Source organism: Streptomyces sp. NBC_01016 (assembly GCF_026341035.1).
Classification (GTDB): Bacteria; Actinomycetota; Actinomycetes; order Streptomycetales; family Streptomycetaceae; genus Streptomyces.
This window is the reverse complement of record NZ_JAPEOQ010000001.1, coordinates 2,786,040-2,901,382: the sequence shown is the minus strand read 5'-3', so window position 1 is coordinate 2,901,382 and position 115,343 is coordinate 2,786,040. Positions and strand designations below refer to the sequence as shown.

The 115,343-nt window shown below is 69.8% G+C and carries 100 protein-coding genes and 3 pseudogenes (2 of these 103 cut by a window edge); 47 read left to right on the top strand and 56 right to left on the bottom strand.

From position 1 onward, the window contains the following. Window positions 1–505, bottom strand: partial view of a type VII secretion protein EccE gene (eccE, locus tag OG746_RS13535; RefSeq protein WP_266714829.1) — the beginning only. 890 nt of this gene lie to the left of the window's left edge; only the first 505 of its 1,395 coding nucleotides appear in the window; it begins with the start codon at window positions 503–505; its stop codon lies beyond the left edge, outside the window. A 258-nt stretch (window positions 506–763) separates the two neighbouring features. On the opposite strand from eccE, the gene eccB reads away from it, so the two are divergent. The 5 genes from eccB (at window position 764) to OG746_RS13510 (ending at window position 7,098) form a co-directional block, all read left to right on the top strand. Next, complete coding sequence (gene eccB, locus OG746_RS13530; protein WP_266714828.1) at window positions 764–2,266, top strand: type VII secretion protein EccB; 1,503 nt, start codon at window positions 764–766, stop codon at window positions 2,264–2,266. A gap of 54 nt (window positions 2,267–2,320) precedes the next feature. After that, complete coding sequence (mycP, locus tag OG746_RS13525; protein ID WP_266714827.1) at window positions 2,321–3,556, top strand: type VII secretion-associated serine protease mycosin; 1,236 nt, start codon at window positions 2,321–2,323, stop codon at window positions 3,554–3,556. Window positions 3,557–3,685: 129 nt separating this feature from the next. Further along, a complete protein-coding gene (locus tag OG746_RS13520; protein WP_266714826.1) occupies window positions 3,686–4,027 on the top strand; it encodes a DUF2563 family protein in 342 nt (113 codons plus the stop codon). A gap of 14 nt (window positions 4,028–4,041) precedes the next feature. Beyond that, complete coding sequence (locus OG746_RS13515; RefSeq protein WP_266714825.1) at window positions 4,042–5,634, top strand: WXG100 family type VII secretion target; 1,593 nt, start codon at window positions 4,042–4,044, stop codon at window positions 5,632–5,634. Window positions 5,635–5,721: 87 nt separating this feature from the next. After that, window positions 5,722–7,098 carry a S8 family serine peptidase gene (locus OG746_RS13510; protein ID WP_266714824.1) on the top strand — a complete coding sequence of 459 codons (1,377 nt, stop codon included), beginning with the start codon at window positions 5,722–5,724 and terminating at the stop codon, window positions 7,096–7,098. A 66-nt stretch (window positions 7,099–7,164) separates the two neighbouring features. Here the strand turns inward: OG746_RS13510 and OG746_RS13505 are convergent, their stop codons facing one another. Beyond that, a complete protein-coding gene (locus OG746_RS13505; RefSeq protein ID WP_266714823.1) occupies window positions 7,165–8,133 on the bottom strand; it encodes a mediator complex subunit 15 domain-containing protein in 969 nt (322 codons plus the stop codon). Between the two features lie 180 nt (window positions 8,134–8,313). Between OG746_RS13505 and OG746_RS13500 the strand changes: the two genes are divergently transcribed. Continuing rightward, window positions 8,314–8,613 carry a DUF397 domain-containing protein gene (locus OG746_RS13500; protein WP_266714822.1) on the top strand — a complete coding sequence of 100 codons (300 nt, stop codon included), beginning with the start codon at window positions 8,314–8,316 and terminating at the stop codon, window positions 8,611–8,613. On the opposite strand, the gene OG746_RS13495 is transcribed toward OG746_RS13500, so the two are convergent. The 3 genes from OG746_RS13495 to OG746_RS13485 form a co-directional block, all read right to left on the bottom strand. Beyond that, window positions 8,610–9,542: a protein kinase family protein gene (locus tag OG746_RS13495; protein WP_266714821.1), complete on the bottom strand. Its 933-nt coding sequence runs from the start codon at window positions 9,540–9,542 to the stop codon at window positions 8,610–8,612. The two genes, OG746_RS13500 and OG746_RS13495, sit on opposite strands and share 4 nt — an antisense overlap. 60 nt (window positions 9,543–9,602) lie before the next feature. Beyond that, on the bottom strand, window positions 9,603–11,699 hold the full coding sequence (locus OG746_RS13490; RefSeq protein ID WP_266714820.1) for a serine/threonine-protein kinase: 2,097 nt from the start codon (window positions 11,697–11,699) through the stop codon (window positions 9,603–9,605). Between the two features lie 67 nt (window positions 11,700–11,766). Beyond that, the gene (locus OG746_RS13485) at window positions 11,767–13,968 is read right to left on the bottom strand and encodes a serine/threonine-protein kinase (RefSeq protein ID WP_266714819.1); all 2,202 of its coding nucleotides are present in this window, start codon (window positions 13,966–13,968) and stop codon (window positions 11,767–11,769) included. A 2,960-nt stretch (window positions 13,969–16,928) separates the two neighbouring features. Between OG746_RS13485 and OG746_RS45615 the strand changes: the two are divergent. The 6 genes and pseudogenes from OG746_RS45615 to OG746_RS13455 all read left to right on the top strand — a co-directional run. After that, window positions 16,929–18,368 (top strand): annotated as a pseudogene (locus tag OG746_RS45615) (MinD/ParA family ATP-binding protein); the annotation flags it as partial. Window positions 18,369–18,725: 357 nt separating this feature from the next. After that, complete coding sequence (locus OG746_RS13475) at window positions 18,726–20,615, top strand: ABC transporter substrate-binding protein (RefSeq protein WP_266714818.1); 1,890 nt, start codon at window positions 18,726–18,728, stop codon at window positions 20,613–20,615. A gap of 38 nt (window positions 20,616–20,653) precedes the next feature. After that, window positions 20,654–21,739 (top strand): ABC transporter permease, encoded by a 1,086-nt coding sequence (locus tag OG746_RS13470; protein WP_266714817.1) that lies wholly within the window; start codon window positions 20,654–20,656, stop codon window positions 21,737–21,739. Beyond that, window positions 21,736–22,677: an ABC transporter permease gene (locus OG746_RS13465; RefSeq protein WP_266714816.1), complete on the top strand. Its 942-nt coding sequence runs from the start codon at window positions 21,736–21,738 to the stop codon at window positions 22,675–22,677. The genes OG746_RS13470 and OG746_RS13465 overlap by 4 nt, the downstream gene beginning before the upstream one ends. Beyond that, entirely contained in the window at window positions 22,674–23,681 is a 1,008-nt protein-coding gene (locus OG746_RS13460; RefSeq protein WP_266714815.1) for an ABC transporter ATP-binding protein, read from the top strand. Before OG746_RS13465 ends, OG746_RS13460 begins: the two co-directional genes overlap by 4 nt. Continuing rightward, window positions 23,678–24,700 carry an ABC transporter ATP-binding protein gene (locus OG746_RS13455; RefSeq protein ID WP_266714814.1) on the top strand — a complete coding sequence of 341 codons (1,023 nt, stop codon included), beginning with the start codon at window positions 23,678–23,680 and terminating at the stop codon, window positions 24,698–24,700. Before OG746_RS13460 ends, OG746_RS13455 begins: the two co-directional genes overlap by 4 nt. Before the next feature lie 76 nt (window positions 24,701–24,776). Here the strand turns inward: OG746_RS13455 and OG746_RS13450 are convergent, their stop codons facing one another. The 10 genes from OG746_RS13450 to rimP all read right to left on the bottom strand — a co-directional run bounded on the left by OG746_RS13450 (window position 24,777) and on the right by rimP (window position 37,330). Then, complete coding sequence (locus tag OG746_RS13450; RefSeq protein WP_266714812.1) at window positions 24,777–25,247, bottom strand: carboxymuconolactone decarboxylase family protein; 471 nt, start codon at window positions 25,245–25,247, stop codon at window positions 24,777–24,779. A gap of 104 nt (window positions 25,248–25,351) precedes the next feature. Then, window positions 25,352–26,302, bottom strand: a complete 951-nt coding sequence (locus OG746_RS13445; protein WP_266714810.1) for a bifunctional riboflavin kinase/FAD synthetase — start codon at window positions 26,300–26,302, stop codon at window positions 25,352–25,354. A gap of 131 nt (window positions 26,303–26,433) precedes the next feature. Beyond that, the gene (locus tag OG746_RS13440) at window positions 26,434–30,054 is read right to left on the bottom strand and encodes an NACHT domain-containing protein (protein WP_266714808.1); all 3,621 of its coding nucleotides are present in this window, start codon (window positions 30,052–30,054) and stop codon (window positions 26,434–26,436) included. A gap of 238 nt (window positions 30,055–30,292) precedes the next feature. Beyond that, window positions 30,293–31,198: a tRNA pseudouridine(55) synthase TruB gene (gene truB, locus OG746_RS13435; RefSeq protein ID WP_266714806.1), complete on the bottom strand. Its 906-nt coding sequence runs from the start codon at window positions 31,196–31,198 to the stop codon at window positions 30,293–30,295. A gap of 2 nt (window positions 31,199–31,200) precedes the next feature. Next, complete coding sequence (gene rbfA, locus OG746_RS13430) at window positions 31,201–31,662, bottom strand: 30S ribosome-binding factor RbfA (RefSeq protein WP_266714804.1); 462 nt, start codon at window positions 31,660–31,662, stop codon at window positions 31,201–31,203. 38 nt (window positions 31,663–31,700) lie between these two features. After that, entirely contained in the window at window positions 31,701–31,994 is a 294-nt protein-coding gene (locus OG746_RS13425; RefSeq protein WP_266714802.1) for a DUF503 domain-containing protein, read from the bottom strand. Between the two features lie 137 nt (window positions 31,995–32,131). Then, window positions 32,132–35,272: a translation initiation factor IF-2 gene (infB, locus tag OG746_RS13420; RefSeq protein WP_266714800.1), complete on the bottom strand. Its 3,141-nt coding sequence runs from the start codon at window positions 35,270–35,272 to the stop codon at window positions 32,132–32,134. Window positions 35,273–35,418: 146 nt separating this feature from the next. After that, the gene (locus tag OG746_RS13415; RefSeq protein ID WP_266714798.1) at window positions 35,419–35,697 is read right to left on the bottom strand and encodes a YlxR family protein; all 279 of its coding nucleotides are present in this window, start codon (window positions 35,695–35,697) and stop codon (window positions 35,419–35,421) included. 101 nt (window positions 35,698–35,798) lie between these two features. Next, complete coding sequence (nusA, locus tag OG746_RS13410; protein ID WP_266714796.1) at window positions 35,799–36,809, bottom strand: transcription termination factor NusA; 1,011 nt, start codon at window positions 36,807–36,809, stop codon at window positions 35,799–35,801. 2 nt (window positions 36,810–36,811) lie between these two features. Continuing rightward, the gene (rimP, locus tag OG746_RS13405) at window positions 36,812–37,330 is read right to left on the bottom strand and encodes a ribosome maturation factor RimP (RefSeq protein WP_266714794.1); all 519 of its coding nucleotides are present in this window, start codon (window positions 37,328–37,330) and stop codon (window positions 36,812–36,814) included. A 226-nt stretch (window positions 37,331–37,556) separates the two neighbouring features. On the opposite strand from rimP, the gene OG746_RS13400 reads away from it, so the two are divergent. Genes OG746_RS13400 through OG746_RS13390 form a run of 3 tightly spaced genes read left to right on the top strand, consistent with a single transcriptional unit; the run spans window position 37,557 to window position 39,496 of the window. Continuing rightward, complete coding sequence (locus tag OG746_RS13400) at window positions 37,557–38,072, top strand: hypothetical protein (protein ID WP_266714792.1); 516 nt, start codon at window positions 37,557–37,559, stop codon at window positions 38,070–38,072. After that, window positions 38,069–38,551 carry a ferritin-like domain-containing protein gene (locus tag OG746_RS13395; protein ID WP_266714790.1) on the top strand — a complete coding sequence of 161 codons (483 nt, stop codon included), beginning with the start codon at window positions 38,069–38,071 and terminating at the stop codon, window positions 38,549–38,551. The genes OG746_RS13400 and OG746_RS13395 overlap by 4 nt, the downstream gene beginning before the upstream one ends. Before the next feature lie 42 nt (window positions 38,552–38,593). Then, complete coding sequence (locus tag OG746_RS13390; RefSeq protein ID WP_266718917.1) at window positions 38,594–39,496, top strand: aminoglycoside phosphotransferase family protein; 903 nt, start codon at window positions 38,594–38,596, stop codon at window positions 39,494–39,496. Window positions 39,497–39,778: 282 nt separating this feature from the next. Here the strand turns inward: OG746_RS13390 and OG746_RS13385 are convergent, their stop codons facing one another. From OG746_RS13385 to OG746_RS13305, 17 genes are all read right to left on the bottom strand, one after another. Further along, entirely contained in the window at window positions 39,779–41,479 is a 1,701-nt protein-coding gene (locus tag OG746_RS13385; RefSeq protein WP_266714788.1) for a proline--tRNA ligase, read from the bottom strand. 74 nt (window positions 41,480–41,553) lie between these two features. Then, complete coding sequence (locus tag OG746_RS13380; protein ID WP_266714786.1) at window positions 41,554–42,117, bottom strand: GNAT family N-acetyltransferase; 564 nt, start codon at window positions 42,115–42,117, stop codon at window positions 41,554–41,556. A 635-nt stretch (window positions 42,118–42,752) separates the two neighbouring features. Then, entirely contained in the window at window positions 42,753–43,526 is a 774-nt protein-coding gene (locus tag OG746_RS13375; RefSeq protein ID WP_266714784.1) for an ABC transporter ATP-binding protein, read from the bottom strand. Beyond that, window positions 43,523–44,329 carry an ATP-binding cassette domain-containing protein gene (locus OG746_RS13370; RefSeq protein ID WP_266714782.1) on the bottom strand — a complete coding sequence of 269 codons (807 nt, stop codon included), beginning with the start codon at window positions 44,327–44,329 and terminating at the stop codon, window positions 43,523–43,525. The genes OG746_RS13375 and OG746_RS13370 overlap by 4 nt, the downstream gene beginning before the upstream one ends. After that, entirely contained in the window at window positions 44,326–45,135 is an 810-nt protein-coding gene (locus OG746_RS13365; RefSeq protein ID WP_266714780.1) for an ABC transporter permease, read from the bottom strand. The genes OG746_RS13370 and OG746_RS13365 overlap by 4 nt, the downstream gene beginning before the upstream one ends. A gap of 26 nt (window positions 45,136–45,161) precedes the next feature. Next, complete coding sequence (locus OG746_RS13360) at window positions 45,162–46,130, bottom strand: ABC transporter permease (RefSeq protein WP_266714778.1); 969 nt, start codon at window positions 46,128–46,130, stop codon at window positions 45,162–45,164. A 10-nt stretch (window positions 46,131–46,140) separates the two neighbouring features. Then, window positions 46,141–47,658 (bottom strand): ABC transporter substrate-binding protein, encoded by a 1,518-nt coding sequence (locus OG746_RS13355; protein ID WP_266714776.1) that lies wholly within the window; start codon window positions 47,656–47,658, stop codon window positions 46,141–46,143. 36 nt (window positions 47,659–47,694) lie between these two features. Next, on the bottom strand, window positions 47,695–48,405 hold the full coding sequence (locus tag OG746_RS13350) for a DUF1684 domain-containing protein (protein WP_266714774.1): 711 nt from the start codon (window positions 48,403–48,405) through the stop codon (window positions 47,695–47,697). A gap of 152 nt (window positions 48,406–48,557) precedes the next feature. Continuing rightward, window positions 48,558–49,406 (bottom strand): GNAT family N-acetyltransferase, encoded by an 849-nt coding sequence (locus tag OG746_RS13345; protein ID WP_266714772.1) that lies wholly within the window; start codon window positions 49,404–49,406, stop codon window positions 48,558–48,560. 318 nt (window positions 49,407–49,724) lie between these two features. After that, the gene (gene ispG, locus OG746_RS13340) at window positions 49,725–50,882 is read right to left on the bottom strand and encodes a flavodoxin-dependent (E)-4-hydroxy-3-methylbut-2-enyl-diphosphate synthase (RefSeq protein WP_266714770.1); all 1,158 of its coding nucleotides are present in this window, start codon (window positions 50,880–50,882) and stop codon (window positions 49,725–49,727) included. Window positions 50,883–51,054: 172 nt separating this feature from the next. Beyond that, a complete protein-coding gene (locus tag OG746_RS13335; RefSeq protein ID WP_524540406.1) occupies window positions 51,055–52,356 on the bottom strand; it encodes a M50 family metallopeptidase in 1,302 nt (433 codons plus the stop codon). Then, window positions 52,353–53,636 carry a 1-deoxy-D-xylulose-5-phosphate reductoisomerase gene (dxr, locus tag OG746_RS13330; RefSeq protein WP_266714768.1) on the bottom strand — a complete coding sequence of 428 codons (1,284 nt, stop codon included), beginning with the start codon at window positions 53,634–53,636 and terminating at the stop codon, window positions 52,353–52,355. The genes OG746_RS13335 and dxr overlap by 4 nt, the downstream gene beginning before the upstream one ends. Window positions 53,637–53,712: 76 nt before the next feature. Next, window positions 53,713–55,665 carry an acyl-CoA dehydrogenase family protein gene (locus OG746_RS13325; RefSeq protein WP_266714766.1) on the bottom strand — a complete coding sequence of 651 codons (1,953 nt, stop codon included), beginning with the start codon at window positions 55,663–55,665 and terminating at the stop codon, window positions 53,713–53,715. Between the two features lie 120 nt (window positions 55,666–55,785). Beyond that, window positions 55,786–56,604, bottom strand: coding sequence for a GH12 family glycosyl hydrolase domain-containing protein (locus OG746_RS13320; protein ID WP_266714764.1), 819 nt, complete (start codon window positions 56,602–56,604; stop codon window positions 55,786–55,788). Window positions 56,605–56,787: 183 nt separating this feature from the next. Further along, complete coding sequence (locus OG746_RS13315; RefSeq protein WP_266714762.1) at window positions 56,788–58,230, bottom strand: aldehyde dehydrogenase family protein; 1,443 nt, start codon at window positions 58,228–58,230, stop codon at window positions 56,788–56,790. 190 nt (window positions 58,231–58,420) lie between these two features. Then, entirely contained in the window at window positions 58,421–60,076 is a 1,656-nt protein-coding gene (locus OG746_RS13310; protein ID WP_266714760.1) for a PucR family transcriptional regulator, read from the bottom strand. 178 nt (window positions 60,077–60,254) lie between these two features. Next, window positions 60,255–62,615, bottom strand: coding sequence for an ATP/GTP-binding protein (locus OG746_RS13305; RefSeq protein WP_266714759.1), 2,361 nt, complete (start codon window positions 62,613–62,615; stop codon window positions 60,255–60,257). A 307-nt stretch (window positions 62,616–62,922) separates the two neighbouring features. On the opposite strand from OG746_RS13305, the gene gabT reads away from it, so the two are divergent. After that, entirely contained in the window at window positions 62,923–64,257 is a 1,335-nt protein-coding gene (gene gabT / locus OG746_RS13300; protein ID WP_266714757.1) for a 4-aminobutyrate--2-oxoglutarate transaminase, read from the top strand. A gap of 558 nt (window positions 64,258–64,815) precedes the next feature. Beyond that, window positions 64,816–65,262, top strand: coding sequence for a phosphatase PAP2 family protein (locus tag OG746_RS45430; RefSeq protein WP_323179598.1), 447 nt, complete (start codon window positions 64,816–64,818; stop codon window positions 65,260–65,262). On the opposite strand, the pseudogene OG746_RS13290 reads toward OG746_RS45430, so the two are convergent. Together OG746_RS13290 and OG746_RS13285 are read right to left on the bottom strand one after the other, a co-directional pair. Beyond that, window positions 65,201–66,247 (bottom strand): annotated as a pseudogene (locus OG746_RS13290) (chitinase); the annotation flags it as partial. The gene OG746_RS45430 and the pseudogene OG746_RS13290 overlap by 62 nt on opposite strands. 216 nt (window positions 66,248–66,463) lie before the next feature. After that, window positions 66,464–66,922 carry a hypothetical protein gene (locus OG746_RS13285; RefSeq protein WP_266714753.1) on the bottom strand — a complete coding sequence of 153 codons (459 nt, stop codon included), beginning with the start codon at window positions 66,920–66,922 and terminating at the stop codon, window positions 66,464–66,466. Window positions 66,923–67,089: 167 nt separating this feature from the next. Between OG746_RS13285 and OG746_RS13280 the strand changes: the two genes are divergently transcribed. Continuing rightward, the gene (locus OG746_RS13280) at window positions 67,090–67,455 is read left to right on the top strand and encodes a nuclear transport factor 2 family protein (protein WP_266714751.1); all 366 of its coding nucleotides are present in this window, start codon (window positions 67,090–67,092) and stop codon (window positions 67,453–67,455) included. Between the two features lie 3 nt (window positions 67,456–67,458). On the opposite strand, the gene OG746_RS13275 is transcribed toward OG746_RS13280, so the two are convergent. The 6 genes from OG746_RS13275 to OG746_RS13250 form a co-directional block, all read right to left on the bottom strand. Continuing rightward, a complete protein-coding gene (locus tag OG746_RS13275) occupies window positions 67,459–68,877 on the bottom strand; it encodes an NAD(P)/FAD-dependent oxidoreductase (RefSeq protein ID WP_266714749.1) in 1,419 nt (472 codons plus the stop codon). Between the two features lie 30 nt (window positions 68,878–68,907). After that, the gene (locus tag OG746_RS13270; protein WP_266718915.1) at window positions 68,908–69,696 is read right to left on the bottom strand and encodes an ABC transporter permease; all 789 of its coding nucleotides are present in this window, start codon (window positions 69,694–69,696) and stop codon (window positions 68,908–68,910) included. 11 nt (window positions 69,697–69,707) lie between these two features. Then, window positions 69,708–70,640 carry an ABC transporter permease gene (locus OG746_RS13265; RefSeq protein WP_266714747.1) on the bottom strand — a complete coding sequence of 311 codons (933 nt, stop codon included), beginning with the start codon at window positions 70,638–70,640 and terminating at the stop codon, window positions 69,708–69,710. Next, complete coding sequence (locus OG746_RS13260; RefSeq protein WP_266714745.1) at window positions 70,637–71,809, bottom strand: ABC transporter ATP-binding protein; 1,173 nt, start codon at window positions 71,807–71,809, stop codon at window positions 70,637–70,639. The genes OG746_RS13265 and OG746_RS13260 overlap by 4 nt, the downstream gene beginning before the upstream one ends. A 52-nt stretch (window positions 71,810–71,861) precedes the next feature. Next, window positions 71,862–73,115, bottom strand: coding sequence for a polyamine ABC transporter substrate-binding protein (locus tag OG746_RS13255; RefSeq protein ID WP_266714743.1), 1,254 nt, complete (start codon window positions 73,113–73,115; stop codon window positions 71,862–71,864). Between the two features lie 79 nt (window positions 73,116–73,194). Then, window positions 73,195–74,748, bottom strand: a complete 1,554-nt coding sequence (locus tag OG746_RS13250) for a gamma-aminobutyraldehyde dehydrogenase (RefSeq protein WP_266714742.1) — start codon at window positions 74,746–74,748, stop codon at window positions 73,195–73,197. A gap of 199 nt (window positions 74,749–74,947) precedes the next feature. Here OG746_RS13250 and ybiA point away from each other — a divergent pair, with 199 nt between their 5' ends. Continuing rightward, window positions 74,948–75,532, top strand: a complete 585-nt coding sequence (gene ybiA, locus OG746_RS13245; protein ID WP_266714740.1) for a riboflavin biosynthesis intermediates N-glycosidase — start codon at window positions 74,948–74,950, stop codon at window positions 75,530–75,532. 9 nt (window positions 75,533–75,541) lie between these two features. On the opposite strand, the gene OG746_RS13240 is transcribed toward ybiA, so the two are convergent. Then, entirely contained in the window at window positions 75,542–75,964 is a 423-nt protein-coding gene (locus tag OG746_RS13240; RefSeq protein WP_266714738.1) for a DUF4190 domain-containing protein, read from the bottom strand. 98 nt (window positions 75,965–76,062) lie between these two features. Between OG746_RS13240 and OG746_RS13235 the strand changes: the two genes are divergently transcribed. The 3 genes from OG746_RS13235 to OG746_RS13225 all read left to right on the top strand — a co-directional run bounded on the left by OG746_RS13235 (window position 76,063) and on the right by OG746_RS13225 (window position 79,196). Continuing rightward, entirely contained in the window at window positions 76,063–77,136 is a 1,074-nt protein-coding gene (locus OG746_RS13235; protein ID WP_266714736.1) for an adenosine deaminase, read from the top strand. Between the two features lie 100 nt (window positions 77,137–77,236). Then, window positions 77,237–77,920, top strand: coding sequence for a glycerophosphodiester phosphodiesterase (locus OG746_RS13230; protein ID WP_266714734.1), 684 nt, complete (start codon window positions 77,237–77,239; stop codon window positions 77,918–77,920). 133 nt (window positions 77,921–78,053) lie between these two features. Beyond that, window positions 78,054–79,196 (top strand): serine hydrolase domain-containing protein, encoded by a 1,143-nt coding sequence (locus tag OG746_RS13225; RefSeq protein ID WP_266714732.1) that lies wholly within the window; start codon window positions 78,054–78,056, stop codon window positions 79,194–79,196. On the opposite strand, the gene OG746_RS13220 is transcribed toward OG746_RS13225, so the two are convergent. The 4 genes from OG746_RS13220 to OG746_RS13205 all read right to left on the bottom strand — a co-directional run bounded on the left by OG746_RS13220 (window position 79,180) and on the right by OG746_RS13205 (window position 83,052). Continuing rightward, window positions 79,180–79,722, bottom strand: coding sequence for an HXXEE domain-containing protein (locus tag OG746_RS13220; protein ID WP_266714730.1), 543 nt, complete (start codon window positions 79,720–79,722; stop codon window positions 79,180–79,182). The genes OG746_RS13225 and OG746_RS13220 overlap by 17 nt on opposite strands. Before the next feature lie 64 nt (window positions 79,723–79,786). Further along, on the bottom strand, window positions 79,787–80,989 hold the full coding sequence (locus tag OG746_RS13215) for an ABC transporter substrate-binding protein (protein WP_266714728.1): 1,203 nt from the start codon (window positions 80,987–80,989) through the stop codon (window positions 79,787–79,789). Window positions 80,990–81,091: 102 nt separating this feature from the next. Beyond that, complete coding sequence (locus tag OG746_RS13210; protein ID WP_266714726.1) at window positions 81,092–81,604, bottom strand: DUF1990 domain-containing protein; 513 nt, start codon at window positions 81,602–81,604, stop codon at window positions 81,092–81,094. After that, window positions 81,601–83,052 carry a gamma-aminobutyraldehyde dehydrogenase gene (locus tag OG746_RS13205; protein ID WP_266714724.1) on the bottom strand — a complete coding sequence of 484 codons (1,452 nt, stop codon included), beginning with the start codon at window positions 83,050–83,052 and terminating at the stop codon, window positions 81,601–81,603. The genes OG746_RS13210 and OG746_RS13205 overlap by 4 nt, the downstream gene beginning before the upstream one ends. Before the next feature lie 166 nt (window positions 83,053–83,218). Between OG746_RS13205 and OG746_RS13200 the strand changes: the two genes are divergently transcribed. The 7 genes from OG746_RS13200 to OG746_RS13170 all read left to right on the top strand — a co-directional run bounded on the left by OG746_RS13200 (window position 83,219) and on the right by OG746_RS13170 (window position 89,744). Continuing rightward, window positions 83,219–83,734, top strand: a complete 516-nt coding sequence (locus OG746_RS13200) for an Lrp/AsnC family transcriptional regulator (RefSeq protein WP_266714722.1) — start codon at window positions 83,219–83,221, stop codon at window positions 83,732–83,734. Further along, window positions 83,719–85,098: an aspartate aminotransferase family protein gene (locus tag OG746_RS13195; RefSeq protein WP_266714720.1), complete on the top strand. Its 1,380-nt coding sequence runs from the start codon at window positions 83,719–83,721 to the stop codon at window positions 85,096–85,098. The genes OG746_RS13200 and OG746_RS13195 overlap by 16 nt, the downstream gene beginning before the upstream one ends. 241 nt (window positions 85,099–85,339) lie before the next feature. Further along, the gene (locus OG746_RS13190) at window positions 85,340–86,092 is read left to right on the top strand and encodes an ABC transporter ATP-binding protein (protein WP_266714718.1); all 753 of its coding nucleotides are present in this window, start codon (window positions 85,340–85,342) and stop codon (window positions 86,090–86,092) included. Then, window positions 86,074–87,243, top strand: coding sequence for a hypothetical protein (locus OG746_RS13185; protein WP_266714716.1), 1,170 nt, complete (start codon window positions 86,074–86,076; stop codon window positions 87,241–87,243). Before OG746_RS13190 ends, OG746_RS13185 begins: the two co-directional genes overlap by 19 nt. Window positions 87,244–87,320: 77 nt before the next feature. Then, window positions 87,321–87,734, top strand: a complete 414-nt coding sequence (locus tag OG746_RS13180; RefSeq protein WP_266714714.1) for a VOC family protein — start codon at window positions 87,321–87,323, stop codon at window positions 87,732–87,734. 71 nt (window positions 87,735–87,805) lie between these two features. Continuing rightward, on the top strand, window positions 87,806–88,948 hold the full coding sequence (locus tag OG746_RS13175; protein ID WP_266714712.1) for an LOG family protein: 1,143 nt from the start codon (window positions 87,806–87,808) through the stop codon (window positions 88,946–88,948). A gap of 127 nt (window positions 88,949–89,075) precedes the next feature. Further along, window positions 89,076–89,744: an LAETG motif-containing sortase-dependent surface protein gene (locus OG746_RS13170; protein WP_266714710.1), complete on the top strand. Its 669-nt coding sequence runs from the start codon at window positions 89,076–89,078 to the stop codon at window positions 89,742–89,744. Between the two features lie 751 nt (window positions 89,745–90,495). Here OG746_RS13170 and OG746_RS13165 read toward each other — a convergent pair. From OG746_RS13165 to OG746_RS13140, 5 genes are all read right to left on the bottom strand, one after another. Then, a complete protein-coding gene (locus OG746_RS13165) occupies window positions 90,496–91,527 on the bottom strand; it encodes an ABC transporter ATP-binding protein (RefSeq protein ID WP_266714708.1) in 1,032 nt (343 codons plus the stop codon). After that, window positions 91,527–93,206: an ABC transporter permease gene (locus OG746_RS13160; protein ID WP_524540405.1), complete on the bottom strand. Its 1,680-nt coding sequence runs from the start codon at window positions 93,204–93,206 to the stop codon at window positions 91,527–91,529. The genes OG746_RS13165 and OG746_RS13160 overlap by 1 nt, the downstream gene beginning before the upstream one ends. Next, window positions 93,182–94,276, bottom strand: a complete 1,095-nt coding sequence (locus OG746_RS13155) for a thiamine ABC transporter substrate-binding protein (protein ID WP_266714704.1) — start codon at window positions 94,274–94,276, stop codon at window positions 93,182–93,184. Before OG746_RS13155 ends, OG746_RS13160 begins: the two co-directional genes overlap by 25 nt. A 233-nt stretch (window positions 94,277–94,509) precedes the next feature. Further along, window positions 94,510–95,616, bottom strand: a complete 1,107-nt coding sequence (rlmN, locus tag OG746_RS13150) for a dual-specificity RNA methyltransferase RlmN (protein ID WP_266714702.1) — start codon at window positions 95,614–95,616, stop codon at window positions 94,510–94,512. Window positions 95,617–96,312: 696 nt separating this feature from the next. Further along, the gene (locus tag OG746_RS13140; protein ID WP_266714698.1) at window positions 96,313–97,071 is read right to left on the bottom strand and encodes a GntR family transcriptional regulator; all 759 of its coding nucleotides are present in this window, start codon (window positions 97,069–97,071) and stop codon (window positions 96,313–96,315) included. Window positions 97,072–97,150: 79 nt separating this feature from the next. Between OG746_RS13140 and OG746_RS13135 the strand changes: the two genes are divergently transcribed. Together OG746_RS13135 and OG746_RS13130 are read left to right on the top strand one after the other, a co-directional pair. Beyond that, window positions 97,151–97,429 carry a hypothetical protein gene (locus OG746_RS13135; RefSeq protein WP_266714696.1) on the top strand — a complete coding sequence of 93 codons (279 nt, stop codon included), beginning with the start codon at window positions 97,151–97,153 and terminating at the stop codon, window positions 97,427–97,429. Between the two features lie 265 nt (window positions 97,430–97,694). Next, entirely contained in the window at window positions 97,695–98,447 is a 753-nt protein-coding gene (locus OG746_RS13130; protein WP_266714694.1) for a GntR family transcriptional regulator, read from the top strand. 327 nt (window positions 98,448–98,774) lie between these two features. Here OG746_RS13130 and OG746_RS13120 read toward each other — a convergent pair whose 3' ends face one another. From OG746_RS13120 to OG746_RS13110, 3 genes are read right to left on the bottom strand one after another with little or no spacing between them, the layout of a single operon-like run. Further along, window positions 98,775–100,955 (bottom strand): AarF/UbiB family protein, encoded by a 2,181-nt coding sequence (locus OG746_RS13120; protein ID WP_266714690.1) that lies wholly within the window; start codon window positions 100,953–100,955, stop codon window positions 98,775–98,777. A 4-nt stretch (window positions 100,956–100,959) separates the two neighbouring features. Further along, the gene (locus tag OG746_RS13115) at window positions 100,960–101,790 is read right to left on the bottom strand and encodes a hypothetical protein (protein ID WP_266714688.1); all 831 of its coding nucleotides are present in this window, start codon (window positions 101,788–101,790) and stop codon (window positions 100,960–100,962) included. Further along, a complete protein-coding gene (locus OG746_RS13110) occupies window positions 101,787–102,623 on the bottom strand; it encodes a vWA domain-containing protein (RefSeq protein WP_266714686.1) in 837 nt (278 codons plus the stop codon). Before OG746_RS13110 ends, OG746_RS13115 begins: the two co-directional genes overlap by 4 nt. 320 nt (window positions 102,624–102,943) lie before the next feature. Between OG746_RS13110 and OG746_RS13105 the strand changes: the two genes are divergently transcribed. Beyond that, window positions 102,944–103,804 carry a DUF4231 domain-containing protein gene (locus tag OG746_RS13105; protein ID WP_266714684.1) on the top strand — a complete coding sequence of 287 codons (861 nt, stop codon included), beginning with the start codon at window positions 102,944–102,946 and terminating at the stop codon, window positions 103,802–103,804. A 509-nt stretch (window positions 103,805–104,313) separates the two neighbouring features. Here the strand turns inward: OG746_RS13105 and OG746_RS13100 are convergent. Beyond that, the gene (locus OG746_RS13100) at window positions 104,314–104,781 is read right to left on the bottom strand and encodes an NUDIX hydrolase (RefSeq protein ID WP_266714682.1); all 468 of its coding nucleotides are present in this window, start codon (window positions 104,779–104,781) and stop codon (window positions 104,314–104,316) included. Between the two features lie 18 nt (window positions 104,782–104,799). On the opposite strand from OG746_RS13100, the gene OG746_RS13095 reads away from it, so the two are divergent. From OG746_RS13095 to OG746_RS13030, 14 genes and pseudogenes are all read left to right on the top strand, one after another. Then, on the top strand, window positions 104,800–105,579 hold the full coding sequence (locus OG746_RS13095) for a GntR family transcriptional regulator (RefSeq protein ID WP_266714680.1): 780 nt from the start codon (window positions 104,800–104,802) through the stop codon (window positions 105,577–105,579). Window positions 105,580–105,667: 88 nt separating this feature from the next. After that, a complete protein-coding gene (locus OG746_RS13090) occupies window positions 105,668–106,240 on the top strand; it encodes an SMI1/KNR4 family protein (protein ID WP_266714678.1) in 573 nt (190 codons plus the stop codon). 251 nt (window positions 106,241–106,491) lie between these two features. Continuing rightward, the gene (locus OG746_RS13085; protein ID WP_266714676.1) at window positions 106,492–106,848 is read left to right on the top strand and encodes an SCO3933 family regulatory protein; all 357 of its coding nucleotides are present in this window, start codon (window positions 106,492–106,494) and stop codon (window positions 106,846–106,848) included. Window positions 106,849–106,850: 2 nt separating this feature from the next. Beyond that, window positions 106,851–108,217 (top strand): annotated as a pseudogene (locus tag OG746_RS13080) (FtsK/SpoIIIE domain-containing protein). Window positions 108,218–108,297: 80 nt separating this feature from the next. Then, window positions 108,298–108,483, top strand: coding sequence for a hypothetical protein (locus OG746_RS13075; RefSeq protein WP_266714674.1), 186 nt, complete (start codon window positions 108,298–108,300; stop codon window positions 108,481–108,483). A gap of 3 nt (window positions 108,484–108,486) precedes the next feature. Then, entirely contained in the window at window positions 108,487–109,182 is a 696-nt protein-coding gene (locus OG746_RS13070) for a DUF2637 domain-containing protein (RefSeq protein ID WP_266714672.1), read from the top strand. Between the two features lie 18 nt (window positions 109,183–109,200). Further along, on the top strand, window positions 109,201–109,386 hold the full coding sequence (locus OG746_RS13065; RefSeq protein WP_266714670.1) for a hypothetical protein: 186 nt from the start codon (window positions 109,201–109,203) through the stop codon (window positions 109,384–109,386). Between the two features lie 5 nt (window positions 109,387–109,391). After that, entirely contained in the window at window positions 109,392–109,583 is a 192-nt protein-coding gene (locus OG746_RS13060) for a mobile element transfer protein (protein WP_266714668.1), read from the top strand. A 10-nt stretch (window positions 109,584–109,593) separates the two neighbouring features. Continuing rightward, on the top strand, window positions 109,594–109,749 hold the full coding sequence (locus OG746_RS13055; protein WP_266714667.1) for a hypothetical protein: 156 nt from the start codon (window positions 109,594–109,596) through the stop codon (window positions 109,747–109,749). A 26-nt stretch (window positions 109,750–109,775) separates the two neighbouring features. Beyond that, window positions 109,776–110,099 (top strand): SpdD-like protein, encoded by a 324-nt coding sequence (locus OG746_RS13050; RefSeq protein WP_266714665.1) that lies wholly within the window; start codon window positions 109,776–109,778, stop codon window positions 110,097–110,099. Window positions 110,100–110,186: 87 nt separating this feature from the next. After that, the gene (locus OG746_RS13045; RefSeq protein WP_266714664.1) at window positions 110,187–110,378 is read left to right on the top strand and encodes a hypothetical protein; all 192 of its coding nucleotides are present in this window, start codon (window positions 110,187–110,189) and stop codon (window positions 110,376–110,378) included. After that, window positions 110,371–111,744: a replication initiator protein RepSA gene (gene repSA, locus OG746_RS13040; RefSeq protein WP_266714662.1), complete on the top strand. Its 1,374-nt coding sequence runs from the start codon at window positions 110,371–110,373 to the stop codon at window positions 111,742–111,744. Before OG746_RS13045 ends, repSA begins: the two co-directional genes overlap by 8 nt. Window positions 111,745–111,746: 2 nt before the next feature. Next, window positions 111,747–111,941, top strand: a complete 195-nt coding sequence (locus tag OG746_RS13035) for a helix-turn-helix transcriptional regulator (protein ID WP_266714660.1) — start codon at window positions 111,747–111,749, stop codon at window positions 111,939–111,941. Then, the gene (locus OG746_RS13030) at window positions 111,941–113,203 is read left to right on the top strand and encodes a tyrosine-type recombinase/integrase (protein WP_266714658.1); all 1,263 of its coding nucleotides are present in this window, start codon (window positions 111,941–111,943) and stop codon (window positions 113,201–113,203) included. Before OG746_RS13035 ends, OG746_RS13030 begins: the two co-directional genes overlap by 1 nt. A gap of 154 nt (window positions 113,204–113,357) precedes the next feature. On the opposite strand, the gene OG746_RS13025 is transcribed toward OG746_RS13030, so the two are convergent. Next, a complete protein-coding gene (locus OG746_RS13025; RefSeq protein ID WP_266714656.1) occupies window positions 113,358–113,573 on the bottom strand; it encodes a DUF6243 family protein in 216 nt (71 codons plus the stop codon). Between the two features lie 311 nt (window positions 113,574–113,884). Between OG746_RS13025 and OG746_RS13020 the strand changes: the two genes are divergently transcribed. Further along, complete coding sequence (locus tag OG746_RS13020; RefSeq protein WP_524540462.1) at window positions 113,885–114,862, top strand: pyridoxal-phosphate dependent enzyme; 978 nt, start codon at window positions 113,885–113,887, stop codon at window positions 114,860–114,862. Between the two features lie 11 nt (window positions 114,863–114,873). Here the strand turns inward: OG746_RS13020 and OG746_RS13015 are convergent, their stop codons facing one another. Continuing rightward, window positions 114,874–115,343, bottom strand: the 3' portion of a protein-coding gene (locus tag OG746_RS13015; RefSeq protein ID WP_266714654.1) for a YceI family protein. The gene runs 193 nt beyond the window's last position; only the last 470 of its 663 coding nucleotides appear in the window; its start codon lies off the right edge, out of view; it ends in the stop codon at window positions 114,874–114,876.

Below are 115,343 nucleotides of genomic sequence, written 5' to 3'. Positions count from 1 at the left end.
CCTCGTACTCGTACGTGCGCAGGCTGGGGTCCGCCTCGAGGAGCGGCGCGAAGCCGCTGTCGATGTCGGCGGGCGGCGGCCCGTTGAAGGCGCGGCGGCGGCGCTTGAGGGCGCGGCCGATCGCCATCCACTCGGGAAGCGGGTGGCGGCGGCGCCGGCCGAGCTGAAGGAAGACGAGCAGCCCACCGATGACGGCGGCGGGCAGCATCAGCACGGCCTTGATCGCGGCGGCCGCCACGACGAGCGCCAGCGCGATCTCGATGATGACCAAGTGGTGCGTGCTGATCGGTCCGAAGCTGCCGATCTTGCGAGGCAGCTTGGGCCTCGCCGGACCTGCGGCCTGCTGCTGCGGCGGCGGAGCGACCTGCGCGGTACGGCTACCGCGTCCGCCCTGCCCGCCGGGTCGGCCGGTGGGGCGGCCGCCGGAACGGCCCCCTCCGCGGCGCCCGTTCGGGGCCGGTCGCCCCTGATTGCCACGCTGTCGGGTCCTGCTGGCGCTGGACATCCCCCGCCCTGCTCCTTCGCTCGCTGCTGTGATGATTCGTGATGGCCGGCTGGGTTGAATCGGTCGGAATCGGACCGCCCCGGGGCCATCGGGACCCAACGTCGGCTGGCGCGTGGAAAAACCGTACCCGTACGCTACGGCCCGATCACCACACGGCATAGTAGAGGCCCGTGCGGCGCATGCGCCGGGGGTGGTCGAGAAGTGGACCCGCAGCAATAGTCCAGCACGGTCCAGCGAGGACGGGGAGAAAACGTAACGATGGCATCACGTCGTGATGAGCTGAATGCCTACAATTTCGCACGCAAGCGGACCGTTGCCGCTTTTCTCAAACCACTCCCCAATGGATCGGTGGACAGCGCCCCGCGGCCGCTCAAGCACGCGGTCCCGGGCATCGTCATGGCCGTGGTCGTGCTGGCGGGCTTCGGCGCCTGCGGCATGATCAGCCCGGTGGCGCCGAAGGGTTGGGACACTCCCGAGGCCGGGATCATCGTCACGGATCCGTCGGCGACGCGGTACGTCGTACTCAAGTCGGACAAGAAGGATAAGAACGGCAAGGACAAGCCCGTTCTGCATCCCGTCCTCAACCTCGCGTCCGCGAAGCTTCTGTTGAACCCGAAAAACAGCGGTGAGGGTTCCGTGAAGACCGTCAAGGAGAAGTTCCTCGACGAATCGAATATCGCCCAGGGTTCGATGGTCGGAATTCCGTACGCCCCCGACCGAATGCCGAACGACAAGGACGCGGGCACGGCCAAGGCGTGGGCGCTGTGCCAGCAGGCGATCGGCGGCGCCGACGCGATGTCCACGTCCACGCAGCAGACCGTCTTCGTACTCGACAAGGACGACGCGAAGAAGGTCTCGTCGAAGGGCTCCGGCAAGCTGGACTCCGGCAAGGCCCTGTACGTCCAGGACGAGGCCAGGACGCCGTATCTGGTGAGCAACAAGGGCGTCGCGTACAAGCTCGCGGGAAGCCCCGCCCTCAGCCTCGACCAACTCGTCCGCACGCTCTTCGGCGACCACGCCAAGCCGCGCACCGTCACGGACGATTGGCTCGGCACGCTCACCCAAAGCCCAGCGCCGATCTCGGCGCCGTCCGTGCCGGGCGCCGGCAACTCCTCCAGCGCAAGCGGCGTACCGCCCAAGTACCGCACCACAGGCACACTCCTGCAAACCAACGGCGGCCAGCACTACCTGGTCGAGCAGAACCGGGTCATTCCCGTCACCGACTTCCAGACGGCCCTACTCAGGGAAACGCTTAGCGGCAACGCCCGGATCGCTACGATCACGCAGGGCGAATTGACCCTGGGCAAGGGAAGCCTGACGGGCGGCGACACCTGGCCCACCCAGGCCGTCTCGCTCGCCAACGGTGGCTCGAACGACACCTCCTGCTCCGTGTACAACGGCGGCAAGGCCAGCAACCTGTCCGCCTGGGCCGGCTCCTCCCTGCCCATCACTTCGGTCGCGTCGAGCGCGTCCTCGTACGTGAGCCCGGGCAGCGGCCTGCTCTACCAGGAGGAACAGGGCGAGTCCGCCACCGGGTTCAACTACCTGGTCACCGACACGGGCCTGCGCTACTACCTTCCCGTCAACAACGACTCCGGCAAGAACGGGTCGGGCTCGGACAAGGAAGAGGTCGGCAAGGCGCAGATCCGCCTCGGCTACGAGAAGACGAGCAAGGTATCGGTGCCCGCCCAGTGGTCCAAGCTCCTGCCGTCCGGGCCCGACCTGACGACCACGGCCGCCAAGCAGACGCAGAACTCCTGACGCCGAACTCGTAACGCAGAACTCATAGGGGGAACAGAGACCGTGGCACCCACCGTGGCATCTACTGCTGTCGCGCGCCGCACGGCGGCGGCGCTCGCGGCGACGGCCGCACTCGCCTGTCTGACCGCGACCCCCGCGGTCGCCGACGACGGCACCCAACTGGCTTCCACGGACTGCCAGTTCGGCGGCAATGTCATCAAGGGCACGCCGTGGTCGCTGCAGCGCGTCATCTCGGAGCAGCTGTGGGAGGGCAAGTCGCTCAAGGGGGACGGCGAGACCGTCGCGGTCATCGACACCGGCGTCGACACGAAGAACCAGCAGCTGGCAGGGAAGGTCCTCGGCGGCAAGTCGTTCGCGAAGGGCTCCAAGGCGACGACCGACGGTGTCGGCCACGGCACGAAGGTGGCCGGCATCATCGCGGCCTCCCCGATCGCCGGCTCGGGCTTCCACGGCCTGGCCCCCCACGCCAAGATCCTGCCCCTTCAGACGAGCACGGCGGAGGAGGGCGGCAACCTGGCGACCATGATTGATGCCATCAACGCTGCCGTCTCGGGCGGCGCCAAGATCATCAACATCTCGCAGGGCACGACGGCGAACGTGTCCAAGCTCGGCCCCTTGCAGGCCGCGGTGAACAACGCCGAGGACAAGGGCGTCCTCATCGTCGCCTCGGCCGGCAACAGCGGCGCATCCGGCAAGGCCTCCGACACCTACCCGGCGGCCCTCAAGAACCCCAACATCCTGTCCGTCGCGGCCTCCGACCGGAACAACGAACGCGCCCCGTTCTCCACGCCGAACAAGCACGTGGACATCGCGGCCCCGGGCGTCGACATGGTCTCGACCGTCCCCCAGGGCGGCCAATGCGTCGACCAGGGAACGTCGTTCGCCGCCCCGTACGCGGCCGGGGTGGCGGCCCTGCTCAAGCAGAAGCACCCCAGCTGGAAGCCCGAGCAGATCATCTGGCACCTCGAGGACACCGCTTCGCGCTCGCACGCGTACCGCGACAACAACATCGGCTGGGGCGTCATCGACCCCGTGGCCGCCGTCAAGGACGAGACCGCACCGACCGAGCAGATCACCAACGAGGGCCTACAGGGCACGGCGGGCACGAACGCCGGCGGCGGCGAGAAGATCACCGCCGCGCAACTGACCCTGGGCGAAACCCCGGCGGAGCGCAACTCCCGCTACGGCACGTACCTGGTGATCGGCGGCGGCATCGGCCTCGCGGTGATCGCGGCGGGCGCGATGGCGCGGCGGGACTGGTTGCGGCGGCGGGGCGAGGACGTTCTGTGAGGGAACCTGTGTTGAACTTGTGAGTTCGGCGCGTCTCAGGCGATTCTTGAGGTAATCACTGCGCGTCCAACTACACGCGGCACAACAGAACTTCAGAGTTACAGAAGAAAACGGGGAAGGCGGCCTGCGATGGCTGACGGGTACGAGGTCGATCTCGATGCCCTTGACCAGGTAGTCAAGGAACTGAACCAGGTCCTGAAAGACATGGGCGGGCCGAAGCGCAAGGCGGCGCACTCGACGTACGTTCCGAAGGATGCGCTGGGGGACTTCGACGAGGCGCGGAAGCTGGCCAACGCGCATGACGCGATGAAGGCCCGCATCGAAGACGACATGATCGGCAAGATCGAGAAACTGATCGACAAGTTCGGCCAGAAGACGCGCAAGGCTCACGGCCAGTACCAGGACGCCGAAGCCGACAACTCGGTCAAGGAAACGGGCGGCAACTCGAACGTCGCCAACCGCAACGTCTGAAGGGGGACAGAGAGATGGCGGGAAGCGCACCGACGGGCGGCCGGGGTGAGGGTGCTTCGGGCAGGGGCTTCGACACCCCGTTCAACACGAAGGATCTCGACAGCCTGAAGGCCATGGTGGCCAACACCAACCCTGGGCTCCTCAGGGAGGTTTCGCAGGCCTGGAAGGAAGTCCACGAAGAGCTTGTCGGCCCGGACGGGGACGGCGGTCTCCTGGAGCAGTTCAACAAGGCCGTGAAGAAGGTCCTTGAGAGCTGGAAGGGGGGCTCCGCCGAGAAGTTCGCGGAGGAGGCCGGAAAGATCAGCCAGGAGATCTCGAAGGGCGGCAACTCCGCGAAGCTCACCTCGGACGGCATGTTCGACTCCGCGGACAAACTTGACGAGGTCAAGACCGCGGTTGACGACCTCGACGTCAGCTGGTGGGACGAGGCGAAGGACTCCGTCAGCGACTACTTCGGCAGCATGAACTCCTCGGATGTAGCCGCGGTGCTGGCTGCCCCCAGTACCTACGGCGCTACCGCCGCGGTTTCCTTCCTCAATAAGATGAAGGCGGCCGATGCAGCCCAGAGCAGCATCGACGCGGACATCGCCTCCGGGATGGAAACCTCCAGGGTCATCCAAACGTGGAGTGGCAGCATGAGCGCCAAGCGGGAGGCGTCGCTGCAGGCCGCTTCGAAGCTGGAGGGGTTGGCGGCGTCCTACACGTCGACGTCGACGCAGTTTGACAATGGGGGCGGCGAGAACAACGTCTTCAAGCCACACACTCCCGACGCCGGTGGCGGTCCTGGCAACGTGAACGTTCCCGGCTCAGGCGGCCCCAACCCGAGCATTCCCGGTGGTTCCGGTATCGGTACCGGCCCATCGGGCAATGGAATCCCGCACTTCGACAGTAGCGGCCTGAAGTCGCCCACCGCTTCGGGTGGCGGCATTCCGGACGCCTCCCAGATCGGTACAGGTCTCGACAGCGCCGCCCCCAGCATCGGTACCGGCCCGGGTGCCGGTCCTGGGGCAGGTGGCGGCATCGGGGCAGGCGGCGGCATCGGCGGCGGCGCAGGAGCCGGTGCGGGCGGTGGCATCGGCGGAATGGCTGGTGGCCTCGCCGGCGGCATGGCCGGCGGCGCGGCTGCTCTGGGCCGTGGAGCCGGTGGCGGCGCGGCCGGACGTACAGGTTCGGGAGCGGCTGGCCGAGGCGCCGGTTCGGGTGCGGCCGGCCGAGGCGCGGGCGCCGGCCGAGGCATGGGCGGCATGGGCGGTGGCGCCCATGGTGCAGGCGGAGCCGCAGGCAAGGGCGGCGCGGGCAGGACGGGCGCCTCCGCACGTGCGAAGGGCGGCGTCGTCGGCGGAGCGAAGGGCAAGACCGGCGGGGCATTCACCCCTGGCGGTTCGGGGCTTCGCAATCGTGGCGCCGGCGCGGGCGGTACCGGCGCTGGCGGCAAGGGCCAGAACGGTCGCAGTGGCTTCGGACCCGCCGGAGCCGCCGGCGGACGCGGCGCCGGAAAGCAGCGCGGCGAGGGTGGCAACAACAGCCGTCTTCCTGACTACCTCTCCGAGGACAAGGAAACCTGGACGCCCAAGGACCGCAAGGCCAACCCGCCCGTCATCGAGTAACCAGATACCGTTCGTGGGGCCCACGACCATTCCGGTCGTGGGCCCCACGCACATCAGCATGGAATTCACCACGAAAGGTGTCAGAGCATGCGCTTCGCGCACAGGACGCTACGCGCGATCGGCGGCGCGGCCATGGTGGGAGCCCTGGTGCTCGGCACCGCATCGGCCGCCTCGGCAGACGCGACCAGAGATGACCAGTGGCAGAACAAGGCGTTCGACATCGACGCCGTCCACAAAGTCGCCACCGGCAAGGGCGTCACCGTCGCCGTACTCGACGACGGCGTCGACAGCACGCATCCCGACCTGACGGGCAACGTGCTTGCAGGCAAGCGCTGTTCGGACGACAAGCCTGCCAACGAGGAGAAACTCGACGATCACGGCTCGGGCATGGCCTCGCTGATCGCGGGCCACGGCCACGGGGCTGGGAACAGCGCAGGCGTGCTGGGAATGGCACCAGACGCCAAGATCCTTCCTATTGACATCTGGGCGACCGAGGGCGGCGCCATCGACAGGAAGCGGAAGTCTGCCTGTGAGTGGGACGAGGCGATCCGTTATGCCGTCGACCAGGGTGCCGACGTCATCAGCATCTCCGTCTCTCAGGCCTACACGGACGAGACGAACAAGGAGGCCATCGCCTACGCCCTGGCCCACAACGTTGTAGTTGTGCAGGCGTCCGGCAACGACGGCACCGAAGAGAAGCACGGCCTCGGCTCCGTCCCCGGTGTCACCCAAGTCGGCGGTTCCGTACAGAACGGAACCCCCTGGGAAGATGAGAGCTACTCCAAGCAACTCATGTTCACCGCCCCTGCCAAGGACATCATCGTCGCCACCAGCCAGGGTGGCTACGAGACCGAGGACGGACAGTTCATCAAGGGTGACTACGTCACCGGCGACGGCACTTCCATGTCCGCCGCAATCACCTCCGGCACCTTCGCCCTCCTCAAGCAGAAGTACCCGGACTACACCCCCGGCCAGTTGGTCAACCGTGTCATCAAGTCCACGTACATCGCCAAGGGCGTCGACAAGTCGAAGCTGCCGGACGCCTACCACGGCTACGGCGACCTGAGCCCGCTCAAGGCCCTCACCGCCAACATCCCCAAGGGTGGCGCGAGCGGCCCGTGGGACCTGTCCGCACTCCCGAAGGCTTCGGGTGACAAGGCTGGCGCGTCCCCCTCCCCCGCCACCGGCAACGCCTCCAACTCGTCGGAGGACGACAGCTCCAACATGCTGCTATACGTCGGCATCGGCATCGCCGCGCTCGTAGTCATCGTGGTGGTCATCGTCATCGTCGTCGTCTCCCGCAACAAGAACAACCGCGGCGGACCGGGTGGCCCCGGCGGGCCCGGCGCCCCCGGCACGATGCCCCCGCACGCCTACCAGCAGGGCGGCTACGCGCCCCCGCCCCAGCAGCCCGGCCCCTACGGCCAGCAGCAGCCCCCGCAGTGGGGTCCCCCGCGCCAGTAGGCACCTGACGCACCGAGGCCCGTGACCATCCACCTGGTCACGGGCCTCACGTCTGCACCTGCGCGTCTAGTTCTCGACGCGCATTGCGGTGCGGATGTTTCCCGTGAGCTCCGCCGAGTCCTCCTTCGACACCGGGAGAGTCCCGTCGTACGGGGTGACCACTCCGACCGTCGAATAGTCGGCCCAACCGCACACCGTCGTCTCAGTGGCCGGCTTGTCGTCGTCCCAGCTGTCCACCTTCAAGTCCGCGCACCTCATCACCGTGCCGCCTTCGAGCGAGTCCGCCTCCGTGTCCTCCGGCACGTCCAGCGACGAGACGACGTGGCCGGGGGCCTTGTCCGTGGCCTCGGTGAGCTTGTCCTCCACGAGGCCGAAGTAGTAGGACAAGGCCAGCTCGGGCTTGCGGAACTCGCCGTAGGCACCGGTAACCGAGAACCGCTTGCCGTTCTGCGCACGCTGCAACGTGTCCTGGGCCGCGTCCGGGTCAGAGGTGTCGACGTTGTCGAGGAGCTCGTCGGAGTAGCTGACGGCGATCTCCGTGGGCTTCTCCATCTCGTGCCACTTCAACACCTTGGGGTCTTCCGACGAGAGGTGCGGGTCCGACTCGTCGCCGGCGCGGTAGTACGTGGCGAACGACATCGTCGACGGCGCCGTCAGCTTGTGCGGGCCGTCGTCGTCCGGGCCCTGCGCGTCGCGGATCCAGAACAGACCGAAGCCGATCAGCGTCATCAGCGCCGCCCCGCACGCGACAAACACCAAGGTCTTCGCCAGACCGCCACGGCGTGGCGGCGGCGGGTAACCACCCGGCTGCTGCGGGAACCCGTAACCGCCGAACTGCGGCTGCCCCGGCTGCCCGTGCGGACCCGGCTGCCCGTACGGACCCGGCTGCTGCCCCGGTTGCCCGTACGGTCCAGGTTGCCCTGGCTGTTGTCCGTACGGCGGAACCGGCGGCTGCCCGTACGGTGCCGGCTGCGCGCCGTAGGGCCCCGGTTGTTGGGGGCCGCCGGCGTACGGGCCCGGATGGTTGCTGCTCACTGCTGGAGTCCTCCCCGTGCTGATGCGTCAGGACATCCTCCCGGACACACGGGACCCGTGCGCCCATCGGACCGCTTCCTCCACCAAAGAGTCCCGTTCCAGCGGCTCACCGTGGTCGACGGTCAACTTTCACTAAGCTGAGCGTGGTTACCGCAGGACTACGGAAAGGGCTGATGCGGCGTGGGGACCACAGGCGAGACGCCGGAGGAGATCGAGGCCCGTAAGGAGCGCGAGAAGAACGAGTTGTACGCGCTCGACATCTCCGGCGTCACGTGGGAGAGCGCGCCCGGTACCGAGCAGGACGAGGAGCGCGTCGAGATCGCCAAGTTGCCGGACGGCGCCGTGGCGATGCGTTCGTCGCTGGAGCCGGAGACGGTGCTGCGGTACACCGAGGCCGAGTGGACGGCGTTCGTACTCGGCGCCAGGGACGGGGAGTTCGACCTGGAGTCGGCTCCGCGCAATGGCGGCGGCGAGGCCTAGTACCCGTACGTGCCCGGTGCCGTCGTCGACGACGGCACCGGCATCTCCGCGTCCAGCACCGACGCCGCCTGGTGTGCCAGCGCCGCGACCAGGCGGGCCGGCAGCCAGCCGGGTGTGAGGAGCGTCGAGGCGTGGTCGGTGGCGCCGAAGCCGACCGGGTGGCGTGCAGTCCCCTGGGTCAACTCGGCGACAGCATCAGCAAGTTGGGGCCGTTGCACCGGGTCCCTGGACAGGCATCTACTCACCAGTGAGCGTAGTGACACCGGGAGTTCGTCCCGCTCGGGGACCGTGTGGCCCGTCGCGGCGTACGCGAGTGTCGCGCCCAGTGCGTACACATCGCCGAGCGGGCGCGGTTGTCCGCCCGCCAGTTGTTCCGGGGCGAGGGCCGTGCCGTCGATGCCCGGCAGGTCGCGACGGAGCGCTCCGTCGGGTGTCGCCGCGCGTACCGCGCCGAAGCAGTCGAGGCGTGGGCCGTCGAAGGAGAGCAGTACCGCCGCCGGGGAGAGTCCAGCGTGGACGAGGCTTTGGCCGTGGATGACGGAGAGTGTCTCAGCCAACGCGACGCCCAAGGCGCGTACCGTGCGCTCCGGCAGCGGGCCGCCGTTGAGGGCGAGCGCTGTCGGCAGGGGCAGTACGGGGACGTACGGGCGTGCGTGCCAGGGTGACCCGCCGGGCGGCGCCAGTTCGGTCGTCGGCAGCGTCCAGCTGCCCAGCAGGTAGCGCGCCGCGTCCGCTTCGGCCATGAAGCGGTTCGGGTCGACGCCGGGGGCGGGGGTGCTGAGCAGGACCGTGCGGTCACCGTCGGCGGTTCGGGCGATGTGGCGGGCGGAGGGCGTCCTGACCTTCCGGTCGATGGAGTCGATGGGATCGATGGACGTCAGCAGGAGGTACGGGCCTGACTGCTGTACCCCGCCGCTGGTGCTGTGCACGTGCCCCCCACTCCCCCCATACGAACAGGGCCACTGCCCTACCGCCGACCCTACCGCCGCTCAGAACACCGACAGCGCCTGCACCGTGCTGTCCATCAGCAGGAAGACCCGGTTTCCACCGGCGGCGAGCTGCGTGTAGTGGGGTCGCGGGTACCTCGTCGTCCAGACGTTCTTGCCGTCCTTCTGCGGGATGCCCTTCAACTGCAGTTCGCCGATTCCGTCGCCGTCGTCGACGGACCAGATGCTCGTGCCCTGCGTGAGCACGCGGCTGGTCGTGGACGGGCCGACCGCGAACCACTCCTGTTCGCCGTTGGCCCGATTGTGGCACCGGGTGACGTCGACGGCGTTGGCGTACACCTTGTTCCCGCGCACCTCGGGCGGTCCCCACTTGCTGTACACGGAGTTGGCGCCGCCGAGCTGGAACGTGCTCCACTCCCGGTTTCCGTCGCGGAGCCGGTAGGCCTCCAGGGTCTTGTTGTTGAGGTAGACCATGCCGTCGGCGATGGCGGGGCGGACGACCGACTCGGACTCCTCGGACTGCTGCCATGCCGTACGGCCGTCGCTGGTGCGCACCGCGAGCACCGTGCCGTCGGTGGACGGGACGACGAGGACGCCCCCGCCGACGGCGGCCGGGCCGTGCAGCTTCTTGCGGAACTTCGCGGGCACGGTGACCGTCCACCGCACCTCGGCGTCCTCGCTGTTGACGCAGCGCAGCCGGTCGTCCTTCGTGATCATGTAGACCGCGTCGGCGCCGGCGGCGAGCAGCGTCTCGGCCTCGGCCTGCTCGCACGTCCACTTCGCGGCTCCGGTGGAGGGCACGAAGGTGTGCAGCGTTCCCTGGTCGTCCGCGCCGACGACGAGCCGGTCGGCCAGCGACACATAGCCGGACCTGGCCCGGAGGCCGTCGGCGGACCAGCGCCGCGTGCCGTTCTTGACGCCGTACGCCCCGATGCCGCCGGAGCCGAGCGCGAAGACCAACACGTCGCGCACAGGCAGCAGTTCGGGCGACGTGGCGTCCGCGGTGGTGACGGACCACAGCTTCATGGTCCCGCCGTTCTCGGAGTAGTCGTCGGCGGGCTTGGACTTCAGCGCTTGTACGGGGGTCCTGACCGCGGCCGGGACGTCGAACAGAGCGCTGTCGGGGCGCGAGCCGTACCACCACGCGGCCGTGCCGCCGCCCACCGCGGCGACGGCGCCACCGACGCCGAGGGTCGTCAGCAGGCGTCTTCGCGACATGGCGGGCTGCTGCGGCTGCTGCGTTCCGCCCACGATGGTGGTCGCCAGGTGCCGGGCCCCGGTCTCCCGCTCGGTGATCGCGTCGGCGATGGAGCCGCGCCGCCAGGCCTTCTCGGCGCCCTTGGGCGGCCGCATCGCCCCGGCGATCTGGGCGGGGGTGGGGCGGTGGGTCGGGTCCTTGGCGAGGCAGGGTGCGATGAGTGCCAGCAACTCCGGGGTGATTCCGTGGAGTTGGGGCTCGCCGTGAACCACTTCGTACTGCACGGCCGCCACGTGCCCGCCGTCGAACGCGCGCCGTCCGCTGGCCGCGTACACGAGCACCGCGCCCAGCGAGAAGATGTCGGCGGCCGGGGTGACACGGCGGCCGAGCACCTGCTCGGGGGCCCCGTACCCGGGGGTGACCGGCACTTCGCCCGTCGTGGTGAGGGTCAGTCCGTGCTCGGGGCGGGCGATGCCGAAGTCGATGATGCGCGGGCCCGTCGACGTCAGCACGATGTTCGGCGGCTTGAGGTCGCGGTGGATGAAGCCCGCCGCGTGGATGTCGGCGAGGGTGTGCGCGAGGGAGGCGGCGAGGGCGCGCAGGGCGGGCTCGGCCAGCGGCCCGTGTGCCTCGACGGCCTGGTCGAGGGTGAGTCCCGCCAGGAACTCGGTGGCCATCCACGGGCGGCCGCCCTCGGTCCACGCGCCGAGGACGTTCGCAACTCCCTTGCTGCGTACGGCTTGTGCGGCCTGCGCCTCGCGGACGAACCGCTGGGCGAGGTTCGTGTCGTGAGCGAGTTCGGGCTTGAGCACCTTGACCGCGGCGAGCGTCCCGGCGCCGTCCTGACCGACGTACACCTTCCCCATGCCGCCCTCGCCGAGCACGCCGAGGACGCGGTAGGGACCGAGGCGGAGGGGGTCGCCGATGCCGAGGGGTTTCATGTGGGGCCTTCTGCCGGATGGGCGGTCGTGGAACCTGTGCGTGTGCGGGGGGGGGGTGGGGGGTGTGTCACTTCATGGGGTACGCGGCGAGCTTGGCGTTGTTGCTCAGGGAGAGGATGCGCGTGCGCTCCGGGTTCGCGTAGAAGCGGTCGCCGTCCGTCTTGTACGTCCACGCGACCTCGCGGCTCTTGAGGTCGACGCCGCGCAACTGCGCGCCGTTGCGGTAGTACGCGCACTGCTTGCCGATGAGCGGGCGCCACGCCCTGGACTGCTCGTCGGCGCTGCCGTCCTTCTCCACCCACAACCGCCCGCCGCCGCTCGCCCTGTACGCGGCGAGTCCGACGCCCTCGCCCACGGCGTACACGACACCGCCGTGCAGCGTCGGCGGCCCGAACGGGCGGCCCTCCGGCGTCTGCCACTGCGCCTTGCCGTCCTTGAGGCGCACCGCGCGGAGCCGGGTGCCGCCGATGTAGAGGTGCGTGTCGTCGGCCGCGATCGCGGCCCACAGGGTGGCGACGTCGTCGACGCGGTACGGGACGTTCCACAGGATGGCGCCTGTCTTCAGGTCCCGTACGACGATGTGGACCTCGTCCTCCTTCATCTGCTGGTACGTCACCAGGTGCCCGCCGGCCACCTTCGCGGCGAGGATGTGCATGGACTGGTCGAGCTCGGCCCGCTTGGGCAGCGGCCGCGACCACAGCGTCTTGCCGGTCGCGCAGTTCACGGCGCGCAGCGTCCACTTCTGCGTGGCCGCGTAGCCGAGTGTGCCGCCCTTGCCCTTGCCCACCGCCACGTAGGCGATGTCGCCTGCGACGCAGAGGAATTGGTTCCCCTCCAGGTGGTCGTTGGTGTCGGCGAGACGGGCGAGCGTCTTGACCTTCTTGCCGGTGCGCGGGGCGATCGACTCGACGGTGACGGGCGCTCCGGCGCGGTCGTCCTGGTACACGTTGTACGACAGGTGGTAGAGCTTGCCGTCCGCGGCGGTCCACTGCCATCCGCTGCCGATGTGGTCGTCCCATTTCTTCGCGCCGTCGGACACGGCGAAGCCGCGGGCGTACCCGCGCATCGCGACGGCCACCCCGTCGACGATGGCCGGGATCATCGACTTTCCGCCGTCGACGACGCTGCTCTCGAAGTAACCCTCGTCCTTCCAAAGGGGGTCGAGATTGCGCCTGTTGCGGGTGTCGAGGGCCTTGGGGTCCGCCGCCTTCTTCTCCGCCGAGGAGCGGCCGGTCCACCACCAGGCGCCTCCGGCCGCGACCGCGCCGACGCCGAGCACTCCCCCGACGGCGAGGAAGCGGCGCCGCGACACGGGGGCGCTCGCGACGGGGGCGACCGCGGTGGTCCCCGGGAGCGTATGGGTGATGGGAGCGGGCAGCCGCTGCGGGACGGTCTGCCATACGTCGGTGGCGCGGCGCCCGATGTCACCGAGCAGCGCCTCGGACAGGTGGTCGGCGAACTCGCCTGTCCCGGTGTGCAGTTGGGCCGACAGGTCGTACGTGGTGGGGCGTCGCGCCGGGTCCTTGTCGAGGCAGCGTGCCAGTACGGGGACGAGGGCGGCGGGCACCCCGGTCAGGTCCGGCTCGCCGTACCGCACGCGGTACAGCAGGTCGGCGGCCTGCCCGTTACCGAACGGGCCGCTGCCGCGGGCAGCGAACACCAGCACTCCGGCGAGCGCGAACACGTCTCCGGCCGGGCCGTGGTCCTGGCCGGTGGCCTGCTCCGGCGACATGAACGCGGGTGTGCCGACGGCGGACCCGGTGCGGGTGAGACGGTCGTCGCCGATGGCGCGGGCGATGCCGAAGTCGATGACCTTGGGGCCGTACGCCGTGACGAGGATGTTGGACGGCTTGAGGTCGCGGTGCACGACGTCGCTGCGGTGCAGCTGCCCAAGTGCCCCGCACAGGGCGGCTCCCAGCGCGCGCACGGTCGTCTCGGGCATCGGTCCGCCGGACTCGACGGCCTCGTCGAGGGGCGGTCCGAGTACGTACTCGGTGGCAAGCCACGGTGTCTCGGCCAGCGGGTCCGCGTCCACGACCTTCGCCCCGAACTGCCCGCCGATGACCCGCGCGGCGTCGATCTCCAGGCGGAACCGGGTCCGCGCGGCCTGGTCGGCGGCGAGTCCGGCGTGCATGGTCTTCACGGCGACGGTTCGCCCGCCGGCGGTCCGCGCGACGTACACCGTCCCCATTCCGCCGCTGCCGAGGCGTCCGACGAGGCGGAACGGGCCGAGGTGTACGGGGTCGTCGTGGGTGAGCGCGGTAGGCATGAGGTGAGTTCTCGCCGTGGTCGGGTGCGGGGCGGGTCAGTTGGGGTGCGCTGCGCGCACCGGCGGGGCACCGCCCCTGATCCGGATCCGATTCCGCACGCCACGCCCTCCCCCGCCGCCGTCCGCGCCACGACCTCCCCGGTCACGGCGCGGCGAGTCTAGTCGACGGGGTGTGGGCGGGCCTGCCGTGCGGGCGGTTTTGGTGATTAGGCTGGGACAGGACGTGTCCTGTGTTCCCGCGCGCGGGCCGTGCGTACGGCAAGGGCCTGTCGTTTGGATGAGGCCGGATCAGGGAGCGGGGTAGTGGGGCCTCCCCTGCTCGAGCGAAGCCGAGAGCTTGGGGAAGCGTGCGATCGCAAGGCGGAGGAGGGAGTCGACGCGGAGCGTCGGCGACCGACGACAACGCCGCGAGCGTGCGTGCCAGGCCCCGCGAGCCCGGCCTGATCCAAACGACAGGCCCTAGGGGGGCGGGGGAGGCACGCCGGTGCTCGACCACACCAGGAGGCATTGTGAGCAGCGATCGGGACGATGTCCGCGGGGGCGGCGGGTCACCCGCCGGTGAACCGTCCGGCGCGGGGTCCAATGTCGAGCAGACGGGGTTCGGTATCGAGCAGACGGGGTTCGGTGCCGAGCCGACGGGGTTCGGCGTCGAGCCGACAGGGTTCGGTGCCGAGCCGACGGGCGAGTTCACGATCGACTACGCGCCTCCGCCCTGGTACGAGCAGGCGAGTTCGCGGAGCGGTGGGGTGGGCTGGGAGCCGGCGGGGCCGGGAGCGGGGGCGCCGATGGCGCCGGGTGGTGCGGAGGGGTGGGCGGCACCGGTTGCTCCGGCGGCTTCGGTTGCGCCTGCGGGTTCGGTTCCGCCCGCGGGCCCGGCGGCATCGGTTGCTCCGGCGGGTCCGGCGGCACCGGCGGCTTCGGTTGCACCCGCAGGTCCGGCCGCACCGGCAGCTCCGGTTGCACCCGCAGGTCCGGCCGCACCGGCAGCTCCGATCACTTCGGCTGAGCCGACCGCTACGGCGGGTGCGTCTGGCGGTGGGGGTCGCGATCTGGGGGACCGGGGTCCGGGGAGCGGAGGCCTGGACAGCGGTGACCTGGACAGTGGGGATCTGGAGAGCGGGACCACCCTGCGTTTCTCCGCGCCCTCGCTGAGGCGGAACTTCGAGGAGCTCGCGGCGCTCGGGGAGCCGCCCGCCCCTGCGCCCACGCCGGTCCAGAGTCCCGCGGAGAGGGCCCGCGCGTGGGTCGACGCCCACCGGGTGCACGTCGACATCGACACGGAGAGCGCCCGCGCGAAGACGGCCGACGCCGTCCCGACGGACACCGACTTCCCCCTCGCGGCACCGGACGCCGAGGATGCCGGCGCGCCGTCCACCGACGAAACCACGGCGCGGCCAACGGCGTCCGCCGGGGATTCGGCGGTGCACCCGCCCGGGTCCACCACCAACTCCCCAGCTGCGGCTGCCACTTCCCTGGCACCACAAGACGCCCCGGCAAGCCCGGCCCCCGACTACACCCTCGACACTCCAGCTGCCCCGGCTGCTCCAACTCCCACCGTGACCGCGGCGGAGCCGACGGCGCCCGCTCCCGCTTCCCTGGCGGTGGCTGCTCCCACGGCACCACCCGCTGCACCGGCCCCCCGCTACGTCCCCGAAACTCCGGCCGCGGCGGAGCCGACGGCGCCCACCCCCGATTTCCCGGCTGCGGCCGCTCCCACGGCACCACCAACTGCACCGGCAGGACCGGCCCTCGGCTACGTCTCCGAAACTCCGGCTCCTCCGGCTGCTCCGGCTCCCACCGTGCCCCCGGTGGAGCCAACAGCGCCCGCCCCCGATTCCCCGGCTGCGGCCGCTCCCACTGCTCCGCCGACTCCGGTTCTCGGCGACGCCCCGGCGACGTCACAAGCTGCTCCGGCGCCCCCTGCGCCCCCAATTCCCGGCGACGCTGCGGCCGCTGCGGACGCTCCGGCTCCCAGCGACGCACCCACACCCAACACCCCGACAGGCTGGGCTCCCCCGCCCCCTCCGGCAGGCGGGGTACCCCCGTTGCCGCCGTCGTTCCAGCCGGCCGCGCCGCCCGCGGCCCCGCAGTGGACCGACCTCGCGCCCGGCCAACCGCCTCTGGCAGCCCCGAACACGCCCGCACAGCCCCACGGCGCATACGGCTTCCCGCAGCAACCCGCCCAACCGGCACCACCGGCTGACGGCCAACCCATGCCAGCGCAGGGTGAATCCGGCCCTCCGCAGCCACCGAACCTCAGCCAGCCGGCCAACGCGCAACCCGGCTACGGCTTCCCGCAGCCCACCCCGCCGGACCTGCCCACCCCCAACGTCCCTGCGCCACAGCACGGTTACGGATCCCCGCAGCCTCCGGCCCAACCGGCACCACCGGCCTCCGGCCAGCAGTCACCCGACACCCCCGCTCCACCGGCTACCTACGGCTTCCCCCAGCCCCCGGCCCAGCCGACACCACCCACCGAGCCCGCACCACAGCCCGGCTACGGCTCCCCTCAAACCCCCGCCCAACCGGCACCGCCGGCTCAGGGCCAACCACCCGCCACACCCGCACCACAGCCGGGCTACGGCTTCCCCCAGCCTCCGGCCCCGCCGACACCACCCCAAGGCCAGCCACCCACCGAGCCCGCACCACAGCCCGGCTACGGCTTCCCTCAGCCGGACCAACCACAGCCCCCGGCGCACCCCGCGCCCCCCGTACCCACCCCCTTCACGCCACAGCCCGGCTACGGCTTCCCCCAGTCTCCCGCCCAGCCGGCACCGCCAGTTCAGGGCCAACCGCCCAACACACCGGCCCCCAACACCCCCGCACCCCAGCCCGGCTACGGCTTCCCTCAGCCCCCGGCTCAACCGGCACCGCCAACCCAGGGGCAGCCGCCCAACACCCCCACCCCACCCGCCGGTTACGCCTTCCCCCCGCCGAACCAACCACAGCCCCCGGCGCACCCCGCCCAGAGCCACCCCGCCACACCCTCACCCGCACCCTCCACACCACCGCCCGGTTACGGCTTCCCGCCCTCTCCCGCCCAACCGGCAGCACCGCCCCACGACCAGCCGGGCCCACGCACCCCCACCCCCTCCACCCCGCCGCCCGCCTACGGCACCCCCCACCCCGGTCAACCACACGCCCCCGCCCAGCCGCTGCCCGCCGCCCAACCGCAACCCCAAGCCCAGGCCCAGGCCCAAGCCCAGGCCCAAGCACACCCCCACCCCACCTACCCCACCCCCCAACCAGTCCAGCCACACCCCGGCTTCGGCCCCCCGCCCGGCCAGGCAGCCGACCACGCGCCCGGTCACGCGCCCAGCCAGGCCCCCGGCCAAGCAGCCGCCCCCGCCCAACCACTCCCCCATTCCGCACCCACGCCCGCACACGCACACGCATCCAACGCCCAACCCCCCTACCCGAACCCCCCACACACCCCCGCCCCCGACACCAACGCCCCCCTCGGCTACACCGCCGCCGTCGAGCTGTCCGCCGATCGGCTCGTCAACAGCAAGCGGCAGAAGCAGCGGAGCAAGGCGCCCACCGCCGGTGGCGGGCGGTTCAAGTTCGGGGGGAAGAAGGAGGAGACGGAGCGGCAGCGGAAGCTGGACCTCATCCGCACCCCGGTCTCGTCCTGCTACCGCATCGCCGTGATCAGCCTCAAGGGCGGCGTCGGCAAGACGACCACCACGACGGCCCTCGGCTCGACCCTCGCCTCGGAACGCCAGGACAAGATCCTCGCGATCGACGCCAACCCGGACGCCGGCACCCTCGGCCGACGCGTGCGCCGCGAGACCGGCGCCACCATCCGCGACCTGGTGCAGAACATCCCGCACCTGCACTCGTACGCGGACATCCGGCAGTACACCTCGCGGACCCCCTCCGGCCTGGAGATCATCGCCAACGACGTGGAGCCGGAGGTCTCCTCGACGTTCGACGACGCCGACTACCGCCGCGCGATCGACGTGGTCGGCCGGCACTACCCGGTCGTCCTGACCGACTCCGGCACCGGCCTGCTGTACTCCGCGATGCGCGGAGTCCTCGACCTCGCCGACCAGTTGATCATCATCTCGACCCCGTCCGTCGACGGCGCGAGCAGCGCAAGCACCACCCTCGACTGGCTGTCCGCGCACGGCTACACCGAACTCGTCCGGCGCTCCCTCACGGTCATCTCCGGTGTCCGCGACACCGGCAAGATGATCAAGGTGGACGACATCGTCAGCCACTTCCAGACCCGCTGCCGCGGCGTGCTCGTCATCCCCTTCGACGAGCACCTGGCGGCCGGCGCCGAGGTCGACCTCGACATGATGCGACCGAAGACGCGGGAGTCGTACTTCGAGCTCTCGGCGATGGTCGCCGAGGGCTTCGGCGGCTTCGGCCACCCCACCCACCTGGCAGCACCACCGTCGCAGTACTAGCCCAACGCCCTCAGAACCACACGCACACCCCGCACCCCCGCCCACCCGCACGCTCACGCCAAGTGCCCGCACCTCTCGAACGCCGGTGCGGGCCTTTTGCGCATCCTGCACCCATACGGGTGCCATCCCCTGGCCTGCAAAGCATCAGAGGTCTCGACCAATGTGCGTGAAATGCAGGTCAACTCGTTATTTCCGCAGGCCACATGGGGTTCACCCACCGTTGACGTTCCTCAACTGCCGCTGATAAACCAACACTTCAGTCGACCTGAATTCTCAGATCCAGCCCAGCTGTGCGAGCGATGCGCGAGGTCACCGCCGATGGACACACCAGCTCAGCAAGACATGGACCACAGAACAGCCCGCCCCCCACGGCGCGGAGTGCGGATACTCCTCGCGGCAGGCGCCGCGGCGTTCACCCTGACGGCCGGCCTCGCCACGCCTCTCAACCCGGCGCCGCAGCAGGCCGAGGCGAAGGCGAGCGGCAACGCCGCGGCCAAGGCCGACAGCGGCAAGACCAAGACCCTCACCGTGGCCGTCGCGCAGAGCGTCGACTCGCTGAGCCCGTTCCTGGCGACCCGCCTGGTCAGTACGAGCATCCACCGCCTGATGTACGAGTACCTGACCAACTACGACCCCAAGGACAACCACGTCATCCCGGGGTTCGCCACCGACTGGAAGCCCTCGGCCGACAAGCTGACGTGGACGTACACCATCCGCTCCAACTCGAAGTGGTCCGACGGTCAGAAGGCCACCGCCCACGACGCCGCCTTCACCTTCAACAAGATGATGACGGACGACGCCGCGGCGACCGCCAACGGTTCGTTCGTCGGCAACTTCAAGAAGGTCACGGCGCCCAGCGACACCAAGCTCGTCGTCGAGCTGAAGAAGCCGCAGGCCACGATGACGGCCCTCGACATTCCGATCGTGCCCGAGCACGTCTGGAAGGACGTCAAGGACTACTCGAAGTTCAACAACGACGACAAGTTCCCGATCGTCGGCAACGGTCCGTACGTCGTCACCGGCTACAAGACCGACCAGTACGTAAAGCTCAAGCGCAACCCGGACTTCTGGCGCAAGACGAAGACGCCGCAGTTCGAGAACATCGTCTTCAAGGCGTACAAGGACCAGGACGCCGCGGTCGCCGCCCTGCGCAAGGGCGAGGTCTCCTTCGTCGCCGGCTCCCCCGCCCTGACGCCCGCCCAGGCGGCGTCCCTCAAGGGCGAGGACAACATCAAGGTCAACGAGGGGCCCGGCCGCCGCTTCTACGCGATCGCGGTGAACCCCGGCTGGAAGACCAAGAGCGGCAAGAAGTTCGGTGACGGCAACCCGGCGCTGCTCGACGAGAAGGTGCGCCAGGCGCTGTTCAAGGCCGTCGACACCAAGGCGATCGTCGACAAGGTCTTCCAGGGCCACGCCGTGCAGGGCCAGGGCTACATCCCGCCGCGCTTCCAGGACTACTACTGGCAGCCCTCGGCCGACCAGAAGCTGGGCTACGACGCGCAGGCCGCGGGCAAGATGCTCGACGACGCGGGCTACAAGATGAAGGACGGCAAGCGCGTCGGCAAGGACGGCAAGCCGATCAACCTGCGCATGCTGTGCCACGCCACCGACCCCAACGACAAGGCGGTCGGCAAGTACCTCAAGGAGTGGTGGGGCAAGATCGGCATCGGTCTGAAGCTGAACTGCGTCGACGATGTCTCCGTGCCCTGGTACGCGGGTGAGTACGACCTCGCCTTCGACGGCTGGTCGGTGAACCCGGACCCGGACTTCGTCCTCGGCATCCACACCTGCGCCGCCCTGCCGAGCAAGCCGAAGGAGGTCGCGCAGACCGACAACGGCATCTGCGACAAGACCTACGACAAGCTCTACAACCAGCAACTCGCGGAGTACGACCCGGCCAAGCGCGCGGACACCGTGAAGAAGATGGAGTCCTGGCTCTACGACTCCGGCTACATGAACGTCATGGCGTACCCGAACGCGGTCGAGGCCTACCGCACCGACCAGATCAAGTCGATCGAGACGATGCCCACCGCGGCCGGCAACATCTACGGCCAGGACGGGTATTGGAGCTGGTGGTCGGCCGAACCCGCGTCGGCGTCCGACAGCGAGGACAGCGGTTCGTCCAGCTCCACCGGCATCGTGATCGGCATCGTGGTCGCGGCACTCGTCGTCATCGGCGGCGGGGTCCTCTTCGCGCGGCGGCGGCGCACGACGGCGGACGAACGCGAGTAGGCGACGCACAGCTACGCGAGTAAGAAGACATGTGAACCATGACAGCTGACAGCACTCCGGCGCTCGTGCAGCCCGCGGACGGTACGGACGGCGACCCGGCTTCGGCCGGGCCGCCGTTGGCCGCCCGCGGCCCCCGGGCCCGCAACACCAAGGCGTACGTCCAGTACGCGCTCGCGAAGATCGGCGGCGCGATCGTCTCGCTCTTCGCCGTCCTCGTCACGAGCTTCTTCCTGTTCCGGCTGATCCCGTCCGACCCGGTCAAGCAGATGACCGGCGGCCGGAAGGTCTCCACGGAGCAGCTCGAGAACCTGCGCCACCAGTACGGCCTCGACCAGCCGATGTGGAAGCAGTTCACGTCGTACATCGGGGACGCGCTCTCCGGTGACTTCGGGATCTCGTTCCAGTTCCACACCCCGGTGATGGACAAGATCGTCGACGCGCTCCCGGCGACGCTGCTGCTCACGGGCACGGCGTACGTCCTGTACTCGGCGCTCGGCATCTGGCTCGGCACGCGCACGGCGTGGCGCAACGGGTCGCGGAGCGACCGCTTCAACACGGCCTTCGCGCTGACCCTCTACTCGGTCCCGTCGTTCTGGCTGGGGCTGCTCCTCATCATCGTGTTCGCCGTCGGCATCGGGCCGATTCCCGGCATGTTCCCGACGGGCGGCCTCGAATCGGGCGGCGAGACCGGGTTCGCGTACATCCTCGATGTCGCGCACCATCTGGTCCTCCCGGTGATCACCCTGGTCGCGGTCGGCTATGCGCAGACGCTCCTCGTCATGCGCTCCTCGCTGCTCGACGAGATGGGCAGCGACTATCTGACGACCGCGCGCGCCAAGGGACTTCGGGACGACCGCGTGCGCCGCAAGCACGCGGTGCCGAACGCGATGCTGCCGACGTTCACCCTGATGTTCGTGAACCTCGGGCACGTGGTCGCCGGGCAGATCCTCGTCGAGACGGTCTTCTCCTGGCCGGGCCTCGGCGGCCTGTTCTACCAGGCGCTCTCCGTGCCCGATCTCCCGCTCGTCCAGGGCCTGTTCTTCGTCTTCGCCACCGCGGTGATCCTCGCGAACACCCTCGCCGACATCCTCTATCCGCTGCTCGACCCGAGGGTGGGCCGATGACGACGACCGAAACCGCGCCTTCGAAAGAACCGAAGACACCGAAGGCGCCCAGCGCACGCTCCCTCGCGCGCGCCCGCAAGCGCCAGTCCCTGGCCCGCTTCTGGCGGTCCTACCGGGCGCACCGCAGCGGCATGTGGGGCCTCGGCCTGCTCATCCTGATCGCGCTCATCGCGATCTTCGCGCCGGCCCTGGTCGGCGCGGACTCTCAGAGCGTGACCGACGCACCCGGCGGCCCGATGGAGGGACCGAGCGGCAAATTCCCGCTCGGCACCGACCAGTTCGGCCGCAGCGTGCTCGCCCTCCTTGTGTACGGGGCGCGGGTCTCGCTCACCGTGGGCCTGCTCGCGGCGTTCCTGTGCGTGGCGATCGGCACCGTCATCGGCATCGTCGCGGGCCACTTCCGCGGCTGGTTCTCGACCGTTCTGATGCGGATCACGGACTGGTTCCTGGTGATGCCGACGCTGGTCCTGGCCATCGCGCTGGCGACCGTCATGGACCGCTCGATGTGGACCGTGATCATCGCGATCGGCGTGACGACCTGGCCGACGACCGCACGCCTGGTGCGCGCCCAGACCCTCTCGGTCGAGGCGCGCCCGTACATCGAGCGGGCCCGGGCGCTCGGCGGCAGCCACAGCCACGTCATGACGCGGCACGTGCTGCCGAACGTGATGCCGCTGGTCCTCGCCCAGACCACGATGATCATCTCGTCCGCGATCCTGACCGAGGCGACCCTCGCCTTCCTCGGCCTGTCCGACCCGACGGTCACCTCCTGGGGCGGCATGCTCCAGGACGCGCGCGAGGCGGGCGCGGTCAGCGCCGGCGACTGGTGGTACCTGGCGCCGCCCGGCGTCGCCATCGCGATCGTCGCGCTCTCCTTCACCCTGTGCGGCCGCGCGGTCGAATCCGTCCTGAACCCGAAGCTGGGGGTGCGCTCATGACACAGCCTCGGACACTGCTTGAGGTACGGAACCTCGAAGTGACGTACGCCGGCGGGGCGCAGGCCGTCCGCGGCGTGAACCTGTCCGTGGAGGCGGGCCAGAAGCTCGGCATCGCGGGCGAGTCCGGCTGCGGAAAGTCCACACTGGCGCTCGCGCTGCTTCGGCTGCTCCCCAAGGACGCCAAGGTCACCGGCGAGATCCTGCTGAACGGCGAGGACATCCTCACCATGAAGTGGGGCCAGGTCAGGGCCGTCCGCTGGGCGGGCGCCTCGATCGTGTTCCAGGGCGCGATGCACTCGCTCAACGCGGTGCACCGCATCGGCGACCAGATCGCCGAGCCGATCCTCCTGCACAAGAAGGCGACGCAGGAGGGCGCGAAGAAGAAGGTCGGCGAACTCCTCGAACACGTAGGCCTTCCGGCGGCCCGCGCGAACGCCTATCCGCACGAGCTGTCCGGCGGCCAGCGCCAGCGCGTGATGATCGCGATGGCGCTCGCCTGCGAGCCCGAGCTGATCATCGCCGACGAGCCGACGACGGCCCTCGACGTGATGATCCAGGCCCAGATCCTGCGCCTGATCGAGCAGTTGGTGACCGAGGAGAACCTCGGCCTCATCATGATCAGCCACGACCTGGCGGTCCTCTCCGACACCTGCGACCGGCTCTCCGTGATGTACGCGGGCCGCGTCGTCGAGGAGGGCCCGGCACTCCAGGTCTACGAGAACGCGGTGCACCCCTACGCGAAGGCGCTGTCCGCGGCGTTCCCCACCATCGGCGACCCGGCCTCCCGGTTCGCGCCGCGCGGGCTGCCCGGCGACCCGCCGGACCCGTCGGCGCTGCCGTCCGGCTGCACCTTCCACCCGCGCTGCCCGGTGGCGCTCGACGTGTGTGCGAGCGAGGACCAGGTGCTGCGGATCGCGGGCCCCGAGCGGCGGGCGGCGTGCGTCCACGTGGGATCCGACGAGGTCGCCGCGACGGAAGTCGAAGCAAGGAGCACCACGGCATGACAGAAACGCTGCAGACGCCCGAGGTGTCGAAGAACGCGCGGACGCTGCTCAGCGCCGACCAGCTGCACGTCACGTTCCCCGGCCGGCGCGGCGCCGCCGATGCGCGGGCCGTGGACGGCGTCGACCTGGACATCGCGCCGGGCGAGATCGTGGCGCTCGTCGGCGAGTCCGGCTGCGGAAAGACGAGCCTGGCGCGCACCCTGCTCGGCCTGGAGAAGCCGACGTCGGGCAAGGTCACGTTCGCGGGCAAGCCGCTGGACTACGCCTCGAAGGCGCTCAAGTCGTACCGCAAGCGCGTCCAGCTGGTCCTCCAGGACCCGAGCGGCTCCCTCAATCCCCGGCACACGGTGTACGACGCGGTCGCCGAGGGGCTGCGCATCCACGGCTACGCGGGCGACGAGCGCGAGGCGGTCGCGAACGCCCTGTCCCGCGCGGGACTTCGCCCTCCGGAGCGCTTCTTCCTGCGCTACCCGCACGAGCTGTCGGGCGGCCAGCGCCAGCGCGTGGTCATCGCGGGCGCGCTCGTCCTCGACCCCGAACTCATCGTCGCGGACGAGCCGGTGGCGTCCCTGGACGCGTCCGTACGGGGTGAGATCCTCGCCCTGTTGCTGCGCCTGCGGGACGAGTTGGGCCTGTCCGCGCTCGTGGTCACCCACGACCTCGGCCTCGCGTGGAACATCGCGGACCGGGTGGCGGTCATGTACCTGGGCCGCATCGTGGAGACGGGCAAGGTGGAGGACGTCCTGACCTCGCCCCAACACCCGTACACCCAGGCCCTGTTGTCGGTCCTTCCGGAGGCGCCGGGCGAACCGGTGGTCCTCACGGGCGAGCCCCCGGACCCGTCCCGCATCCCGGGCGGCTGCCGCTTCCACGCGCGCTGCCAGGTCCTGGCGGACGGCCGGGCGGAGGAGGCGGGGGTCGCGGACTCCTGCCGGACGGTGGATCTTCCGGTGCTGTCCGGCGCGGCGACGTCGCAGGTGGCGTGCCATTGGGCGGCGGCGAAGGCGGCGGCCGAATAGCACTACTTGGGAACGTGAAGGCCCGGCTCCGTGGAGATGGAGCCGGGCCTTACGCGTGTCGCATGACGAGTCAGCCTCAGCCGTACATGCCAGGCACGTAGTCGCCCGCCGGCTGCTGGGTCATCACGTTGAGCCGGTTGAACGTATTGATCATGGCGATGCAGCCGACCAGCGCGCCGAGCTGCGCCTCGTCGTAGTGCTTGGCGGCCTTCTCCCACACCTCGTCGGAGACCCCGGCACTGTCCGCGATGCGGGTGCCCGCCTCGGCCAGCTCCAGGGCGGCCTTCTCGGCCTCGGTGAAGACCTTGGCCTCGCGCCAGGCGGCGACCAGAGCGAGCCGGACCGCCGTCTCACCGGCCTCTGCGGCGTCCTTGACGTGCATGTCCAGACAGCCCGAACAGCCGTTGATCTGGCTGGCCCTGATCATGACCAGGTTCAGTGTCGGCGCCGGGATGCCCGAGCCCTCGGCGGACCTGCCCGCCGCGATGACGTGCTTGAGCATCTTGCCGAGGACCGGGTTGGTGAAGAGGTCGAGTCGCGGTTCCATGAGGGGCTCCTTCGCACTCCGTCATAAGTGGTGACACCACTACGACGGAGCGCCCCGCCCCGATGTGACACACCCGGAAGTGACCTGCGTCACTCCGGAGTGCTTCAGGCCCTGGACGCCTCGACGAGCTCGCGTGCCTGCTTCACGTCGTCCGCGATCGCGGCGACGAGTTCGTCGAGCGACTCGAACTTGGCCATGCCGCGCACGAACGCCACGAACTCCACGGCCACGTGCAGCCCGTACAGGTCGAGACCGACGCGGTCGATGGCGTACGCCTCGACCGTCCGCTCCGTCCCGTCGAACTGCGGGTTCGTGCCTACGGAGATCGCAGCGGGCATCGCCTCGTCGTTCACGTACAGCCACCCCGCGTAGACCCCGTCGGCCGGGATCGCGGTGTGCGGGAGGGTCTCCACGTTGGCGGTCGGGAAGCCGAGCTCACGCCCGCGCTGCGCGCCGCGCACGACGACGCCCTCGACGCGGTGCGGACGGCCGAGGATCTCGGCGGCGCCCGTCACATCGCCCTCGGCGACGAGCCGCCGGGTCAGCGTGGACGAGAACGGCTGGCCGCCCCCGGCCGACCCGCTGACGTACAGATCCACGACCTCGACCTCGAAGTCGTACGTCTGTCCCTGTTCGGCCAGGAAGTCGACATTGCCGGCGGCCTTGTGGCCGAAGCGGAAGTTGGGGCCCTCGACGACCACGCGCGCGTGCAGCTTGTCGACGAGCACCTTCGCCACGAAGTCGGCGGGCGACAGCTTCGAGAACTCGGTGGTGAACGGCAGGATCAGCACCGCGTCCACGCCGAGCTCGGCCATCAGTTCGGCGCGCCGGTGGTGCGGGGCGAGCAGCGGCGGGTGCGAGCCCGGGCGCACGACCTCGCTGGGGTGCGGGTCGAAGGTGACCACGACGGCCGGGATGCCGAGCTCACGCGCCCGCTCCACGGCCCGCCCGATGATCAACTGGTGCCCGCGATGCACCCCGTCGTAGGAGCCGATGGTGACGACGCTGCGCCCCCAGTCCTGGGGGATGTCCTCCAAGCCACGCCAGCGCTGCACGGTGATTGCCCCTCGCAAACCTGTGTCCGACCGTTTGGAACCTTGCGTCTCTCTACCGGATACGCAGGTCTAAGAGTGCCATGCCGCCCGCCCGCGCTTCGCATCGGGCGGGCCCGCGGCAGGTCCCGGGCCTAGGCGGGCACCCGCACCCCGGCCAGGTTCTCGATCATGCGGCGGGAGCTCGGGCCGACGAGCGCCGCCCACTCCCGGGGCGCCTCCGCGAGCCAACGCGCCACCAGGCCCGCGAAGCCGGGCACGGACCGCGCGAGCTCCACGAGCAGCCGGTCGAAGCGGGCCGCCCCTTCCGGCGTACGCACCAGGAGCATGCCCGTACGGTGCACCAGGTCCCGCGTCCTGGCCGGCCCGCGCCGCGCCGCGTCCCGCGCGGCGGCGCACAGCAGCGCGTCGAGCACGACGGGGTCCCGCTCCTCTTCCAGCAGTACGTCGAGCAGCTCGGCCCGCAGTGCGCGCGACGCGGTCGTGCCGGGCGCGGCGAGCACCCGCGCCAGGGCGCCGCGCACGACCGGGGGCCGCTCCGACACAAGACCCACGACCAGCGGGTACATCACGGCCCGCGTACCGTCCCCGTGCTCGAGGCACCGGTCGACAAACGTCGCCACGTGGCCGGCCGCGGCATCCGGCCAGTCCTCGGCGAGCTCCCTCACGAGCGCGGCGGCGCGGCGGGCGTGCGCGGGTTCGGTCAGCTCGGCGAGGGTCCGCAGGATGTCGCCGAGGCCGGGGCCCGGCTCCCGCAGCCGCGCCTGGAACGCCGCGAACACGGGTTCCGGGTGGGTCGCCACGGCCAGGGCGAGCGCGTCGGCGGGCGGCTGCGCGTCGCCCGCCGCGAAGCGCTCGAGCGCGCGCGCCAGGTACGCCGGCCGGGATTCCGGGTCCCGTACGAGGAGGTGGAGCGCAGCACCGTGCAGGGCACGGTCGGGCCCCTCGAGCAGCGCGAGCGCGGCGTTGCGCAGCAGCTCCCGGTCCGCGACATCGCCCACCCGCGGCGCGACCCGCACTCCGTACGCGGCGGCGGCGACGCGCCGATCGGACCGCTCGTCGTGGGCCCACCGCTCGACCGCCCGGCACAGGGCGGCCGGCTCCTCCTCGACCAGGATGGCCAGCAGCTCGTCGGCGCGCGGGTGAGCGCACTCGACGAGGACCTCGACCAGGCCGTCGGGGTCGCGGTGGCGGTGAGTGTGGAGCAGGGCCTGGGCGGCGTCGGCGACGGTGGCGTCGGGCAGGGCGGGCAGCGCGCGCTCGTCGTCGAACCACCACGTCAACCTCCGCTGCACGCGCTGCGGCTCGCTGGCGAGCGCCTCGGCGACGACGTCCAAACACCGCCCTCCGACCTCACCCCCGTCATGCACGACGGCCCGCCGCAGCAGCTCGAACCGGATGTCGTCGGCCACGACAACCCGCATCCAGAACGCCCCGCCGAACTGCCCCCGCTCCGCGAGCCCTTCCAGCACCCCCGAATACACCCCCGCATCCGCCACCCGCACCAACACCTCCCGCACCAGCTCCCTCCCCCACCACTCCGCCTCCGCGGACACCCCGTCGCAGCCCTGGCCCCCGGGACCACCTGCTTCCCACGCCTCGGGGCTCCGCCCCGAACCCCGCTGCTCAATCGCCGCAGGGGCTTGATTTGCCCCAACTCCCCACCCGGAACGGTCGACGCCGCCCGACTTGGGCAATCTGCCGCCTGGGGCGGCAGGGTGGGCAAGGCGGCCCCCGGTGCGGGCCGCACCCTCCGCAGGGCCCGACCCCGTCGCAGCCAAACCCACCCCGGCGCAGGCCGCACCCACATCAGACGCCGACCCCGCCGCCCCCACCCACGGCAACAACTCCCGCAACCGAACGTCCAGTTCCGCGCACCCCTGTTGCCGCTCGATCAAGAGCAACGCCCGCACCACCGGCCCCGCCCGATGCCGCGGCACAGGAAACCCGTCCCCCCGCCGCCGGAACACCAGCGTCTCCAACGCCCCGTCCACATCCAGATGCATCCCCTGGATCCAGTCCGCGACCTCCTCGTGCGCGAACCGGAACCCACCCCCCGCCGGCACCAGCACCCCCTCCGTCAGCACCGCCGACGCCCACCCGGACACCCCGTCCCGCGCCCCCCACGGAAACAGCTCCTCGAACGACTCCCGGTCCAACTCCCCCTGCCCCGGCCCAAGGCTCCGCCGCGCAGCCTCGTGCACGTGCCCGGCCACCCGCGCCGCCAGCCTGCGCACCCCACTCCCCCGTACCCCTGAAGGCGCGGCGAGCCGGACCGCCACGCGGAGGCACATCAGGTCCAGATACGCCCCGAAGATCTCGTCCCGGTCGGGGCAACCGGCCACACCCCCGGGCAGCGCCGCCCGCACCTCGCTCAGCAGCCGCAACGACAGCGGATGCCCGGCCTCCCGCTCCGCGAGCGCCCCCTCCGGCACACCGAGCCGCTCCCGCGCCCGCCGCGCCGCCTCCCCCACAAGGTCCCCGATCCGTACGCACGGAGGCAGCCCGGACGGCCCCACGGCCGCCGGCCCGTACAGCACGTCCCCGCCGAACAGCGCGCCCGCCTGCTCCCAGTACTCGGCACGGCACGCCACCACCAACCGCACCCCGCATGCCGCGAGCCACCGCTCGGTCCCCCGCGACCAGGCGCTCAGGCGGTGCGCGAGCACAGGCGGCATCTCCTCCGGCCCGTCGAGCAACAGCACGAGCGGCCGTCCGGTCTCCCGGGCGACCTCGGCGATCCGCTCGGCGGAGACGTCCCCCACGTCCCCGGCGACCGCCTCCTCCCGCGACGCCGCCACGATCCGGCCCGCCCGCGCGAGCGTCCGCCCCACCGCCTGCGCGACCGACGCGTCGTCCTCGCTCAGGTCCGCGCCCCGCAGCCACACCGTGGGCGCGGCGCCGTCCCCCTCGGCCCGGCGCCCGGCGAACGCGGCGAGTTCCGTGGTCCGCCCGCTCCCCGGCTCCCCGACCAGGGCCAGCACCCGCGCCTCGCCGTCCGCACCCGACGTGAATGCGTCCAACTCCCGTGTCACATCAGGCCGTTCGACCGGCTCGGGCCCGTCCGTCCCCGGCCCGTCGCTGCCCACCGAGATCCCGGCAAGCTGAAGCACCCCACCGAGATTCAGATCGTCCCCGTACGCGGGCACGGTCGCGGCATTGCGCGCCAGCAGCTCGGCCAGCGGACCCCGCCCGCCCGCGCCCGCGGCCACCGCCCGCAGCGGCATCGCGAACCCGGCCGCCCGGTGCCCGGCCCGCAGCTCCGTACCGAGCACGGCGACCACTGCCCCGGTACGCGCGTCGAGCACAGGACCGCCCGCGGCCCCACCGCCGACGCGCAACGCATCCGCCCCGTCCGTACCGACGGCCAGCTCCAGGACCCCGTCCAACAGGTGACTGCGGCCCCCGGCCACGTACGCGACCGGCGAGCGCCCCAGTACACGCGCCTCGCGCCATCCGCCCGCGGGAATCCGGACGTACGCCCCGGCCGTCGGCGCTCCGGAGGCCGCGACCGGCAGCGGCACCGCGCCGAGCCCCTGCGTGCGCAGCAACGCCAGGTTCGCCTCAGGCAGTTCGACGATCGACCCGGGCTCCACCACACAGGGCGCACCGCCCGGCCCGTGCACCAGCAGCCGCCCGAGCCCGCTCACCACCTCGTGGCCCGTGACGACCGTCCCCCGGTCGTCCGCCGCGAAGCCCGCACCGCGCGGCCGCCCGGCCAGATCGGTGATCCGTACCAGCGGCGGGTCCACCATGACGCGACCCTCCCGCCGTTCTCCGCCACGCCCCGTGTCTCGACGGTAGGCGCGCGGTGATCAGCTGGACAGCGTCAGAGGCGAACGCGCCCCCTTGCGCTCCCCCTGTTCACTCCGAGCGCCCGCCCGAAGGGGTGAAGTGAACGGGCGCACTGGATACACCCTTGAGAGGGGGACGTGGAGCGGCGGCCACCCAGAGACCGGAACCCGCCGCTCCACCGAAATTCATGGCGCAAGCTCAGCCGAACACGGCCAGGCTCTTCGCCTTCCCCTTGGACTCCTCGACCAGAGCGAGGAACTGACCATCGGGCCCGAACACGGCGACGGGACCCGCCCCCGCGTACTCCTCGGGCACCTCCAGGCGCACACCGTTGAGCAGCAGCTTCCCGCGGCGCCCGTCGACGTCCCAGCGCGGGAACGCGGCGGCGGCCGCCTCGGCCACCGGCATCACGGTCAGCGACTCCTGGAGCTGGTCCAGGGTGCGCGCCGAGTCGAGCTTGTACGGGCCGACGCGCGTGCGCCGCAGCGCCGTCAGATGCCCGCCGACACCGAGCCCGGCGCCCAGGTCACGGGCGAGCGCCCTGATGTACGTACCGGACGAGCAGACCACGGACACGACCAGGTCGAGGACCGGCGTGCCGTCCTCTGCGACCGCGTCCCGGACGTCGTACACGGCGAAGGACGAGATCTTGACCGGGCGCGCCGGGATCTCGAACTCCTCGCCCTCGCGGGCCCGCTTGTAGCTGCGGACACCGTTGATCTTGATGGCGCTGACCTTCGACGGCACCTGCATGATGTCGCCGCTCAGCTTGGCGATGCCCGCGTCGATGGCCTCGCGCCGCACCCCGGACGCGTCGGTGGACGAGATGAGCTCGCCCTCCGCGTCGTCCGTGAGCGTGTTCTGCCCGAGCCTGATCGTGCCCAGGTACTCCTTCTCGGTCAGCGCGAGATGGCCGAGGAGCTTGGTGGCGCGCTCGACGCCGAGCACGAGCACACCCGTCGCCATCGGGTCGAGGGTGCCCGCGTGGCCGACCTTGCGGGTCCTGGCGATCCCACGCATCTTGGCCACGACGTCGTGCGAAGTGAAGCCCGACGGCTTGTCGACGATGACAAGCCCGTCGGGCGGAGGGGTGCGGTCGGACATGCTCAGGCTTCGCCGTCCTTCTCGGAGGCGTCGTCGGCATCGTCCTCGGGCTTCCTGTACGGGTCCGCGCCGCCGGCGAAATCGGCGCCGGCGGAGGCCTCGCGCACCTGCTCGTCGGACTGCCGGGCCCGGTCGAGGAGGTCCTCGATGGTGCGGGCGTTCTCCGGCAGGGCGTCCGCGACGAAGGCCAGGGTCGGCGTGAACTTCACACCGGCCGCCTGACCGACCGCAGAGCGCAGGACGCCCTTGGCGCTCTCCAGACCGGCGGCCGCCTCGGCCCGCTCCTCGTCGCTCCCGTACACCGTGTAGAAGACGGTCGCTTCCCGGAGGTCGCCCGTCACACGGGTGTCGGTGATGGTGATGTGGGAGCCGACCCGCGGGTCCTTGATCCCACGCTGCAGCTTCTGGGCCACCACCTCTCGAATGAGGTCCGCCAGCCTCTTGGCGCGCGCGTTGTCGGCCACTGGTCCGTCTCCTTTTAAGTGCTTACTTGCTTGTTGCTTCAGTCTTCGTCGCTGTGGAGCCTGCGTCGAACCGAGAGCAGTTCCACTTCGGGCCGCCCGGCGACGAGCCGCTCACAGCGGTCCAGTACGTCGGTCAGGTGGCCGGTGTCCCCGGAAACCACCGCGAGCCCGATCTCGGCCCTGCGATGGAGGTTCTGGTTGCCCGTCTCCGCGACGCTCACCGCGTACTTGCGGTGCAGCTCGGCCACGATCGGACGGACGAGGGAGCGCTTCTCCTTCAGCGAGTGGACGTCGCCGAGGAGTAGATCGAAGGACAGAGTCCCCACATACATGTGTGTCCGGATGTCCCGCCGGTCCGGGGTCGTATGGGCGACCGCTTCCGGCCACCGATACGGGAACGGTACACGCAACGGCCGGGGCCGATCGACGGAAATAAGTCCCGTCGACCGGCCCCGATCGCTGATCAAGCTCAGACGCGCGGCTTCTCGCGCATCTCGTACGTCGCGATGACGTCGTCGACCTTGATGTCGTTGAAGTTGCCGAGGTTGATACCGCCCTCGAACCCTTCGCGGATCTCGGTGACGTCGTCCTTGAAGCGACGCAGGCCCACGATGTTGAGGCTCTCCGCGATGACCTTGTTGTCGCGGAGGAGTCGCGCCTTCGTGTTGCGCTTGACCTCGCCGGAGCGGATGAGAACACCCGCGATGTTGCCCAGCTTGGACGACTTGAAGACCTCGCGGATCTCCGCCGTACCGAGCTCGACCTCTTCGTACTCCGGCTTGAGCATGCCCTTGAGGGCCGCCTCGATCTCCTCGATGGCCTGGTAGATCACCGAGTAGTACCGGACGTCGACACCCTCGCGCTCGGCCATCTGCGCGGCACGACCGGCCGCACGGACGTTGAAGCCGATGACGATGGCGTCCGAGCCCATGGCCAGGTCGATGTCCGACTCCGTGACCGCACCGACACCGCGGTGCAGGACGCGGATGTCGACCTCTTCGCCGACGTCGAGCTGGAGCAGCGAGGACTCGAGAGCCTCCACCGAACCGGACGCGTCGCCCTTGATGATGAGGTTGAGTTCCTGCACCAGACCGGCCTTGAGGGCCTCGTCCAGGTTCTCCAGGGAGAACCTGATACCGCGGCGAGCGAAGTTGGCGTTGCGCTCACGAGCGGCACGCTTCTCGGCGATCTGACGGGCCGTACGGTCCTCGTCCACCACCAGGAAGCTGTCGCCGGCACCCGGGACGTTGGTGAGACCGAGCACGAGGACGGGGGTCGAGGGACCCGCTTCCTGCACGTTGTTCCCGTTGTCGTCGAGCATGGCGCGGACACGGCCGTACGCGTCGCCGACGACCATCGTGTCGCCGATGCGCAGCGTGCCGCGCTGGACCAGGACCGTCGAGACGGCGCCGCGGCCCTTGTCGAGGTGGGACTCGATCGCGATGCCCTGCGCGTCCTGCTCCGGGTTTGCCCGCAGGTCGAGCGAGGCGTCCGCGGTCAGGACCACGGCCTCGAGCAGGGCTTCGATGTTCTCGCCCTGCTTGGCGGAGATGTCGACGAACATGGTCTCGCCGCCGTACTCCTCGGCCACCAGCCCGAACTCGGTGAGCTGACCGCGCACCTTGGTCGGGTCGGCACCCTCGACGTCGATCTTGTTGACCGCGACGACGATCGGGACCTCGGCGGCCTTGGCGTGGTTCAACGCCTCGATCGTCTGGGGCATGACGCCGTCGTTGGCCGCCACCACGAGGATCGCGATGTCGGTCGACTTCGCACCACGGGCACGCATGGCGGTGAACGCCTCGTGACCCGGGGTGTCGATGAAGGTGATACGGCGCTCTTCGCCGTTGACCTCGGCACCGACCTGGTACGCACCAATGTGCTGCGTGATGCCGCCGGCCTCACCCGCGATGACGTTCGTCTTGCGGATCGTGTCGAGGAGGCGGGTCTTACCGTGGTCGACGTGACCCATGACGGTCACGACCGGCGGACGCGCGACGAGGAACTCCTCGCCACCCTCGTCCTCGCCGAACTCGATGTCGAAGGACTCGAGCAGCTCGCGGTCCTCCTCCTCGGGGCTGACGATCTCGAGGACGAAGTTCATCTCGTCCGCGAGGAGCTTCAGCGTCTCGTCGGAGACGGACTGCGTGGCAGTGACCATCTCGCCGAGGTTCATCATCACGCCGACGAGCGACGCCGGATTGGCGTTGATCTTCTCGGCGAAGTCGGTGAGGGAAGCACCGCGCGACAGACGCACCGTGGCGCCGTTGCCGCGAGGCAGCATGACGCCGCCCACCGACGGGGCCTGCATGGCCTCGTACTCCTGGCGCCTCTGACGCTTCGACTTGCGACCACGACGGGCGGGCCCGCCGGGACGACCGAACGCACCCTGCGTGCCACCACGGGCACCGGGACCACCGGGACGACCGCCACCGGGACGACCGGCGAAGCCGCCGGGACGACCGCCGCCGCCACCGCCCGGACCACCGGGACGACCGGCGAAGCCGCCGCCACCGCCACCGGGACCACCGGGACGACCGGCGAAGCCGGGACGACCGCCACCGCCGCCGCCACCCGGACGACCGCCGCCGCCGGGACCACCGCGACCGCCGCCGCCACCCGGACCCGGACGCGGGCCCGCAGCGGGACGCTGCGGCATCATGCCGGGGTTCGGACGGTTGCCGCCGCCGCCACCGGGACGCGGACCGGCCGCACCGGCGCCGCCGGCCTGCGGACGGGGCATGCTGCCCGGGCTCGGACGGTTGCCGCCCTGACCCTGCGGACGGGGGGCACCCTGGCCGCCACCCTGCGGGCGCGGACCGCCCGGGGCACCCTGGCCGCCGGGACGCGGGGCGCCGCCCGGACGGGGCGCCTGCGGGCGCGCCATGCCGGTGGAGCCACCAGAGGTGAAGGGGTTGTTGCCCGGACGCGGGCCCGAGGGACGGGCGCCACCGGGACGCTGGCCCTGGCCGCCGGGACGCGGGGCGCCCTGACGGTCGCCACGGTCACCGCGGTCACTGCGCTGGCCACCCTGGCCCTGGCCACGGTCCTGACCGGGGGCCGGACGGCCACCGGGCTTCGGGGCGCCGGGGCGCGGAGCGGCCTGGCTGCCGGGCTTCGGGGCCGCGGGGGCCTGCGAGGCGGCGGGAGCCTGGAACTCCGGCGTGCTGGGCGCCGGGGAAGCGGGCTTCGGAGCCGGCTTCGGGCCGGGCGTCGGCCGCGGACCCGGGGCCGCCGGAGCGGCCGGGGCGGCCGGCTTCTCCGCAGCGGGCGTCTCCACGGCGGGCTTCTCCGCAGCCGGCGTCTCCGCGGCGGCGGGCTTCGGCGCAGCCGGGCCCGGACGCGGGGCGGCAGGCTTGGCGGCCTGCGCGGGAGAGGGGGTGGGACGCGGCGCCGCGGGCTTCGCGGGTGCGTCCTTCTTGGCGGCGGGCTTCTTGGCCGCGCCGTTGGTGCCCTGATTCAGGGCGTCAGTCAACTTGCGTACAACCGGCGCCTCGATGGTCGAGGACGCCGAACGTACGAATTCACCGAGTTCTTGGAGCTTGGCCATGACGACCTTGCTCTCCACTCCGAACTCCTTGGCGAGTTCGTATACCCGGACCTTAGCCACTTCGCTCCTTTTAGGTCCGGGTTACGCCGGACCGTCGCTACTTCATGGGCGTACTCATCGCGTGCTCATCGAGTGCTCATCGCAATCTCGACCTACTTCCAACTCGCGGAATACCAGGGCCGCACGGGGGTTCCGTGCGGCGCTTCTTACGGTGTTGCCTGCTCGACGCGGTGGCGCAGGGCCGCCGTGTCGAACGGTCCAGGGGCCCGATAAGCCCTCTGAAACGCCCGGCGGCGGACCGCCAGGTCAAGACAGGCCAGGGCGGGATGCACGTACGCACCCCGGCCGGGCAGCGTACCGCGATCATCGGGGACGCATTGGCCCTCGATCACCACGATCCGCAGCAGTTCGCTCTTGGCCGCTCGCTCCCGGCATCCCACGCAGGTTCGCTCAGGGCATGCGCGGGCATGCGTCCGACCAGACACGGTTAAGTCTACCTCCCCGTATCGACCTCACCCCTTTGGGGCAAAGATCGAACGGTTGGCTCGTCACATACTGTCGTGGTCCAAGCGCCGAGCGCTCGGATTTATTCCCCTTCGGGAGCACCCTCGGGGGCGTCGGCCTGCTCGGTGTCCGGGCGGATGTCGATGCGCCAGCCGGTGAGCCGGGCCGCGAGCCGGGCGTTCTGCCCCTCCTTGCCGATGGCAAGGGAGAGCTGGTAGTCGGGCACCGTCACGCGGGCCGAGCGGGCCGCGAGGTCCACGATCTCGACCTTGGAGACACGGGCCGGGGACAGCGCGTTGGCCACCATCTCGGCCGGGTCGTCGGACCAGTCGACGATGTCGATCTTCTCGCCGTTGAGCTCGCCCATGACATTGCGCACACGGCCGCCCATCGGGCCGATGCAGGCGCCCTTGGCGTTGAGCCCGCTCCGGGTGGAGCGCACGGCGATCTTCGAACGGTGCCCGGCCTCGCGGGCGATGGCGCAGATCTCGACGCTGCCGTCGGCGATCTCCGGCACCTCGAGCGAGAAGAGCTTCTTCACGAGGTTCGGGTGCGTACGGGACAGGGTCACGGAGGGGCCGCGGACGCCCTTGGCGACGCGCACGACGTACGAGCGCAGCCGCAGGCCGTGCGGGTACTCCTCGCCGGGAACCTGCTCCTGCACCGGCAGGATGGCTTCCAGCTTGCCGATGTCGACCAGCACGTTCTTCGGGTCGCGGCCCTGCTGGACCTGGCCCATCACGATGTCGCCCTCGCGGCCCGCGTACTCGCCGAGCGTCGCGTCGTCCTCGGCGTCGCGCAGCCGCTGCAGGATGACCTGCTTCGCGGTGGTGGCGGCGATCCGGCCGAAGTCGGAGGGGGTGTCGTCGAACTCCTTGGGCTCCTGGCCCTCTTCGAGGTCCGACGGGTCCTCCTTCGCCCAGACCGTGACGTGGCCGCTCTCGCGGTCGAGCCGCACGCGCGCGTGGCGGAAGCTTCCGTCGGTGCGGTGGTAGGCGATGAGGAGAGCCGACTCGATCGCTTCTACCAGCAGATCGAAGGAGATCTCCTTCTCCCGGACCAGCCCACGCAGGGCACTCATGTCGATGTCCACGGCTACGCCTCCTCTTCGTTGTCGTTGTCGTCGGCGTCGTTCTTGTTCTTGCGGTTGAACTCGACCTGGACCCGCGCCTTGGCGATGTCCGCGAAGTCGAGCCTTCGGGAGGTCGGCTTGCGCCCCTTCACTCCCGGTACTTCCAGGTCGAGGCCGTCGTCGTCGACCTTGATGATGCGCGCGACCAGCTCGGATTCGTCGTTCAGCTGGAACTTCACGAGGCGGTCCGTCGCGCGGACGTAGTGACGGTGCTCGGTGAGGGGGCGCTCGGCGCCGGGCGTTCCGACCTCGAGTTCGTACTCGCCCTCGCCCATGGCGTCGGTCTCGTCGAGCTTCGCCGAGAGCGCGCGGCTCACATCGGCGATCACGTCCAGGTCGGCGCCCTCGTCGGAGTCGACGACGACGCGCAGCACACGCTTGCGTCCGACCGAGGCCACTTCGATCTCTTCGAGTTCGAGCCCCTGTGAGGTGACGAGCGGTTCCAGTAGTTCCCGCAGCCTCTCGTTCTGGGTGGTGCTCATCCGGGTGACTCCTCGGCCGCGTGTGCTGTTGTGGTTACTGACTTTCCTTGCGCGTCAGCTCAAAGGGTATCCGGTCCAGGGGGGTGTTGCCGTCCACCCGTGCGAGGGCGACGGTACGGTGATCACCGCCACTCCCCCTCGGTCGGACCTGATCAGTTCCGATCAAGTAGCCGCCTCCCTGAAAGCACCCTCTCCTCCCGCCTCTTCGCCCCTGAGGACGCCTGCCGTGCCGCTGCCCCCTCTCGCCCGCTCCGGGCCACGTCGTAGGACTCTGCTCGCCTCGCTGGCCGGGGCCGCGCTGCTGACCGGCTGCTCGGACGCCGAAGGCGGCGCCGACGGTGGCAGCGGGGCGCCCGCCGCGGCACAGGAGAAGCGGCTGCGGACGCAGGCGGCGCGGGAGAGCTCGGACCTCCTCGGCCAGTACGACCGGGCGGTGTCGGCCCGTCCGGCGCTCGCGGAGCGGCTGAACCCGCTGCGGGCCGAGGTCGAGCGGCACCTGAAGGCGTTCGGCGGGGCCCGTCGGCCTTCGGGCGCCGCGGCGCCCCCGGGCGGTAAGTCGGCCGCGGCGCCGGCCTCCGAGAAGGACATCCTCAAGGCGCTCTCGGTGGCCGAGCAGCGGCTCTCGGACCGCCGGATGTCCGCGCTCGTGGACGCCCCCGGTGAGCTGGCACGGCTGCTCGCGTCGGTGGCGGCGGCCGGGGCAGGGCACGCGTATCTGCTGTCGGAGGACGGACGGAAATGAGCTCGGACAACAGCGAGAACGAGCTGCTCGGGGCGGTGCAGGCGGCGCTGCGCGCCGAGCACGCGGCGGTGTACGGCTACGGGGTGGTCGGCGGCCGGATCGGCGAGGACCGCAGGGGCCGGGCCAGGGACGCGTACGACGCGCATCGCGCCCGCCGCGACGAACTGCGGCGCACGGTGCGCGACTTGGGCGGCAATCCCGAGGAGTCCGCGGGAGCGTACGCGCTGCCGTTCCCGGTGCCCGACTCGTCGGCGGCGGCTCGGCTCGCCGCGGACATCGAGAGCAGGGTCGCGGGCGTCTACTCGGATCTCGTACGGGCGGCGAGCGGGGAGCGGCGCCGGAGCGCGGCCGACGCGCTCCGTGAGGCGGCGGTCCGTGCCGTGCGCTGGGGCGGCGGCAGCGTAGCCTTCCCTGGGCTCTCCGAACGGGCCGCGGCGCCGTCCGCGTCGTCGCCCCCGCCGGAGGACCCCAGCACATAGGCAGACTTGGGAAGGAAATCCCCGCGCATGGCATCCCCGCCCATGGCATTCGAACCGCCTTCGCGTCTTGTGAACGCGCTCGGCGAGGTGCGTGACGACGGGGCGTCGGCGTGGCTCGACCGGGTCGGCACGCTGCTCGACGAGGCGGCGGAGCGGCGCGATGTGACGGTGGAGCGGGTGCATGTGCCCGGGGGCCGCAGCAGCCTGGTCGCCCACGTCCGCAGGGCGGACGGCTCACCGGCGATCCTCAAGCTGGCGCCCGAGCGGTTCCGCCCGGAGGCCGAGCGCGCGGCGCTCACACACTGGGACGGCTTCGGCGCGGTGCGCCTGCTGGACCCGGGCGTGAACGACGGCGCACTCCTCCTCGAACGCCTCCACCCGGAGATCTCCGTCCGTACGCTGCCGGAGGCGAAGGCGCTCCTGGAAGCGGCGGGCACGCTTCGGCGCCTGTGGGTGGACCCGCCCGAGGGGCGCAACTGCGAGACCGTTCCGGAGCGCACGGGCCGCCAGGCGGTCGGTATGCGGGCGACGGTGGACTCCTTCCCCGACGTGGCTCCCCTGATCGACGCGGCCCTCGAAAGGCGGGACGAGCTCGTCTCCTCGCCTCCCGAACTCCGTTTGCTGCACGGTACGTTCCGACAGTCCAAGGTGCTGTCCGGGGAGCGGATGCCGTGGCTGGCGGTCGGCCCCGACCCGGTCGTCGGCGAGACCGCCTTCGACCTGGCGCGCCTGGTCCGCGACCGCGTGGAGGACCTCATCGGCTCCCCCTCGGGTCCGGCCATCACCCGCCGCCGGGTGAAGAAGCTCGCGGAGTCCCTGGAGGTCGACCAGGACCGCCTGCGCGGCTGGACCCTCTTCCGCGCGGTGGAATCGGGCGCGCGGGCACTGCGCGTGGGGCGGCACCAGGACGGCGAGAACCTGTTGGAGTTCGCGGGCTGGCTGTGACGTCGCGGCGGAGCCGTGTGACGTGGGGCCGAGCCGCTTTCCAGCGTTGGCTGGGGTAGCCGGCCGACCGCCCCCACGCCACGGGGCTCCGCCCCGGACCCCGCGCCTCAATCGCCGGCGGGGCTTGAAAGATCGGGGCTCGGCCCCGGGTCCGGCGCCTCAAACGCCGGAGGGGCTGAATTTGCCGCCCCGGCCCCGCTGCTCAAGCGCCGCAGGGGCCTGAATTGTCCTGCCGTCCCCGGCCCCGCTGCTGATGGCAGCGGGGCCGGGGACCGGGTGTGCTTATGCCGTGAGGCGGGCGACGGCCTCGGCGACCGTCAGTTCCTCGCGTTCGCCGGTGCGGCGGTCCTTCAGTTCTACGACGCCGTCGGCGCTGCGGCGGCCCGCGACCAGGATCTTCGGGACGCCGATCAGCTCGGAGTCGGTGAACTTCACGCCGGGCGAGATGCCGGGGCGGTCGTCGACCAGGACTCGGACGCCCGCGGCCGCGAGCTTGTCGGAGACCTCCAGGGCCAGTTCGGTCTGGAGGGCCTTGCCCGCCGCCACCACGTGCACGTCGGCGGGGGCGATCTCCTCCGGCCAGATCAGGCCCTTGTCGTCGGCGTGCTGCTCGGCGAGCGCCGCGACGGCACGCGAGACCCCGATGCCGTACGAGCCCATGGTCACGCGGACCGGCTTGCCGTTCTGGCCGAGGACGTCGAGCTGGAACGCGTCGGCGTACTTGCGGCCGAGCTGGAAGATGTGGCCGATCTCGATGGCGCGGTCCAGCTTGAGGCCGGTGCCGCAGTTGGGGCACGGGTCGCCTTCCTGGACGACGACCACGTCGACGTACTCGGAGACCTCGAAGTCACGGCCCGCGACGACGTTCTTCGCGTGCACGCCGTTCTTGTTGGCGCCGGTGATCCACGCCGTGCCGGGGGCGACCCGCGGGTCGGCGATGTACGTGACCTTCTCCAGGCCCTGCGGGCCAACGTAGCCACGTACCAGGTCGTCGCGGCCCTCGAAGTCCTCGGCGGTGACCAGCTCGACGGCGGCCGGGGCGAAGTGCGCCTCGACCTTGCCCATGTCGACCTCGCGGTCCCCGGGGACGCCGACGGCGACGATCTCGCCGTCGACCTTGACGAGGAGGTTCTTGAGGGTCGCCGAGGCCGGGACCTGCATGTACGCGGCGAGCGTCTCGATCGTGGGGGTGTCGGGGGTCGGGGTCTCCTCCAGGGCGGGCACGCCCTCCGCGTCGACCGTCTGCACGGCGAAGCCGACCGCCTCGGTGTTCGCCGCGTAGTCGCAGTGCGGGCAGTCCGCGAAGGTGTCCTCGCCGGCCGCGGCCGGGGCCAGGAACTCCTCCGACTTCGAGCCGCCCATGGCGCCGGCGGTCGCGGCGCAGATCCGGTAGTCGAGGCCGAGGCGCTCGAAGATGCGCTGGTACGCGGCGCGGTGCAGGCCGTACGACTCGGCGAGGCCCTCGTCGGAGAGGTCGAAGGAGTACGAGTCCTTCATCTGGAACTCGCGGCCGCGCAGGATGCCGGCGCGGGGGCGGGCCTCGTCGCGGTACTTGGTCTGGATCTGGTAGAGGATCACCGGCAGGTCCTTGTAGGACGTGCACTGGTCCTTGACCAGCTGGGTGAAGATCTCCTCGTGGGTCGGGCCGAGCAGGTAGTCGCCGCCCCTGCGGTCCTGGAGGCGGAACAGCTCGGCGCCGTACTCCTCCCAGCGCCCCGTCGCCTCGTACGGCTCCTTGGGGAGCAGGGCGGGCAGGAGGACCTCCTGGCCGCCGATGGCGTCCATCTCCTCGCGGATGACGCGCTCGACGTTCGCGTAGACCCGTCGGCCGAGCGGCAGCCAGGACCAGACACCGGCGGCGGTGCGGCGCACGAAACCGGCGCGGACCAGCAGCTTGTGGCTGAGGACTTCGGCGTCCGCCGGGTCGTCGCGCAGTGTCTTCACCATCAACCGGGACATGCGCTGGACCTGGACCTTGGCCATGATTCTTGACTCCTGCGACGAAAGGGTGATGTCAGGAGGTTAGCCGGGGCCCGGGTGCGGCCGGAAATCGGTTCTCAGGGCATGCGCCTGAGGGGCAGCGGCGCGCCCATCACGGCGTACGGCCTGGGGGCGCTCGGGAACAGCACCTGGCGGGCCAGATCCTCGTAGCCGAGCGAGTGGTAGAGGCCGCGGGCCGGGCTGTCGATGTCGATCGCGGAGAGGATCGAGCGGGGCTCGGTGGCGCCGGCGGTGATCGTCGTGATGAGGGTGCGGCCGGTGCCGCGGTTCTGGTAGCCGGGGTGCACGTGCAACTCCGTGATCACGAAGGAGTCGTCGAGCCAGCGGTCCTCGTCGCGGGCGCGCAGATACGGCTCGACGACGGTGGACCACCAGTGGGTGCGGTCGTTCGGCATCCCGTAGACGAAGCCGACGAGTCGGCCGGTTTCGGTCGTCGCGCCGAGGGAGCGGGCCCCCGGGTAGGTGATGTGCCGCAGCACGATCTGGCGGCGTACGGCGATCTCGTCGTCGCTGAGTCCGAACGCGTACGCCTGCACGGCGAGCGCCTCGTCGACACGGGTGCGCAGGTCCAGGGGGCCGATGGTGACGGCGCGGTCGTCCGTGCGGTTCCGGTGCGGCATGCGGGGAGGGTACCCCGGTGCGGCGGTCGGTTGTGCGGGTGGCCGGGGCGGGGCCCTCCGTATCGCGGCGCGGCACCGGGGGCCCGCCCTGCCGTGGTCGACGTCGTCCCCACCATTACGCGGCACCGGGTGCCGTGGTCGGCGCCTCCCGTCCTGGTTGCGCCGCACCGGGGTGCCGCCTTGCCCACCCTGCCGCCCAAGGCGGCAGATTGCCCAAGGCGGTCGGGGTCGCCGCAAACGGTGGGGAGCCGTGGCTGGCGGCGGATCGGCCAAGGCAGCGGCGGCACCCCGTCGGGCCGACGCCCCCGGAGGGGGCGGGTGGGTGGGAGATGGGCGGGTGGACGGGAGATGGGCCGGAGCCGGGCGATTGCCTGCGGGTAGGCAAATCAAGCCCCGCTCTGGGACGAGACTCGCGGGGTTCGGGGCAGAGCCCCGTGGCGTAGGAACGGCCAGGACCCGCGCGGAGCCCCGTGCTGTGGGAACGGCCACGCCCCGCGCGGAGCCCCGTGTCCGTAACGCCGGTTCGGCAAAACCAGCCCCGCCGGCGATTGAGGCGCGGGGCCCGGGGCAGAGCCCCGAGGCGTAGGAACGGCCAGGACCCGGGCGGAGCCCCGTGGCGTGGGGGCAGGCGGGCGTCAGTCGGCCGTGGGGAGCCTTGGAACGCTTGACAGTAGGCGGCGCGTGTACGCGTGGTCCGGGGCGCCCAGGACCGTCGGCGTGGGGCCGGACTCGACCACCCGGCCCCGTTCCAGCACGGCAGTGCGTTCGCACAACGCGGCCACCACCGACAGGTCGTGGGAGACCATCACGATCGTCAGGCCCGCCGTCTCCTTCAGCTCGGCCAGCAGGTCGACGACCTTGACCCGCGTCGTGACGTCGAGCGCGGAGACCGGTTCGTCGGCGAGGAGGACCCGCGGGTCGCACACCGTGGCCCGCGCGATGGCGATGCGCTGCCGCTGCCCACCGGAGAACTCGTGCGGGTACCGCTCCCCCGCGTCGGCCGGAAGCCCCACCCGTTCGAGGGCGTGCGCGACCTTCCGGTCCGCCTCCTCCCCCGTCGCGACGCCGAGCGACCGCAGCGGCTCGGCCACGATCCGCCGCACCCGCTGCCGCGGGTCCAACGAGGCGTACGGGTCCTGGAAGACGCACTGCACGCCGCGCCGGAACGCCTTCATCTGCGTACGGTCGCGCAGCCGCAGCTCGTCCCCGTCGAAGCGGACCGTCCCGGACGTGGGGCGGGCGAGCCCGAGCAGCATGCGCAGCAGCGTCGTCTTGCCCGCACCCGACTCACCGACGAGCGCCAGGCTCCGCCCCGTCTCCACCGCCACCGACACGTCCGTGACGACGGGAGCGGGGGCGCCCCGGTACGCGTACGAGACCCCCTCCAGTTCCAGCACAGGGGTGCTCATCGCACGCCTCCCAGGTCGAGCGCGGACTCCAGTTGCCGCGCGCTGTCCACCAGCGCCTTCGTGTACGCCTCGCGCGGGGCCCGTACGACGTCGGCCACCGCGCCCGACTCGACCGCGCGGCCGTCCTTCATCACCAGGACGCGATCCGTCACCTTCGACACGACCGCCAGGTCGTGGCTGACGAACAGCACCGCCATGCCGCGCTCGCGCACCAGGCCGTCGATCAGTTCCAGCATCTCCGCCTGCACGGTCACGTCCAGCGCCGTCGTCGGCTCGTCGGCGATGAGCAGTGCCGGGTCGCAGGCGAGCGCCATGGCGAGGGCGACGCGCTGACGCTGGCCGCCGGAGATCTCGTGCGGGAAGGCGCGGGCGATGCGGGCCGGGTCGGGAAGGCGTACCTGTTCGAGGAGGTCCGTCACCGCCGACTTCAGCGCGGCGCCCTTCAACTGCCGCCGTCTGCGCAGGGGTTCGGCGATCTGCTTGCCGACCCGCATCAGCGGGTCGAGCGCCGTGAGCGGCTCCTGGAAGACGACGGCCGCGCTCCGGCCGCGTACGCCCACGAGGGTCTTCTCGCTCGCACCGACGATCTGCGTGCCGGCCAGTTCCACGCTTCCCGTCACCGTCATGCCCGCGGGCAGCAGCCCGAGGACGGCCAGGGTCGTCAGGGACTTTCCCGAGCCGGATTCGCCGATCAGGCCCAGGCGTTCGCCGCGCGCGACCTCGAAGCCGAGACCGGACACCAGCTCACGCCCGTCTCCCGTACGGACCGTGAGTCCGTCCACGGAAAGCAACGGTTCACTCATGCCGCCGCCCTCTCCTTCCGCGCCGTCGGGTCGAGAACGTCCCGCAGCCCGTCCGCGACCAGGTTGACGCCGATCACCAGCAGGACGAGCAGCACGCCCGGCGCCAGCGCGCCCGCCGGTGCCGTCGTGAACGTCGCCTGCGCCTCCTGGAGCATCCGGCCCCACGAGGCGTTCGGCGGCGGCGCCCCGAGGCCGAGGTACGAGAGCCCCGCCTCCGCGAGCACCGCGAGGCCGAACTGGAGCGCCAGGTTCACCGCGAGCGTCGGCCAGATGTTGGGCAGGACGTGGCCCGCGACGATCCGCGGCCACGAGGTGCCCGACGTGCGGGACGCCGTGATGTAGTCCTGCGCCAGCACTCGCTTGACCAGGATCCGGGTCAGCCGCGCCACGACCGCGCTCTGCGCGAGGCCGATCGCGAGGATCGCCGAGCCGAGCGTCGCCGACCGCGCCGCGACGATCAGCATCGCGAGCAGCAGCGTCGGGAACGCGATGAGGATGTCGAGCAGCGCGGAGAGCGTGTCGTCGAACCAGCCCTGCGCGAACGCCGCGAGGAGCCCGAGCGTCACGCCGAGCAGCGCCGCGACGGCGACCGAGCCGAGCCCGGCCTGGAGTGCGATCCGCGAACCCGTCATGAGCTGCGTGAACAGGTCGCGTCCCAGCTTGTCGGTGCCGAGCAGATGCCCGCCGCCGGGACCGGCGAGCCGGCCGCCGGACGTGTCCTCACTGTCGTACGGCAGCCAGAACAGGGAGACGAGCGCGAGCAGTACGACGAGGCCCGCGAAGACGGCCCCCGTCCACAGCGTCACGGAAGCCCTCCCGGAAGGACGACGCTTCATCGCACCCCACCCCCGGAGAGCCGCCCGCGCAGCCGCGGGTCCACGAGCCGCTGCACGAGGTCCGCCGCGAACCCGATGATCAGCACCCCGAACGTCGACACGAACAGCACGCCCTGGATCACCGGGTAGTCGTGCTGCGCGATCCCCGTCGCGAGCATGGAGCCGAGCCCCGGCAGCGCGAACACGGACTCGACGACGACCGCGCCGAGCAGCGTGGACGCCAGCTCGATGCCGAGGATGGAGATGACGGGCACGGACGCGTTGCGCAGCCCGTGCCGCCACATGGCCCGTCCGAACGACGAGCCGAGCGCCCGCGCCGTGCGCAGGTACTCGCTGTCGAGGACGTCGAGCGTCGCGGAGCGTACGTAGCGGATGAGGGACGCCGACATCACGAGCGCCACCGTCACCACCGGCAGCACCAGTGACTGCACGGCCTCGGCCGGGGTGTCCCATCCGTCCTGCGGGAAGCCGCCGGACGGCAGCCAGCCCGCGTTCAGCGCGAACACGGCGATGAGGATCATGCCGAGCCAGAACACCGGGACGGCGATGCCGAGTTGGGAGACGCCGCTGAGCAGCGCCCCGTACCAGGTCCGTCGCTTGTACGCGGCCAGGAAGCCTGCCGGTACGGCGACGAGCACGGCGAGCACGAACGCGGAGAGCGTCAGCGGCACCGTCACGTTCAGGCGCTGCGACACCTCCGGGCCGACCGGCAGCGAGGACACGAAGGACGTGCCGAGGTCACCGCTCGCCAACTGGCCGATCCAGTGCGTGAACTGCTCGGGCAGCGGCTTGTCGGAGCCGATGGAGTGCCGGGCCGCGGCGATCTGCTCCGGCGAGGCGCCCACCGAGGTGAGCGCGTTCGCCGGGTCGCCGGGCAGCATCCGAAGCAGCACGAACAGCACGACGGACGCGAGGACGAGGGAGACCAGCAGGAACACCAGTCTCCGCAGGAGGTATCTCAGCATGGCCGGTCGGTCAGCTGCTCTTCTTGATGTCGTACGCGAAGAACTGCGAGTTCAGGCCGTTGAGCGGGTAGCCCGACAGCTTCGTGTTCGCGACGACGATCTGCGGATACAGGTAGAGCCAGTCGCTGGCCGCGTCCTCTGCGGTCTTGCGGTTGACCTTCTTGAGGATCTCGGTCTGCTCGGACGTCGAGGACGCCTGCTCGGCCTTCTCGACCCAGTCCTGGACCTGCTTGTCGTCATAGCCCCAGTAGAAGTCGGGGTCGCCGTACCAGACGAGGTCGCGGTCGTTGACGTGCTCCTGGAGCGTGGCCGTGAAGTCGTGGTTCTTGTAGACCTTCGTGTACCACTCGTCGGGCGTGATCGTGTTGATCTTGACGGTGATGCCGACCTTGGCGAGCTGCGACTTGATGAAGGTCGCGGCCGTGGGGTGCGGGTCGTAGTTCGGGGTGTCGAGCGTGAAGCTGAACCCCTTGGCGTGACCCGCCTCCTTGAGGAGCTTCTTGGCCTTCGCGACGTCGTGCGCGTTGACGTCCGTCAGGTCCTCGTACCAGGGGTCGGTGGGCACCGCCATCGACCCGATCTGCTTGCCGTAGCCGCCCCAGACGGATTCGAGGAGCTTCTTGTCGTCGATGGCGGCCGAGACGGCCTGGCGCACCTTGACGTCCGTGAAGGGCTTGGCCTTGTCGTTGAAGGCGAGGAGTAGCTTGGTGGTGGAGTTGCCGTCGTTGACCTTGTAGTTCTGGTCGGACTTGAACTGGTCGAGGGCGTCCGGGGACTGCTCGCTGGTGACGACGTCGACGGCGTTGGTCTGGAGCGCGTTGTTGAGGGCGGTCGCGTCCTTGTAGTAGTGGAAGACGGCCTGCTTGTTCTTGGCGGCCGTGCCCCAGTAGCCCGCGAACCGGTCGAGGCTGAGCGCGGAGCCGCGCGTCCACTTCTTCAGCTGGTACGGGCCGGTGCCGTCTTCCGTGATCTTCAGGTTCTCGGCGTCGGCGTTGATGATCCAGACGTAACTGAGGTTGTAGACGAAGGAGATCGACTTCTTGGACAGCGTGACCTTGACGGTCTTCGCGTCCGGGGTCGTGACGTCCTTCATGACCTCGAGGTTCGACTTCCGCGCGGACTGCGAGTCCTTCGCGATCACCTTCTCCAGGCTGTACTTGACGTCCTCGCTGGTCAGCTTCTTGCCGCTGTGGAACTTGACGCCGTCGCGGAGGGTGAAGGTGTAGGTGAGGCCGTCGTCGGAGACCTTGTAGTCGTCGGCGAGGAGCTTCTCGACCTTGCCCTTGTCGGTGAGCTTGAACAGCCCCTCGTAGACGTTGCCGTTGAGGGCCTCGGTGACGCCCTGGCCGCCGCCCGCGGTGTTGTCGAGGTTCTGCGGCTCGTAGAGGGAGCCGATGTTGACCGTGGCGTCCTTGTCGTACGCGCCGCTGCCGGAGGCCGAGTTGGAGCCGCCGCCGCAGGCCGCGAGCGTGACGGCGAGGGCGACGGTGAGCACGCCGGCGGACAGGGGTCTCTTGGGGAAGCGCATGAGGGGGCCTTACGTGAAGGGATGCGGGGGGATCGATCAGTGAGCGGTGCCGGCGGCGCCGTCGCGGAAGACCGGGAGCTTCTCGCCCGCCTCGACGGGCAGGTGGAGCCGGTTCTGCCGCGGCGGCATCGGACAGTTGTACTGATCGGAGAAGCCGCACGGGGGTACGAAGGCCCGGTTGAAGTCGAGGCGCACACGGCCCTCGCCGGTGTGCTCCACGAAGAGGAAGCGGCCCGCACCGTAGGTGCTGTCGCCGTTGGTGGGGTCGCCGAAGACGAGGAGGAGGGTGCCGTCGTCGTCGAACGCGGAGAGCGTGTAGTCGGTGCCGTCGACGGTCAGGGCGATGTCGCCGGGGACGACCTTCTCGCGGGTGCCGCCGTTGTCCCGCAGGTGCTCGAAGGCGACGGTGCGGGCGCCCTCGACGGGCGTGTACGTGGCGTCGAGGACCCAGGACGGGTCGTACGCGAAGGCGTCGACGTCTTCGAAGCCCTGGATCGCCGGGGAGTTCGCGTCCCAGAACCGCAGGCCGTGCTCGGGGGCACCGGTGACCATGTCGGTGCGCTCCAGGGCCGTCACGGTGACGGTGCCGGGCTGTCCCGCGCGGGCGGCGTCGAGGTCGGGGGTCTCGCCGGCCGGGAGCCAGCGGGTCTCGACGAGCGCGAGGTTGCCCGTGGGGGCGGTGAGGGAGCGGCGCCGGTCGGCACGCCATTCCTGCCAGGCGGCCATGCCGGAACCGGGAGCGGACATCGTGAGGCACCTACAGTCAGTGAAGCTTGAACCAAAGCAAAGCAGTACCTTTATGGTCCATAAGACTTACTAATGTCAATGCGCACGAAAGAGATGAGACGGGCAACACAGCCCGCTCACCAGGGAATTTTCGGGTTGCCTCTGGAAGGTGCCTAGAACAGCACGCTCATGAACGCCCCGACCTCTTCGAATCCCACGCGCCGGTACGCGGCACGGGCCGGGGTGTTGAAGTCGTTGACGTAGAGGCTGACCACGGGGGCCACGTCGGCGAGGGCGTAGCGCAGGACCGCCGCCATGCCGGGCGCCGCGAGGCCCATGCCCCGGTACTCGGGGGCCACCCACACGCCCTGGATCTGGCAGACCTGGTCGGTCGCGGCGCCGATCTCCGCCTTGAACGCGACCTTGCCGTTCTCGTCGAGGCGGGCGAACGAGCGGCCCATGCCGACCAGTTCGGCCACCCGCGCCTGGTACAGCAGACCGCCGTCACCGGCCATCGGGGAGACGCCGACCTCCTCGGTGAACATCGCCACGCACGCCGGCATGATCGTGTCCATCTCGTCCTTGCGGACGCGGCGGATGTACGGGTCGGGGGTGACGTCCGTGGGCATCCGGTCGGTCACCATCAGCGGCTGCTGGGCGCGGATCTCGCGGGCCGGGCCCCAGCCCGGTTCGAGCAGCTGCCACAGGCGGGCGGTGGGCTCCGCCGGGCCGACGATGGAGGAGCAGCGGCGGCCCGCCCGCCGGGCGCGGTCGGCGAAGCCGCGGACGGCGCGGTCGGTCGCGCAGATCGGGACGAGGTTGGCGCCCGCGTAGCACAGGGACTCCAGCATCCCGTCCTCGTACCAGCCCCACATCTCGCCGCCGAGCCGCCACGGGTCGAGGCCCGCGGCACGGACCCGGGCCGTGACGAAGGCGTTCGCGACGGGCTCGCGGTCGAGGACGGCGAGCGCGGCGTCGAGGTCACTCGGTTCGAGCACCCGAGTGGTGGTCTGAGTCAACACGTGCGGAGGGGCCTCACCAGATGGGCTACTGATCTCCGCACTGTACCTGGCGCTCCGCGGGTGTGGCGGGTCGACGTTTCGGCCCCCTTTGCTTCGGGGCCTCCCGCGTGGGGCGTGTCCCTTGTGCCGTTACGTCGGCGGGTGCGGTTTCGTAGGTGGTTTGCGCAGTTCCCCGCGCCCCTTTCAGGGGCGCGGGGAACTGCGCGAACGGGACCAACGACGGGACCGGGAGCCGCCGACGCGACTGCGTACCCCGCTCGTGGACGCGCAAAGGCCCGCCCACCCGGGACGGGCAGCGCGGGCCTGGTTGCGACGGGGTCAGCCGGCGACGGACACCGACGGTTCGCCGGAGGCGATGCCGTCCTTCTCCATCTGCTCGGCGATCTTCATCGCCTCGTCGATGAGCGTCTCGACGATCTTCGACTCGGGCACCGTCTTGATGACCTCGCCCTTGACGAAGATCTGGCCCTTGCCGTTGCCGGAGGCGACACCGAGGTCGGCCTCACGCGCCTCGCCCGGCCCGTTCACGACGCAGCCCATGACGGCCACGCGCAGCGGGACCTCCATGCCGTCGAGGCCGGCCGTGACCTCCTCGGCGAGCTTGTAGACGTCGACCTGGGCGCGGCCGCAGGACGGGCAGGAGACGATCTCCAGGCGGCGGGGCTTGAGGCCGAGGGACTCCAGGATCTGGTTGCCGACCTTGATCTCCTCGACCGGCGGGGCGGACAGGGAGACGCGGATCGTGTCACCGATGCCCTCGGAGAGCAGCGCGCCGAAGGCGACCGCCGACTTGATCGTGCCCTGGAACGCCGGGCCCGCCTCGGTCACACCGAGGTGCAGCGGGTAGTCGCACTGCGCGGCGAGCTGCCGGTACGCGTTGACCATGACCACCGGGTCGTTGTGCTTCACGGAGATCTTGATGTCGCGGAAGCCGTGCTCCTCGAAGAGGCCCGCCTCCCAGAGCGCGGACTCGGCGAGCGCCTCGGGGGTCGCCTTGCCGTACTTCTGCAGCAGGCGCTTGTCGAGGGAGCCCGCGTTCACGCCGATCCGGATCGGCGTGCCGTGGTCGTTCGCCGCTTGGGCGATCTCCTTGACCTTGTCGTCGAACTGCTTGATGTTGCCCGGGTTCACCCGGACCGCGGCGCAGCCGGCCTCGATGGCCGCGAAGACGTACTTCGGCTGGAAGTGGATGTCCGCGATCACCGGGATCTGCGACTTCCGGGCGATGACGGACAGCGCGTCGGCGTCGTCCTGCGTGGGGCAGGCGACGCGGACGATCTGGCAGCCGGACGCCGTCAGCTCGGCGATCTGCTGCAGGGTCGCGCCGATGTCGGAGGTGCGCGTCGTGGTCATGGACTGCACCGACACGGGCGCGTCTCCGCCGACCGCCACGGTGCCGACCTGAATCTGGCGGCTCTTGCGCCGCTCGGCGAGCTTGGTCGGTACCGACGGAATGCCGAGAGAAATCGCAGTCATCTGCTGTGCAACCCCAAGGTGTGGATCGAGTCCAGAGGCTTCCGAGATTACGTCACCGGCGCGTGCCCGAGCACATCGCGCCCCCTCAAACCCTCATAAAGAGGGACTGCCCGGCACTCAGGGTGCCGGGCAGTCCCGAACAGCGGGCCACCGGCGCGTGTCCGGCGTCTGATCAGGAGATTTTCACCGGGTTCACCACGTCCGCGATCAGCACGAGGATGGTGAAACAGACGAATACACCGGCCACCACGTACGCCACCGGCATGAGCTTCGCCACGTCGAACGGGCCCGGGTCGGGGCGCCGGAACACCTTCGCGAGGTTCCTGCGCAGCGCCTCCCACAGGGCGCCCGCGATGTGCCCGCCGTCGAGCGGCAGCAGCGGCAGCATGTTGAAGAGGAAGAGCGACAGGTTGAAGCCCGCCACCAGCATCAATGCCATGGCCAGTTGTTGGGTGGGCGGGATGTCGAGGGTGAAGATCTCGCCGCCGACCCGGGCCGCGCCGACCACGCCCATCGGCGAGTCCTGCTCGCGCGGGCCGTCGCCGAACGCCGCGTCCCAGAGGGCGGGGATCTTCGCGGGCAGCGCGATGATGGAGTCCACCGCGTCGCCGACCCGGTCGGACATCCAGGTCACGGAGGAGCCGAAGTCCTGGCGTACGACGCCGGTGGCGGCGGTGAAGCCGAGGAAGCCCGCGTTGACGTAGCCGTCGGTGATCTGGCCGCTGGCGTCCTTCTTCGGCACCTGGTTCGTGGCGATCTTCGCGGTCAGCGTCTTCTGCTGTCCGTCGCGCTCGACGACGACCGGGACCGTGTTGCCCGCGTTCTCGCGGATCTCGTCGGACAGGGCGTTCCACTCGTCCGTCGTGACCCCGTTGAAGGACACGATCTTGTCCTTCGGTTGCAGGCCCGCCGCCTTCGCCGGGGACTCCGGGTCGGAGGCCTTGCAGCTGTCGCGGTTGGCGCTGGCCTGGATGACGCAGGACGAGACCGAGGAGACGACGTTGGTCTGCTGGGTGACGCCGAAGCCCATCAGGACCGTGAGGAACAGGCCGATCGCAAGGATCAGGTTCATGAACGGTCCGGCGAACATGACGATGACGCGCTTCCACGGCTTGCGCGTGTAGAAGAGCCGGGTCTCGTCACCGGGCTGCAGCTCCTCGAAGGCCGCGGCGCGCGCGTCCTCCACCATGGAGCGGAACGGCGAGGTCGAGCGGGACTCGATCTTGCCGTCGGCGCCCGGCGGGAACATGCCGATCATGCGGATGTAGCCGCCGAGCGGGATGGCCTTGACGCCGTACTCGGTGTCGCCCTTCTTCCGCGAGAAGATCGTGGGCCCGAAGCCGACCATGTACTGCGGGACTCGGATGCCGAAGATCTTCGCCGTGGACAGGTGGCCCAGCTCGTGCCAGGCGATGGAGAAGAGCAGGCCCACCGCGAAGATGACTACGCCGAGGATCATCATCAAGGTCGTCATGCACGAGCCTCCGCGGCTGCCTTGTCCATTGCGGTCAGTTCACGGGCCCGGGCGCGCGCCCAGGTCTCCGCTTCGAGGACGTCCGCGACGGTGAGGGAAGTTCCCGATCCCGGTGTGCCACGCCTCTCAGAGATGCAGTCCTCGACGACCTTCGTCACGGTCTCCATGATCCCGTTGTACGGAAGGGCGCCCTTCAAGAACGCGTCCACGCACTCCTCGTTGGCGGCATTGAACACCGCCGGGGCCGTGCCCGCGAGCTCCCCCACATGACGGGCGAGCCCCACGGCCGGAAACGCCTCGTTGTCGAGCGGGAAGAACTCCCAGCTGGAGGCCTTCGTCCAGTCGAACGCGGGGGCCGCGTCGGGGATCCGCTCGGGCCAGCCGATGCCGACGGCGATGGGGCCGCGCATGTCGGGCGGGGTCGCCTGGGCGAGCGTCGAGCCGTCGACGAACTCGACCATGGAGTGCACGTAGGACTGCGGGTGCACGACCACTTCGATGCGGTCGAAGGGGATGTCGTAGAGGAGATGGGCCTCGATGACCTCCAGGCCCTTGTTCACCAGGGTCGAGGAGTTGATGGTGATGACCGGGCCCATCGCCCAGGTGGGGTGCGCGAGCGCGTCGTCCACGGTGACGTTCGCGAGGTCCGCCTTCGTACGGCCGCGGAACGGGCCGCCGGACGCGGTGACGACGAGCTTGCGGACGTCGGCGCGGGTGCCGCCGGCGAGAGCCTGGAAGAGCGCGGCGTGCTCGGAGTCGACCGGGATGATCTGGCCGGGCTTGGCGATGCCCTTCACCAGCGGGCCGCCGACGATCAGCGACTCCTTGTTGGCGAGAGCGAGGGTGCGGCCCGCCTGGAGCGCGGCGAGCGTCGGGGCCAGGCCGATGGAGCCGGTGATGCCGTTGAGCACGGTGTGGCAGTCGCCGCGTCCCGCGATCTCGGTGGCGGCGTCGGGGCCCGCGAGGATCTCGGGCAGCTTCTCCCCCGGCCCGTACTGGCTGCTCAGCGCCTCGCGCAGCGCGGGCACGACGTCCTCGCGGGCCACGGCCACGGTGCGTACGCGCAGCCGGTGCGCCTGCTCGGCGAGCAGTTCGACGCGGCCGCCCGCGGCGCTGAGCGCGGTGACGCGGAACCGGTCGGGATTGCGCAGGACGAGGTCGACGGCCTGCGTGCCGATGGAGCCCGTGGAGCCCAGGACGACGACGTCCCGGGGGGCGTCGGCCGGGGCCGGGTCGAAGACGAGGTGCGGGTCCGCGAGGGGGGATGGGCTGTCGCTCATCCCCCCATTCTTGCGTGAACTCCCTGTGCGTCCGACACGGGATGGCAGAAGGACGTAAAGGATCAGGCGTGGAGCGTCAGCGGATCGGCCGGTGCACGTTCTTCCGCTTGCTCGGGCCGGGTGTCGCGTCGGCGATCCAGGGGCCGTCGCCGCTGAGGTCGACGACGCCCTGCTCCAGCCACGTGTACGTACCTCCTATGACGCCCTTGACGACCTTGTGGTCGAGGTCGTCGGTGTTGGTCCACAGCCGGTCGAAGAGTTCGTCGACGCGGATGCGGGACTGGCGGCAGAAGGCGTCGGCGAGCTGGTAGGCCTCGCGTCCGTACGCCTCGGTGGTGCGCAGGAGTTCGGCGCGTACGCAGGCCGCGCTCATGGCGAAGAGTTCGGCGCCGATGTCGACGATCCGGCCGAGGAAGCCCTGCTTCGTCTCCATGCGGCCCTGCCAGCGGGACATGGCGTAGAAGGTGGAGCGGGCGAGTTTGCGGGCGGAGCGTTCCACGAAGCGGAGGTGGGTGGAGAGGTCGGGGTGCCCGGAGGGGTGGAACTCAGCGTACGTACGCGGGAGTTGACCCGGGCCCGCGACCAGTTTCGGGAGCCAGCGGGCATAGAAGCCGCCTGCTTTTGCTCCCGCCTTCGCCTTGTCCGAGAGGGACTTCTCGGGGTCGATGAGGTCGCCCGCGACCGACAGGTGGGCGTCCACGGCCTCGCGCGCGATCAGCAGGTGCATGATCTCGGTCGAGCCCTCGAAGATGCGGTTGATGCGCAGATCGCGCAGGACCTGCTCGGCGGGGACGGCGCGTTCGCCGCGGGCCGCGAGGGATTCGGCCGTCTCGAAGCCGCGGCCGCCGCGGATCTGGACGAGCTCGTCGGCCATCAGGCAGGACATCTCGGAGCCGTAGAGCTTGGCGAGGGCGGCCTCGATACGGATGTCGTTGCGGTCCTCGTCCGCCATCTGCGAGGAGAGGTCGAGGACGGCTTCCAGGGCGAAGGTCGTCGCCGCGATGAAGGAGATCTTCGAGCCGACGGCCTCGTGGAACGCGACCGGCCTGCCCCACTGTTCACGCTCCGCCGACCACTCGCGGGCGATCTTGAGGCACCACTTGCCCGCGCCGACGCACATCGCGGGCAGCGAGAGGCGGCCGGTGTTGAGGGTGGTGAGCGCGATCTTGAGGCCCGCGCCCTCGGAGCCGATGCGGTTCGCCGCGGGGACGCGGACCTGGTGGAAGCGGGTGACGCCGTTCTCCAGGCCGCGCAGGCCCATGAAGGCGTTGCGGTTCTCGACGGTGACGCCCTCGGAGCCCGCCTCGACGACGAACGCGGTGATGCCACCCTTGTGGCCCTCCGACTTCGGTACGCGGGCCATGACGACGAGCAGGTCGGCGACGACTCCGTTCGTCGTCCACAGCTTCACACCGTCGAGGACGTACGTACCGTCGCCGTCGGGGACGGCGGTGGTGGCGAGCCGGGCCGGGTCGGAGCCGACGTCGGGCTCGGTGAGCAGGAACGCCGAGATGTCGGTGCGGGCGCAGCGCGGCAGGAAGGCGTCCTTCTGCTCCTGCGTGCCGAACTGCTTCAAGGGCTGGGGCACGCCGATGGACTGATGCGCGGAGAGCAGCGCGCCGATCGCGGGCGAGGCCGAACCGACCAGGGCGAGCGACTTGTTGTAGTAGACCTGCGTGAGCCCGAGACCGCCGTACTTCGTGTCGATCTTCATGCCGAGCGCGCCGAGCTCCTTGAGCCCGTTGATCGTCTCGTCGGGGATCTGCGCCTCGCGCTCGATGCGGGCCGAGTCGATCTTCGTCTCGCAGAAGTCGCGCAGCTTGGCGAGGAATTCCTCGCCGCGCTGCGCGTCCTCGTCGGCGGGCAGCGGGTGCGGGTGGATGAGGTCGAGCCGGAACCGGCCGAGGAACAGCTCCTTGGCGAAGCTGGGTTTGCGCCAGTCCTGTTCGCGGGCCGCCTCGGCAACCTGGCGTGCCTCCTTTTCGGAGACCTTCGCCCGGTGCTCGGGTGCTGGGGGTGTTGCGGACATGAGGTTCACCTCGCCGCGCGTCGGGTCACCGGCCCGGCTGGTTACCGGTCGGTGCTACTCGATCGTATGTACCCGATAACGGGCATGTCGACCAGCCCCTGCGCACATCCCGTCCGCCGATCAGCCCACGTTCACGGAGTACGCCTCCGTACTGAGCTTCCCCTTCCCCTTGAAGACCTCGGTGCCGGCCTCGATGCCGGAGAGGTACTTGTCGCCGCTCATCAGGCCGCGCGCCACGAGCGCCTGGTTGAAGTCGTCGAGGTCGAGGGTGGCGGAGGTGGTGTTGGCGGTGCGGACGAACGAGTAGACGTTCCAGCCGACGTTGCCCTTGTAGAGGTCCCAGGTGGCGCCGCCGAGGCTGACGGTGGCCTCCTTGGTGCCGAGGGGGCCCGCGCCGCCCTGGCGGTTGAGCCAGATCATGACCTCGTCGGTGGGGCCGTCCTGCCAGTCGGCGTTGTCCTTGGCGTGGAACCACAGGTCGTAGGCGACGTTCATGGTGCCCGGGTCGGCGTTGAGCCCGAACTTCCACGTCGACCTGATGTCCTTCTTGTCGCCGACGCGGGTGGGAAGTCCGGTGGCCGACTTGTCGACCTTCCAGCCCCAGTGCCAGCCCAGGACGCTGGAGACGTAGGACTTCACGTCGTAGTCGTGTCCGGCCGAGTTGTTGGCCCAGTCGTACTCGGTGGCCCACGAAATGGTGTCGCCCGACTGGGAGTTGGACCACATGCACTGCGAACCGGTGGCCTTGTCCTGACCCCACAGGTTGTTGTTGACGTAGTACTTGCCCATCGTCACGGTGGCGTAGGCGTCGCAGAGTTTCGCCGACTCGTCGGCCATGGCGACGCTGACGGTGGCGCCGGTCGCGAGTGCGGTGGCCGCTGCCGCGGCGAGCTTCAGGCGTCGGGAGAGGCGGGGGCGGCGATGCCGGCTGGCGGCCATGAGGGACGTCCTTCCGTTGGGGGCGTTGGACTACGTCCCTCAAGTGGCCGCCGCGCGCGGGGAAGTTGCCTTCGGGCGAAAGGCCGACGGCCGGAGCCCCCGCACAGTGGGCTCCGGCCGTCGTGGTCCGGCGCGCGGACCAGGCGCGCGCCGGGGGTTTTCGGTGTTCTCCTCGCGGAGTGACTACAGCGCGAGGCCCGTCAGGACGAGGACGCGCTCGTACGTGTAGTCGTCCATGGCGAACTTGACGCCCTCGCGGCCCACGCCGGACTGCTTGGCGCCGCCGTACGGCATCTGGTCGGCGCGGTAGGACGGGGCGTCGCCGATGACCACGCCGCCGACCTCGAGCGCGCGGTGGGCGCGGAACGCGGTCTGGAGGTCGTGCGTGAACACACCAGCCTGGAGGCCGTACTTGGAGTCATTGACGGCGGCGAAGGCCTCGGCCTCGCCGTCCACCTTCTTCACCGTGAGGACCGGACCGAAGACCTCCTCGCAGGAGATCGTGACGTCGGCCGGGACGTCGGCGAGGACGGTGGGCGCGTAGGTCGCGCCGTCGCGCTTGCCGCCGGCGAGGAGGGAGGCGCCGGCGTCGACGGCCTCGGTCACCCACGACTCGACGCGCTTCGCGGCGTCCTCGCTGACCAGCGGGCCCACGTCGGTGGCGTCGTCCGCCGGGTCGCCGGTGACCTGCGCCTCGACGGCCGCGACGATCTTCGGCAGGAGCCGGTCGTAGACGCTGGCGTCGGCGATGACGCGCTGCACCGAGATGCAGGACTGGCCGCCCTGGTAGTTGGAGAAGGTGGCGATACGGCTCGCCGCCCAGTCCAGGTCGGCCTCGGAGGCGTAGTCGGCGAGAACGACGGCCGCGCCGTTGCCGCCGAGCTCCAGGGTGCAGTGCTTGCGCGGGACGCTGTCCATGATCGCGTAGCCGACCGGGCCCGAGCCGGTGAAGGAGATGACCGGGAGGCGCTCGTCCTGGACCAGGGCGGGCATGCGGTCGTTGGGGACCGTGAGGACCGACCAGGAACCGGCCGGGAGGTCCGTCTCCGCGAGCAGCTCGCCGAGGATCAGCGAGGAGATCGGGGTGGCCGGGGCCGGCTTGAGGATGATGGGCGCGCCCACCGCGATGGCCGGGGCGACCTTGTGGGCGCTCAGGTTCAGCGGGAAGTTGAACGGGGCGATGCCGAGGACGACGCCCTTCGGGATCCGGCGGGTGATCGCCATGCGGCCCGTGCCGCCCGCGTCGGTGTCGAGGCGCTGGGCCTCACCGCTGTTCCAGCGGCGGGCCTCCTCGGCGGAGAAGCGGAACACGGAGACGGCGCGGCCGACCTCGCCGCGGGCCCACTTGATCGGCTTGCCGTTCTCCGCGGAGATCAGCTGGGCGATCTCCTCGGTGCGCTCGATCAGGCGGTCGGCCACGTGGTTCAGGGCCTTGGCCCGTACGTGGGCGGGGGTCGCGGCGAACTCGTCGACCACGGCGTGGGCGGCGGCGACGGCCTCCTCCACCTGGGCCTCGGTGGGCTCGGCGACGGTGCCGACGAGGCGGCCGTCGTAGGAGTTGTGGACGTCGAACGTCGTGTCACCGGTGGCCTGGCGGCCGGCGAGCCAGAAGGCGTGGGTGGTCATGGGTGCGTGTACCGGCCTCTCCGTGGGTTTGGGGGGTGCGGTGACCACGGTAGGGCGGGTGTGTGGGGTTGCCGTTTGGACGATGCGGCGTAGTCGTGGGTGACGGTTCGCCGAATTGGCGCACGGCAACGTGGTTCCGGCCTCGGGGCTCCGCCCCGGACCCCGCGGGCTCTCGTAACCAGAGCGGGGCTTAAATGCTCGTCGCCTTCAGCGCCAGCCACAGCTCCATGCGGACGTCCGGGTCGTCCAGGGAGCGGCCGAGGATCTCCTCGACCCGGCGCATGCGGTAGCGGAGCGTGTGGCGGTGGACGCCGAGGTCAGCCGCCGCCGCGTCCCATTGGCCGTGGCGGGAGAGCCACGCCCGGAGCGAGGCCACCAGGTCGCCCCGGCCCGTCGCATCGTGGTCGCGGAGCGCCCGCAGGAGGCCGTCCGCGAACGCCCTGACCGCGTCGTCACCCAGCAACGGCAACACCGAGCCCGTCGCGACATCCTCGTGCTCGACGAGGATCCGGCCGCGTCTGCGGGCGACGGAGAGCGCCTGTTCGGCCTGCTTGTACGCGGACACCGCCGCGATCGGCCCGGCCGGCGCCGAGAAGCCGATGACCAGTTCGTCCTCGGACGAGTTCTCCCCGCGCGTCGACTCCAGGGCCTCCGCGTACTGGAGGCAGGCCTCCGCCGCCGCCCCGCCGTCGACGGCGAGCAGCACGAGGCGCTCGCCGTCGGGGACGACGAGCAGCGCCTCGCCGGAGCGCGCCGCCGCGGACTCCACGACGTCGGCGAGGACGGGGAGCGGTCCCGCAGGTCCCGCACCCTGCTCCCGGGACCCGGTCACCGCCTCCGCCAGCAACGCCGCCGTCCCGCTCGACGGCGCCGCGACCGGCCGCGCCGTCCCGTTCTTCGGCGGCGCCGCGGCGTCCGCGATCAGCATCCGGAACGGCGCGTCGAGCAGCGCCCCGTACAGGTCGCCCGCGACGGCCCGCGCGTGGTCGGGCTCCCCCGCGAGCAGCATCCGCAGGACCGCCGAGCCGATCCGCTGCTCCGCCGCGTACAGCGCCCGGGAGCGTTCGGTGGTGAGGGTGAGCAGGGCGATCGCCGAGTGCAGCGCGTACCGTTCGGCCGTCCCCAGGGCCGCCGCCGTGCCCACCGCGAGCGCCGCGCGGGGCCGCCGTCCGGTGCCGATGGAGTGCAGTTCGACCCGGTCGTCGGAGCCGCTCTCCACCACCGCGCTGGCCGGCGCGGGCCGGTCCCGCAGCCGCTCCACCTCGCCGGTCAGGCGGGCGGCGCGGCGGCCCGCCCAGTCCGGGGCGGTGGCGACGACGGCGCCCGACGCGTCGTACAGCGCGGCCCACCCGTCGACCTGCGCGGCGAGCACGGCGAGCACCCCTTCGGGCCCGCTGCCCAGCGCCTGCTTGGTGAGTTCGCGCTGGGCGGCGAACCCGGAGGTGACGGCCTTGTACTGCTCGGCGGCGATCGCGGCGGAGACCGCCTTGCTGATGGCGATGAACGGCGTGCGCGTCGGCACCGCGAGCAGCGGAAGACCCTCGTCCTTCGCCGCCTTCACCAGGGCCTCGGGGACGTCGTCGTAGTTGACGCCGACGGCGAAGCCGAGTCCGACGACCCCCGCCTCGACGAGCCGCTTCACATAGCGGCTCATCTCCTCCGGGTCCTCGGCGTCCAGCTTGAGCGCGGTCATCAGGAGGAGCTCGCCGCCCTCCATGTACGGGACGGGATCGGCGAGCTCGCTCACGTGCGCCCAGCGGACCGGCGTGTCCAGGTGCTGCTCGCCCGCGCGCACGCCGAGCTTGAGCGCCGAGTGGTGGACGAGCGAAGCGAGCGTGGGCGGCATAGGCCAGGCCTTCGGGTGAGCGGGGGGCGTACACGGGGGCAGGGCGTACACGTGGATCCTGTGAAGCTTTTGGCCGGTGCGTATGAACGACCAGTGTCGATTCTGCCTCACCGTACGTACCGCTGGGGCCCCCGCCCCCTGAAAGCTCAGTCAACCTTCAGACGTTTTCACACGCTTTTCAGCCCCGCAGGTCCACGAGCAGCGGCGGAGCGTGCTCACCGCGCACAGTGGTGAGCGAGAGCACCGCGTGCCCCGGCGGCACCGCATGCGCCAGATCGGATGCCGACCAGCGCTCGCGCTCCACCTTGCGGACGGTGACGGCGTCCGTGGTGACGGCCTTCCCGGTCACCATCTGGCGCGCCTTGTGCAGCGCGCGGGTCAGCGGCTGCTGCGCGAACACCGCGTGCTGCGCGACCTCCTCGGTCTCCACCCACTCCGTGCCCCAGGCCTCGGCGAAGCGCCGACCGTCCCATGTCGTGACCCCGGAGAACGCCATGCGGCAGCCGACGGCCGCGTACAGCGGGCCCTGCAGGGGCTCGGCGACCTCGCCGATGGTGCGCAGGCCGAGCACCACTCCGGCGTGCGCGGACCGCAGCCGCTGGATGCCGCGGACCGTCTCCGCGGTGACGGTGCGCGCCGCGTCGTCGAGGACCAGGCAGGCGAAGTGGGAGCGCCCGCCCCGGCCTCGTACGACGGAGGTGAACTGGGCGAGCAGCAGCCGGGCGAGCAGCCTGGAAGCCTCTTCGTGGCCCTGCTCGGGCAGGTCGACGCGGACCCGCAGCGGGTGGTGCGCGAGGGCCCGTACGGAGAACGGGCGGGCGGCGGCCGGGTCGAAGAAGCCGGAGAAGATCGGGCGGTCCAGGAGGGCGAGGCGGTCGGCGAGCAGCGGGCCCGGATCGCTGGCGGTGCCGAACTGCCGTTGCCGGGCGTCGAGTTCGCGCCGCATCGCGGAGTCCGCCAACAGGCGCCCCTTGAGGTCGGCGAAGGCCTCCGGATCGCCCTCCAGGAGTTCGCGCAGCACCGGCACCGCGGGGAACGTGCCGTGCGCCTCCCTGTAGGGGCCGAGGAGCTGGGCGAGCGCAGTGGCGGCGCGCCGGGTGTCGACCGTGTCCAGGTCACCGACCAGGCCCTCGGCGAGGAAGCCCGCGGCCTCGTCCGCGTCGGTGGCGTCCGCGTACAGGTCGAGGTCGTGCACCGACGACCGGTCGCCCGGCCTGACCACCACGTCGTACGCGTCGTCGGGGCCGAGCGGGGTGCCCTGCGCGCAGACCGCGAGCACGGCGCACTGCCCGGTGAGCGCCTGGAGCGCCAGGGACTCGACCACGGGGCGTACGACCCCCGCCGTCTTGCCCGCGCCCGGCGGTCCTACGGCGAGGAGCGAGGTGCCGAGCAGGTTCGGGTCGAGGGCCGCGCCCGCGCCCCGCAGCGCGTACGGATTGCGCTCGTCGCTCGCGAAGGAGCCGATCCGCACCTGGCCGACGAGCAGGTCGTGCGCCGCCGCGCGGGCCGGCAGATCGCGCTGCCCCGAAGGGTGCGCCCATGCGCCCGCGCCCTGCTTGAGCACGGTCTTGGTGAAGGCGGCCGGGTCGGCGGTGTGCCGCCAGGCGTGGGTGACGCGCGCACAGTCCACGTCGTTCATGCGGCCGCCCGCCACCTCGGCGGTGAGCACGTCGGCGGCCTGGCCCTGGCCCGCCTCGCGCAGTTGCGCCCAACCCGCGCGCGCGGGTTGGGCGGCGGGACGGGGCGGCGCTTCCTTCTTGCGGCGCGCGGACCAGATGTCGAGCCAGCCGCCGATCCGGGCGAACGGCCACAGCACCGCCGCCGTGATCAGCGCGTACAGGAGATAGGCGAGGACCGGGACCTGGAAGAAGCCGTAGCCGCCGGTGACGAGGACGACGAGGGAGAGGACCGGGTCGGCGATCGGCAGCGGCCGCCAGGAGAGGCCGAGCGCGTCCGGCCACACGAAGACCAGCACGCCCACGGCGGCGACCGAGGCCACGATCGCGCGGGCCGGCTGGGGCCTGCGGACGACGAAGTGCCGGATGCCCTCCGCCCAGGCCCCGAAACGCCCCACCAAGAAGACGAGCAGAGCGAAAGCCACGCCTTCGTAGACGACGAGTGCGTCGTACGCCTTCTGGTCCCGGGGCGAGGTCGTGCCCGGCCACCACCAGCCGTCCGGCGTGAAGATCTTCAGCGGGGCCCACTGGTACGGCAGCGTGCCGCGCCGCCACAGGCTCCACAACAGGACGCCGACCAGGAACGACAGCGCCATCCACACCAGCAGCTTGCGCCCGATCGCCGACGTGTCCCGCTCCGGGGGCCGGGGCTCGTACTCGTACCGCCACACGCCCGGTTGGGTCTTGGGCCGGCGCGCGGCGAGCCACTCGGCCACCGAGCCGCGGGCCGCCGGGGGCGCCTGCCGGGGCATCGGCGGGGCGGCCGGGCGGGGCGGCCGCGCGGGACGCGGTACGGGCGCGGACGCCTGCCGCTCACCGCCACCCGCACCCTGCGTGCCCTGCATGCCGCTTTCGCTGTCCATGGCCTAGCCCCCTGAGCTGCCCTGTGCCGTGTGCGTCGATCGCGCCTCAATCTAATGCCCGTACCAGGGGAGTTCACCGCATACGCGCCCCATGGGCCGGGCCCGTCGCGGCGCGCGCACCCGTCCCGTCCGGAGACCCCACCGGATCCACACCTGTCCAAGACGGACAACGGGCACCACCGACCCCGCCCGGATGGAGCATGACCACCCCGCTCCCCCGCCCCTAACCTGCGAGAAACCCCCCGAAAGCAGCCCCGGCGACGTCGCGACGGAACCCGGGACCGGATTCCAGAACCAGGAGCCCCGCATGAGCGACATCCCGCAGGAGCGCCGCGTCGTCACCGCCATCCCCGGCCCGAAGTCGCAGGAGCTGCAGGCCCGCCGCACCGCGGTCGTCGCCGCAGGCGTGGGCTCCACGCTGCCGGTGTTCACCGCCAAGGTCGACCGCGGCATCATCGAGGACGTCGACGGCAACCGCCTCATCGACTTCGGTTCCGGTATCGCCGTGACCTCCGTCGGCGCCTCCGCCGAGGCCGTGGTCCGCCGCGCCTCCGCCCAGCTGCAGGACTTCACCCACACCTGCTTCATGGTCACGCCGTACGAGAGCTACGTCGCGGTCGCCGAGGCGCTCGCCGAGCTGACGCCGGGCGACCACGAGAAGAAGTCGGCCCTCTTCAACTCCGGCGCCGAGGCCGTCGAGAACGCCGTCAAGATCGCCCGCGCCTACACCAAGCGCCAGGCGGTCGTCGTCTTCGACCACGGCTACCACGGCCGTACGAACCTGACGATGGCGCTGACCTCGAAGAACATGCCGTACAAGAACGGCTTCGGCCCGTTCGCGCCCGAGGTCTACCGCGTCCCGGTGGCCTACGGCTACCGCTGGCCGACCGGCGAGGAGAACGCGGGCGCCGAGGCCTCCGCCCAGGCGATCGACCAGATCACCAAGCAGATCGGCGCGGACAACGTCGCCGCGATCATCATCGAGCCGGTGCTCGGCGAGGGCGGCTTCATCGAGCCGGCCAAGGGCTTCCTCCCGGCGATCCGCCAGTTCGCCGCCGACAACGGCATCGTCTTCGTCGCGGACGAGATCCAGTCCGGCTTCTGCCGCACGGGCCAGTGGTTCGCGTGCGAGAACGAGGGCATCGTCCCGGACCTGATCACGACCGCCAAGGGCATCGCGGGCGGCCTCCCGCTCGCCGCCGTGACCGGCAAGGCCGAGATCATGGACGCCGCGCACGCGGGCGGCCTCGGCGGCACCTACGGCGGCAACCCGGTGGCCTGCGCCGGTGCGCTCGGCGCCATCGAGACGATGAAGGAGCTCGACCTCAACGCCAAGGCGAAGGAGATCGAGACGACGATGAAGTCGCGCCTGTCGGCGATGCAGGAGAAGTTCCCTGTCATCGGCGACATCCGCGGCCGCGGCGGCATGATCGCCGTCGAGCTGGTCAAGGACCCGGCCACCAAGGAGCCGGCCCCGGAGGCCACCGCCGCCCTCGCCAAGGCCTGCCACGCCGAGGGCCTGCTCGTCCTCACCTGTGGCACCTACGGCAACGTGCTGCGCTTCCTGCCGCCGCTCGTCATCGGCCAGGACCTCCTGAACGAGGGCCTCGACATCATCGAAAACGCGTTCGCGGCGCTCTGAGGAGCTCCCAGGACGCCGCTCCGGTAACAGGAGCCACACGCCCCGATCGTGATGGCGTATGCCGCGACGATTCCGTGACCTGCGACGACGGTCGGGCCGTGTGAAGAAGGTGTGCGAGGCCGATGGGATGTTGCCCAACCGGCTGTCGCACCCTCAGCCCCTGCCGTACGGTTTCTGCAGATGAGAGAAACACCTCGCTCGCAGGCGACTGCGGGCGAACCCGGGTCGAGGCCTCCCCAGCTTCGCCCTGGTCGTGCCCTCGCGCACACACCCGGAGCTTCCGGCTCCGGAACTCCTCACCGGTCGGACGGTCGCTCGCCCCAAACCCCCCGGGGCGCGCGATACGCCGGCCAGTTCGGCCGGTTCGGAACTACCCCCCCTGTTCCGAACCGGCCGACCATTTTTCTCCCCCTCTTCGCGGCGCTTCTCTTCGCCGCAGTCACCTGGCAGGTCGCATCCGACGGCCCCCTGGTCACGTACGACGAGCGCCTCGGCAACGCGATCCGCACGAGCGCGATCCCTTCCGCCCCCGCGGAGTTCTTCGCCGACCTCGGCAACATGAGCGTCGCGCTCCCGGTCCTCGCCGTCACCCTCGCGTACGTCACCTGGCGCATCCGGACCTGGTTCCCCGTGCTCGCCGCGGTCGTGACGATGGCCCTGGTCCCCGCCCTGGTGAGCCCGCTCCAGTCGCTCATCGCCCGCCCGGGACCGCCGCCCATGGCACCGGAGACGGGCTTCTACCCGTCGGGCCACACGGCGACGGCCGCGGTCGCGTACGGACTGTGCGTGCTGCTGCTCCGTTCACGCCGACTGGCCTACGGCTGCGTCGTGTTGAACGCGGCCGTAGGCCTGGGACTCGTACGGCAGGGGTATCACTGGCCGGCCGATGTGGTCGGCAGTTGGTGTCTGTCAGTGGTGCTGCTGTGCGCGGCGGCGTATGCGGTCAGCCGAAGTAGCCGTCGAAGTTCTTCTGGAACTCCCAGTTGCCGAAGCGGTCCCAGTTGATCGACCACGTCATCAGTCCGCGCAGGTCCGGCCAGGTCCCATGGGGCGCGTACGAGCCGCAGTCGGTCTTCTTGGTGAGGCAGTCGAGGGCCTTGTTCGTCTCGGCCGGGGACACATAGCCGTTGCCCGCCTGGGTGGACGCCGGCATGCCGATCGCGACCTGGTCGGGGCGCAGCGGCGGGAAGACGTTGGCCGCGTCACCCGCGACCGGGAAGCCGGTGAGCAGCATGTCGGTCACGGCGATGTGGAAGTCGGCGCCGCCCATGGAGTGGTACTGGTTGTCGAGGCCCATGATCGGGCCGGAGTTGTAGTCCTGGACGTGGAGGAGCGTCAGGTCGTCGCGCAGGGCGTGGATGACCGGGAGGTACGCCCCCGCGCGCGGGTCCTGACCGCCCCATTTGCCGGTGCCGTAGTACTGGTAGCCGAGCTGGACGAAGAACGTCTCCGGGGCCATGGTCAGCGTGAACTTGTCGCCGTACTTGGCCTTCAGGGACTTCACCGCCGAGATCAGGTTCACGATCACCGGGGTCTTCGGGGTCTTGAAGTCGGTGTCGTCGGCGTCCAGGGAGAGGGAGTGGCCCTCGAAGTCGATGTCGAGGCCGTCGAGACCGTACTCGTCGATGATCTTCGAGACGGACGTGACGAAGGTGTCGCGGGCGGCGGCCGTGGTGAGTTGGACCTGGCCGTTCTGACCGCCGATCGAGATAAGGACCTTCTTGCCCGCCGCCTGCTTGGCCTTGATCGCGGCCTTGAACTCGGCGTCCGACTCGACGCCCGGACATTCCGTGGCCGGACAGCGGTCGAAGCGGATGTCTCCGGAGGTCGTCGACGTGGGTTCGCCGAAGGCGAGGTCGATGACGTCCCAGCTGTCGGGGACGTCGGCGAGGCGGGTGTATCCGGCGCCGTTGGCGAAGCTCGCGTGGAGGTAGCCGACGAGGGCGTGCGCCGGGAGGTCGGCATCGGCGGCACGTGCGGTGGTGGACAAGGCGGTGAGGCCGGTCGCGGCGAGCGCGGCGGCCGCGAGGCTCGTCAAGAGCCTGCGGAATCCACGGGATTTACGGGACCTGCGGGGTCTGGAGCGGGACATGGCTGCCTCCGGGCGTGGTGGGGGAAACGAGCACGGTGGAGCGCGCCCAATTTGGTCCAGACCAATTGAGTTGTCAAGGGTCGGGGATCCGCGGATCTCCCAGCACTCCCACCACTACTCCCCTGTGCCCCTTGCCAGTTGGGCCGCCGCCTCGTGCATCGCCAGTTCCAGGAGCGCCGGGTCCGTGAGCGTGCCCGAGCCGTCCGGCGGCACCAGCCAGCGCACGCCGCCCGCGAGCCGGCCGGGGTAGGGCACCACGATCCAGCTGCCGCTCCCCACCGCGCGCACCCCGGTGCCGAGCCACCGGGCGGCCGTGCCCGCGGGTACGAAGAAGCCCATGCGGGCGGCGCCGAAGTCCGCGAGCACGGGGCCCGGCCTGTCGATCACCCGGCGCAGCACGTCGAGCGTCGGATAACCCAGCTCCCCCGGCAGGATCAGCACGTCCCACCGCTCGCCCGCGGGCAGCAGCGCCACCCCGTGCGGATTGCGTTCCCACTCCCAGCGGCAGGCGTCCGGATCCGGTGCCACGGACACCAGCCACTCGACGGCGGCCTTGTCGCCCGAGCCAGTCATGAAGAGGCCTCCTCGTTCACATCGACGCTGATCGTCACGAACGAGAGGAGGAAGTGGCCCGAGCATTACGCGACTTCGGTTACCTGGAGGTAGTGAATTTTCGGAGCCGCGTACGACCAGGGCGTACGCCGGGTGATCCCCAGCAGGCGCACCCGTACTCTCGGGCCATGGAAGAGGACGAGAAGACGCAGGTGCAGGCGGCGATCGACAGGGAGCTGCGGCTGCTGGAACCGGACGTACGCGCGCATGACGAGCTCGTACTGGCGCTGCTCGACCCGGAATTCTTCGAGTTCGGCGCGTCCGGACGGCGCTGGGGGCGGGAGTCGATCCTGGCGGTGACCGGGGCCGCGGATCCCGGCCCGCCGGTCCGGGTCACGGGGATGGCGGGGACGCTCCTCGCCCCCGGCGTCGTGCACCTCACGTTCAGAACGGACGACGGCGAGCGTCGGGTGAACCGCAGCTCCCTGTGGCGCCGCCACCCGGAGGCCGGGTGGCGGATGTACTTCCATCAGGGCACGCCGACGTCGGCGTAGCGCTCAGCTGTCGAAGCCGAGGCCCACCGTGTCCATCGCCTTCAGCCACAGATTGCGGCGGCCGCCGTTCTCGTCGGCGCGTGCGAGGGACCACTTGGTGAGCGCGATGCCCGTGGACGCGAACGGCTCGGGCGGGAACGGGAGCGGCTTCTTGCGCACCATTTCCAGCTCCGTACGGTCCGTGCGCTCACCCGAGAGCAGGTCCAGCATCACGTCCGCGCCGAACCGCGTCGCGCCCACGCCGAGGCCCGTGTACCCGGCGGCGTACGCCACCCGCCCCGCGTGCGCCGTGCCGAAGAACGCCGAGAAGCGGGTGCAGGTGTCGATCGCGCCGCCCCAGGCGTGCGTGAAGCGCAGGCCCTCCAACTGTGGGAAGCACGCGAAGAAGTGGCCCGCCAGCTTCGCGTACGTCTCCGGGCGGTGGTCGTGCTCGGCCCGCACCCGGCCGCCGTACGGGTAGATCGCGTCGTAGCCGCCCCACAGGATCCGGTTGTCGGCCGAGAGCCGGAAGTAGTGGAACTGGTTGGCGGAGTCGCCGAGGCCCTGGCGGTTCTTCCAGCCGACCGCCGCCAGCTGGTCCGCGCTCAGCGGCTCCGTCATCAGCGCGTAGTCGTAGACCGGGACGGTGTACGCACGCGTGCGCTTCACCAGGGACGGGAAGACGTTCGTGGCGAGTGCGGCGTGCCGGGCGAAGACCCGTCCGTACGGGGTGCGGACCGCGACCCCGGCGCCGTTCGAGGCCAACTCCGTGGCCGGCGTGTTCTCGTGGATGCGGACGCCGAGGTCGAGGCAGGCCCGCTTGAGGCCCCACGCCAGCTTCGCCGGGTGGAGCATGGCGACGCCGTGCCGGTCGTACATCGAGCCGAGGAAGGTGGGCGACGCGACCTGTTCGCGGGTCTCGTCCGCGTCGAGGAGCTCGATGCCGTCCGCGAGACCGGCATCGGTCAACTCCGCGTGGAACTCGCGCAGTTCGTCGACCTGGTGGGGCTGCGTCGCCACGTCCAGCTCGCCGGTGCGCTCGAAGTCGCAGTCGATGGAGTAGCGGGCCACCGCCGCCTCGATGGCGTCGAGGTTGGCGGCGCCCAGCTCCTCCAGCTTCTTGATCTCCTTCGGCCAGCGGGCCAGCCCGTTGGCCGTGCCGTGCGTGAGGGAGGCGGCACAGAATCCACCGTTGCGCCCGGAGGCGGCCCAGCCGATCTCGCGGCCCTCGACGAGGACCACGTCACGGCCCGGGTCGCGCTCTTTGGCGAGCAGCGCGGTCCACAGTCCGCTGTAGCCGCCGCCGACGACCAGGAGGTCGCAGTGCTCGTCGCCGGTCAGGGCCGGGCGGGCCTCGGGCCTGCCGGGGTCGTCGAGCCAGTAGGCGACCGGCTTGGCGTCGGCGAGTGAATTCGTCCAGCGATTCATGGCGCGTGCGGCCATGATTCCAACTCCCTCAGAAATACGAGTAGATCAGGCAGTTTTGTTCTTGCGCTTACCGATGGTCATTGCAGCCAGCACACACAGTACGGCGACCAGGAACATGGCCGTACCGATGACATTGATCTGAACGGGCGTTCCGCGCTGCGCCGAGCCCCAGACGAACATGGGGAACGTGACGGTCGAGCCCGCGTTGAAATTGGTGATGATGAAATCGTCGAAGGACAGCGCGAAGGCGAGCAGCGCGCCCGCCGCGATGCCGGGCGCCGCGATCGGCAGCGTCACGCGCAGGAACGTCTGCACCGGACCCGCGTACAGGTCCTGCGCCGCCTGCTCCAGGCGCGGGTCCATCGACATCACGCGCGCCTTCACCGCCGTCACCACGAAGCTGAGGCAGAACATGATGTGGGCGATCAGGATCGTCCAGAAGCCCAGCTGGGCGCCCATGTTGAGGAAGAGCGTGAGCAGCGAGGCCGCCATCACGACCTCCGGCATCGCCATCGGCAGGAAGATCAGCGAGTTGATCGCGCCGCGCGCCCTGAACCGGTAGCGGACGAGCGCGAAGGCGATCATCGTGCCGAGGGCCGTCGCGCCGATCGTGGCCCAGAACGCGATCTGGAGGCTCAGCGAGAGCGAGCCGCACATGTCGGCGACGCCGCACGGGTTCTTCCAGGCGTCCGTCGAGAACGCCTGCCATTCGTAATTGAAGCGGCCCTTCGGTTTGTTGAAGGAGAAGACCGTGACGACGAGATTCGGAAGCAGTAGATAGCCGAGCGTTATGAGGCCCGCTATCACCACGAGATTCTTTCGCAGCCAGCGCATCAGCATCGACATCAGACGAGGTCCTCCGTCCCGGAACGACGGATGTAGAAGGTGACCATGAAGAGAATGGCCGCCATGAGGATGAAGGAGAGCGCCGCCGCCGTCGGATAGTCGAGAATCCGCAGGAACTGCGTCTGGATGACGTTTCCGATCATGCGGGTGTCGGTGGAGCCGAGCAGGTCCGCGTTCACGTAGTCGCCGGTCGCCGGGATGAAGGTCAGCAGCGTTCCGGAGACCACGCCCGGCATCGACAGCGGGAACGTCACCTTGCGGAAGGTGGTGAAGGGGTGCGCGTACAGGTCGCCCGCCGCCTCGTGCAGCCGGCCGTCGATCCGTTCGAGGGAGGTGTAGAGCGGCAGGATCATGAACGGCAGGAAGTTGTACGTGAGTCCGCACACCACCGCGAGCGGTGTGGCGAGGACCCGGCTGCCGTCGGTCATGCCGAGCAGGCTCGTGACGTCGAGAATGTGCAGCGAGTTGAGCGCGCCGACGACCGGGCCGCCGTCGGCGAGGATCGTCTTCCACGCGAGCGTACGGATCAGGAAGCTGGTGAAGAACGGGGCGATCACCAGGATCATGATGAAGTTGCGCCAGCGGCCCGCGCGGAACGCGATGAGATACGCGAGCGGGTAGCCGAGCAGCAGACACAGGATCGTGGCGAGGCCCGCGTAAAGCACCGAGCGCAGGAACTGCGGCCAGTACTCGGACAGCGCGTCCCAGTACGTGGCGAAGTGCCAGGTGACCTTGAAGCCGTCCTCAAGTGACCCTTGCTGCACCGATGTCGAGGCCTGGTAGACCATCGGCAGCGCGAAGAAGACGACCAGCCAGAGGATGCCGGGCAGCAGCAGCCAGTACGGGACGAGTCGGCCGCGCTTGCGGGGCTTGCGGGGTTCTTCCGTCGGCGTGGGCGCCGCCGGGGGCGCATCGGAGAGTGTCGTGCTCATGCGGCGGCGTCCTCCGAGACCTTGGCCGCGCCCGCGTCGATGTCCTGGGCGGCATCGAGGCCGAACGTGTGCGCGGGGTTCCAGTGCAGGACGACCTCGGCGCCGGGGACGAGCCGGCTGTCGCGCTCGATGTTCTGCGCGTAGACCTCGAAGGAGTCGCACAGCGGGCTGTCGATGACGTACTGCGTGGAGACACCGATGAAGCTGGAGTCGGCGATCTTCCCCGTGATGCGGTTGCGGCCGTCGGGGATCTCGCCCGCGTCGTCGGCGTGCGTGAGCGTGATCTTCTCGGGCCGCACGCCGAGAAGCAGCTTGTCGCCGGTCGCGGTGGTGCTCGACGAGTTGCGGGCGGTGGGCAGGACGAGCTTGCCGCCGCCCGCCTTGAGGGTGAGGTCGTCGCCGGAGCGGCCCGCGATCTCGGCCTCGATGAAGTTCGAGGTGCCGAGGAAGTTCGCGACGAACGTCGAGCCCGGGTTCTCGTACAGGTCGGTGGGGGCGCCGAGTTGCTCGACGGAGCCCGCGTTCATCACGGCCACGGTGTCGGCCATCGTCATGGCCTCCTCCTGGTCGTGCGTCACGTGCACGAACGTGATGCCGACCTCGGTCTGGATGCGCTTGAGCTCCAGCTGCATCTGGCGGCGCAGCTTGAGGTCGAGGGCGCCGAGCGGCTCGTCGAGCAGCAGCACCTTGGGGTGGTTGATGAGCGCGCGGGCCACGGCGACGCGCTGCTGCTGGCCGCCGGAGAGCTGCTGCGGCTTCTTGCGGATCTGCTCGCCGAGCTGCACCAGGTCGAGCATCTCCTCGACCTGCTTCTTCACGGACTTGATGCCGCGCCGGCGCAGGCCGAAGGCGACGTTCTCGTAGATGTCGAGGTGCGGGAAGAGCGCGTACGACTGGAAGACGGTGTTCACCGGGCGCTTGTACGGGGGCAGGGACGTCACGTCCTGGTCGCCGAGGTGCACGGTGCCCGTGGTCGGGTCCTCGAGTCCGGCGATCATGCGGAGCGTCGTGGTCTTCCCGCAGCCGGAGGCGCCGAGCAGCGCGAAGAACGAGCCCTGGGGCACGGTGAGGTCGAGCGGCCGGACGGCGGTGAAGCCGTTGTCGTACGTCTTGCTGATCCCGGAGAGACGGACGTCTCCGCCGGTCTCCGACGTCGGAAGGGTCGTCATGGTGAGTCCAAGGAGTCGGTGAGGGCAGGGGTGCTGGGCGAGCGGGATCGGCTCAGCCGCCGGTGAGCTGGGCGAACTTCTGCTCGAACGCCGTGTCTTCCTTGGCCGTCAGGGAGCGGAAGTTGTGCGCCTTCGCCGACATCTCCTTGTCGGGGACGATCAGCGGGTCGTTCGCGACGTCCTTGTCGATCTTGGCGAGTTCCGGCTTGACGATGCCGGTCTCCAGCGGCGAGACGTAGTTGATCCACGCCGCCAGCTCCGCGCCGACCGCCGGCTCGTAGTAGTAGTCCATGAGCTTCTCGGCATTCGTCTTGTGACGTGCCTTGTTCGGGACCAGCATGTTGTCGGTCGACGAGATGTAACCGGCGTCCGGGATCGCGAACTTGACGTGCGGGTTGTCCGCCTGGAGCTGGACGACGTCACCGGCCCAGGCGAGGCAGGCCGCCAGGTCGCCCTTGCTGAGGTCGGATATGTAGTCGTTGCCGGTGAAGCGGCGCACCTGCTTGTTGTCGACGGCCTTCTGCACGCGCGCGATCGCCGCGTCGAAGTCGTCGGCCTTGAAGGTGCGCGGGTCCTTGCCCATGTCGATCAGCGTCATGCCGATCGTGTCGCGCATCTCGGAGAGCAGGCCGACCTTGCCCTTGAGCTTCGGGTCGTCGAGCAGCTGCGAGACCGAGGTGATCTCTTTCCCGCCGGTGGCCTTGGTGTTGTACGCGATGACCGTCGCGATGCCCTGCCAGGGGTAGGAAAACGAGCGGCCCGGGTCCCAGTCGGGGTTGCGGAACTGGGTGGCCAGGTTGGTGTACGCGTGCGGCAGGTTGGCCTGGTCGAGCTTCTGCACCCAGCCGTAGCGGATCAGCCGTGCGGCGAGCCAGTCGGTGAGGACGATGATGTCGCGGCCCGTGTCCTGGCCCGCCGCGAGCTGCGGCTTGATCTTCCCGAAGAACTCGACGTTGTCGTTGATGTCCTCGGTGTACTTGACCTTGATCCCGGTGCGCTTGGTGAAGGCCTCGAGGGACGGGCGGTGCTTCTCGTCGTCGCTCATGTCGATGTACTCGGTCCAGTTGGAGAAGTTGATGGTCTTCTCCTTGGCCGAGTGGTCCTCGGACGAGATGCCGCCCGAGGACTTGCTCGCCGCGGGGATGCCGCAGCCGGTGAGGGCGCTGAGCCCGCCGACGGCGAGCGCGCCGCCGGCGGAGGCGCGCATCAGGGACCGGCGGGACATCGCTGCCCTGCCGTTCCTGAAGCTGCGGTGCATGGCGGCCAGTTGGGCCGGGGACAGGCTGTCGGGCTCGTACTGCTCCATGCGCGTGGTTGCCCTTTCGGGAGGAGTGGCGGCCGGTGGTCGGTCGGCCTGCTGCCACCCGGCGGTAGCCGGATATCGGTTAAGGACGGTCCCCGAAGACCGTGCGGTGCCAGTCCTTGCGCACCACCGCGGTGTTGTCGAACATGACGTGCTTGATCTGCGTGTACTCGTCGAAGGAGTAGGCGGACATGTCCTTGCCGTAGCCGGATGCCTTGTAGCCGCCGTGCGGCATCTCGCTGAGGATCGGGATGTGGTCGTTGACCCACACACAGCCCGCCTTGATCTCGCGCGTGGCACGGTTCGCGCGGAACACATTGGTGGACCAGGCGGAGGCGGCGAGCCCGTACGGGGTGTCGTTGGCGAGCCGGATGCCCTCGTCGTCGCTGTCGAAGGGCAGCACGACGAGCACGGGGCCGAAGATCTCGGACTGCACGGCCTCGCTGTCCTGCGCGGCGTCGGCGATGAGGGTGGGCCGGTAGTACGCGCCGTCCGCGAGCTCGCCGCCGGGGGCCTCGCCACCGGTCACCACGCGCGCGTAGCCGCGCGCCCGGTCGACGAAGGCGGCGACGCGGTCCCGCTGGGCGTGCGAGATGAGCGGCCCGAGGTCGGTGCCGTCGGCGAACGGGTCGCCGAGCCTGACGGTCTCCATCAGGGCTGCCGTCCGCTCCACGAAGGCTTCGTAGAGGGGACGCTGCACGTACGCGCGCGTGGCGGCGGTGCAGTCCTGGCCGGTGTTGATGAGCGAGCCGGCGACCGCGCCGTGCACAGCGGCGTCGAGGTCGGCGTCGTCGAACACGACGAACGGCGCCTTGCCGCCCAGCTCCAGGTGGATCCGCTTCACGGTGGCCGTGGCGATCTCGGCGACCCGCTTGCCGACGCCCGTGGAGCCGGTGAAGGAGGTCATGGCGACGTCCGGGTGGCCGACGAGGTGCTCGCCCGCGTCGCGGCCCGCGCCGCTGATGACGTTGACGACGCCGTCCGGGAGACCCGCCTCGGTGGCGGCCTGCGCGAAGAGGAGCGAGGTGAACGGGGTGAGCTCGGCGGGCTTGAGGACGATCGTGTTGCCCGCCGCGATCGCCGGAAGCACCTTCCAGGCGGCCATCTGCAGCGGGTAGTTCCACGGCGCGATGGAGCCGACGACACCGATGGGCTCGCGGCGTACGTACGAGGTGTGGTCGGCGCTGTACTCGCCCGCGGACTGCCCCTGAAGGTGCCGGGCGGCGCCGGCGAAGAAGGCGGCGTTGTCGACCGATCCGGGCACGTCGAACTCGCGGCTCAGCTTGAGCGGCTTGCCGCACTGCAGCGATTCGAGGCGCGCGAACTCCTCGGCCTTCTCGTCGAGGACCCCGGCGAACCGGTGCATGGCGTCGGACCGCTCGCCGGGCGTGGCGCCCGACCAGCCGGGGAAGGCCGCACGGGCGGCCGCGACGGCGGCGTCCACGTCGGCGGTGCCCGCCAGTTCGTACGTGTAGACCTCCTCGCCCGTGGCCGGGTCGACGACGGCGTGGGTGCGGCCGGACGTGCCCTTGACGAGGCGGCCCGCGACGAAGTTCGCGCCTTCCGCGAAGAGTTCCTGCGCCAGTGCGGCCACGTTCTTGGCCGAGGCGGGGTGATCCGAGGTGGGGTGGTGCATGAGTGCTCGCTCTCGCTTCTCCTGCGTCGGCCCTCGTCCCGAGGGCGCCGACGTAGCTCCAGCCGTAGCTCCAGCTCGATGTGAGTGACGATCCTGACAGAGGACCACAGTGCCAACAAGTGATTCCGTTGTTGCCTTTTGGTTACGCGACGGAATCTGTCGACCGGGTGTCGAGTCCACCTGTAAAACGCAGGACGGAATGTCAGTGGTGCGTGCCAGACTCGCGTGTATGGAGATCGACAGCAGGGAATCGCTGGTCACGGCTCTGGCGGCGGGGACAAGCGTGAAGTACCTGCACTTCTGGGGGCACACACCGCGTAAGGACGGTTCGATCGGGGCGAGTTGCCTCAGCCAGTGGTGGCCCTCGCCGTTCACGGTGGCGGGCGTGGAGTACGCGACGGCGGAGCACTGGATGATGGCGGAGAAGGCGCGCCTGTTCGGGGACGCGGAGGCGGAGCGCCGCGCGATCGCCGCAGGTCATCCGGCGGAGGCCAAGAAGGCGGGGCGCCTGGTGCGGGGCTTCGACGGTGCGGTGTGGGAGCGGGAGCGCTTCGGCGTGGTCGTCGAGGGGAGCGTCCACAAGTTCGCGGCGGATCCGGCGCTGCGGGAATTCCTGGTGGGAACGGGCGAGCAGGTGCTGGTGGAGGCGAGTCCGATGGACCGGGTGTGGGGCATCGGGATGGCGGCGGACGAGGCCGGGGCAGCGGATCCGGAGGCGTGGCGGGGGTTGAATCTGCTGGGGTTCGCGCTGATGGCGGCGAGAGAGCGGCTGCGCACCCCGTAGAGCAGCTGCTCACCCCATGAGGACGGCGATCGCGACCCCGATCGCCGACAGCAGCCCACCGACGCCGCAGATGAGCCCGCCCAGCGCCTGCCCGCCGTTGGTCGCGGCGCCGCGCCCGGCCCGCTGTCTGCCGATCACGCCGAAGATCACCGCGAGCACGCCCGTCACGATCGCGACCGGCCACACCACGAAGCCGACCGCGGTGACGACGCCGAGCACCAGGGCCGCGAGACCGGGCCCGTTGCGAGGCGGCACGGACCCCGGCGGCGGGCCGAGGCCGTATGCGTACCAGTAGGCCTGGTACGAGAACGGTGTCGGGCCCTCGGGACCGACCGGTGGTGGCGGCACGGGCTCGTCCGGCGCCGCGTACGGATTGGCGTACCCGTACGAGGAGGGCGCCGGCGGCGTGCGCCACGGGTCGTACTCGCTCATCCACCCATGCTAGGGACCCCCGTCGTGCCGGGGATCTCCCCGCATACGATGACGAGGACCCCGATCAGCCGATCACCCAAGTTCCTGGGGAGGAAACCGTGAGCCAGAGCCCGAGTCACAGCCAGAGCCAGAGCCAGAGCCAGAGCCAGAGTCTGCAGGCCTTCATCACCGGACTGCCGAAGGCGGAACTGCACGTCCACCACGTGGGCTCCGCCTCCCCCAGGATCGTCTCGGAGCTGGCCGCCCGGCACCCCGACTCGAAGGTTCCGGCCGACGCCGAGGCGCTGGCCGAGTTCTTCACGTTCACGGACTTCGCGCACTTCATCCAGGTGTACCTGTCGGTGGTCGACCTGATCCGCACGCCGGAGGACGTCCGCCTCCTCACGTACGAGATCGCCCGCGACATGGCCCGGCAGAACGTGCGGTACGCGGAGCTCACCCTCACCCCCTTCTCCTCCACGCGCCGCGGCATCGACGCCCGCGGGTTCATGGAGGCGATCGAGGACGCGCGCAAGTCGGCGGAGTCCGAGTTCGGCACGGTGCTGCGCTGGTGCTTCGACATCCCCGGCGAGGCGGGCCTTGAGTCGGCCGAGGAGACGGCGCGGCTCGCCACGGACGACGCGCTGCGGCCGGAGGGCCTGGTGTCGTTCGGGCTCGGCGGGCCCGAAGTCGGCGTGCCGCGCCCGCAGTTCAAGCCGTACTTCGACCGGGCGCGCGCGGCGGGCCTGCGCTCGGTGCCGCACGCGGGCGAGACGACGGGGCCCGAGACGGTGTGGGACGCGCTGAACCACCTGGGCGCCGAGCGCATCGGCCACGGCACGTCGGCGGCCCAGGACCCGAAGCTCCTCGCGCACCTCGCCGAGCACGGCATCCCGCTGGAGGTGTGCCCGACGTCGAACATCGCGACGCGCGCGGTCCGCACCCTCGACGAGCACCCGCTCAAGCAGTTCGTGGACGCGGGCGTGACGGTCACCATCAACTCGGACGACCCGCCGATGTTCTCCACGGACCTCAACACCGAGTACGCGGTGGCGGCCCGCCTCCTCGACCTCGACGAGCGGGGCGTGGCGGAGCTGGCGAAGAACGCGGTGCGGGAGTCGTTCCTCGACGAGATCGGCAAGGCACGCATCATCACCGAGATCGACAGTTACACGGAGAACTGGCCGAATTAAGCCCGCAGTCGGACGAGAGCCCGCGGGGTCCGGGGCAGAGCCCCGCGGCCGATCGCCGGGTGGCGCCCACCCACTCCCGCTCAAGGCCACAATGGTGGCCATGCGCACCGTGACTGCCGTGGCCCACCGAGGCGACCCCTACCGCGTCCGCGAGAACACCCTCCCCTCCTTGCGCTCCGCGCTGGAACGGGGAGCGGACGCGGTGGAGATCGACGTACGACTGACGCGGGACGCCGTCCCGGTCCTGCTCCACGACTCCACGCTGGAGCGCCTGTGGGACCACGAGCGTCCGCTGTCCGCGCTCTCCTCCGACGAGGTGCGCGGGCTGACGGAGGACGGCGTGCCCACACTGGCGGACGCCCTGGAGACGTGCCGGGACGCCCGCGTCATGATCGACCTGCCGGGCGCGGACGCGCGTTCAGTACGTACCGTCGTCGGCGCCGTCCGCGACTGCGACGCGGAGGACCGGGTCTACTACTGCGCGGGCGCCGAGACGATGCTCAAGGTGCGCGCCGCCTCCCCCTCCGCCGAGATCGCGCTCACCTGGACCTCGCTGGCCCCGCCCCGCCCCGCCCTCCTCGCGGCCCTCACGCCCCGCTGGCTCAACTACCGCTTCCCGCTGGTGACCCGGGACCTGGCGACCCGCGTCCACCACGACGGTTACCTGCTGTCGGCGTGGACCCCGGACACGAAGCGCTCGATGCGCCGCCTGCTCGACATCGGCGTGGACTCGATCACGACGAACCGGGTCGACGTCCTGACGTCGCTGCGCGCATACGAGTAGCCGCCCCCTAGGGGACGACGGGGCCGCGCGCCAGGGTCGAGATCATCCCGTGCGACGAGCTGCCGCGGCCGACCTGAACCGAGGATGGTCCGTGTCGGCCCGACCGGGCCAACTCCCTTGCCAGGAGGCAGCTTTGAAGCGTCGACTCGCCCTCGCCCTGTCCACCGCCCTCGCACTCGGTGCCGTCGCCGTGCCGCTCGCCGCGGCCGTCCCGGCGCAGGCCGTGGTGGCGCAGGCCCCTGGCGCCCCCGACGCGAAGGCGCTGGCCGAGGCGCTCGCGGGCCTGCCGGACGCCGACGCCACCACGGCCCTCGTCCGGGTCGGCGGCACCGGCGGTTCCTGGCACGGGACCGCGGGCGTACGGGACCTGCGCAAGGGCGCGAAGGCCCTGGAGCACGCGGAGTTCCGGGCGGGCTCCACCACGAAGGTGGTCACGGCGGCGACAGTGCTGCGCCTCGCCGCCGACGGAGACGTCGACCTGGACGCACCGGTGCAGCGCTACCTCCCCGCCCTCTTCCGCGGCACGAACTTCGAACAACCCGTCTCCGTCCGGCAGTTGCTCAACCACACCAGTGGAATCCCGGCCGGTGACGGCTGGGGCGACGCGTTCGCGGACCAGTACGCGCACCGCTTCGACGTCGTCACGCCCACGCAGGTCGCCGCTTCGGCGCTCGCCAAGGACCCCGCGTTCACGCCTGGCACACGCCAGCAGTACCTGAACATCAACTACACCCTGCTCGGCCTGCTCGTGGAAAAGGTCACGGGCGACTCCTACACAGAAGCAGCAACCCGCCTCGTACTGCGCCCGGCAGGCATGCGACACACGTACTTCCCCGGCACCGACCCACGCGTCCACGGCCCGCACAACCGCGGATACCAGCTGGTCGACGGGGAGTTCGTCGACGTGACGGAGTGGGTGCAGGCCGACCGGTCGGCGGCGGGCGACATGATCTCCACGACCGCCGACCTGGAGCGGCTGCTCACCGCCCTCTTCCGGGGCAGGGTCGTGCCCGCGCCGCAGCTCAAGGAGATGTTCACGCTACCGGCCGGCGTCGACGGCGCCACGATGAGCGCAGGCCTCCAGAAGATCGAGATCGACGGCCGCGTGTACTGGGGCAAGTCCGGTTCGCGGTACGGCTACAGCACCGGGATCGCCGCCTCCTGTGACCTGTCCCGGACGGTCGTCTACTCGGTCAACGCCACGGACGCGAAGGGCGAGGAGATGAACCCCGTCGCCCAGCGCATCGTCTTGGCCTCGGTCAGGAACGCGGCCTGACCAACCGGTGCGCCACCCCGTGCGACACGGCCGTCGCCACGGCCGCCCAGGCGACCCCGGCGACGACGTCACGGGCCCGGCCCGGCCGCAGCACCCCGGCCTTCTTCAGCCGCCCCCGCGCCCACAGGGCGAACGGCACGACGAGCAACGGCGAGGTCGCGACGCCCGGGGTGTACCCGCGCACGGCGACGGCCTGGCCGATGTGCAGCAGCCCGTGCGCCCCGAACCCGTTCAGCATGGCCTGATACGTGGCGCTGCGGCCACCACTGGCCCAGCCGGCGACGGCCCCCGCGCCGACGATCCCGGCCATGACACCGACGGCGGCCGTGAACTCCCGCTCGTCGACGCCCTCCATGCCCCGCCACACCCGCTCGGGCACACCCGGCCACCGCTCACGCAACTCCGGCACGTTCTTCCGGATCCAGCGCGGAGCGGTGAGTACCTCTTCGGTGTCGTGCAGCGCCCAGGCGGCGAAGAGCCCCAGGGTCACCGCGGCTCCGACGGACGACTGGTCATCAGCGGTCATGGCCACAGCCTATGACGGCCTCAACTCGGCTTCTTGGAAGCCTCGTTGTGACACTCGTCGCGTCTCACAGCCCCGCGATCCTGTTCCACCGCTTCGAGAACTCGGTCCGCTCCGCCGGCCTGATGTCACGGGCGATCGCGAGCCGTGAGCGCATCCGGTCGTCGGGGAAGATCAGTGGGTCCTCCGCGAGTTCGGCGGTCTCCTTGTCCTTGGAGGAGGCGAGCACGTCGCGGGCCGCCGGGACCGGGCAGACGTAGTTGACCCACGCGGCGAGCTCCGCCGCGACCTCCGGCTGGTAGTAGTAGTCGACCAGGCGCTCGGCGTTGGCCTTGTGGTCGGCGAGGTCGGGGATCATCAGGGACTCGGCCCAGAGCTCGGCGCCCTCCTCGGGCACGACGAACTCGATGTCCGGGTTGTCGGCCTGGAGCTGGATGACGTCGCCGCTGTACGCCTGGCAGGCGAGGACGTCGCCGCTGGAGAGGTCCTTGATGTAGTCGTTGCCGGTGAAGCGGCGGATGTGCTTCGCCTTCACCAGCTTCTCGACCTGGTCGCAGACCTTGTCGAAGTCGGCGCCGGTCCACTTGGTGATGTCGACGCCGTTGCCCTGCATGAGGAGGGCGAAGGACTCGTCGAGGCCGGAGAGGAGGGTGACCCGCCCGGCGAGGTCGTCCGCCCACAGGTCGGAGACGTGTTTGATCTCGCGGCCCAGCCTGCGCCTGTCGTACGCGATGCCGGTGATGCCGGACTGCCACGGCACGGTGTACTTGCGGCCCGGGTCGAAGGCGGGCGAACGCAGCAGCGGGTCGAGGTACTTGGTGACGTGGGGCTGCCGGGCCCGGTCCATCTCCTGGACCCAGCCGAGGCGCACGAAGCGCGAGCACATCCAGTCGGAGATGACGATGAGGTCGCGGTCGGTCTTCTGGTGGTTCATCAGCGACGGGCTGATCTTGCCGAAGAACTCGTCGTTGTCGTTGATCTCTTCGGTGTACTTGACCTGGATCCCGGTCCGCTTCTCGAACGCGTCGAGGGTGGGCCGCTTCGACGGGTTGTCGTCGTCGACGTCGATGTAGAGCGGCCAGTTGGCCCAGGTGAGCCGCTTCTCGTCGGCGGACAGGTCGTGTCCTGCCCGCTCCCCCGGCGAGACGTACGCGGCGGGCACCCCGCAGCCGGTGGCGAGGCCGCCGACCGCCGCGGCCGCGGCACCACCGCCCAGGGCGCGCAGCAGGGAACGACGGTTGACCTGGTGGGTTATCGGGTTCGCTCGCACGAACTCAGCCTCCCGCCCCGGGACTTGACGCCACAATGGACGCTGCGTCGAGCGCCGGGGTCCGGGGCCGACACCTTGTCGATCCGCGCGCACCCGACCCGCTCACCCGGCCGCGTCCGCGACGGCCCGCAGATACCGACCGGTCACCCACTTCTGCACGCCCCGCGCCACCGGCCCGCCGAGCCGCGCGTACCACCGCCCCGGCCGCGAGAACGCCCGGATCCGGAACCACACGGCCCCGTCCGCCGCCCGCTCGACGAGGAACGCCTCCTCGCCGCACTCCGGATGCCCCGGCAGCGTCCCGTAGGCGAATCCGACGCACGACGGTTCGCGCACGACCCGTACGACCCGGCAGGGAATCCGCAGGAACAGCGCCCGCAGCACCACGTCCGCGCCCTCCCGGACATCGCCGTCCGGCGTCACCTGGAGCCCGGCCCCGCGCTGCGCGCCCCACGCGAGGACCGCCGCACCGGCCCGCTCGAAGCACTCCTGCCCCGAGCCGATCCGGACACGGCGGTCCATGTGAGCGTACCCCGGCGGCAGTTCGCTTGCCGCCAGGGTCGGGCCGACCTCGCTGTAGGTGAGGTCCACCCGCAGTTTCACCCGTAGGCTCACGCGTCCAGCGACGTCATCACGTGCTTGATCCGCGTGTAGTCGTCGAAGCCGTACGCCGACAGGTCCTTGCCGTAGCCCGACTTCTTGAAGCCGCCGTGCGGCATCTCGGCGACGAGCGGGATGTGGGTGTTGATCCACACGCAGCCGAAGTCGAGGACCTTGGACATCCGCATCGCGCGGCCGTGGTCCTTCGTCCAGACCGAGGAGGCCAGCGCGTACTCGACGCCGTTGGCGTAGGACACCGCCTGCTCCTCGTCCGTGAAGGACTGGACGGTGATGACCGGGCCGAAGACCTCGTTCTGGATGATCTCGTCGTCCTGCTTGAGGCCCGAGACGACGGTCGGGGCGTAGAAGTAGCCCTTCTCGCCCACCTGGTGGCCGCCGGCCTCGACCTTGGCGTGCGCCGGGAGCCGCTCGATGAAGCCGGTGACCTGCTTCAGCTGGTTGGCGTTGTTCAGCGGGCCGTACAGCACGTCCTCGTCGTCGGCCGCGCCGGTCTTCGTCTCGGCGGCGATCTTGGCGAGCGCGGTGACGAACTCGTCGTGCACCGACTCGTGAACGAGAACGCGGGTGGCCGCGGTGCAGTCCTGGCCGGCGTTGAAGTACCCGGCCTCGGCGATGCCCTCGGCGGCCTTCGCGAGGTCGGCGTCCTCGAAGACGACGACCGGGGCCTTGCCGCCCAGCTCCAGGTGGACCCGCTTGAGGTCCTTGGCGGCGGACTCGGCGACCTGCATGCCGGCGCGCACGGAACCGGTGATGGAGGCCATCGCCGGGGTCTTGTGCTCGACCATCGAGCGGCCGGTGTCGCGGTCGCCGCACACCACGTTGAAGACGCCCTTGGGCACGATCGAGCCGATGATCTCGGCCATCAGGACCGTGGAGGCCGGGGTGGTGTCGGACGGCTTGAGGACGACCGTGTTGCCCGCGGCGAGTGCGGGCGCGAACTTCCACACGCCCATCATCATCGGGTAGTTCCACGGCGCGACCTGCGCGCAGACGCCGATCGGCTCCCGGCGTACGAAGGAGGTCAGGCCCTCCATGTACTCGCCGCCGGAGCGCCCCTCGAGCATGCGCGCGGCGCCCGCGAAGAAGCGGATCTGGTCGAGCATCATCGGGATCTCTTCGCTGCGGGTGAGCCCGAGCGGCTTCCCACAGTTCTCCGACTCGACGGCGATGAGCTCCTCGGCGCGCTCCTCGAACGCGTCCGCGATCTTCAGGAGGTACTTCTGGCGCTCACCCGGGACCAGGTCGCGCCAGGCCGGGAACGCGGCCTCGGCGGCGGCCATCGCGGCGTCGACGTCGGCCTGCCCGGACAGCGGCGCGGTCGCGTACGCCTCGCCCGTGGCGGGGTTGACCACCTCGGTGGTCCGTCCGTCGGCGGCGTCCTTGAACTCACCGGCGACAAAGTTACGTAGCTTACGCAGCCGTCCCAGCTCACTCGTGCTCACTGCCGGCCTCCTGACTGTTCGCTGTCCAAAGATTGAGACGCCCACCCTAGACGGTGGACCGACGTTTTCGACACCCCCTACCCCTGTTGAACTACGGAATCCGTGAGGTTGAACCTCGCAAACAACGAATTTCATCGATCCGGGCTTGCGAAACGGATGAGTCCTCGTGCACAGTGAGGCCGTGGCCAGTCGTAGCGCAGACCCCAAGGGACCCAGTTCGAGGAACGGCAGCAATCCGCCGCTCGACTCCGTCTCCCTCGCCATCATCGAACAGCTTCAGGAGGACGGCAGGCGTCCGTACGCCGCCATAGGAAAGGCCGTGGGCCTGTCCGAGGCGGCCGTGCGCCAGCGCGTCCAGAAGCTCCTCGATCAGGGCGTGATGCAGATCGTCGCCGTCACCGACCCGCTCACCGTGGGCTTCAGGCGGCAGGCGATGGTCGGCATCAACGTCGAGGGCGACCTGGATCCCGTGGCGGACGCGCTCACCGACATGCCGGAGTGCGAGTACGTCGTGATGACCGCGGGCTCGTTCGACCTGATGGTGGAGATCGTCTGCGAGGACGACGACCACCTTCTGGAGGTCATCAACCGACGCATCCGGGCCCTCCCCGGAGTGCGCTCCACCGAGAGCTTCGTTTACCTGAAGCTCAAGAAGCAGACCTATATGTGGGGAACCCGATAGCCGTGAGCAAGGACCTCAGCCGAACCGCGTACGACCACCTGTGGATGCACTTCACCCGCATGTCGTCGTACGAGAACGCGCCCGTTCCCACCATCGTGCGTGGCGAGGGCACCTACATCTACGACGACAAGGGCCAGAAGTACCTGGACGGCCTCTCCGGCCTGTTCGTGGTCCAGGCAGGTCACGGCCGTCAGGAGCTCGCCGAGGTCGCCGCCAAGCAGGCGGCCGAGCTGGCGTTCTTCCCGATCTGGTCGTACGCCCACCCCAAGGCCGTGGAGCTGGCCGAGCGCCTGGCCCACTACGCGCCGGGCGACCTCAACAAGGTCTTCTTCACCACCGGTGGCGGCGAGGCCGTCGAGACCGCGTGGAAGCTGGCGAAGCAGTACCACAAGCTCAACGGCAACCACACGAAGTACAAGGTCATCTCGCGCGCGGTCGCCTACCACGGCACCCCGCAGGGCGCCCTGTCCATCACGGGTCTGCCGGCCCTCAAGGCCCCCTTCGAGCCGCTCGTCCCGGGCGCGCACAAGGTGCCGAACACGAACATCTACCGCGCCCCGATCCACGGCGACGACCCGGAGGCCTTCGGCCGCTGGGCCGCCGACCAGATCGAGCAGGAGATCCAGTTCGAGGGCCCGGAGACGGTCGCGGCCGTCTTCCTCGAGCCGGTGCAGAACGCCGGTGGCTGCTTCCCGCCGCCGCCCGGCTACTTCCAGCGCGTGCGCGAGATCTGCGACAAGTACGACGTGCTGCTCGTCTCCGACGAGGTCATCTGCGCCTTCGGCCGCCTCGGCACGATGTTCGCCTGTGACAAGTTCGGCTACATCCCGGACATCATCACCTGCGCCAAGGGCATGACGTCCGGCTACTCCCCGATCGGTGCGGCCATCGTCTCCGACCGGATCGCCGAGCCGTTCTACAAGGGCGACAACACGTTCCTGCACGGCTACACGTTCGGTGGCCACCCGGTCTCCGCCGCCGTGGGTCTCGCGAACCTGGACATCTTCGAGCGCGAGGGCCTCAACCAGCACGTGCTGGACAACGAGGCGAACTTCCTCAACACGCTGCAGAAGCTGAACGACCTGCCGATCGTCGGCGACGTCCGCGGCAACGGCTTCTTCTACGGCATCGAGCTCGTGAAGGACAAGGCCACCAAGGAGACCTTCACGGACGAGGAGTCCGAGCGGATCCTGTACGGCTACGTGTCGAAGAAGCTCTTCGAGTACGGCCTGTACTGCCGCGCCGACGACCGTGGCGACCCGGTCATCCAGCTCTCCCCGCCGCTGGTCTCCGACCAGTCCACCTTCGACGAGATCGAAGGGATCATCCGACAGGTCCTCACGGAGGCCTGGGAGAAGATCTGATCCAGGCCTGAGCCGGGACCTGGTCCCGGCCCGGTCCAAGGTCTGAGCCAGCGCGGCCACGGAACGCCAACTGGCTTGATAAACGGCCCGGTTGCACCCATCCGAGTGAGATGGGAGGCAACCGGGCCGTGCCCTTCTCCGGCCCGCGTCCGCGCGTCCTTACGGTGCCCAGTGACCGATCGGCCCCGCCTTCGTTCCCCCGATAGGGGGAAGGCAACTGATCAGAACCGAGGTGTACGTCATGGTGGCCCCGCCGGACAACGACGTGCTGTGGGCGCGTGCCCTGCACTTTGCGCACAGCGGATCGGACAGCGGCTCCCCCGCGCTCACCGGTGTCTCGCTCGGTGTCCGCGAGGGCGAGATCCTCGCCGTCACCGGGCCGCGCGGCAGCGGGAAGACGACGCTGCTGCGCTGCCTCTCCGGTCAGCTCCTGCCGCAGCAGGGCGAGGTGTGGTTCAACAGCACGCCCGTGCACACGATGGGCCCGCTGGTCCGCGAGCGGCTGCGCCGCGACCGGTTCGGCTGGATCGACCCCGAGCCGGTCCTCGTGCCCGAGCTGAATGTGTGGGAGAACGCCGCCCTGCCGCTGATGCTGCGCGGCACCCCCCGGCGCCCCGCCAAGACCGCCGCCCACGAGTGGCTCGACCGGCTCGACGTCGGCCGCCTCGCCCGCAAGCGCCCGCACGCCCTGTCCGTGGCCGAGCGCCAGCGCGTCTCCATCGCCCGCGCCCTCGCGCACGCCCCGCACGTGGTGTTCGCCGACGAGCCGACCGCGACCCTGCACCGCGCCGACAGCGCCCACATCATGCGCACCCTCACCGCCGCGGCCCGCTCGCACGACATCACGGTCGTCCTCGCCACCCACGACTCCGCGGTGGGCGCGCTCGCCGACCGCACGGAGTCGCTGCTCGACGGGCGCCGCGTGCACACCGTGCCGCTGCCCGAGAAGGCCCCCGAAGCGGAAGGCCGGGCCGCGTGCTCGCTCTCCGTCTAGCGCGCGGCGCGCACCCCCTGGTCCAGCTGCGCAGACTCCTGGTCGCCGCCGCATCGGCCGGCACCGGCTTTCTGCTCCTGTGCACGCTCGGCCACGCGCTCGGGCACCCGGAGACCGCGGCCAACTCCCTGCTGCGCCTCGCCTGGTGCGCGCTGCCGATCGCCGCGACGGTGTACTTCGCGGTCGCCGTTGCCCGCTCCGACCCCGGCACGCAGCCGCGCGCCGGCCTGTCCGCCGTGGGCCTCGGCCCGGCCCGCCTCACCCTGCTCGCCGCGATCTCCACGGCGATCGCCTGCACGCTCGGCTCGATGCTGGCGCTGCTGTTCTTCCTGCATCTGCGGGGCGACCTCTCCGGCCTTCCGTTCGACGGCGCGGCCAGCGGACTGCTCGCCGCCGACCGGCCCCTTCCGCTCGCCGCCACGCTCACCCTGCTGACCTGGGTGCCGCTCGCGGCGTCCGCGGCGAGCGCCCTCGCGCTGCGCCCTCAGCTCGCCCGGCCCGTCAGGGGCACCGAGGAACCCCATGAGCCGGCGGCCGCTCCGACCGGACTGCCGTGGGGCTTCGCGCTGCTCGCCGCGGGCCTGGCCGTGGAGACGTACGCGGCGAGCGCGCGCGGCGCCGCGGGCTCCCGGCTGCCCGGCGGCCTCACCGGCAGCCCCACCGGCGTGCTCGCCGGGTGGACGCTGACCGCGCTCGGCCTGGCGCTCGCCGGTCCCGGGCTCACGTATCTGTGCGGGCGCGCGCTGCAGTCCGTACGCCCCTCGGCGGTGCGGCTGCTCGCGGGCCGGGTGCTCCAGGAGGAGGCGCGACGCGTCGGCCGTCCGCTCGGCGTGGTCTGCGCGGTGGCGTCGGGGGCGTACGCGGCGGCCACGGTGTACGGCGAGCGCGAGGGGTCGGCGGCCGGCGTCGGGCCGCTGGCGACGCTCGGCGCGGTGCTGGTCGTGGGCTGCGCCGTGGCGACGCTGGTGACCGCGTCCTTCGAGGCCCGCCAGGCGCGGCGGCACACGACGCAGGCGCTGCTGCGGATCGGCGCGCCCGCCACGGCGCTGCGCGGGGCGGTGGCGCTCAGGGCCTGCGCCCTGCTGGTCGTGTTCGGGCCGCTGACCTGGCTCGTCGCGGAACTTTCGGCGGCACCGCTGACGGCGCGATGAGTTTTGACGACACTGGCCGTCTACATGTTCGTACGCACCACACCACCTCACTTCTCCGAGAAGGCGACGGACACATCATGAGCGAGTACCAGCAGATGATCTTCGTGAACCTGGCCGTGAACGACGTGGCGGCGTCCACCAAGTTCTTCACGGAGCTGGGGTACGAGCGCAACGCCCAGTTCTCGGACGACTCCACCAGCTCCATCGTGATCAGCGAGCACATCGTGATCATGCTGCTCACGAAGGAGAAGTACGCGGGCTTCACCAAGAAGACGATCATCGACTCCACGAAGAACAGCGAGACGCTGCTGGCCCTGAGCGCCGAGAGCCGGGGATCGGTCGACGAGCTCGTCGACCGGGCGATCGCCGCGGGCGGCACCGAGACCGGCGAGAAGCAGGACCACGGCTTCATGTACGGGCGGGCCTTCGACGACATCGACGGGCACACCTTCGAGGTCATGTGGATGGACCCGTCGGTCGTCGAGGGCTGACCAACGCCCGGGCGCCCGCCCGTGTTTAGCATGGGCGGGTGCCGACTCCAGATCATTCCCCCGAACCGTCCGTGCCTGCCACCACCTCCGACCGCGAGATCGAGACGCTCGCGGAGTTCGACGAGGTGGTGGCCGCGCGCGACACGCTGGCCGGGCACCGGGTGCAGGCCGTCGACCTGACGGACCGTACGACGCGGCTCCTCGCCACCGATGTCGAGGGCGCCATATTCCTCGGCTGCCCGATGGACGAGCGGGCCGCAGCCGAGGTCAGGGCGCGCGGCGCGCTGGTCTTCCCGCCGGTCCCCGGCCTCCCCTTCGACCCCTACCGCGGCCGCCTCTACGCCCCCGCCGAGCTCTTCGAGGGCCTGTCCTCCGAGGGCGGCTACGCGGCCACTCCCGACGCCCGCGCGTACGAATGGTTCCAGCGCACCAAGACCGACGGCGACGTGTTCGCGTCGATGCTGCGCGCCGTGCACGACGACTCGGTCTCCGACGCGCTCGACGAACTCCTCGTCGGGGCCCGGGTGGTGGGCGTCATGGGCGGTCACGCGATGGCGCGCGGCACGGAGGCGTACGCGGGCGCCGCACGGCTCGGCCGGACGCTGGCCCGCGCGGGCCTCACGGTGGCGACGGGCGGCGGCCCCGGGGCGATGGAGGCCGCGAACCTGGGCGCGTACGCGGCGCCGTTCGCCGACCCGATGCTCGACGACGCGCTCCAACTCCTCGCCAAGTCACCTTCGTTCACCCCGTCGATCACCGACTGGGCGGACGCGGCCTTCGCCGTGCGGGAGCGCTGGCCGGGCGGCGGCCCTTCCGTGGGCATCCCCACCTGGTTCTACGGGCACGAGCCGCCGAACGCGTTCGCGGAGCACATCGCCAAGTACTTCGCCAACGCCACGCGCGAGGACGGCCTGCTGGCCCGCTCCAACGCGGGCGTGATCTTCCTGCCGGGCGCGGCGGGCACGGTGCAGGAGATCTTCGACAACGCGACGCCCAACTACTACGAGTCCCGCGGCGAACCGACCCCGATGGTCCTGGTCGACCGCGCCCACTGGACCGAACGCCTTCCCACCTGGCCGCTGTTGCAGGCGCTCGCCCGCGAGCGGTCCATGGAGGACCGGATCGCGCTGGTGGACACGGCCGATGAGGCGGGCGAGGCGATCGAACGGCTCGGTCGGTCACTCGGTCAAGCGCCGGTCAAGAGTGACCGGTGAGGACCTCAAGGCATTGACGCTGCGTCACGGTCACCGATAAACCATCGGTGACCGTGGGGGTGTTGAGCTTCGAGGTGCGTTCGCACCGTGCCGCGCCCCTCTCTCCCAGCACATGTGAAGGACAGCTGTGTCCGTAGCCCCCCGCATATCTCCGCGCATCTCCTCCAGAGCGGCCCGCTTCGCCGGCGTGGCCGCCGCCGCGACGGCCCTGACGCTCGGCGTCGCAGGCACCGCTTCGGCGTGCGACATCAGCGAGTTCACCGCCAAGGCCGGCTGCGACGGCCAGCAGGGCGTCATCACCGTCACCGACGTGGACACCTCCGGCACCCCGGCGACAGTCACCGTCTTCCGTACGTCCGGCGGCTCCGAGGCGCAGGTCGGCTCCCAGGTCGTGAAGGGCGCCAAGGAAGGTGCCACGATCACCTTCAAGGAGGCCTGGAAGCCGGGCGCGACCTACCGCGTCCACGTGAAGACCGACCGGTTCAACGTCGACAAGGACATCCCCGGCGGCGTCACCGCCCCGGCCACGGCGTGCGCCACCGAGAAGCCGTCGACGCCTCCGACGTCCGCGGCGCCCAGCACCTCGGCCCCGGCCGAGAAGCCGACCCCGTCCACGAGTGCCCCGGCGGCGGCCCCCGCCCCGAGCAACTCGGCCTCCCCCGCGGGTGATTCGAACCTCGCCGAGACCGGCTCCAGCAGCAACACCCCGATGATCGCGGGCATCGCGGCCCTCCTGGTCGTCGCGGGCGGCGGCGTGGTCTTCGCACTGCGCCGCAAGGGCTCCACGCAGAAGTAGTCGCCGGGTGGGCGCCGTCCGTAGACGACGCCCACCTTCGCGCTCGGCGGTGGCATACGGGTGGGCTACGTCGACGGCGAAGTGACCGGGTGTGCGGACGGCGAAGTGGCCCGGTGTGCCGGACACCCCTCCTCGGCACGCCGTCGGGCCGTTTCCCCGCTCATCTCCCACCCACCCGCCCCCTCCGGGGGCTTCGGCCCGGGCGGGGTGCCCCACCCGCTGCGGCCAACCGCCCCCGCCTCGCACAATCCGCCGCCAACCACGGCTCCCCACCCCGACCGGTCGACGCCACCCCCGCCTTGGGCGACCTCCCCCAGCCACGGCTCCCCACCCTTGGCGGTCGACGCCAACCGCCTTGGGTAACGCCCACCACGGCTCCCCACCCGCTGCAGTCGACCGCACGCACCTTTGGGCGATCCGCCGCAAGCACGGCTCCCCACCCTTGGCGGTCGACGCCACCCCGCCTTGGGCAATCCGCCGTCAGCACGGCTCCCCACCCACTGCGGTCAGCCGCCACCGCCTTGGGCAATCTGCCGCCTTGGCCGGCAGGGTGGGCAAGGCGGCACCCCGGTGCAGCGCAACGAGAACGACAGGCGCCGACCACGGCACGGTGAAACCCCGGTGCCGCGTAACGCTGGGGACGGCGTCGGCCACGACTAGGTGGCGGTCCCCGGTGCCGCGCAACAAGAACGTCAGGCGCCAGCCCCGGCCCAGCCCCAAAACCCCGGCACCACGCCACCACCCGGCCCCGTCAGGAACCCCCCAGCACCACAATCTCCGCCGCGTCGAACGCGACCCCGACCTCGTCCCCCGGCTCCGGCGCCTCCCGAAGCGCGCAGGCCGCCTCCAGGCGAGGCGCATCCCCCGGCTGCAGGTGCAGCGCAACGTGCGTACCGCGGAAGGTGCGCCCGGTGACGGCGCAGGTCAACTGGGCTTCGGCGGCAGGGACGAGCCGTACGCCCGCAGGCCGCACGAGAAGCCGGCAGACCCCCTGCTCCGCCCCCTCCGGCACCGGAACCTTGCCCCAGGGCGTGTCCGCCACCGCCCCGGTCACCGTCGCCTCCACGACGTTGTCGAACCCGAGGAACCGCGCCACGAACTCGTCCGCCGGCTGCTGCCACACCTCAAGAGGCGTACCGGTCTGGGCGATCCGCCCGTCCCGCATCACCACGACCCGGTCGGCGAGCGCGAAGGCCTCACCCTGGTCGTGCGTGACGGCGAGCACGGTCGTCCCCAACTCACCGAAAAGTTCCCGCAGTTCAACGACAAGGCGCTCACGCAACGAACGGTCCAGCTGCCCGAGCGGCTCGTCCAGCATCAGCAACCGCGGCCGCGGCGCAAGCGCCCGCGCGAGAGCGACCCGCTGCTGCTCCCCACCGGACAACGCACCGACCGGCCGCCGCTCGGCGCCAGGCAGCCCGACAAGCCCCAGCAACTCCCGTACACGTTCCGCCTGTTCACCCTTGCCGGCCCCATGCATCCGAAGCCCGAAGGCGACGTTCCGCCCCACGTCACGCTGCGGGAACAGCTGGTGGTCCTGGAACATCAGGCCGACGCCCCGCTTGTGCGCAGGCACCCCCGCCTGGTCGGCGCCGCCGAGCAACACCCGCCCGCCATCCAAGGGTTGGAGCCCCGCGACGGCCCGCAGCAGCGTCGACTTACCACTGCCGCTCGGCCCCAGCACGCACACGATCTCGTGCTCGGCGACCTCCAGGTCCACGTCGTCGAGCACGGCGCGCCCACCGAACCGTACGGTCGCGTCGTCCAACTCCAGCAGCGACATCAGAACTCCCCGGTCGAGGCCTTCGCGGGCCGAATCCGTTCAAGGACGAGCAACGAGGCCGCGCACACGACCATCAGCACCGTCGAAAGGGCCATCGCCTGCCCGTAGTTGAGGTCACCGGCCCGCCCGAGCAGCCGGGCCACGGCGACCGGCAGCGTCGGATTGTCGGGCCGCGCGATGAACACGGTCGCCCCGAACTCACCGAGCGACACGGCGAACGCGAACCCGGCCGCGACCAGCAGCGCCCGCCGCACCATCGGCAGATCGACCTCCCGCCAGGCCCGCAGCGGCGAGGCCCCGAGCACGGCGGCGGCCTCCCGGAGCCGCCCGTCGACGGCCCGCAGCACCGGCAGCATCGTCCGCACCACGAACGGCACCCCGACCAGCGCCTGCGCGAGCGGCACCAGGATCCACGTGGACCGCAGGTCGAGCGGCGGCTTGTCGAGCGTGATCAGGAACCCGAACCCGACGGTCACCGCCGACACCCCCAGCGGCAGCATCAACAACGCGTCGAACCCGCGCACGAGCCGCCCCGCACGGCGGGTCAGAGCAGCCGCCGCCAGCCCGCCGATCACCACGGCAATAGCAGTCGCGGCGAGCGCGTACTCCAGCGAATTCCAGATCGCGTCGATCGGCGGTACGAGGAAGGTCCCGCCGTCGGCGTCGGTGAGCGCCCGGTAGTACCCGAACCCGTACCCGCCCGGAGCGTCGAGCGAGCGCTCGACGAGCACCCCGAGCGGCAGCACGATCAGCAGCGCGACGGACACCAACACGCCACCCAGCAACGCCCATTGCCCGGCCCCGCGCGGCCTGCGCGACGTATGCGCGGCGTCCACGAGCCGCAGCGCGCTCTCCCGCCGCCGCACGGTCCACGCGTGCACACCGAGAATCAGCCCGACGGCCAGGAACTGCACGATGGTCAGCACAGCGGCGGTCGACAGATCGAAAATCTGCGCCGTCTGCCGATAGATCTCGACCTCAAGAGTCGAGAACCCGGGTCCGCCCAGAATCTGCACGACACCAAAAGACGTGAACGTAAACAGAAACACCATCAACGAGGCAGCGGCGACAGCAGGCCCGAGCGCCGGCAGCGTCACCTTCCGCCACGCCGCGAACCGCGAGGCGCCGAGCATCCGCGCGGCCTCCTCCTGCCGAGGATCGAGCTGCGCCCAAAGCCCGCCAACAGTCCGTACGACAACGGCGTAATTGAAGAAGACATGCGCCAGCAGAATCGCCCACACCGTCGTATCGAGCCGGACGCCCCACAGCTCGTCGAGCAGCCCGCCATTCCCGACAAGCGCGAGAAACGCGGTGCCCACAACGACGGTCGGCAGCACGAACGGCACGGTGACGACGGCCCGCAGCACCTGTTTGCCGGGGAACTCGAACCGGGCGAAGACATACGCCCCCGGCAGCGCGATCAGCAGCGTGAGCGCGGTCGACGCGAGCGCCTGCCACACCGTGAACCACAGCACGTGCCGGATGTCGGACTGCCCGAGCACATCCAGGATCCGCCCGAACTGCCAGACCCCGTCGACGTGCAGCCCACGCTCGACGATCGCGACGACCGGATAGGCGAAGAACAGCCCGAAGAACACGACGGGCAGAACCATGAGCCCAAGCCGCGCCGCGTTCCCCTTGGGTGCCTTGACGACTACTTCAGTACGAGCGACGTCCACGACTTCACCCAGTCGTCCCGATTGTCCGCGATCTTGCGCGGGCTCATCGTCTCGGGATCGTCGATCTTCACCGCGTACTTGGTGTAGTCGGCGGGCGCGGTGGCGTTCCCCGTCACGGGGTCGACGAACATGTTGAGCGGCATGTCCTCCTGGAACTTCTTGGAGACCAGGAAGTCGAGCAGCGCCTTGCCGCCCTTCTCGTTCTTCGCCCCGTTCAGCAGCCCCGCGAACTCCACCTGCTGGAAGCAGGTCCCCTTGGCGACGCCGACCGGGGAGGTCTTCGGCTGCGGATCGGCGAACACGGCCTCGGCGGGCGGCGAGGACGCGTACGACACGACGAGCGGCCGGTCACCGCCGGCCTTCTTCCCGCCGGCGCTCCCGCTGAACTCCTCGTTGTAGGCCTGATCCCAGCCGTCGACGACCTTGAGCCCGTTGGCCTTCAACTTCTTCCAGTACGGCTGCCAGCCGTCGTCGCCGTACTTGGCGGCGGACCCGAGCAGAAAGCCGAGACCGGGCGACGACGTGGACGCGTTCTCCGTGACCAGGAGGTTCTTGTAGGCCGGCTTGGTGAGGTCGGCGAAGGACGACGGCGGCGCGAGATCGTGCTTCTCGAAATAAGCCTTGTCGTAATTGACACAGAGAGACCCGGTATCAACAGGAGTAACCCGGTCCTTCCCCTTGTCGAGCCGATACCGCCCCTCCACCTCATCAAGCCCCTTGGCCTTGTACGAGGAGAAGATCCCATTGTCGAGCGCCCGCGAGAGCAGAGTGTTGTCGACGCCGAAGAAGACGTCTCCCTGCGGATTGTCCTTGGACAGAATCGCCTTGTTGACGGCCTCGCCGGCGTCCCCGTCCTTGAGGACCTTGACCTTGTAGCCGGAGCTCTTCTCGAAGTCCTTCAGCACGCCCTTCGAGACGGCCCACGAATCGTGACTCACGAGGGTCACGGTCCTGGAGTCACCGCCGGCACCGGAGCCACCGCCGGACGCCCCGCAAGCGGACAACGCGACGAGCCCGAGCCCCACGACCACGGCGACATACGCGCTGGTTGCCGACTTCTTCTTACTCACTACTTCATTCCTCCTGGAGGTGACCAGGAGAAGACGCGGCCCTGCCCGGAGCCTTCTGGCAACAACGGCCAGGGCTCCGGGCAGGGCGCAACAGCTTGAGTGGTGTCCGAACTTCCTACCCGGAATGACCCGGGCAAGGTCCAGAGGGTCTGCGGCCGGTTGCCGCACTCTCAGCGCTGTGGCGCTCCCCTGTCGGAAATGCAGATGTAGTTGTCGTGCTTACGACAGCCAGGCTACCGCTCGGTCGCCGCCAGCTGTCCACAGGCTCCGTCGATCTCCTGGCCACGGGTGTCCCGGATGGTGACCGGCACGCCGTGCGCGGCGATGGCGTCGACGAAGGCCTTCTCGTCCTCGGGCCGCGAAGCGGTCCACTTCGACCCCGGGGTCGGATTCAGCGGAATCAGATTCACATGCACCGGCTTCCCCTTGAGCATCCGCCCGAGCCGGTCACCGCGCCACGCCTGGTCATTGATGTCCCGGATGAGCGCGTACTCGATCGACAGCCGGCGCCCGGACTTCGCGGAGTACTCGAACCCGGCGTCGAGCACCTCGCGCACGTTCCACCGCGTGTTGACGGGTACGAGGGTGTCGCGCAGCTCGTCGTCAGGAGCGTGCAGCGAGATCGCGAGCCGGCACTTCAGCCCCTCATCGGTGAACCGGTTGATGGCGGGCACCAGCCCGACCGTCGACACGGTGATCCCGCGCTGGCTGAGCCCGACGCCGTCCGGCTCCGGGTCGGTGAGCGCGCGGATGGCCTGGATGACCCGCTTGTAGTTGGCGAGCGGCTCGCCCATGCCCATGAACACGATGTTGCTGAGCCGCGCGGGCCCGCCGGGAATCTCCCCGTCCCGCAGCGCGCGCATCCCGTCGACAATCTGATGCACGATCTCACCGGTCGACAGATTCCGGTCGAGGCCGGCCTGCCCGGTGGCACAGAACGGGCAGTTCATCCCGCACCCGGCCTGCGACGAGATGCACATCGTCACCCGGTCCGGATACCGCATCAGCACGGACTCGACGAGCGTCCCGTCGAACAGCTTCCACAACGTCTTGCGCGTCGTTTCGTTGTCGGTCGACAGATGCCGCACGACGGTCATCAGCTCCGGCAGCAACGCTTCCCGCAGCTTCTCGCGCGACCCCGCGGGGATGTCGGTCCACTCCGCGGGATCGTGCGCGTACCGCGCGAAGTAGTGCTGCGAGAGCTGCTTGGCGCGAAACGGCTTCTCACCGATCGCAGCAACAGCTTCCTTCCGCTCAGCAGGCGAAAGATCAGCAAGGTGCCGCGGCGGCTTCTTGGCTCCGCGGGGGGCGACGAACGTCAGTTCTCCGGGCTTAGGCATAGCTCATCCAGTGTCGCAGACGAACGGCTGTGACCTGGCGCCGTTGCCTGGGACCCCTGTCACTGGTGGTCGCTGTTGGTCGCCGTTGAGCGTCCTCGGACGGCCCAGGGACGGCCCGAAAGTCTGGGCTCCCCCGTGCTCTGACCAGCTAGCATCGCGGCCAGCACAGGGCATGGGGGACACTGTGGCACTCAACCGCAAGGGCTCGCGACGCATCGTCGTCGACGGCACGACTTACCGCTGGCGCCTGCGAGGCCGGCCGACGTACGACCAGGCCCTCTGCGCCAGGCCGTGCACGTACGCAGTGCAGCACGCAGACGCCCCCGGCACGACCCTCGTCGTCACCACGAACCAGCCTCACGCCAGCAAATGGTTCGGAGCGCCGAGTGCTGCCGTCCTCCCCAGCGACGTGAGGGCCGCCATCACATTGGCCCTCACCCAGGGCTGGGATCCGATACGCCCCGGCCCACCGTTCCATCTGGACCTGTCCGACGGATTCGACCTTCTCCGGGCCTGACACCGCGGCCCCTCTGCCCCGTCGTCCCGAACCGCAAGGGCCCTACACCGACGGCGGGAGACCGCTCCCGTTCCTCGCTTGCCACCGCGCTGCCCCGGTCTCTTCCTGGGGAGCACGCATCCACCCCGCGTTCCGCCTCGAACCTTGCCGCGCTCAGCCGCGCCTGCGCCATGCGCACCTCAGTGAGAGTCGACCGGAATCTCGTAAACGATCTCGCAGAGGGCGGCGGGCACGACGATGTCGGCTGTCTCCGCGGGCCGCCCCTGGTCGCTGTAGTACGTGCGCCGGATGTGCGTGACGAGCGCACTCTTCTGGATTCCCAACAGCGACGCCTCGTCGGCGGTGGCCTGTCGCGGCTCCGGCTGCTCGACGGCATGACTGACGACGACGCCAATCGCGGCCATGCGGTTCACGACGCCCGCCCCGGCGTGCGGACCACCTTCCGGGAGGACGACGAGCGTGCCACTGGTGAGGTCGTACGGCTCCCAGCTCGTCGACAACTGCACGGGCCTGCCGTCAGCAAGGAACTCGTAGTCGGTCCGAACACACAGATCACCCTCGGCGATGCCCAGCCGCCCGGCAATCTCGGCGGGCGCCGGCACCTTGGCCTCGGTCCGACTCTCCCAGTCGCCTTGCTTGCCGACGGCCCGCATGTCTGCTCGGAACGGAGACCCGTCGGGCTGCTCGCGCGCCGATGACCGCACAACGCGAACGCGCTGGCGAGGTTCGGCGACATACGTCCCGGATCCGGCGTGCCCCTCCAACACCCCCTGGGAGATCAGGAGTTCCTGCGCGCGGCGCACGACGTTCTCGCCGACGCCGCACTCCTGGGCGATCTGGGCTCGCGAGGGAAGCCGGTCGCCCGGCGTCCACTCATGCTCCGCGACTCGACGTCGCAGCACGTCAGCGATGCGGAGATAGGGCGGTTGCTCAGACATATGGAAAACCTAGTCCACTAGCTCTAACCTAGTTAACTAGCCTTACGGAGAGTGATTGATGGGTGACGGGGGTTGAGCTGTGGCGACTTCGGATGCGAACGCCGAAGCCATCGCTGCACGCCTGACCTCCCTCGGCCTGAGCCCGCGCCTGGAACAGCACGCCCGCCACGTGTCGATCGAAGCGGAGGTCCCGGACTCGCTCCCTGTCGAGGCATGGCAGGAGTCCCTGGAAGCAGTGGCGGAAGCCGACCGGTTCGGCCTCCTGGCCAACAGCTTGAACGGCCGCACGTTATGGGCCGCCGTACGCAAAGGAACCCCCGCGACGGGCGACGTCCGGGGGTCTGACCATCAGCGATAGGAGCTGATCGGCATGTCCAACCGTAGCCACCACCGCACCGCAGCGGAGGCCTCCTGATGCCACCGCACCGACGTCTCGGTGTCACACAGGGGGAGCCCACTCCCTACCGATCGAACGCGTGCCGTATCGGCACTCACAGGGGATGCGCGCTCCCGGCCCCCGCTACACCTCCACCCGGAGTCCCCGTGGTCTACGAGGCATGCACCTGCCTCTGCCACTCGACGGCAACCCGGGAGAGCACGTCGGAGAGGCCCCGGTGAACGAGATGGCGACCGGGACCGCGCTCTCCCGCCGCCAGACCATCGCCGACGACCTGCACAACCAGATCACGACCGGCCGACTCAAAGGAGGCGACCGCCTCCCTTCCGAGACGAGCCTGGCGTCCCACTACCAAGTCAGCACGCCGACGCTCCGGAGCGCTCTCGCCCTCCTCCAGGCCGAAGGCCTCATCGAGAAGATCCACGGCAAGGGCAACTTCGTCCGCCACCCACTCCGCAGGATCACGTACATCGGTGGCGGCCGAACCTGCGCCGAAACCGCCGGAGCCACGCCTCAACTGCACGTCACAGTGCACACCACCCAACTCCAGGCACAGGGAAACCTCCTCGCCCTGCTGGAAGTACCGGCCGGCACCCGCCTGACCGAGTTCCTCTGCATTCGCCACGAGGGAAAGTCACCGCACAGCCTGGCCCGCGTCTACATCCCTGGCGACTCGGCACCACGGCTCACTGCCTGCGACTTCCCGCCGTGCTCCTACGCAGAGGTCGAGGCCCGACTGACAGCCCACCGTCCGCCTTCGACAGAGATCCGCGAGCGAGTAACTGCTCGGCTCCCAACGCCAGAAGAAGCAGTGACGCTACGCATCAGCCCAACCCTGTCGATCCTCGCCATTAGCCGCTTGGCAGTCGACAGCACCGGCCACGTCGTAGAGGCGGCCCTCCTGGCACTGCCCGGCGACCGGGCGGACGCGTACTTCATCACCCACCCCACGATCGAGAAACAGAGGAGGGAAGGATGACGTCCCCCCACGAACTACGCCTTCTCCCATGGTCCAGCCCGGATGGCAAGCCCTGCTACCTGGACACGGACAACGCAGACAGCCACCTCTCCCGCCTGGCCGACAACACCGAGGCCGTACAGCTCGGCATGGCGACCGACTTGTTGGAACACGCCCTGGATGTACTCGCAGAGAAGAAGGTCGCCCCAGACGACCTACGCCACCTGGCAACTGACCTGGCCGGAGCCCTACACGCGACGCTCCGAGTATCGGTAAGCCGCGGCAACCGCCTGTCCCTTCCAGAACCGTCTTAGGGCACCGAGATAAAAGAGTATCCTCATCGCCAACTCACCGTCGAATACACAAGAATTGAAGATAACTAAAGTATGAGACTTTTCGCGCGTCTACCAAAAGCCGAGTGCTTGCCTCATTCAATCTGTGCATCTCTGCTGCGTTCACTCGAATATCTGCAAGTCGTAGATTCAGCTTAGCGATCTGGGCCTGCAGGATATCCAGCTCTTCCTGATGACGGTCAGCGAGGCGGGTACGAGCAGCCCTGAGATCCCGCCTCGCCGTGTTTCGCTTCTGCTCCATCGCTTGTTCGACCGAATCCTTTTGGCCCTGAATATCGTCAAGTCTCTGTTTGAACACGCGCTCGATCTGTGCATTCTGCTCTACGGAGAGCACCACAGGGCACGAGGTTCGCGCCTCTTCTTCACATCGCTGACGCCATGCATGCAGAGCATTTGCCTTCGTCGGCCCGATCCCACGAACCTTTACCGTTCGCCCATCAGATGTTACGAGCAGCGCGCCCGCGCCACTCTTAGCGCGCTGGACTCCAACGATGTCTGCCGCCGAATGAAGGTTCAGTTGAGCGAGCGCACCTACGTGCTTCGCCGTGATTCCGGATATACGAGCCTCTCTAAGCAGATACGACGGCAACCTCTCCGTCACCCAGGGCTGCTGAAGGGGGCGCAGAACCTCAGCAACAGAGCCCTCCTTCTCGGCTCTCACCATGCGCAGATTTTCGTCTACCTGCGACACCGATAGTTTTCTCTCAGATTCTATGAGCGCGAAATCTCGATGCAGCTGAACCGTAAGCTCATGATTCTTTTCAGCATACTCCTCTATCTTAGTTTCCTTCTCGTCGACTAGCTGATCAAGCTCTTCGCGGAACGGCACATAACCGGCCGATGCATCTTTCGCCAGAGAAATGAGTTGATTCAAACTCCTCTGACTATTACGAATCGCCTCTACTTCAGGCCGCCTAGCGCGAACCAAAACCGACAGGGCAGCAAAAAGCAACAGAAGGACCGCCATACCAGGAATCACAGCACCCAGATCGAGAAAGCCAGTCCCACGCGTTACTACAGGGGTAATGATGGTGAAGGCACCAAGCAAGCACAGGAAGAACTCTTTACGCCCCCACGCCTGGAACCCCTCTACAAAGAAATCTTGCTGTCCAGAATCACGCGCAAGATGTGTTTCGAGCCAGGCAGGCCTACCCGGCTGAACGTTGCCATCGGGGTTTGACGGAGAATCGACGAGACCGTGAAGACCCGGAGCCATTTCAACAGGGAGAGATTTCAGGTCAAGTCTTGGTACTTCGTCAAACCGCTCCCCGCATAAGCACGCGAGCCGCTCCATGAAAGTTCTTACGATTGGATTTGAATGACGCAGCAGCCCTGGAAAACGTGCCGACCCGGTCGGATCCGAGAAGTCATCCTCAGCAAGCAGCAAATAGTCACCATCTGGATCATGCATTTGTGGCCAAAGCGCGGGGTCCGCAGCCACGGCGGAAAGCGCCGTATAGATCACCCAAGATGAGAAATTGTCAACATTGGGGCCGAAGTCGTCGAGGGTCCGGCATGGGGACTGATAATTCCGATGTCCGATTTCGGTGCCTCGTTGTCCCGCCAGCGATGGCACGAACAGGCCGTCATAGTCCACCAACCTCATGGTGCGATCCGGAGCCACCAACAGATTTCCATGCTGAAGGTCTCCGTGGGCCATGTTATTCCGATACAGATCTTTTACAATCTCGGCAAAGTTGCGAGCCACCTCGGCGACGGCTTCCTGGTCCTCGTAGTGAGCATCTAGCCAATGCGAAAGCTGTATGCCATCTACCCATCGCATCCTGAGGATGGGGTACCGAGAGCCTTCCACGAGGATCCCCTCAGGGATATACTCAAAGTCAATTTTCCAGGGCTGCGAAAGGGAGTTTCCGTCAACTCGCGCAAGGTGCTCGCTGATCTTTTCATACCTGCGTTCCTGCCCCCTCACCTCTCTGGTGAAGCACTTAACCGCCGTACGTTGCAGCCCGTCAGCGCCGATAAGCGAGAAAACGGTTGCCGAGCTCCCAGAGATAGGCTTCGGTACGCCGATAGAATTTAGTACAGGCTTGGCATCCTTAAGATCGGCCCGCTCGAAGCAAAGTCGAGTATTTTGCAGAGCTGTGGAGTATTGAGCCCCGGTAGGCATTTTTCGAGCTTCGCGCTCATTGGGTGGATCGAAATGAGAGCCAGTCACCGGATCACTCCGAAATGCGAATGCATATGAGGGTAATATCGTCGTTCCGGAGTCTGCCGTTGTCTATCATCGAGGATATCCAAGACTCGAATGCCGGCCTGTTTTTAGCATGGCTGAATATTCTCATCTTTTCTAGCGATTCTTCCATTTGGCCAGAATTCGCATTTTCAATGACGGACACAAACCAGGCTGCGAGAGAGTCCGTCATCAAAAAGAACTCATCGCCACGCACGAAGGATCCTCGATCGAAATAGGTGCGCTCACACACGAGATCGAGATCGGCTTTACTACCCAAGAGTTCGGGACTGATCCCAAAATCTGCAGAGGACTGGACGGGAAATTTATCGATAACACTCTGGCTTCTAATGTGGAAGAGGCACGAATCACCCAAAGCCGCCGCATGCCAAAAACCTTCTGAAGCTTCTTCGAAATGCACAGCTAGCAGCGTAGCGAATGCCCCGGACGCCAATTTTGCCTCTTCATACCAACGCAATGGGCGGCCCTCAGATACACGCTGCCTGACGTAGCTGGAAACCCAGCTGTCCCAGCGCCCCATAACGCTCCCAATGAAATGGCGGAAACTATCCCCTGGCCCCGCGAAGCCGTCCGGAATGCAATGAGCATTTTCGACAGCATGCCAGCTGACCATTCTCGCCCATTTCTTCGCAAACATACTTTCAGTTGCGCCGTCGGAAATGGCTACGGCAACGGATCCGAGGTGATGCCCTCCGAAAGAGGTGGCATAGTCTATGCGGAAAGAGTCCTCGCACTCTTCCTCACTACTCCCCTTCTTGGGAACTAACGTAGCTTGTACCGTAATGGGAAGAGAGTTCATCGCAAATCCGTTGCACGCGTACCAATATCGAGAAACTGAACCACGGCGCTAATGTCTGCATTGTAGACAAACCCGCGAGTTTCATCGCTGACTCGATGTCCTAGAGATGCTGCGTAAGAACGCATATGTCCTGGAAGCGGACTCGACATGCCAAAAAGAAGACGTGAGTACGAGTTTGGTAGCGCTTTGTCAGATCGTGGAAACGTTACTGGCTGACCGCCAGCAGCTGACACATGAAGGTTGAAAAGGAGGGGTGAGCCATCGGCAGTAGTGTGGGTGCAGATTCCGCTGCCTGCCTCAGCGGGGTCGCCATCTGTGGACTGGCCATCTGTGAGGTTCAGAACAATCGGAGGGAATCCCCCTGGGTGTTCTTCAACCCACGTCGCTACCAAATTATTAGCGTACCGCAACGCGCGATTCATGGGTGTTCCTCCGTGCGCAACCGGCTCCATCCACACCGGAAAGCTTGCAGTAGTGTCCACGAGACCACCCGCTCCATCAGGAACCTTCTTGATGCGCTGATCCACTCTTGCCGGATTGTCTGCAATAAGCGACAGGGGGATGAGGTCACGTTCGGCAAGTTTGCCGCTGAAGGCGGGGCCTACCGATTCACCGTACCCAATGACCGAAACCTGGAAGTAATCGCGGACGCCTGACTCCTTGGCACACTTGATGGTCAGCTCATAAAGAAGTCGATTAATTGCGTCAGCGACCACCTCTGCCTTAGGCTGCGGGATATCGCCGCCAATCGCACTCGCCATAGACCCCGAACGGTCCACTAGGAAAATGATGCAGGCAGGGTTACTACGGCTAATTTCTGCGGTGTATGCCATCTCGGCCTCCTGGACATTACGATTCGGGTTGAGTCCAGGCTGCGCCGTGCCGACTGGCCCCCCGTCAGGACTTGCTAGCCTAGTGCCACAGCGGGTGTATGGCAGGCTGTTGAGCTGAACTCAGGGGCGAGGGAGTAAGGCTGAGCGCTGCGGCTCCGCCGAGAGTCGGTAACGCCACATTGCGCCGGCAGTTGTGACCAGGGACGTAGCACCGGTCACCCTGAAACTGGCCCCGCCGACGGCTCGAACCCCATAAGTGGAATTCAATATTCCGGAGCGGTAAGGCACTCTGAGCTAGCCAGGTCGGAGCAAGGAGGGGCATGTCCGCGGAAGAGATCAGTGCTGAGAGTGGTGCCAGCAGACGCCTGGCTAGATCCCTCAAGCGGCAGGTAGCAGAGGCGGAGGCGGAACTGCTTGCGCGCCGTCGAACGAACCGTTGGTTTCGATTTTGCCTGGCTGTGGTGGCGGCCGCTGTCCTCTCCGCTGGGCTACTTTCGGCGGCCGCCTGGGGCAACCCAATCGTTGAGAAGCTGATCCTTGTTTGCAGCGTCTTAGTAGCAGCTTTTGGTGGAATATCGATATTCATCAAGGTGTGGGTTCGACGGAGAGGCCTACCCTCCCTTGAGGAGGTAGAATCTACACTCGAGAGAATTAGAGATGACCTGCGCTGGACAGAGGCAAGCAATAGCGTTTCGAGTCAGGTTAGCCAGAGCCTTTACAGAGCAGATGTAGCCGCACATATTGCGCAGTACCAAGAAGAGAGCGACAAGTACCGAAAGATACACAATAGGCTTCAGTCCGTGATCATTGTCGGGTCGCTTGGCACAACTACTGTGGCTGCCTTGCAGTCAGGAGAGATGACGCTTGAGCAATGGCTCACGGTTGGTTTGAGTCTTGCTGTCGGTCTTGCTGCAGGGTTTATGGGATACTTCAAATTTCGTGAGCGCAGCTTCTATCTCCAGCAGACCGCAGACCTGATTGAACAAGAGGTCAACGCGATGACGTTGGGTATTGCAGATTACTCGGGCCTGAACCGTCAGGAATCTCTCGCACGCCTCGTTGAGCGAGTGGAAGTGTTTCGGAATGAACAGCGGCGGCGGCAACAACAACTGGACCAGCCGGTGGAAGAACAGGTTGCTGGATCTGCTGAATGGAGTCGCTCTTCAACAGGGCCAGCTTGATTCGATCCGAGCATCTCAGGCTCCACCGAGCGAGGGGTGTCTCCATTTGTCCTGCGCTATGGCCGAGGCACAGCCGTTCTGCCTGCCCTCCTACCCGGCTCCCATCCCGTCCGCCGTCGACCCACACGCAGTGGAGCGGGCGTGGCCCCTGGTGTCCAGGTGGAGCGCGCCACTGTACGAACGACCTGGACACCAGGGGCCACGCCTGCTCGGCTTTGCCTGGGTCGACGGTGGACGGGATGGAAGCCCTCGCAACCACCCACGGACCCGCACTCGGCAGCGTTTCCCCCGGCTCCCGGTGCCGGCCGATCCCCCGCCGGAGGCACCGTCTTTGATCGTGAGGCGAGCCGTGCGGATACCCGCCTCATCACCCCGGCATCAACCACGTGGGCGCGCGTCGGCGCAGCGCCCGTAGCGCGGGCCGAAGGCATGAGCGCGAAGGGCAGCGGAGCCGGGAAGCGCGCCCGGCGGAGCGGAGCGCAGCCGGTCTTGATGAAGTAGGGAAAGTTCTATCGCGCTGGCGTCAGTCGCTTGCCGTCATGGCTTCGGACATGCGGGCCTGCCCCGTCCAGGGCATCCAGGAGCCGGATCGAGTAGACCTCGGACATGTACTCGCTGACCTCGTCGGGCGTCAGCCACTCCACGGCCGTGGACTCGTCCGACGTGCGCTCCTCACCGCCCGCGGGCTTGCAGCGGAACACCAGAGCCACGATGCCTCGGGTCGTGTTCTTGTAGACGCCGGTCAGCTCGTCCACCTCGACGTGGATGCCGGTCTCTTCCCAGACCTCGCGGCGTACGCCCGCCTCCGGGGTCTCTTCGAGTTCGAGCACGCCGCCGGGCAGCTCCCACGTTCCGTTGTCCGCTCGGCGGATGGCCAGGAGTCGGCCGTCGTCGCGGATCACCACTCCGGCTACGGACACGGAGTGCAGTGGCGTTGACTGGCCTTCCTTGGCGCTGTTACTTATGTACAGGAGCATAGGAGGAAGAAAAGGACTATGGGAACTGCAGTGGGAGAGGGGAGGTCCGTCCCTCAGTACGTGCGGATCGCTGAGGATCTGGTTCAGCAGATCAGGGCTGGCGTCCTCAAGCCGGGTGAGCTGGTGCCGAGTGAGTCGGAGCTGGTCGAGCGCTACGGCGTTTCGGGCGGCACGATCCGTAAGGCGATGGTCGAGGTCCGGGCCAGTGGGCTCGTGGAGACCCGGCACGGCAAGGGCTCGATGGTGAAGGACCGGCCGCCGGTACGGCTGCGCTCCTCCGATCGCTTCCGGCGCTCGCACCGCCAGGGCGGCAAGGCCGCCTACCTCGCCGAGTCCGCGCAGTCCGGCGCCACGGCGAAGGTCAGCGTGCTCTACATCGGTCCGATGGAGGCCCCGGAGGATGCTGCCGAACGTCTCGGCGTTCCGGCCGGCACCCAGGTCCTCGCTCGCCGACGGCTCTACTTCCGCAATGGCACCCCGGTCGAGACGGCTTCCTCGTACCTCCCGTGGGACGTTGTGAAGGACATCCCCGAGCTGTTCGCCGAGAACCCCGGCGGTGGCGGCATCTACGCCCGGCTCGAAGACCACGGGCACGAGTTCGCGGAGTTCGTCGAGACGCTGCAAGGGCGTCCGGCCTCCAAGGCGGAGGCGTCCGAACTGGCGCTGAGCCCCGGCTCGCCGGTGATCCATCTGATTCTTGAGGCGCGTACGACCGAGGGTCGCGTGGTCGAGGTGTGCGACACCCTCATGGCCGCTGACCAGTTCGTTTTCGAGTACCGGATCCCGGCAGCCGACTGAGGCGTCGTGCCGGAGCCGCGAACGTATCGATCTGTGACGAGTAGCGGATTCGTTCACTACGAGGCGGAGCGGGTGTTTTTCTTGGGGCATGAATACGGAGCACGCGGACCCGGCCGAACTGGCCGCCCTTCGTGCCGCTTTCGCGGCCACCAACAGCGCATCCGCCCTGGGCTGGGATGCCGTCCGTGCCTTCGAGGCCGAGCACGGCGTCCTCTTGCCCGAGCCGTACCGCACCTTCGTCGCGGAGATCGCCGACGGGTCGCCCCTGGGCCCTCCCAAGGAGGGGCTGCTTTCCCTCGGTGCCATGTCCGAGCGTACGGAACCAGGCCTCCTGGCCCGGCCCTTCCCTCTGACCGAGGAATGGCTCGGCGAGTGGGACGACGGTGTCGACTCCGACGACGAGCTGTACTGGGAGCGCCTCGACGACATCACCTTCGACGGATCCCTTTACCTGGGCACCGAAGGCTGCGGCATGGATTGGCACCTGATCGTCTCCGGCACGCATCGCGGCGCGGTATGGATGCTCGACGGCGAGTCGGCCATACCGTTCGGAGGGGAGCGAGGCCAGATGCCCGGCCCTTCGGGCTTCGCGGGCTGGGTCACCCACTGGGCGGCGGATCGCCCCTGGTTCCCCGACCTGGAGGAGGTGGTGGACCTGTGACGAGCGCTGTCCGCCCGGACGCCACCGTCGGCCGGTCTCAACTCCATGACGACCGGGATCGAGCACCCTTCTCAGTGGCCTACGGATCGCCGGTTCTGACCAAGCATCCCTGACACACGCTCAACTCATCGCGGCCCGTCGTGACTTTCTCGTCGCGGCGGGTTGACTCATGTATAGGAGTGTTGCACTCTTCTTCATGCCACTCATGTACATGAGTGACGGAGTCCAGCCCCTACATAGGAGTGATCTCTGTGCGTCAGATCCCCGTCGACACCACCGCCGCCACCGTGATGGTCGCCAAGACCCCGCAGGTCAAGGTCAAGGACCGCAAGACCGGTGAGGTCGCCCTGGACGTCGAGACCGGCGGCAAGCTGATGACCGTGGACGTGATGTTCGCGGCCAACGACCAGGTGGAGATCCTGTCCGTCACCGTCCCCGAGACCGGCGTCTCCGAGGAGCTGACGATGGGTACGCCCGTCGCGCTCACCGGCCTGATCGCCCGCCCGTGGGAGAACGAGTTCAACGGGCAGAAGCGGCACGGCATCGCCTTCCGCGCCGTCGCCGTCACCTCGCTCGCCGCCAACACGACGACGGCCAAGGCGGCCTGATCATGGGCGAGTTCATCGTCATCGTGCTCGTGGTGGTTGCCGTCGCCGCAGGTGTTCTGCGGTGGCGGCGCCCCGCCTGGTACTGGGTCTGCTTCGGCGCCGTGCTCGCGTCGCTGCGGCTCCTGGTCCGCTACGCCTCCGTGATGGAGGCCTGCGGGCTCACGGTCCCGCCCTCGCGCTGGCGCCTCGCACTCGCCCGACTGGCCAACCGGCCGCTTCCCGAGTCCCGTTCGCCGCGCATCCTGCGGCTGCGGCCCACCCGGACCGGCCTCGTCCTGCGGCTCAAGCTCCGCCCCGGCCAGGACGCCTTCGACTTCTCCGCCGCCACCGACCGGCTGCGCCACTCCTTCGGGATGCAGGGCGTCGCCTCCCGTGAACTTCGGGCCGGTGTTGTCGAGTTGCGCATGACCGGCTACGACGTGCTCAAGCGGGTGCAAATGCCTGCGCCCAGCACCGCCGCCGGTTCGTCGCCGCTACGTGTCCCGGTCGCGCTGCGCGAGGACGGCTCGGTCCACTACCGCGATTACCGGGCCGTTCCGCACGGTCTGACCCTCGGCGCCACCGAGTCCGGCAAGTCCGTCTACCAGCGCAACCTCGTGTGCGGCCTGGCCCCGCTCGACGTCGCCCTGGTCGGCATCGACTGCAAGCAGGGCGTCGAACTCTTCCCGCTCGCCCGCCGGTTCTCCGCGCTCGCCGACGACCCGGACACCGCGCTCGAACTCCTCGACGCGCTCGTCGACCACATGCAGGAGGTCTACCAGCTCATCCGCGCCGAACAGCGCATCAGCATCGGCGTCCCGGACGCGGAGATCGCCGCCGACATCTGGGACCTGCCCGCCGACCTGCGCCCGACCCCGGTCGTCGTCCTGGTCGACGAGGTCGCCGAACTCGCCCTGTACGCCACCAAGGACGAGGAGAAGCGCCGCGACCGCATCGTCACCGCCCTCGTCCGCCTCGCCCAGCTCGGCCGCGCGGCCGGCATCTACCTGGAATCTGCGGGCAGCGCTTCGGCTCCGAACTCGGCAAGGGCATCACGATGCTCCGCGCCCAGCTCACCGGCCGTACCGCCCACCGCGTCAACGACGAGACCAGCGCCAACATGGCCTTCGGCGACATCTCCCCGGACGCCGTACTCGCCGCCATCCAGATCTCACCCGACACCCCCGGCATCGCCGTCGCCGGTGACTCGACCGGCGGCTGGGCCCGCATCCGCGCCCCGCACACCTCGCTGCGCGCCGCCGTGAACCTCTGCAACGCCCATGCCGACCGGACCCCGGACCTGCCCGCGCTCGCCGCCTTCCGGCCCACGGTGCCCGCGCCCGCCCGGTCCTCCGTGTCACTCACCAAGGCCGCCACCGTCACGGCCTGACTCCCCCTCGCTCCACGGTCGGCGCGACCGCCCCGCGCCACGTCCCTACCCCGCCCATGCCCAAAACAGGAGGCCAACCCATGGACGCCAACGAGGACTTCGCCCGCACCGCCGCCCTCCTCGGCGCACTCGACCTGTACGAGCGCCGCTACGAGACCGACGCCGCGTTCGTCGAGGTCATCGCCCCCGCGCTCGCCCTGTCCCTGCCGATCGGGGTCCTGCCGCCCATGCCGTACGACGGCGGCGACGACGCCACGGAGGGCTGACCGGTGACGGCCCGCACCGCGCTTCGCCCGGACGCCGTCCTCGTCCAGGCCGTCATCGCCGGAGCCCTCTCCTTCGCCCACCTCCACGACCTGGCCGCCGCTGCCGGACAAGACGGCTGGAAGGCCTGGGCCTACCCGGTGAGCGTCGACCTGCTCCTGGTCGCCGCCTGGCGTCGGCTTCGTAGCGACCGGCGCTCCCGGCTCGCCTGGACCTGGTTCGCCGTCGCGCTGTTCGCCTCGCTCGGCGCCAACGTCGCCACCGCCGGACTCCTCGACGTCGAGCACCCGCCCGCCTGGCTCCGGATCGGCGTCGCCGGATGGCCCGCGATCGCCTTCCTCGGCGGCACGCTCCTGGCCCATACGGCCACGGCCGCGCCCGTTGAAGTCGAGCGGGAGACGGTTCGGCCGGCACCCGAACCCGAGCCGGAAATCGAGCAGCCGACGCCCCCGACCCCGGAGCCCGTAGAACCTCCGGCCGCCGAGGAAACCCCGGAGCTCCCGGCCACCGCCACCGAGCCCGCACCCCCGGCACCCGCCGAACCGGCCCCCGCCGTCCCGGCCGCCCTCGTCGCCCACGCCCGCAAGGTCGCCGACGCCCACCAGGCCCGCACCGGCAACGCCATCGACCCCGACACCCTGCGCTCCCGCCTCGGCGTCCCGCCCCAGCTGGCCGACGCCATCGCCGCCCAACTCACCTGATCCACAAGGGAGGTCGACATGACCAGCAACCCCGCCGACCTGACCGCCGCCGACTACCTCGACGCCGCCCGCGAAATGGCCGCCACCGGCCGCCCGTACCTCGCTTACCTGCTCGCCGACACCGCCGCCGAGCAGACCGCCGACCCGGCCGTCGCCCAGAGCATCCGCGCCCAGTACCCCGAGCCCACCCACCGAGAGGACTGACCGACATGCCCGCCCGCGACCACTTCCACTCCGTGATGCAGATCGGCCCCGTCCAGGTCGGAACCCACCGCGACCGCCACGGCCGCACCAAGCACGCCGCCGTGTGCACCGCCGACCGCTGCGGCTGGTCCTCGGACTACTCCAGCCAGTCCGCCGCCCAACTCGCCGCCCGCACCCACCGCTGCCGCGTCCGCTGAGGAGACCGCCATGGACGTCCCGCTCTGGTTCTTCGTCGCCTGCGTCGGCCTGGTCGGCATCAAGCTCATGCGCCCGCCCTGGTGGCTCGTCGCCCTCCTGCTCCTGGGCGGCTACCTCCTCGCCGACAGCATCCTCGCCCCGGTCATCGACACCGCCGTCAAGTAACCGCCCACGGAAGGGAGTACGTCCCGATGCTGCGTCCCAAGGTCCCGTCCATGCCCGTGCCGACCGGCCAGGTCACCCCGCCCGCCGTCGTCGAGCCGACCGCGATCACGCACCCCACCCCGGCAGCACCCGCACAGCCCGCCGCCCCGGCTCCGACCTCGACCCGCCCCACGATCCAGCTCACGCCCGGCGCCCTGATCACCCTCGTCGTCGGCGGCACGGGCGTCGTCCTGGTCCTCGGCACCGTCCTGGTCTCGCTGCTCCTGGCCGTCGCCATCACCGCCGGATCGACCGCCATCACCGCGCTCGTCATCCGCTCGCTCATGAACTCCGAGCACAAGCGCCGCTGACCGGCCCCCGGGCGGCCTGAAACCGCCAAGTCTCCACCGCCCGGGAGCCGTCCCCAACCGATCCAAGCACCGGAAGGAACCCCCAGCATGACGCACCGAACCCACCGCCCGTCCCGGATCTGCGCCGCCTGCGACGGCTTCGCCTCCGTCGCCATCACCCTCGGCGGCCGTGACCGGCACGGCCACCTGCGCACCATCACCGCCGACTGCCCGTCCTGTGACGGCACCGGCTTCGTCGTCCTCCGCACCCGCACCGCGCAGGAGGGCGCCCGTGTCTGACACGCTCCTCGACCCGACCACCCTCGGCGACCTGCTGAGGGTGGCTTCGGCCGCCGACTTCGACCGCTGGCAGGACCAGATCCAGCGCACCGGCGGCTGCTCCGACCCGATCCACCTCACCGGCTGGACCCTCACCAAGGACAAGACCACCGGCGAGACCCTGCACCACTACTCCACCGAGACCGAACCGGGCGGCCGACTCCGCCTCGCCTGCGGCAACCGCCGCGCCTCCCGCTGCCCGTCCTGCGCCTTCACCTACGCGGGCGACACCTACCACCTCATCCGCGCGGGCCTGGCCGGAGACGACCGCCGCGACATCCCCTCCACGGTCCGCGACCACCCCCGCGTCTTCGCCACGCTCACCGCCCCGTCCTTCGGCCCGGTCCACAACCGCCCCGACTCCGGCACCTGCCGCTGCGGCACCCGCCACGCCGCCGACGACCCCGCCCTCGGCACGGCCCTGGACCCGACGACGTACGACTACGCCGCCGCCGTCCTCTTCAACAACCACGCGGGCGACCTGTGGATGCGCTTCACGACCCGCCTGCGCCGCGAGATCGCCGCCCGCGCCGGAGTCACCCAGCGCGAACTCAAGGAGTCGGCCCGCCTCTCGTACGGCAAGGTCGCCGAGTTCCAGAAGCGCGGAGCCCTGCACTTCCACGCCGTGATCCGCATCGACGGCCCGGAAGGACCCGAGACCCCGCCGCCGTCCTGGGCCACGGTCACGCTCCTCGCCGACGCGATCCACGCCGCCGCCAGCCACAGCTACACGTCGATGTCGATCCCGGCCGCCGAGGACGAACCGGCCCGCACCTTCCGCTGGGGCACCCAACTCGACGTACGCCCGGTCAAGGCCTTCGGCGACGGCTCCGACATCACTGAACAGGCCGTGGCCGCCTACGTCGCCAAGTACGCCACCAAGGCCGCCGAGACCACCGGCACCCTGGACCGCCGCATCGGCGAACTCTCCGAACTCGACCGCCACCAGGTCCCCGACCACACCCGCCGCCTCATCGAGGCCTGCAAGCACCTCGACCCGCTCTACCCGGACCGCCGCCTCTGGGCCTGGGCCCACATGCTCGGCTTCCGAGGCCACTTCTCCTCGAAGTCCCGCCGCTACTCGACCACCCTCGGCGAACTCCGCCAGGCCCGCGCCGACTTCCGCGCCGCCCAGGAACGCGAAGCCCTCGGCACCCCGGACTTCGAACCGGACACCGTCCTCGTCCTGGCCGACTGGCAGTACGCAGGTCACGGCCACACCCCCGGCGAATCCGCCCTGGCCGCCACCATCGCCCGCGGCCTCCAACTCAACCGCGAAACAGCCCGCGAAGCCCTCGCCGACCTGACTGCCGAGAAGGAGTGGTGACCATGCAGCACGCCTTGCCCGAGCGCTACCTGACCCCGGTCGACGTCGCCGAGCTCCTGGCCGTCCCGGTCGAGACCGTCTACCAGTGGCGCCGCAAGCGCACCGGCCCGAAGGGCTTCCGCGTCGGCCGGCACCTCCGCTTCGACCCCGCCGACGTACGCGCCTGGGTCGAGTCTCAGATGGCGGTGGCTGCCTGATGGCCGGACACATCCAGGACCGCTGGTTCAAGGTCGAGCCCGGCCCGAACGGTAAGCCCGTCAAGGTCAAGAGCGACCGCCACGGCCTCGGCCTCCGGTACCGCGCCCGCTACGTCGGCCCGGACGGCACGGAGAAGTCCAAGAGCTTCCCGGACCGACAGAAGCGGCTCGCGGAGCAGTGGCTGACCGACATTGCGTCGGACATGTCGCGCGGCTCCTACATCGATCCTCGCGCCGCCCGGATCACGTTCAAGAAGTACGCCGAGAAGTGGCTGAAGGCCCACACCTCGGACCTGTCCAGCCAGATCGTCACCGAGCAGCGCCTACGCCTGCACGCGTTCCCGGTCATCGGCACACGACCGCTGGACTCATTCCGCCCCGAGCACATCCGCCAGCTCACGAGCGCCCTGGAGGCCAACCCAGCCGTGAGCGGTGCCTATGCCCGCAACATCTACGGCGACGTTCGTGCCGTCCTGAGCGCGGCCGTGGACGACGGCCTCCTGTCCCGGAACCCGTGCTCTGCGAAGTCCGTGCGCCCGCCGACTGCCGAGCGCCGCCGCGTTGTCCCGTGGCTGGCCACACAGGTTCAGGCGGTTCGTGAGGCGCTCCCCCACCGGTACCGGACCATGGTGGACACCGGTGCCGGATGTGGGCTCCGCCAGGGAGAGATCGTGGGGCTCGCCGAGGACGCGATCGACTTCGAGGCCGGCATCCTGCACGTGGTCCGCCAGGTGAAGCTCATCCGGGGCACGGCCGTGTTCGCCCCGCCCAAGTGCGGCAAGGAGCGGGACGTCCCGCTGCCGTCGTACGTCGCTGAGGCGCTGCGGCTCCACATGGACGCCTTCAAGCCGGTTGAGATCACGCTGCCGTGGCGGAAGCCGGACGGCCCGAAGGTCACGGCTCGTCTCCTGTTCACGAACGAGGCGAACGGGATCGTGTGGCGCAGCAACTTCAACGCCCATGTCTGGAAGCCCGCTCTGGCGCTCGCTGGGCTCATCCCGGACGCCGGACCCGACGGGAGGTACGTCTCGGCTCGCGAGCACGGCATGCACGCCCTGAGGCACTTCTACGCGTCCGTCCTCCTCGACGCCGGAGAGAGCATCAAGGCCGTGAGCCAGTACCTCGGCCACACCGACCCGGCGCTGACGCTCCGCGTGTACGCGCACTTGATGCCGTCGAGCCAGGAGCGCACGCGCAACGCCGTCGACCGGGTGTTCCTACCGCCGCCTCCTGAGCCTGACGGCCCAGAGACGGCCCAGTAAGCCAAAACAGGCCCCTGATCCGCGCCAAACGCGCAGGTCAGGGGCCTTTTTGATGCCGGGTCACTGTCAGTTCTCCGGGCTTAGGCATAGCGCATCCAGTGTCGCAGACAAATGGGGGTGACCTGTGGTCGTCGCCCTGGACGCCAGTGGTGCGTCAGCTCTGTGCGGTGTCGTCGCCCGCCTGCCCGGTGCCCTCGGCTGCGCCTGCCTTCTCGCGCATCTTGCGCACAAGCTCAGCCTTCTGGTCGGCCGCGCGCTGGCGGTCGAGGTTGCGGTGCGGACCGTTGTTCTGGCGTTCGGCGCGGGACTGCTTCTTGCGCTGGCCGCCGCCCTGGCCCATGGGGTTGTTGATGTTCTTGCTGTCGGTCACGGGTTCTCCCGGCGGTGATGTGAAGTATCTACGGATTCATCGGTGGGGGACGGGCGGCGACATCGAAGGACGTCGGCAGGGGCCCGTCACGCTCTCACTCGTAAATCGGCGTCTGGAAGAACATGACAAGGACATTACCCGGTTCCGTCGACCCCGCGCACCGGCCTTTTCGGGTCCCCCGGCGTCGACCGGGCCTTCGGTGAGCGCCCGCGGACGGACGGCCTGGCGAGCCCCGGCTCCCCCTGGACACCGCCGCGTGGGGTCAGCAGTGTGATGCGGTGCAGCCGCGAGGGCCGTGGCGCGTGAATCGTATGCGGGAGACGGATGTGTTGATCACTGTCGCGGACGTGGAAGCCGAAGCCGAGCGGATCGCAGGGCATGTCGTCCGGACCCCGACGGTGCCGAGCCCCGGGTTGTCCGCACTGCTGGGCGTGCCGACCACCGTGAAGCTGGAACTGCTGCAGCGCACCGGCTCGTTCAAGGCCCGCGGCGCGACCGCGAAGCTGCTCACCCTCACCAGGGCCGAGCGTGCCGCCGGAGTCGTCACGGTCAGCGGAGGCAACCACGGCATCGCCCTGGCCGTCATGGCGGGGATGCTGGATGTGAAGGCGACCGTCGTGATGCCGCGCTCCGCCCCGGCCGGCGCCAGAGACGTCGCGGTGGCCGCCGGAGCAAGCGTCCACATCGCCGACACCATGGACGGCGCGTTCGCCCTCGTCGATGAACTCAGGGACGCGGGACTCACCCTGGTCCACCCCTTCGACGACCCCACCGTCATCGCCGCCCAGGGCACGGTCGGCCTGGAGTTCGCGCAGGATGCCGGGGACCTCACCGACGTACTCGTCAGCATCGGCGGCGGCGCGCTGGCCGCCGGCGTCGCCACCGCACTGCGCGCACGACGTCCTGGAATCCGCGCGTGGGGCGTGGAGACCGAAGGTGCCCGGGCCATGTCGGCAGCCCTGGAGGCTGGAGGGCCGGTCCCGGTCGAGTTGTCCTCGATCGTCTCGACGCTCAGTGCCCCCAGCGCCTCCCAGCTCACCTACGAGCACGCTTCGGCCCTGCTCACCGACGTCCTCACGGTGACCGATGCCGAAGCGGTCCAGGGCACCCTCGACCTGGCCGACCACGCGAAGGTCTGGGCCGAGCCCGCCGCCGGGTGCCTGCTGCCCGGCGCCCGCCAGGTACTGCAACGCGTCGGCGAGGACGCCCGCCTCGGCCTGGTGATCTGCGGCGGCAACGCGACCACCGCCGATGTGAGCGCCTGGGCCGAACACCTCGGCCTCCGGTGACTCCGCCCGCCTCAGCGCCCCGACGGCGTACGGATGGCCGCGATGTCGAACTGGAGGCGGACCTTTTCGCTGACCATGTTGCCGCCCTGGGCGAGGCGGGCGTTGTACGTCAGGCCCCAGTCGGTGCGGTTGATGGTGGTGGTGCCGTCGAAGCCGACGCGTTCGTCGCCGAAGGCGTCCGTGACGAAGCCGATGTAGGTGAGTTCGAGGACGACGGGGCGGGCGATGTCCTTGATGGTGAGGTCGCCGTGCATCCGGTAGACATCGTCGCCCGCCAGTTCCACGGCGGTGCTCTTGAAGGTCATCCGCGGGTACCGGGAGGCGTCCAGGAAGTCACGGCCCACCACGTGGGCGTCCCGCTGCTCGACACCGGTGTCGACGCTCGCCGTGGCGAGGACGAGCTCGGCGGAGGAGCGGGACGGGTCGTCACCGTCGAAGTAGAGGCGGCTCTGGTACTCCGCGAAGGCGCCGCGCACGGTCG

Excerpts from the sequence above, each read along its gene's own strand:
- OG746_RS13260 (WP_266714745.1), bottom strand. The coding sequence starts at position 71,809 with ATGACGACCCTTCCGACGTCGGAGACCGGCGGAGACGTCCGTCTCTCC.
- OG746_RS13275 (WP_266714749.1), bottom strand. The coding sequence starts at position 68,877 with ATGGCCGCACGCGCCATGAATCGCTGGACGAATTCACTCGCCGACGCC.
- OG746_RS13355 (WP_266714776.1), bottom strand. The coding sequence starts at position 47,658 with ATGCGCTTCCCCAAGAGACCCCTGTCCGCCGGCGTGCTCACCGTCGCC.
- OG746_RS13110 (WP_266714686.1), bottom strand. The coding sequence starts at position 102,623 with ATGGCATACACCGCAGAAATTAGCCGTAGTAACCCTGCCTGCATCATT.
- OG746_RS13450 (WP_266714812.1), bottom strand. The coding sequence starts at position 25,247 with ATGGAACCGCGACTCGACCTCTTCACCAACCCGGTCCTCGGCAAGATG.
- OG746_RS13020 (WP_524540462.1), top strand. The coding sequence starts at position 113,885 with ATGCGGGAGACGGATGTGTTGATCACTGTCGCGGACGTGGAAGCCGAA.
- OG746_RS13310 (WP_266714760.1), bottom strand. The coding sequence starts at position 60,076 with ATGCCGCCCACGCTCGCTTCGCTCGTCCACCACTCGGCGCTCAAGCTC.
- OG746_RS13465 (WP_266714816.1), top strand. The coding sequence starts at position 21,736 with ATGACGACGACCGAAACCGCGCCTTCGAAAGAACCGAAGACACCGAAG.
- OG746_RS13520 (WP_266714826.1), top strand. The coding sequence starts at position 3,686 with ATGGCTGACGGGTACGAGGTCGATCTCGATGCCCTTGACCAGGTAGTC.
- OG746_RS13315 (WP_266714762.1), bottom strand. The coding sequence starts at position 58,230 with ATGACCACCCACGCCTTCTGGCTCGCCGGCCGCCAGGCCACCGGTGAC.
- OG746_RS13470 (WP_266714817.1), top strand. The coding sequence starts at position 20,654 with ATGACAGCTGACAGCACTCCGGCGCTCGTGCAGCCCGCGGACGGTACG.
- OG746_RS13350 (WP_266714774.1), bottom strand. The coding sequence starts at position 48,405 with ATGTCCGCTCCCGGTTCCGGCATGGCCGCCTGGCAGGAATGGCGTGCC.
- OG746_RS45430 (WP_323179598.1), top strand. The coding sequence starts at position 64,816 with ATGAGCGTCGCGCTCCCGGTCCTCGCCGTCACCCTCGCGTACGTCACC.
- OG746_RS13050 (WP_266714665.1), top strand. The coding sequence starts at position 109,776 with ATGCTGCGTCCCAAGGTCCCGTCCATGCCCGTGCCGACCGGCCAGGTC.
- OG746_RS13090 (WP_266714678.1), top strand. The coding sequence starts at position 105,668 with ATGAATACGGAGCACGCGGACCCGGCCGAACTGGCCGCCCTTCGTGCC.
- OG746_RS13360 (WP_266714778.1), bottom strand. The coding sequence starts at position 46,130 with ATGCTGAGATACCTCCTGCGGAGACTGGTGTTCCTGCTGGTCTCCCTC.
- OG746_RS13440 (WP_266714808.1), bottom strand. The coding sequence starts at position 30,054 with ATGGTGGACCCGCCGCTGGTACGGATCACCGATCTGGCCGGGCGGCCG.
- OG746_RS13510 (WP_266714824.1), top strand. The coding sequence starts at position 5,722 with ATGCGCTTCGCGCACAGGACGCTACGCGCGATCGGCGGCGCGGCCATG.
- OG746_RS13320 (WP_266714764.1), bottom strand. The coding sequence starts at position 56,604 with ATGGCCGCCAGCCGGCATCGCCGCCCCCGCCTCTCCCGACGCCTGAAG.
- OG746_RS13190 (WP_266714718.1), top strand. The coding sequence starts at position 85,340 with ATGGTGGCCCCGCCGGACAACGACGTGCTGTGGGCGCGTGCCCTGCAC.
- OG746_RS13045 (WP_266714664.1), top strand. The coding sequence starts at position 110,187 with ATGACGCACCGAACCCACCGCCCGTCCCGGATCTGCGCCGCCTGCGAC.
- truB (WP_266714806.1), bottom strand. The coding sequence starts at position 31,198 with ATGTCCGACCGCACCCCTCCGCCCGACGGGCTTGTCATCGTCGACAAG.
- gabT (WP_266714757.1), top strand. The coding sequence starts at position 62,923 with ATGAGCGACATCCCGCAGGAGCGCCGCGTCGTCACCGCCATCCCCGGC.
- rlmN (WP_266714702.1), bottom strand. The coding sequence starts at position 95,616 with ATGCCTAAGCCCGGAGAACTGACGTTCGTCGCCCCCCGCGGAGCCAAG.
- ybiA (WP_266714740.1), top strand. The coding sequence starts at position 74,948 with ATGTCAGTGGTGCGTGCCAGACTCGCGTGTATGGAGATCGACAGCAGG.
- OG746_RS13250 (WP_266714742.1), bottom strand. The coding sequence starts at position 74,748 with ATGCACCACCCCACCTCGGATCACCCCGCCTCGGCCAAGAACGTGGCC.
- OG746_RS13255 (WP_266714743.1), bottom strand. The coding sequence starts at position 73,115 with ATGGAGCAGTACGAGCCCGACAGCCTGTCCCCGGCCCAACTGGCCGCC.
- OG746_RS13065 (WP_266714670.1), top strand. The coding sequence starts at position 109,201 with ATGACCAGCAACCCCGCCGACCTGACCGCCGCCGACTACCTCGACGCC.
- OG746_RS13105 (WP_266714684.1), top strand. The coding sequence starts at position 102,944 with ATGTCCGCGGAAGAGATCAGTGCTGAGAGTGGTGCCAGCAGACGCCTG.
- OG746_RS13115 (WP_266714688.1), bottom strand. The coding sequence starts at position 101,790 with ATGAACTCTCTTCCCATTACGGTACAAGCTACGTTAGTTCCCAAGAAG.
- OG746_RS13490 (WP_266714820.1), bottom strand. The coding sequence starts at position 11,699 with ATGAAACCCCTCGGCATCGGCGACCCCCTCCGCCTCGGTCCCTACCGC.
- dxr (WP_266714768.1), bottom strand. The coding sequence starts at position 53,636 with ATGAGCGACAGCCCATCCCCCCTCGCGGACCCGCACCTCGTCTTCGAC.
- OG746_RS13230 (WP_266714734.1), top strand. The coding sequence starts at position 77,237 with ATGCGCACCGTGACTGCCGTGGCCCACCGAGGCGACCCCTACCGCGTC.
- OG746_RS13220 (WP_266714730.1), bottom strand. The coding sequence starts at position 79,722 with ATGACCGCTGATGACCAGTCGTCCGTCGGAGCCGCGGTGACCCTGGGG.
- OG746_RS13285 (WP_266714753.1), bottom strand. The coding sequence starts at position 66,922 with ATGACTGGCTCGGGCGACAAGGCCGCCGTCGAGTGGCTGGTGTCCGTG.
- OG746_RS13485 (WP_266714819.1), bottom strand. The coding sequence starts at position 13,968 with ATGCCTACCGCGCTCACCCACGACGACCCCGTACACCTCGGCCCGTTC.
- OG746_RS13335 (WP_524540406.1), bottom strand. The coding sequence starts at position 52,356 with ATGACGACCTTGATGATGATCCTCGGCGTAGTCATCTTCGCGGTGGGC.
- OG746_RS13240 (WP_266714738.1), bottom strand. The coding sequence starts at position 75,964 with ATGAGCGAGTACGACCCGTGGCGCACGCCGCCGGCGCCCTCCTCGTAC.
- OG746_RS13380 (WP_266714786.1), bottom strand. The coding sequence starts at position 42,117 with ATGCCGCACCGGAACCGCACGGACGACCGCGCCGTCACCATCGGCCCC.
- OG746_RS13475 (WP_266714818.1), top strand. The coding sequence starts at position 18,726 with ATGGACCACAGAACAGCCCGCCCCCCACGGCGCGGAGTGCGGATACTC.
- OG746_RS13375 (WP_266714784.1), bottom strand. The coding sequence starts at position 43,526 with ATGAGCACCCCTGTGCTGGAACTGGAGGGGGTCTCGTACGCGTACCGG.
- OG746_RS13100 (WP_266714682.1), bottom strand. The coding sequence starts at position 104,781 with ATGCTCCTGTACATAAGTAACAGCGCCAAGGAAGGCCAGTCAACGCCA.
- OG746_RS13395 (WP_266714790.1), top strand. The coding sequence starts at position 38,069 with ATGAGCTCGGACAACAGCGAGAACGAGCTGCTCGGGGCGGTGCAGGCG.
- OG746_RS13140 (WP_266714698.1), bottom strand. The coding sequence starts at position 97,071 with ATGTCTGAGCAACCGCCCTATCTCCGCATCGCTGACGTGCTGCGACGT.
- OG746_RS13305 (WP_266714759.1), bottom strand. The coding sequence starts at position 62,615 with ATGGACAGCGAAAGCGGCATGCAGGGCACGCAGGGTGCGGGTGGCGGT.
- OG746_RS13460 (WP_266714815.1), top strand. The coding sequence starts at position 22,674 with ATGACACAGCCTCGGACACTGCTTGAGGTACGGAACCTCGAAGTGACG.
- OG746_RS13265 (WP_266714747.1), bottom strand. The coding sequence starts at position 70,640 with ATGAGCACGACACTCTCCGATGCGCCCCCGGCGGCGCCCACGCCGACG.
- OG746_RS13325 (WP_266714766.1), bottom strand. The coding sequence starts at position 55,665 with ATGTCCGCAACACCCCCAGCACCCGAGCACCGGGCGAAGGTCTCCGAA.
- OG746_RS13030 (WP_266714658.1), top strand. The coding sequence starts at position 111,941 with ATGGCCGGACACATCCAGGACCGCTGGTTCAAGGTCGAGCCCGGCCCG.
- OG746_RS13055 (WP_266714667.1), top strand. The coding sequence starts at position 109,594 with ATGGACGTCCCGCTCTGGTTCTTCGTCGCCTGCGTCGGCCTGGTCGGC.
- OG746_RS13165 (WP_266714708.1), bottom strand. The coding sequence starts at position 91,527 with ATGTCGCTGCTGGAGTTGGACGACGCGACCGTACGGTTCGGTGGGCGC.
- OG746_RS13370 (WP_266714782.1), bottom strand. The coding sequence starts at position 44,329 with ATGAGTGAACCGTTGCTTTCCGTGGACGGACTCACGGTCCGTACGGGA.
- OG746_RS13060 (WP_266714668.1), top strand. The coding sequence starts at position 109,392 with ATGCCCGCCCGCGACCACTTCCACTCCGTGATGCAGATCGGCCCCGTC.
- OG746_RS13385 (WP_266714788.1), bottom strand. The coding sequence starts at position 41,479 with ATGGCCAAGGTCCAGGTCCAGCGCATGTCCCGGTTGATGGTGAAGACA.
- OG746_RS13130 (WP_266714694.1), top strand. The coding sequence starts at position 97,695 with ATGGCGACCGGGACCGCGCTCTCCCGCCGCCAGACCATCGCCGACGAC.
- OG746_RS13280 (WP_266714751.1), top strand. The coding sequence starts at position 67,090 with ATGGAAGAGGACGAGAAGACGCAGGTGCAGGCGGCGATCGACAGGGAG.
- ispG (WP_266714770.1), bottom strand. The coding sequence starts at position 50,882 with ATGACTGCGATTTCTCTCGGCATTCCGTCGGTACCGACCAAGCTCGCC.
- OG746_RS13180 (WP_266714714.1), top strand. The coding sequence starts at position 87,321 with ATGAGCGAGTACCAGCAGATGATCTTCGTGAACCTGGCCGTGAACGAC.
- OG746_RS13095 (WP_266714680.1), top strand. The coding sequence starts at position 104,800 with ATGGGAACTGCAGTGGGAGAGGGGAGGTCCGTCCCTCAGTACGTGCGG.
- OG746_RS13075 (WP_266714674.1), top strand. The coding sequence starts at position 108,298 with ATGGACGCCAACGAGGACTTCGCCCGCACCGCCGCCCTCCTCGGCGCA.
- OG746_RS13425 (WP_266714802.1), bottom strand. The coding sequence starts at position 31,994 with ATGTATGTGGGGACTCTGTCCTTCGATCTACTCCTCGGCGACGTCCAC.
- OG746_RS13270 (WP_266718915.1), bottom strand. The coding sequence starts at position 69,696 with ATGCGCTGGCTGCGAAAGAATCTCGTGGTGATAGCGGGCCTCATAACG.
- OG746_RS13390 (WP_266718917.1), top strand. The coding sequence starts at position 38,594 with ATGGCATTCGAACCGCCTTCGCGTCTTGTGAACGCGCTCGGCGAGGTG.
- OG746_RS13035 (WP_266714660.1), top strand. The coding sequence starts at position 111,747 with ATGCAGCACGCCTTGCCCGAGCGCTACCTGACCCCGGTCGACGTCGCC.
- eccB (WP_266714828.1), top strand. The coding sequence starts at position 764 with ATGGCATCACGTCGTGATGAGCTGAATGCCTACAATTTCGCACGCAAG.
- rimP (WP_266714794.1), bottom strand. The coding sequence starts at position 37,330 with ATGAGCACCACCCAGAACGAGAGGCTGCGGGAACTACTGGAACCGCTC.
- OG746_RS13455 (WP_266714814.1), top strand. The coding sequence starts at position 23,678 with ATGACAGAAACGCTGCAGACGCCCGAGGTGTCGAAGAACGCGCGGACG.
- OG746_RS13515 (WP_266714825.1), top strand. The coding sequence starts at position 4,042 with ATGGCGGGAAGCGCACCGACGGGCGGCCGGGGTGAGGGTGCTTCGGGC.